The organism is Bradyrhizobium sp. Arg237L (assembly GCF_029990105.1).
In the GTDB taxonomy this organism is placed as follows: Bacteria; Pseudomonadota; Alphaproteobacteria; order Rhizobiales; family Xanthobacteraceae; genus Bradyrhizobium.
In genome coordinates this window covers 1-115343 of record NZ_JAQMIL010000008.1, presented here as the reverse complement: position 1 = coordinate 115343, position 115343 = coordinate 1, and the positions used below count along the sequence as shown (strand labels likewise).

Annotated in this window: 97 protein-coding genes, 1 tRNA gene and 2 pseudogenes (1 of these 100 running past the window's edge); 42 read left to right on the top strand and 58 right to left on the bottom strand. The window is 60.4% G+C overall.

Going from position 1 to position 115343, the window contains the following annotated elements:
• Positions 1-19 carry the 5' portion of a transposase gene (locus tag OZ411_RS07105; RefSeq protein ID WP_282527349.1) on the bottom strand. It extends 176 nt beyond the left edge of the window, so 19 of the gene's 195 nt are visible here — the first part of the coding sequence; it begins with the start codon at positions 17-19; the stop codon falls past the left edge of the window.
• A 101-nt stretch (positions 20-120) separates the two neighbouring features.
• Between OZ411_RS07105 and OZ411_RS07100 the strand changes: the two genes are divergently transcribed.
• Positions 121-975 carry an enoyl-CoA hydratase/isomerase family protein gene (locus OZ411_RS07100; RefSeq protein ID WP_282527398.1) on the top strand — a complete coding sequence of 285 codons (855 nt, stop codon included), beginning with the start codon at positions 121-123 and terminating at the stop codon, positions 973-975.
• A 746-nt stretch (positions 976-1721) separates the two neighbouring features.
• Here the strand turns inward: OZ411_RS07100 and OZ411_RS07095 are convergent.
• Together OZ411_RS07095 and OZ411_RS07090 are read right to left on the bottom strand one after the other, a co-directional pair.
• Positions 1722-3329 carry a rhodanese-like domain-containing protein gene (locus OZ411_RS07095; protein ID WP_282527348.1) on the bottom strand — a complete coding sequence of 536 codons (1608 nt, stop codon included), beginning with the start codon at positions 3327-3329 and terminating at the stop codon, positions 1722-1724.
• An 18-nt stretch (positions 3330-3347) separates the two neighbouring features.
• Entirely contained in the window at positions 3348-3935 is a 588-nt protein-coding gene (locus OZ411_RS07090) for a cysteine dioxygenase family protein (RefSeq protein ID WP_282527347.1), read from the bottom strand.
• A gap of 574 nt (positions 3936-4509) precedes the next feature.
• Between OZ411_RS07090 and OZ411_RS07085 the strand changes: the two genes are divergently transcribed.
• Genes OZ411_RS07085 through OZ411_RS07060 form a run of 6 tightly spaced genes read left to right on the top strand, consistent with a single transcriptional unit; the run spans position 4510 to position 10738 of the window.
• The gene (locus OZ411_RS07085; protein WP_282527346.1) at positions 4510-6054 is read left to right on the top strand and encodes an ABC transporter substrate-binding protein; all 1545 of its coding nucleotides are present in this window, start codon (positions 4510-4512) and stop codon (positions 6052-6054) included.
• A 59-nt stretch (positions 6055-6113) separates the two neighbouring features.
• Complete coding sequence (locus OZ411_RS07080; RefSeq protein ID WP_130578135.1) at positions 6114-7100, top strand: ABC transporter permease; 987 nt, start codon at positions 6114-6116, stop codon at positions 7098-7100.
• Positions 7100-7987, top strand: a complete 888-nt coding sequence (locus OZ411_RS07075) for an ABC transporter permease (RefSeq protein ID WP_282527345.1) — start codon at positions 7100-7102, stop codon at positions 7985-7987. The genes OZ411_RS07080 and OZ411_RS07075 overlap by 1 nt, the downstream gene beginning before the upstream one ends.
• 17 nt (positions 7988-8004) lie before the next feature.
• Positions 8005-9039 (top strand): ABC transporter ATP-binding protein, encoded by a 1035-nt coding sequence (locus OZ411_RS07070; protein WP_130578161.1) that lies wholly within the window; start codon positions 8005-8007, stop codon positions 9037-9039.
• Positions 9020-9958 (top strand): ABC transporter ATP-binding protein, encoded by a 939-nt coding sequence (locus tag OZ411_RS07065; RefSeq protein ID WP_282527344.1) that lies wholly within the window; start codon positions 9020-9022, stop codon positions 9956-9958. The genes OZ411_RS07070 and OZ411_RS07065 overlap by 20 nt, the downstream gene beginning before the upstream one ends.
• A 54-nt stretch (positions 9959-10012) precedes the next feature.
• Positions 10013-10738 carry an aspartate/glutamate racemase family protein gene (locus tag OZ411_RS07060; protein ID WP_282527343.1) on the top strand — a complete coding sequence of 242 codons (726 nt, stop codon included), beginning with the start codon at positions 10013-10015 and terminating at the stop codon, positions 10736-10738.
• Positions 10739-10749: 11 nt separating this feature from the next.
• On the opposite strand, the gene OZ411_RS07055 is transcribed toward OZ411_RS07060, so the two are convergent.
• Complete coding sequence (locus OZ411_RS07055) at positions 10750-11601, bottom strand: LysR substrate-binding domain-containing protein (protein ID WP_282527342.1); 852 nt, start codon at positions 11599-11601, stop codon at positions 10750-10752.
• A 265-nt stretch (positions 11602-11866) separates the two neighbouring features.
• Here OZ411_RS07055 and metC point away from each other — a divergent pair, with 265 nt between their 5' ends.
• The 4 genes from metC (at position 11867) to OZ411_RS07035 (ending at position 17764) form a co-directional block, all read left to right on the top strand.
• Positions 11867-13030, top strand: coding sequence for a cystathionine beta-lyase (gene metC, locus OZ411_RS07050; RefSeq protein WP_282527341.1), 1164 nt, complete (start codon positions 11867-11869; stop codon positions 13028-13030).
• A gap of 55 nt (positions 13031-13085) precedes the next feature.
• Complete coding sequence (locus OZ411_RS07045) at positions 13086-14099, top strand: M14 family metallopeptidase (RefSeq protein ID WP_282527340.1); 1014 nt, start codon at positions 13086-13088, stop codon at positions 14097-14099.
• Between the two features lie 42 nt (positions 14100-14141).
• Positions 14142-16406, top strand: coding sequence for a molybdopterin guanine dinucleotide-containing S/N-oxide reductase (locus OZ411_RS07040; RefSeq protein WP_282527339.1), 2265 nt, complete (start codon positions 14142-14144; stop codon positions 16404-16406).
• A gap of 929 nt (positions 16407-17335) precedes the next feature.
• On the top strand, positions 17336-17764 hold the full coding sequence (locus OZ411_RS07035; RefSeq protein ID WP_282527338.1) for a hypothetical protein: 429 nt from the start codon (positions 17336-17338) through the stop codon (positions 17762-17764).
• Between the two features lie 42 nt (positions 17765-17806).
• On the opposite strand, the gene OZ411_RS07030 is transcribed toward OZ411_RS07035, so the two are convergent.
• The 3 genes from OZ411_RS07030 to OZ411_RS07020 all read right to left on the bottom strand — a co-directional run bounded on the left by OZ411_RS07030 (position 17807) and on the right by OZ411_RS07020 (position 21254).
• Positions 17807-18169 carry an integrase core domain-containing protein gene (locus tag OZ411_RS07030; RefSeq protein ID WP_282527337.1) on the bottom strand — a complete coding sequence of 121 codons (363 nt, stop codon included), beginning with the start codon at positions 18167-18169 and terminating at the stop codon, positions 17807-17809.
• Between the two features lie 135 nt (positions 18170-18304).
• Positions 18305-19996, bottom strand: coding sequence for a methyl-accepting chemotaxis protein (locus tag OZ411_RS07025; RefSeq protein ID WP_282527397.1), 1692 nt, complete (start codon positions 19994-19996; stop codon positions 18305-18307).
• A gap of 283 nt (positions 19997-20279) precedes the next feature.
• Positions 20280-21254: a LysR family transcriptional regulator gene (locus OZ411_RS07020; RefSeq protein WP_282527336.1), complete on the bottom strand. Its 975-nt coding sequence runs from the start codon at positions 21252-21254 to the stop codon at positions 20280-20282.
• 38 nt (positions 21255-21292) lie between these two features.
• On the opposite strand from OZ411_RS07020, the gene OZ411_RS07015 reads away from it, so the two are divergent.
• On the top strand, positions 21293-22525 hold the full coding sequence (locus OZ411_RS07015) for an NAD(P)-dependent oxidoreductase (RefSeq protein WP_282527335.1): 1233 nt from the start codon (positions 21293-21295) through the stop codon (positions 22523-22525).
• A 361-nt stretch (positions 22526-22886) separates the two neighbouring features.
• Here the strand turns inward: OZ411_RS07015 and OZ411_RS07005 are convergent, their stop codons facing one another.
• The 9 genes from OZ411_RS07005 to mdcA all read right to left on the bottom strand — a co-directional run bounded on the left by OZ411_RS07005 (position 22887) and on the right by mdcA (position 31739).
• The gene (locus OZ411_RS07005) at positions 22887-24170 is read right to left on the bottom strand and encodes an MFS transporter (RefSeq protein ID WP_349016984.1); all 1284 of its coding nucleotides are present in this window, start codon (positions 24168-24170) and stop codon (positions 22887-22889) included.
• 193 nt (positions 24171-24363) lie between these two features.
• Positions 24364-25311, bottom strand: coding sequence for an AEC family transporter (locus OZ411_RS07000; RefSeq protein ID WP_130577885.1), 948 nt, complete (start codon positions 25309-25311; stop codon positions 24364-24366).
• A 147-nt stretch (positions 25312-25458) separates the two neighbouring features.
• Positions 25459-26394, bottom strand: a complete 936-nt coding sequence (gene mdcH, locus OZ411_RS06995) for a malonate decarboxylase subunit epsilon (RefSeq protein ID WP_282527332.1) — start codon at positions 26392-26394, stop codon at positions 25459-25461.
• Between the two features lie 11 nt (positions 26395-26405).
• Positions 26406-27068: a malonate decarboxylase holo-ACP synthase gene (locus OZ411_RS06990; protein ID WP_282527331.1), complete on the bottom strand. Its 663-nt coding sequence runs from the start codon at positions 27066-27068 to the stop codon at positions 26406-26408.
• 91 nt (positions 27069-27159) lie between these two features.
• Positions 27160-27984: a biotin-independent malonate decarboxylase subunit gamma gene (gene mdcE / locus OZ411_RS06985; protein ID WP_282527330.1), complete on the bottom strand. Its 825-nt coding sequence runs from the start codon at positions 27982-27984 to the stop codon at positions 27160-27162.
• Positions 27981-28853: a biotin-independent malonate decarboxylase subunit beta gene (gene mdcD, locus OZ411_RS06980; protein WP_130577881.1), complete on the bottom strand. Its 873-nt coding sequence runs from the start codon at positions 28851-28853 to the stop codon at positions 27981-27983. The genes mdcE and mdcD overlap by 4 nt, the downstream gene beginning before the upstream one ends.
• The gene (locus OZ411_RS06975; RefSeq protein ID WP_130577880.1) at positions 28850-29143 is read right to left on the bottom strand and encodes a malonate decarboxylase subunit delta; all 294 of its coding nucleotides are present in this window, start codon (positions 29141-29143) and stop codon (positions 28850-28852) included. The genes mdcD and OZ411_RS06975 overlap by 4 nt, the downstream gene beginning before the upstream one ends.
• A complete protein-coding gene (locus OZ411_RS06970) occupies positions 29131-30078 on the bottom strand; it encodes a triphosphoribosyl-dephospho-CoA synthase (RefSeq protein ID WP_282527329.1) in 948 nt (315 codons plus the stop codon). The genes OZ411_RS06975 and OZ411_RS06970 overlap by 13 nt, the downstream gene beginning before the upstream one ends.
• Positions 30078-31739, bottom strand: coding sequence for a malonate decarboxylase subunit alpha (mdcA, locus tag OZ411_RS06965; protein ID WP_282527328.1), 1662 nt, complete (start codon positions 31737-31739; stop codon positions 30078-30080). The genes OZ411_RS06970 and mdcA overlap by 1 nt, the downstream gene beginning before the upstream one ends.
• Positions 31740-32071: 332 nt before the next feature.
• Here mdcA and OZ411_RS06960 point away from each other — a divergent pair, with 332 nt between their 5' ends.
• Positions 32072-33058: a LysR family transcriptional regulator gene (locus tag OZ411_RS06960; protein ID WP_130577877.1), complete on the top strand. Its 987-nt coding sequence runs from the start codon at positions 32072-32074 to the stop codon at positions 33056-33058.
• Between the two features lie 37 nt (positions 33059-33095).
• Here the strand turns inward: OZ411_RS06960 and OZ411_RS06955 are convergent, their stop codons facing one another.
• Positions 33096-33272, bottom strand: coding sequence for a hypothetical protein (locus OZ411_RS06955; protein WP_245475786.1), 177 nt, complete (start codon positions 33270-33272; stop codon positions 33096-33098).
• A gap of 12 nt (positions 33273-33284) precedes the next feature.
• Between OZ411_RS06955 and OZ411_RS06950 the strand changes: the two genes are divergently transcribed.
• The gene (locus OZ411_RS06950; RefSeq protein ID WP_282527327.1) at positions 33285-34007 is read left to right on the top strand and encodes a LysR substrate-binding domain-containing protein; all 723 of its coding nucleotides are present in this window, start codon (positions 33285-33287) and stop codon (positions 34005-34007) included.
• Positions 34008-34094: 87 nt separating this feature from the next.
• On the opposite strand, the gene OZ411_RS06945 is transcribed toward OZ411_RS06950, so the two are convergent.
• On the bottom strand, positions 34095-34793 hold the full coding sequence (locus OZ411_RS06945; RefSeq protein ID WP_282527326.1) for a Crp/Fnr family transcriptional regulator: 699 nt from the start codon (positions 34791-34793) through the stop codon (positions 34095-34097).
• 11 nt (positions 34794-34804) lie between these two features.
• Entirely contained in the window at positions 34805-35383 is a 579-nt protein-coding gene (locus tag OZ411_RS06940; RefSeq protein ID WP_282527325.1) for a hypothetical protein, read from the bottom strand.
• A gap of 853 nt (positions 35384-36236) precedes the next feature.
• Here OZ411_RS06940 and OZ411_RS06935 point away from each other — a divergent pair.
• Positions 36237-36521 (top strand): integrase core domain-containing protein, encoded by a 285-nt coding sequence (locus OZ411_RS06935; RefSeq protein WP_282527324.1) that lies wholly within the window; start codon positions 36237-36239, stop codon positions 36519-36521.
• 80 nt (positions 36522-36601) lie between these two features.
• Here the strand turns inward: OZ411_RS06935 and OZ411_RS06930 are convergent, their stop codons facing one another.
• The 5 genes from OZ411_RS06930 to OZ411_RS06910 are packed head-to-tail and all read right to left on the bottom strand — an operon-like array spanning position 36602 to position 41654.
• Positions 36602-37627 (bottom strand): aromatic ring-hydroxylating dioxygenase subunit alpha, encoded by a 1026-nt coding sequence (locus OZ411_RS06930; RefSeq protein WP_130577872.1) that lies wholly within the window; start codon positions 37625-37627, stop codon positions 36602-36604.
• Between the two features lie 14 nt (positions 37628-37641).
• Positions 37642-39003: an amidohydrolase family protein gene (locus tag OZ411_RS06925; protein ID WP_282527323.1), complete on the bottom strand. Its 1362-nt coding sequence runs from the start codon at positions 39001-39003 to the stop codon at positions 37642-37644.
• Positions 39000-39800: an ABC transporter permease gene (locus tag OZ411_RS06920; RefSeq protein ID WP_282527322.1), complete on the bottom strand. Its 801-nt coding sequence runs from the start codon at positions 39798-39800 to the stop codon at positions 39000-39002. Before OZ411_RS06920 ends, OZ411_RS06925 begins: the two co-directional genes overlap by 4 nt.
• Positions 39797-40603 (bottom strand): ABC transporter ATP-binding protein, encoded by an 807-nt coding sequence (locus OZ411_RS06915; RefSeq protein WP_282527396.1) that lies wholly within the window; start codon positions 40601-40603, stop codon positions 39797-39799. The genes OZ411_RS06920 and OZ411_RS06915 overlap by 4 nt, the downstream gene beginning before the upstream one ends.
• A 55-nt stretch (positions 40604-40658) precedes the next feature.
• A complete protein-coding gene (locus tag OZ411_RS06910; RefSeq protein WP_282527321.1) occupies positions 40659-41654 on the bottom strand; it encodes an ABC transporter substrate-binding protein in 996 nt (331 codons plus the stop codon).
• A gap of 263 nt (positions 41655-41917) precedes the next feature.
• Here OZ411_RS06910 and OZ411_RS06905 point away from each other — a divergent pair, with 263 nt between their 5' ends.
• Positions 41918-42310 carry a RidA family protein gene (locus OZ411_RS06905; protein WP_282527395.1) on the top strand — a complete coding sequence of 131 codons (393 nt, stop codon included), beginning with the start codon at positions 41918-41920 and terminating at the stop codon, positions 42308-42310.
• Here the strand turns inward: OZ411_RS06905 and OZ411_RS06900 are convergent.
• Genes OZ411_RS06900 through OZ411_RS06880 form a run of 5 tightly spaced genes read right to left on the bottom strand, consistent with a single transcriptional unit; the run spans position 42307 to position 46342 of the window.
• Complete coding sequence (locus tag OZ411_RS06900) at positions 42307-42891, bottom strand: NAD(P)H-dependent oxidoreductase (RefSeq protein ID WP_282527320.1); 585 nt, start codon at positions 42889-42891, stop codon at positions 42307-42309. The genes OZ411_RS06905 and OZ411_RS06900 overlap by 4 nt on opposite strands.
• Position 42892: 1 nt before the next feature.
• Positions 42893-44245 (bottom strand): FAD-binding oxidoreductase, encoded by a 1353-nt coding sequence (locus tag OZ411_RS06895; protein ID WP_282527319.1) that lies wholly within the window; start codon positions 44243-44245, stop codon positions 42893-42895.
• On the bottom strand, positions 44242-45072 hold the full coding sequence (locus OZ411_RS06890; protein ID WP_282527318.1) for a cysteine hydrolase: 831 nt from the start codon (positions 45070-45072) through the stop codon (positions 44242-44244). Before OZ411_RS06890 ends, OZ411_RS06895 begins: the two co-directional genes overlap by 4 nt.
• Before the next feature lie 3 nt (positions 45073-45075).
• Positions 45076-45495: a cupin domain-containing protein gene (locus OZ411_RS06885; protein ID WP_282527317.1), complete on the bottom strand. Its 420-nt coding sequence runs from the start codon at positions 45493-45495 to the stop codon at positions 45076-45078.
• Positions 45496-45514: 19 nt separating this feature from the next.
• A complete protein-coding gene (locus tag OZ411_RS06880; protein ID WP_282527316.1) occupies positions 45515-46342 on the bottom strand; it encodes a creatininase family protein in 828 nt (275 codons plus the stop codon).
• 191 nt (positions 46343-46533) lie between these two features.
• Here OZ411_RS06880 and OZ411_RS06875 point away from each other — a divergent pair, with 191 nt between their 5' ends.
• Complete coding sequence (locus OZ411_RS06875; protein ID WP_130577862.1) at positions 46534-47436, top strand: LysR family transcriptional regulator; 903 nt, start codon at positions 46534-46536, stop codon at positions 47434-47436.
• A gap of 131 nt (positions 47437-47567) precedes the next feature.
• On the opposite strand, the gene OZ411_RS06870 is transcribed toward OZ411_RS06875, so the two are convergent.
• The 4 genes from OZ411_RS06870 to OZ411_RS06855 form a co-directional block, all read right to left on the bottom strand.
• Entirely contained in the window at positions 47568-48635 is a 1068-nt protein-coding gene (locus OZ411_RS06870; protein WP_207234420.1) for a BMP family ABC transporter substrate-binding protein, read from the bottom strand.
• An 80-nt stretch (positions 48636-48715) separates the two neighbouring features.
• Positions 48716-49636, bottom strand: coding sequence for an ABC transporter permease (locus OZ411_RS06865; RefSeq protein ID WP_028161877.1), 921 nt, complete (start codon positions 49634-49636; stop codon positions 48716-48718).
• Positions 49633-50739, bottom strand: coding sequence for an ABC transporter permease (locus OZ411_RS06860; RefSeq protein ID WP_282527315.1), 1107 nt, complete (start codon positions 50737-50739; stop codon positions 49633-49635). Before OZ411_RS06860 ends, OZ411_RS06865 begins: the two co-directional genes overlap by 4 nt.
• Positions 50726-52306, bottom strand: coding sequence for an ABC transporter ATP-binding protein (locus OZ411_RS06855; protein ID WP_282527314.1), 1581 nt, complete (start codon positions 52304-52306; stop codon positions 50726-50728). Before OZ411_RS06855 ends, OZ411_RS06860 begins: the two co-directional genes overlap by 14 nt.
• A gap of 379 nt (positions 52307-52685) precedes the next feature.
• On the opposite strand from OZ411_RS06855, the gene OZ411_RS06850 reads away from it, so the two are divergent.
• The 8 genes from OZ411_RS06850 to OZ411_RS06815 all read left to right on the top strand — a co-directional run bounded on the left by OZ411_RS06850 (position 52686) and on the right by OZ411_RS06815 (position 62906).
• A complete protein-coding gene (locus OZ411_RS06850) occupies positions 52686-54026 on the top strand; it encodes an 8-oxoguanine deaminase (protein WP_282527313.1) in 1341 nt (446 codons plus the stop codon).
• Between the two features lie 246 nt (positions 54027-54272).
• On the top strand, positions 54273-55757 hold the full coding sequence (locus OZ411_RS06845) for a 4-hydroxyphenylacetate 3-hydroxylase N-terminal domain-containing protein (RefSeq protein ID WP_282527312.1): 1485 nt from the start codon (positions 54273-54275) through the stop codon (positions 55755-55757).
• Between the two features lie 17 nt (positions 55758-55774).
• Positions 55775-56968 (top strand): amidase, encoded by a 1194-nt coding sequence (locus tag OZ411_RS06840; protein ID WP_282527311.1) that lies wholly within the window; start codon positions 55775-55777, stop codon positions 56966-56968.
• The gene (locus OZ411_RS06835) at positions 56965-57882 is read left to right on the top strand and encodes a polysaccharide deacetylase family protein (protein ID WP_282527310.1); all 918 of its coding nucleotides are present in this window, start codon (positions 56965-56967) and stop codon (positions 57880-57882) included. Before OZ411_RS06840 ends, OZ411_RS06835 begins: the two co-directional genes overlap by 4 nt.
• Positions 57879-59384 carry an amidohydrolase family protein gene (locus OZ411_RS06830; RefSeq protein ID WP_282527309.1) on the top strand — a complete coding sequence of 502 codons (1506 nt, stop codon included), beginning with the start codon at positions 57879-57881 and terminating at the stop codon, positions 59382-59384. The genes OZ411_RS06835 and OZ411_RS06830 overlap by 4 nt, the downstream gene beginning before the upstream one ends.
• A 4-nt stretch (positions 59385-59388) precedes the next feature.
• The gene (locus tag OZ411_RS06825; protein WP_282527308.1) at positions 59389-60846 is read left to right on the top strand and encodes an NAD(P)/FAD-dependent oxidoreductase; all 1458 of its coding nucleotides are present in this window, start codon (positions 59389-59391) and stop codon (positions 60844-60846) included.
• Positions 60847-60886: 40 nt separating this feature from the next.
• Entirely contained in the window at positions 60887-61948 is a 1062-nt protein-coding gene (locus tag OZ411_RS06820; protein ID WP_282527307.1) for a hypothetical protein, read from the top strand.
• 85 nt (positions 61949-62033) lie between these two features.
• Positions 62034-62906, top strand: coding sequence for an ABC transporter substrate-binding protein (locus OZ411_RS06815; protein ID WP_282527306.1), 873 nt, complete (start codon positions 62034-62036; stop codon positions 62904-62906).
• 540 nt (positions 62907-63446) lie between these two features.
• On the opposite strand, the gene OZ411_RS06810 is transcribed toward OZ411_RS06815, so the two are convergent.
• Genes OZ411_RS06810 through OZ411_RS06800 form a run of 3 tightly spaced genes read right to left on the bottom strand, consistent with a single transcriptional unit; the run spans position 63447 to position 66618 of the window.
• Positions 63447-63887, bottom strand: a complete 441-nt coding sequence (locus OZ411_RS06810; RefSeq protein ID WP_282527305.1) for a carbon monoxide dehydrogenase subunit G — start codon at positions 63885-63887, stop codon at positions 63447-63449.
• Positions 63888-63897: 10 nt separating this feature from the next.
• Positions 63898-65469: a 4-hydroxyphenylacetate 3-hydroxylase N-terminal domain-containing protein gene (locus tag OZ411_RS06805; protein ID WP_282527304.1), complete on the bottom strand. Its 1572-nt coding sequence runs from the start codon at positions 65467-65469 to the stop codon at positions 63898-63900.
• Between the two features lie 6 nt (positions 65470-65475).
• Positions 65476-66618: an ABC transporter substrate-binding protein gene (locus OZ411_RS06800; RefSeq protein WP_282527394.1), complete on the bottom strand. Its 1143-nt coding sequence runs from the start codon at positions 66616-66618 to the stop codon at positions 65476-65478.
• Between the two features lie 266 nt (positions 66619-66884).
• Here OZ411_RS06800 and OZ411_RS06795 point away from each other — a divergent pair, with 266 nt between their 5' ends.
• A complete protein-coding gene (locus OZ411_RS06795; RefSeq protein ID WP_130577854.1) occupies positions 66885-67943 on the top strand; it encodes a helix-turn-helix domain-containing protein in 1059 nt (352 codons plus the stop codon).
• Positions 67944-67951: 8 nt separating this feature from the next.
• Here the strand turns inward: OZ411_RS06795 and OZ411_RS06790 are convergent, their stop codons facing one another.
• Genes OZ411_RS06790 through OZ411_RS06760 form a run of 7 tightly spaced genes read right to left on the bottom strand, consistent with a single transcriptional unit; the run spans position 67952 to position 75560 of the window.
• A complete protein-coding gene (locus OZ411_RS06790; protein WP_282527303.1) occupies positions 67952-69493 on the bottom strand; it encodes an AMP-binding protein in 1542 nt (513 codons plus the stop codon).
• Between the two features lie 10 nt (positions 69494-69503).
• Complete coding sequence (locus tag OZ411_RS06785) at positions 69504-70253, bottom strand: SDR family oxidoreductase (RefSeq protein WP_282527302.1); 750 nt, start codon at positions 70251-70253, stop codon at positions 69504-69506.
• On the bottom strand, positions 70246-72648 hold the full coding sequence (locus tag OZ411_RS06780) for a xanthine dehydrogenase family protein molybdopterin-binding subunit (protein WP_282527301.1): 2403 nt from the start codon (positions 72646-72648) through the stop codon (positions 70246-70248). Before OZ411_RS06780 ends, OZ411_RS06785 begins: the two co-directional genes overlap by 8 nt.
• Positions 72641-73402, bottom strand: coding sequence for an N-acyl homoserine lactonase family protein (locus OZ411_RS06775; RefSeq protein ID WP_130582623.1), 762 nt, complete (start codon positions 73400-73402; stop codon positions 72641-72643). Before OZ411_RS06775 ends, OZ411_RS06780 begins: the two co-directional genes overlap by 8 nt.
• Positions 73399-73881, bottom strand: a complete 483-nt coding sequence (locus tag OZ411_RS06770; protein ID WP_130582622.1) for a (2Fe-2S)-binding protein — start codon at positions 73879-73881, stop codon at positions 73399-73401. The genes OZ411_RS06775 and OZ411_RS06770 overlap by 4 nt, the downstream gene beginning before the upstream one ends.
• Entirely contained in the window at positions 73878-74741 is an 864-nt protein-coding gene (locus tag OZ411_RS06765) for an FAD binding domain-containing protein (protein ID WP_130582621.1), read from the bottom strand. The genes OZ411_RS06770 and OZ411_RS06765 overlap by 4 nt, the downstream gene beginning before the upstream one ends.
• Before the next feature lie 45 nt (positions 74742-74786).
• Positions 74787-75560 (bottom strand): enoyl-CoA hydratase-related protein, encoded by a 774-nt coding sequence (locus OZ411_RS06760; RefSeq protein ID WP_282527300.1) that lies wholly within the window; start codon positions 75558-75560, stop codon positions 74787-74789.
• A 677-nt stretch (positions 75561-76237) separates the two neighbouring features.
• Between OZ411_RS06760 and OZ411_RS06755 the strand changes: the two genes are divergently transcribed.
• From OZ411_RS06755 to OZ411_RS06740, 4 genes are all read left to right on the top strand, one after another.
• Complete coding sequence (locus OZ411_RS06755) at positions 76238-77035, top strand: hypothetical protein (protein ID WP_282527299.1); 798 nt, start codon at positions 76238-76240, stop codon at positions 77033-77035.
• Positions 77036-77184: 149 nt separating this feature from the next.
• Positions 77185-77739 carry a hypothetical protein gene (locus OZ411_RS06750; protein ID WP_282527298.1) on the top strand — a complete coding sequence of 185 codons (555 nt, stop codon included), beginning with the start codon at positions 77185-77187 and terminating at the stop codon, positions 77737-77739.
• A gap of 226 nt (positions 77740-77965) precedes the next feature.
• Complete coding sequence (locus OZ411_RS06745; protein ID WP_282527297.1) at positions 77966-78325, top strand: hypothetical protein; 360 nt, start codon at positions 77966-77968, stop codon at positions 78323-78325.
• A 557-nt stretch (positions 78326-78882) separates the two neighbouring features.
• On the top strand, positions 78883-80637 hold the full coding sequence (locus OZ411_RS06740; protein ID WP_282527296.1) for a hypothetical protein: 1755 nt from the start codon (positions 78883-78885) through the stop codon (positions 80635-80637).
• A gap of 808 nt (positions 80638-81445) precedes the next feature.
• Here the strand turns inward: OZ411_RS06740 and OZ411_RS06735 are convergent.
• The 9 genes and pseudogenes from OZ411_RS06735 to OZ411_RS06695 form a co-directional block, all read right to left on the bottom strand.
• Complete coding sequence (locus OZ411_RS06735; RefSeq protein WP_282527295.1) at positions 81446-82981, bottom strand: patatin-like phospholipase family protein; 1536 nt, start codon at positions 82979-82981, stop codon at positions 81446-81448.
• Positions 82982-83263: 282 nt separating this feature from the next.
• The gene (locus OZ411_RS06730; RefSeq protein ID WP_282527294.1) at positions 83264-84136 is read right to left on the bottom strand and encodes a DUF2971 domain-containing protein; all 873 of its coding nucleotides are present in this window, start codon (positions 84134-84136) and stop codon (positions 83264-83266) included.
• 192 nt (positions 84137-84328) lie between these two features.
• Complete coding sequence (locus OZ411_RS06725) at positions 84329-86776, bottom strand: glycoside hydrolase family 15 protein (RefSeq protein WP_282527293.1); 2448 nt, start codon at positions 86774-86776, stop codon at positions 84329-84331.
• A 179-nt stretch (positions 86777-86955) separates the two neighbouring features.
• Positions 86956-88665, bottom strand: coding sequence for a thiamine pyrophosphate-binding protein (locus tag OZ411_RS06720; RefSeq protein WP_282527292.1), 1710 nt, complete (start codon positions 88663-88665; stop codon positions 86956-86958).
• A 59-nt stretch (positions 88666-88724) separates the two neighbouring features.
• Positions 88725-89552 carry an MBL fold metallo-hydrolase gene (locus tag OZ411_RS06715; protein WP_282527291.1) on the bottom strand — a complete coding sequence of 276 codons (828 nt, stop codon included), beginning with the start codon at positions 89550-89552 and terminating at the stop codon, positions 88725-88727.
• 134 nt (positions 89553-89686) lie between these two features.
• Positions 89687-90751 (bottom strand): sugar phosphate isomerase/epimerase family protein, encoded by a 1065-nt coding sequence (locus OZ411_RS06710; RefSeq protein ID WP_282527290.1) that lies wholly within the window; start codon positions 90749-90751, stop codon positions 89687-89689.
• A 1-nt stretch (position 90752) separates the two neighbouring features.
• The gene (gene iolE / locus OZ411_RS06705; protein WP_282527289.1) at positions 90753-91667 is read right to left on the bottom strand and encodes a myo-inosose-2 dehydratase; all 915 of its coding nucleotides are present in this window, start codon (positions 91665-91667) and stop codon (positions 90753-90755) included.
• A gap of 25 nt (positions 91668-91692) precedes the next feature.
• Positions 91693-93336 (bottom strand): pyranose oxidase, encoded by a 1644-nt coding sequence (locus OZ411_RS06700; protein ID WP_282527288.1) that lies wholly within the window; start codon positions 93334-93336, stop codon positions 91693-91695.
• Between the two features lie 298 nt (positions 93337-93634).
• A pseudogene (locus OZ411_RS06695) lies at positions 93635-93880 on the bottom strand (ISL3 family transposase); the annotation flags it as partial.
• A gap of 527 nt (positions 93881-94407) precedes the next feature.
• Between OZ411_RS06695 and OZ411_RS06690 the strand changes: the two are divergent.
• Positions 94408-94479, top strand: a tRNA-Asn gene (locus OZ411_RS06690).
• Positions 94480-94484: 5 nt separating this feature from the next.
• Here the strand turns inward: OZ411_RS06690 and OZ411_RS06685 are convergent.
• The 6 genes and pseudogenes from OZ411_RS06685 to OZ411_RS06660 form a co-directional block, all read right to left on the bottom strand.
• Positions 94485-96383 carry an SIR2 family protein gene (locus tag OZ411_RS06685; protein WP_282527287.1) on the bottom strand — a complete coding sequence of 633 codons (1899 nt, stop codon included), beginning with the start codon at positions 96381-96383 and terminating at the stop codon, positions 94485-94487.
• Positions 96384-97710: 1327 nt separating this feature from the next.
• The gene (locus OZ411_RS06680) at positions 97711-98304 is read right to left on the bottom strand and encodes a hypothetical protein (protein ID WP_282527286.1); all 594 of its coding nucleotides are present in this window, start codon (positions 98302-98304) and stop codon (positions 97711-97713) included.
• Between the two features lie 8 nt (positions 98305-98312).
• Entirely contained in the window at positions 98313-99887 is a 1575-nt protein-coding gene (locus OZ411_RS43355) for a zincin-like metallopeptidase domain-containing protein (RefSeq protein WP_349016982.1), read from the bottom strand.
• A gap of 68 nt (positions 99888-99955) precedes the next feature.
• Positions 99956-100261, bottom strand: a complete 306-nt coding sequence (locus OZ411_RS06670; RefSeq protein ID WP_282527285.1) for a DUF736 domain-containing protein — start codon at positions 100259-100261, stop codon at positions 99956-99958.
• Between the two features lie 780 nt (positions 100262-101041).
• Positions 101042-103042 (bottom strand): annotated as a pseudogene (locus OZ411_RS06665) (ParB N-terminal domain-containing protein).
• Between the two features lie 370 nt (positions 103043-103412).
• The gene (locus OZ411_RS06660) at positions 103413-104564 is read right to left on the bottom strand and encodes a transposase family protein (protein WP_282527284.1); all 1152 of its coding nucleotides are present in this window, start codon (positions 104562-104564) and stop codon (positions 103413-103415) included.
• Positions 104565-104744: 180 nt separating this feature from the next.
• Between OZ411_RS06660 and OZ411_RS06655 the strand changes: the two genes are divergently transcribed.
• The 11 genes from OZ411_RS06655 to OZ411_RS06605 all read left to right on the top strand — a co-directional run bounded on the left by OZ411_RS06655 (position 104745) and on the right by OZ411_RS06605 (position 115292).
• Complete coding sequence (locus OZ411_RS06655) at positions 104745-105098, top strand: hypothetical protein (RefSeq protein WP_282527283.1); 354 nt, start codon at positions 104745-104747, stop codon at positions 105096-105098.
• The gene (locus OZ411_RS06650; RefSeq protein WP_282527282.1) at positions 105022-105285 is read left to right on the top strand and encodes a hypothetical protein; all 264 of its coding nucleotides are present in this window, start codon (positions 105022-105024) and stop codon (positions 105283-105285) included. The genes OZ411_RS06655 and OZ411_RS06650 overlap by 77 nt, the downstream gene beginning before the upstream one ends.
• A 69-nt stretch (positions 105286-105354) precedes the next feature.
• Positions 105355-105822 carry a hypothetical protein gene (locus OZ411_RS06645; protein ID WP_282527281.1) on the top strand — a complete coding sequence of 156 codons (468 nt, stop codon included), beginning with the start codon at positions 105355-105357 and terminating at the stop codon, positions 105820-105822.
• A 295-nt stretch (positions 105823-106117) separates the two neighbouring features.
• The gene (locus OZ411_RS06640; protein WP_282527280.1) at positions 106118-106642 is read left to right on the top strand and encodes a hypothetical protein; all 525 of its coding nucleotides are present in this window, start codon (positions 106118-106120) and stop codon (positions 106640-106642) included.
• 164 nt (positions 106643-106806) lie between these two features.
• The gene (locus OZ411_RS06635) at positions 106807-108330 is read left to right on the top strand and encodes a hypothetical protein (protein ID WP_282527279.1); all 1524 of its coding nucleotides are present in this window, start codon (positions 106807-106809) and stop codon (positions 108328-108330) included.
• A 174-nt stretch (positions 108331-108504) separates the two neighbouring features.
• Positions 108505-109341, top strand: a complete 837-nt coding sequence (locus OZ411_RS06630) for a hypothetical protein (RefSeq protein WP_282527278.1) — start codon at positions 108505-108507, stop codon at positions 109339-109341.
• Entirely contained in the window at positions 109334-109954 is a 621-nt protein-coding gene (locus tag OZ411_RS06625; protein WP_282527277.1) for a hypothetical protein, read from the top strand. The genes OZ411_RS06630 and OZ411_RS06625 overlap by 8 nt, the downstream gene beginning before the upstream one ends.
• A complete protein-coding gene (locus OZ411_RS06620) occupies positions 109951-111651 on the top strand; it encodes a type IV secretion system DNA-binding domain-containing protein (RefSeq protein ID WP_282527276.1) in 1701 nt (566 codons plus the stop codon). Before OZ411_RS06625 ends, OZ411_RS06620 begins: the two co-directional genes overlap by 4 nt.
• Before the next feature lie 288 nt (positions 111652-111939).
• Positions 111940-113643 (top strand): MobF family relaxase, encoded by a 1704-nt coding sequence (gene mobF / locus OZ411_RS06615; protein ID WP_282527275.1) that lies wholly within the window; start codon positions 111940-111942, stop codon positions 113641-113643.
• Entirely contained in the window at positions 113531-114691 is a 1161-nt protein-coding gene (locus tag OZ411_RS06610) for an AAA family ATPase (protein ID WP_282527274.1), read from the top strand. The genes mobF and OZ411_RS06610 overlap by 113 nt, the downstream gene beginning before the upstream one ends.
• A gap of 319 nt (positions 114692-115010) precedes the next feature.
• Entirely contained in the window at positions 115011-115292 is a 282-nt protein-coding gene (locus tag OZ411_RS06605) for a recombinase family protein (RefSeq protein WP_282527273.1), read from the top strand.
• Positions 115293-115343: the final 51 nt, after the last annotated feature.

Below are 115343 nucleotides of genomic sequence, written 5' to 3'. Positions count from 1 at the left end.
GCGCCCAACTCTCCTCCACGATCCGATGCTTCTCGGCAGTGGTCCACCGTCGCCGCTCCGGACGGAACCATAACTGTTGTGACGTTCACTCATTTGCTGGCAGATTAATCAGCAAATAAAATCGATCGCAGGTGGACCACGCGTCCGCAACTCGTCAGCTACGAGCTCAGCGAGGCCAGCGCCAATATTACACTCAATCGCCCTCGGGTTGGCAAGGCGCTGAGCGCCGCCATGGTCGATATGCTGGATGCGGCCATTGAGAGGGGATTGCGGGAGGGCGCACGGATCATCGTCTTCCGCGGCGCCGGCAAGCACATGTGCACAGGCTTCGATCTCGCTGACATCGAGAGCAGCACGGATGGCGACCTTTTGCTCCGCTTCGTCAGGATCGAGCAGTTGCTGCAGAAAATCTATCGGTGCCCCCTCGTCACCGTAGCGATCGGCTCGGGCCGGGTCTACGGCGCAGGGGCCGATCTCTTTACGTCCTGCGATCGTCGCATCAGTCTCCCCGGCACCAGCTTCGCGTTTCCGGGCTCGGGGTTCGGGCTGATCCTTGGCGCGAGGCGGCTTGCCACGCGCATCGGCAACGATACAGCGCGGCGGATATTGATCGCGGGTCGTGTCATCCCGGCAAGCGAAGCGGCAAGGCTAGGGTTGGTCACCGATTTGTCCGAAGAAGCGGACCTAGCCAGCCGCGTGGCAAGGCTGGCAACGAAGGCGGTACGGCTGCCCGCCCGTACGGTGGCTGCACTTCACTCGGTGACGACCTCGCGAGACGACGATGCCGACCTCGCGGCCCTCGTTAATTCTGCGAGCTATCCGGGGCTGAAAGACCGCATCACCGCCTACCGCCAGGCTATAGTACAACAGCGCGCGCGTAGCACCGATACACCAGTTGTCGACCTCGTAGAATTGCCCCGGTTGAGCGCGGCGGCCGCTTTCGTGGACACTGGCAAGTGCAGGCCGGGTCATTAATCTATTTTTCCGAGCAAGGCGTCTGAGGATCGTCTAACAGCTCCTCGAATGCCCGCGCCGCGGGCCTTGATGTCCGATCAGCATTGCGTTCGGCCTCGGTGCGACTATCAGCCGTGCGCGCATCAAGAACGGCGCGGATGGCCGCGCTCTCGGCAAGTGTGGTGATTGATTGCTCGCGGCTCCGCGATGTGCGCCCGTCAACCAAGCGCGTCGGAAGGCCTTGCCACACGCGGCCGTGCTCGCCGGTCCCTTAAGGTCGCGCGTATGCAGCTTAGGCTCATCAAGCACCGTTTCGATCGCCGCAACGATGGCCTGCGTCGGTGATCAGTACATGATCGTCGGCCTTCAGCCGTTGCGAGCATCACTGTTGCGATCGCAGCCTGTCCGGTAGGATAAAGGGCGGCACGATACCCCCCTCGAGCTCCACCGACGCATCCTCGAGCGCGTGCGTGCTGTCTGTCCCCTGCGCTCCGTAGGACACAGGACGCTCATGCTCACGCCGCGCTCGCGTGTCACGCCAATTTTCAACATAATCAAAAACAAAGGTGCCGCCCCGGGTAACCGGCGTGTTGACCCAGCCGCGGTCAGAACGTCCGGCGCGCAGAAGCCGCGTTGCTGGACGAAGAGGCCGCATCACCGCCTCCGTGCCGCGTACGAGGCAACTGGCGGCAAGCCAAACGTTTGAACCGGCGAGCCCGCTGTCTTTCTTTCGTGCTCAGGGAGCCCATAAACACCGAGCCAGGATTTCATATGCGAAAAGCCTCGCGTTCCTCTGAATCGATCTGAGACAGGAGGTTTGTCTCCCAAGCCAGATACCGGCGCGCTGCCTCCTTGTTACCCTGATGCCGATCATGCACGAAGAACAGGAAATCGATGCAGTTCGAATCGGCCGGGAGAACCGGCGTTGCTTCCACCGCAAGACCGGCGGCTGCCCACGCTTTCGAATCAGCGACATGCAGGAGCGGATCGTGCACGCCGCGCTCGGCAAGATCCAGGGCCGCAAGCCGCGCCGTCTCGGCCGTATCGGCTATGAGCACCACGCGCATGCCGGATGGCAGCGCCAGGCTCGCAAGCAGTGGGCGGATCGTCCATACAGCCCCCTTCAGGTGCCCCTTCCGATAGGCCGAGCTCGAACGCAGATCGAGCAACAGAATCCCGTCCATGCCGGCGAGCGCGTCGGCTGAAACCGTGCGGAGCAGCGGCAGCGGCAACGGCAGCGGCCTTTCGTGAAGAGGAGACAGGTGCGCTGCCGCGCCTTCGACGAGTACCTGCGCATCCCAGCCCATCTGTCGCAAGCGGGCCGCGATCACCGGCGCACGCACGCCTTCACTGTCGAACACCACCAAGCGGGCACCACATGTCCCGATGAATTGATCGGTCGCCTGGATGAGCTGGCCGCCCGGAGTGCTTTGGGCCCGTGGCAGACTGCCGGCGGCGAACTCTTCCGGCGTGCGCACGTCGCAAAGATAGGTCGTGCGCCCTGAATCCATCAGCCAGGTGTCCACCGTGTCGGCATGCACAAACGGCACCTGCCATCGCGCGGCAAAGTCGAGAGCGCGTCGGCGCAGCTCCGGCAGCCGTTCGTCGGCAGGCGGCGCCGGATAGAACCGGTCGGCACCATGATCCAGCGGCAGATCTTCCAGGAACCAGCCCTGGGTGCCGTTCTCGAGTGCGAACACCGGATTTGGGAGACCCAGATCGATCAGGGTCTGCGCGCCGATGATGCTGCGCGTGCGTCCGGCACAGTTGACGACAATGGTGGTCGAGGGATTTGGCGCAAGCAGATCGGCTCGCAGCGCCAGCTCGCCATTGGGGCAGCACACCGCCGTCGGGATGCTCATCTTGCGGTATTCGTCGACCGGGCGACCGTCGAGCACCACCAAGTCATCGCCACGCACGAGCCGATCGGACAGCTCGCGCGCGCTGATGCGCGGTGTATGAAATGACAGCTCGGCCTGTTCGCCGAAGGTCTTGCTGCGCACGTTCACGCCGGCGAACAACTGAAACCCGGCCTCGCGCCATGCAGGCGCGCCGCCCTCGAGAATGAACACGTGCTCGTAGCCGAGGGCGGTCAGGCGGACGGCAGCTCGCTCGGCCAACCCGGGCGCGACGCCCTCCGCTCCGTCGTCATAGATGACGATGCGAGTGCCGATCCGCGGCACCAGGCGCTGGATGTCGCTTTCAAGCCGACTGTAGGGTAGGGACACACAAAGAAAGATATGTGCTTCACCATACTGGCCATGCTCGCGCACATCGAGCAGGGCGATCTCGGCGCCATCATGGAGCCAGCGCTTGAGTTCGCGCGCGCCAATACGCGCCGGCGCCGCAGCGGCGGCAGTCGATGCTTCGTTCATCTGTTCGAGATTCCAGTGTCAGCGTCGGGTCTGAACGCCGATCGCCATGGGCTTCGCCGTCTTGGCCTCAAGATCAAAGGTGGAGCGTTCAGTCAGCGTCTCAAGCGCTCGACCATACATGTGCAGATGACGAATGGGCTTGTCGCCACGGATCTCCACCGAATGGATGTCGTCAGGCATCAACGCTATCCCCGTACCCGGTCCCACGACAACGAGATCGGACAATTCGAGCTCCGCGTGTCCGGGCTTCGTCCCATCGTCGAGGCGACGGTACACGAAATTGTGCTCCTCTCCTTCGATCCCTGCGACGCAGGCCCAGGTCGTGTGGTTGTGTGGCGGAATGCGCCGTCCGGGCAACATCACGTTCAGATAGAGGGCGAAACTGCGATCGGGATCTTCCTGGATCAGGTAGCGCGCCTGGCGTGTCTCGACGTCGGGCAGCGGATATGCGTCTGGCGACCAGAGTTCGGCGCGAGCTGCAAGCCCGCGGAGTTCGATGAGGACCTCGTTGAGCACAGCGCGCTCCAAGGGAGCCTTTGCAGTAGCAATTCTAATGCGTTCGATCGTCGAACGAACCGTGTCGCGACGGGTCTCATTCACACCCATGGGGTCTCCTCGACGGCAAATGACAGCGAGAGCGGTATCTGTCTGCAGGACTACGCCACGGGGAACCGTCCAACAATTTAATTCTGCCATGCCCCAACATCAGAATTCCTAATGTATTCTGGCCGCATTTTCTTGCGCCAGAGAAACACACGAAATATCAAAGCTACAGCAGTACGTTCAAGCGGACCTCATGCAATCGATTAGATTTCCTTACCGGTTGGCATCGAACTTTTAAATTGTGCCCGCTTCGTGGACAGGCTCAATTAGAAGGCACGCAGGTTTTCCGAGCGTTTCAATGTCGAGCGTTGGGCGGACAGAGGCAGATGAGGATCGGCGCATCATCACGGCCATCCATAAGCAATTCTGTAGCAACCTCCCGGCGCGCGTCGGGGCGCGAACGGGGCCAACCAGCTGGACCGCGCGCAAGACGCAGTCCGCTAAAATCGAGACAAAGCTGTCGAGATAACTGAGGGGAACGATGACGATTGAACGTATCGGGCAACGCCAAAACGGCTGCGGACCCGCACGAGGCAGCTTGCCGGAGAGCAGGAGGACCACCCGATGGATCAAAAGCGTGCTGGCATCGACCGTGCTCTGCGCTGGCGCATGGCTTATGCCCGCCCACGCCGAGACGGCCACCATGGTGCTCGCCACCGAACCGCCGACCCTCGTCTCCCTCACGAACGTCGCCACAACCGCCCTCGCCGTGAGCGGCAAGGTCACCGAAGGCCTGCTTGAATACAACGAAGATCTCAGCCCGGAGCCACTCCTCGCCACCTCGTGGAACATCAGCCCGGACGGCAAAGAATACAGCTTCAAGCTGCGGGAAGGCGTGCGCTGGCACGACGGCAAGCCTTTCACCGCCGAAGATGCCGCCTTCTCGATCAACCTCCTGAAGAAGGTGCATCCACGCGGGCGCTCCACCTTTGCCAATGTGACATCAGTGGAAGTCCCTGATCCACAGACCCTGGTGATCAAGCTGTCGCAACCTGCGCCCTATCTGATCAAAGCGTTTGCCTCGACCGAGACACCCATCGTCCCGAAGCATCTCTATGAGGGCACGGACGCCGCGTCCAACCCCAACGGCAACACGCCGATCGGCACGGGCCCGTTCAAGTTCAAGGAATGGCAGCGCGGCAACTATATCGTCTACGAGCGCAACCCAGACTACTGGGGTAAACCCGATCCGAAGATCGACCGACTGGTGGTCAAGTTCATTCCCGATGCGGCCGCCCGCTCGATTGCGTTCGAATCCGGCAGCGTGGACTTCGGCTATCGCACCCCCGTGGCGCTATCCGATCTCGACCGCCTGAAAAGCCTCCCGAACCTGAAATTCGAGACCAAAGGCGCAAGCTATTCGTACAACGTGACACGTCTCGAATTCAACCTCGACAACCAGTACTTCAGGGACAAGCGGGTTCGGGAAGCGGTGGCCCACGCCATCGATCGCAAGGTCATCGTGAACACGATCCACTATGGATATGCCACCATCACCTACTCGCCCATCGCCCCGGGACTGAAGGAATTTCACGACCCGACGCCGAGCCCTTACGCCTACGACCTGAAAGCCGCCGCGAAGCTGCTCGACGAGGCGGGACTGAAGCCGACCGATGGCAAGACGCGGTTCCGTCTCACGCTCGACTTCAATCCTATCACCACCGAGGGGCGGCGCCTCGCCGAATATATCCGCGCCTCACTCGCCAGGATCGGCATTGCAGTCGACCTGCGCGCACAGGACATCTCCGCCTTCGTAAAGCGCATCTACACGGATCGCGATTTCGACTTCGCAGTGAACGGCGCGAGCAATCTCTTCGATCCCACTGTTGGTGTGCAGCGACTCTATTGGTCGAAGAGTTTCGTCAAGGGCGTGCCCTTCTCCAATGCAACCCACTATTCGAATCCGGAAGTGGACCGGCTGCTGGAGCAGGCCGCGGTAGAGAACGACCCCAAGACCCGTGTCGGACTGTTCAAGAAGATCCAGGACATCGTGGCGGAAGACATTCCCGACCTCAACCTGGTCTCGCCCACGTTCCTCACCCTGCACAACGCGAAGATCCACGATCTCGCGACGACCGCTGACGGCGCCGAAGGCAACCTTGCGCACCTTTATGTCAAATGAGTCACGCCCCCCGGCGTCGGCTCGCCGGAACCGTCCATTGAACCTGTGAGGCCCGCTCGATGCGCCTTCTTTCCCGTGCAGGCAAGAGCCTGAGTCGTACCGCCATCCAGGCGTTGCCGGTAGTGCTCGGCATCGTGGTCTTGAACTTCCTTCTGCTGCAACTTGTACCCGGCGACGCGGCCGACGTGATCGCCGGTGAATCCGGCTCCGCCACGGCCGAGACGATGGCAGCCCTCCGAAAGCAGTTCGGACTCGATCAGCCGGTGCTGATACAGCTTGCCAACTATCTCGATCACCTCGCCCATCTCAGTCTCGGCTTCTCTCCGCGCTACAACACCCCCGTGGGCGATCTGATCATGTCGCGCCTGCCCTTCACGCTGCTACTGATGCTGAGCGCCTTCGTACTCTCGCTTGTAGTCGGCATCGCCTTTGGCGCGTTCATGGCCGCCTTCGCGCGGCGCTGGCCGGATCGCGCTTTGTCGCTGTTCGTGCTGATACTCTATTCGGCACCGGGCTTCTGGGTGGGCCTGATGATCATCGTGCTGTTCTCGGTGAAGCTCGGCTGGCTGCCGAGCGGAGGCGCGATGACCGTCGGCGCCGACCTGACCGGTCTTGCCCGAATGGGCGACCTTCTCACCCATCTGGTGCTTCCCAGCATCTCCCTCGCCTGCTTCTTCACCGCGGTGTACGCGCGGCTGACCCGCTCCGCCATGCTTGAAGTGGAGCGGCAGGACTTCGTACGCGCCGCTGAGGCCAAGGGCCTCGGCCCCTTCGCCATTCAGATGCGTCACGTGCTGCGCAACGCACTGATCCCGGTCACTACGGTTGCCGGCCTCCACCTCGGCAATCTGCTGGGCGGAGCCATCGTCGTGGAGACGGTGTTCGGCTGGCCGGGCATGGGACGGCTCGCGCTCGACGCTGTGATGGCGCGCGACTTCAACGTCCTGCTCGGCGTTCTCCTTCTGTCATCCTTCGTAGTCATCGTTGCCAACGTGCTTATCGACCTGCTGCACGCATGGCTTGACCCGCGCATCGAGTCCGTTTGATGTCGACCAATATGACGAGCCTCCCCGTCACCCTTCTTGCCGTTCCGGCAGCGAAGAACGGTCGACTTTCCGCCTTCCTCAGGCAACCGACCTTTGTCGCCGGTCTTCTCATTCTTGGCGTCGTGATGACGCTAGCTTGCGTGGCCGACCTGCTTTATCCGGGCGATCCGCAGGACCTGGTGGGTCCTCCCCTTTTGTGGCCGTTCCAGAAGACGGAGTTCCCGCTCGGCACGGATTCTCTCGGTCGAGATATAGCCGCCGGCCTCGTACATGGCGCGCGGGTCTCACTGATCATCGGCTTCTCGGCGGCCTCGATCGGCCTGCTCATCGGCACGCTGGTGGGCGCCGTGGGCGGCTATTTCGGCGGCTTAGCGGACAACGTACTGGTGCGCGTCACCGAGTTGTTCCAGACGGTACCAGCCTTTCTCCTGGTCGTCGTCATCGTCGCCATCGGAGAACCCTCGCTCAAGGTCATCGCACTGGCCATTGGGATCGCGTCCTGGCCGACCATCGCGCGCCTGGTACGCGCGCAGTTCCGTTCCCTGCGCGAGCAGGATTTCGTCATGGCGGCACGCAGCCTCGGTTACTCCGACACGCGCATCATCTTCGTCGAGATCCTACCTAACGCCTTGCCGCCGGTCGTGGTCACCGCTTCCGTGATGGTCGCCGGCGCAATCCTCACCGAGACCGGGCTTTCGTTCCTCAACATGGGTGACCCGAATGTTGTCTCGTGGGGCTCCATGATCGGAGACGGGCGAGAGATGTTGCGGACGGCGTGGTTTCTCACCGCCCTTCCAGGCACCGCCACGGCGCTCACGGTGCTCGCCCTCAACCTCATCGGCGACGGCCTCAACGAGATCTTCAATCCGAGGATGCGAGAACGATGACCGCGCCGAATTCCGCCATGCCGCCGTCCACCAGGACTCCCGGATCGATCCTCCGATCGCAAGGGCCGCTTCTGGACGTGCGCAACCTCTCGGTGGCGTTCCCTGGCCACCTTGCGGTACGCGATATCTCCTTTCACATCGACCACGGTGAGACCCTCGCCCTCGTGGGTGAATCCGGCTGCGGCAAGTCGGCCACCTCCTTCGCGCTGATGCGCCTGCTGCCTCGCGGCACCGCCGTCGCCGGAGAGGTCAACTTCAACGGCATCGACCTGTTCAGGACCGATGCCCGCGCGCTCCGGAACATCCGAGGCAAACGCATCGGCCTCATTCTTCAGGAGCCCATGACCTCGCTCAATCCGGTGCGGACCATCGGCGACCAGATCGCCGAAGGGCTTGTACGGCACGAGAAGCTCACCTGGACACAGGCGCGGACCCGCACAGCGGAGCTGCTGGACCTCGTACGGATTCCCGACGCCGCCAGGCGCTATGACGACTATCCCCACAACATGTCGGGCGGCATGCGCCAAAGGGTGATGATTGCGATGGCAGTGTCGTGCAATCCGCAGCTCGTCATCGCCGACGAGCCCACGACCGCCCTTGACGTCACCCTGCAGTCGGAAGTTCTCGAACTACTCGACAGCTTGCGCAGGCAGCTTCAGATGGCGCTGCTCCTGATTACCCACGATCTCGGCGTGGTGGCGCAATGGGCCGATCGAGTAGCTGTGATGTATGCCGGCCGCATTGTGGAGCAGGCCGCGGCGCACGACCTGTTCGAACGGCCAGTCCATCCCTATTCTCAGGGCCTCATGCGGGCAACGTTGAGGCTCGATGACGGAACCCACTACAGCAACGCGAGGTTGAGCGAGATTCCTGGAAGCGTCGCCTCTGCTGCAGGCGAGCAAGGTTGCGCCTTCGCGCCGCGCTGCTCGCAGGCGACTGAGGCTTGCTATCATGCACCTCCTGCACTTGTACCGTTCCGTGACCGGCTCGTGGCCTGCCGTGTTGCCGTCGAACCTTCCGAGGAGCCCTTCCGTGCAGTTGTTGGACGTTGAGAACCTTCAGACCAGCTACCATTCGCACGGGCGCATCCTCAGAGCGGTGGATGACGTCAGTTTCACCGTAGGAAAGGGCGAGACGGTCGGCCTGGTCGGAGAATCCGGCTGTGGCAAGTCGACGCTCGGCAAGACGATTCTTCGCCTTATTCCGAGCTCGGCCGGACAGATCCGCTTTTCGGGTGCCGACATCGCGCCACTATCCGGCAAGGCGCTCATTCCCTATCGCCGACGGATGCAGATGATCTTCCAGGATCCATTCGGCTCCCTCAACCCTCGCCAGACGGTGCGGACCCTGCTGGATACCGCGCTGAAGGTGCACCGTCTCGGAGACGTGACCGAACGCACCAGGCGGATCAACGAGACGATCGACCGGGTCGGCCTGCCCCGCACCGCGCTGTCCCGCTATCCGCACGAATTCTCCGGCGGCCAGCGCCAGCGCATCGGCATCGCGCGCGCCCTGATCCTGGAGCCGGAACTCATTGTCTGCGACGAGCCAGTCTCGGCCCTCGACGTCTCGATCCAGGCGCAGATCCTGAACCTGTTGGTCGACCTCAAGCGCGACCTCGGTCTGTCCTACCTGTTCATCTCCCACGACATGTCGGTGGTGCGCTATTTCACCGACAGAGTGCTGGTGATGTATCTCGGTCGCATCGTGGAGAGCGGGAGCTATGAGACGCTGTGGTCAAACCCGCGCCATCCCTATACCCGCGCGATGATCGACGCGGTGCCGTCTTACGATGCGCAGAAGAAGCGAACGGCGGTAGTACTCAAGGGTGATTTGCCGAGCGCCTCGCAGGTGCCCTGCGGTTGCCGCTTCCGCCTACGCTGCCGTTTCGCGCAGGAGCGCTGCTCGGATGAAGAGCCGGCATTGCGTCGGATGCCGAGCGGGCAGAGCGTCGCCTGTCATTTCGCGTGAGAAAGATCGCCCGGGAGCTATTGCTGCTGGCCCCATCGCACATGAGGTTTTTCCGTGAACCATGATATCCGCCGCATCGGCGTCCTCGCCCCACCCGCCAATGTGGCGGTGGAACGGGAGTGGCCACGTTACCTGCCCGATGGGGTGGTCATGAACCACAATCGTCTCTCGCGCACTTCCACGGCGGTCGCGAAGGACGAGCTTCTCGCCATGAACGCCTCCGTCGAGCGGGCGGCGCGCGACCTCGCGTTTGCCCAGCCGGAGGTCATCGTCTACGCCTGCACCTCCGGCTCGTTTCTCAACGGACCGGACGAGGCAGAAGCACTGTCCCGCCGCATCGAGGCGCTGACGGGTATTCCTGCCGTCACAACCTCTCAGGCGGTAATCGCGGCACTGCACGCGTTGCGGGCGAAGCGAGTCTTCATGATCACTCCCTACGCCGACGCGGTGAATGCGGTGGAGGCGTCCTTTCTTGCGCATTTTGGCGTCACCGTCGCAGGCGTGGACGCCTTCCGCTGTGCCCAATCCTCCGAAATCCGGGCCCTGACCTCCGAGCAGGTGGCCGAACTCGCACGCGCGCATCATGGTGAGATTGCCAGCTGCGACTCCCTTTTCATCAGCTGCACCAACCTGCTCACGATGAACGAGATCGACGAGCTTGAAGCGGCGTTGGGCGTGCCGGTGGTCTCCTCCAACCAGGCGAGCCTGTGGGCTGCCTTGTCGCAGATGAAAATCGCTGCACCTTCCGCGCCGGGACGGCTGTTCCGGCAGGCTGCGTGAGGATACGTCGCTCAGAAGGCCATGCCCCGGAATGTCTCGAACACCTGCTGCGCAGCCTCGTCAACGCTTTCATCGCGCATATAGAGATAGAAGGTAACGTCCGGCAACCGCGGCAGGCCGTCGGCCTCTCCCAGCACGCGCAGATCCGGCGTCAACATTTCGATGTTGCGGGCCGTGATTCCCAGGCCGGCCCTCACCGCCGCGCGAATGGCGAGGAGATTGAGACTGAGATAAGCGATGCGCCAGGAGAGATGGGCACGGTCCAGCGCGTCGATGGCAAGCGCGCGAAATAGGCTTGGTTCATTGGACAGAATAAGTGGCAATTGCTTCTTGCGCTCGAACTGGTAGTCAGCTGCACACAACCACACCGTAGGGGAGCTGCGCAGCGCGATGCGCGGCAGGTTTGGATCAAGCCTCGTCGTGATCGCGAGGTCGAGCTCGCCCTTCTTGAGCTCCTCCATCAGAAAAGGGCTGCGACCGGTACGGACTTCAAGCAGGACATTGGGGTGGCTCTTGGCGATCCGCCCGAGCATGATCGGCAGAATGTTTTCTGCCATATCATTGCTGGCGCCAAGCCGCACCACTTCGGTTTGCCCCGGCCTGGTGGCGAGCGCCGCGTTGGCCTCGTCATTGAGCGAAATGATGCGCCGGGCATAATCGAGCAGCTTCATGCCGTCATCGGTGAGCCGCTTCGTGCGCCCCTGCTTTACCATCAGCAATTTGCCGACATGGCTCTCCAGACGCTGCATCTGCTGGCTGACCGCGGATTGCGTTCGATGCACCCGTTGCGCCGCCGCAGCAAAGCTTTCGGCATCCGCGATAGCGACGAATGTACGCAGTAGATCGAGGTCGAGATTGCGCATGGACGATCCAGAGAGAACCGGGTCAACAAATTAGGGTAGCTTATGAGTCTCGTCGCGACATTTAAATTGTGAGGCCACGGCTTGGGGCGTAATCATGTAACGAAACCCTCTGTTCTTCAGTAAGAAGGCAGCACGAACGACCCATGGAGCGCTCCCGCGGTGTCAAGCAAGATTTCTGCCAATCGATTAGCAATCCTGCAAGATATCCAATATTCCTCCGGTCGCACCCGCCGCACCGCTCCGCTTCGCCCCTGAGGTTCGTGCCATGAAGAAAGACACGCTTCTCGTTCGCGGCGGCCGTGCGGCCACCGGCCCCGTCAACCCGCCAATCTCGCGGGCCTCCACAATTCTCTTCAAGGATCTTGCTGCCTTCGACGCCACCCGCGCCGACCGGTTCGGCGCCTTGCGTTACGGCATTCACGGCACCGACACACTTTTCGCACTCGAGCACGCGCTCGCCAAGCTTGAAGGCTGCCATCGCGCCATCGTGCTACCGTCAGGTCTTGCCGCCATCACAGCCGCCCTCACCGCGGTAGTCAAGGCGGGCGATCACCTGCTCATGGTAGATACCGTCTACGGACCCACGCGCGCGTTCTGCGACGGATTGCTAGCCCGCAATGGAGTCGAGACGACCTACTACGATCCCCTGCTAGGCTCCGGTATCGTCGACCTCATCCGTGACAATACGCGGGCAATATTCTGCGAGAGCCCCGGCTCGCTCACCTTCGAGGTGCAGGACGTGCCGGCCATCGCGAAGGCTGCCCATGCGCGCTCGATCCCGGTTCTGTTGGACAATACCTGGGCAAGCCCGCTGTTCTTTGATGCCCTCGCCCACGGCGTCGACATATCAATCCAGGCGGCGACCAAATATATTTGCGGCCACTCGGATGTGATGATGGGCACGATCGCCACAACCGAACGGTGGTGGCGGCCGGTGCGCAACGTGGTGGCGGACCTCGGCTTTTCCACGAGCCCGGACGACTGCTATCTGGTGCTGCGCGGCATGCGTACGCTCGGCGTAAGAATGCGCCACCAAATGCAAAGCGCGCTCACGGTGGCGCGCTGGATGCAGGCTCAGCCGGACGTGCGGCGCGTGCTGCATCCCGGCCTGCCCCACGATCCCGGGCATGCGCTCTGGTCGCGCGACTTTACCGGCTCGTCCGCACTTTTTGGCGTCGAGCTCGCGGCCCGCTCTCAAGCCGCGCTCACGGCCTTCATTGATACACTGGAGCTGTTCGGCATCGGCTCGAGCTGGGGCGGATATGAGAGTCTCGCGTTGCCGGCGCGCTTCACGCGCACCGCCCGGCCCTTCCCGCTCTCGGGCACTCTCGTGCGCCTGCACATTGGCCTTGAGGATTCCGACGACCTCATCGCCGACCTCACCAAGGCGCTTGCTGCCATGCGTGCGGCGGAAACCGCAGCAACATGAGTCGTCCGCGCCAGATCCGACTCTTTGTATCGAGAGACCGCACAAGGACATCCAGATGACTGAGACTTCTTTCGCCGAGATCCTCGCTGTCGCGAAGCCTGCGAGCCTCACCACGGGAGGTATCTTCGTCGGCCGGCTGGCATCGGGCGTGGCCATCGAGATTCCCTACCTTATTGCCAAGGGCGCCAAGCCGGGAAAGTGCCTGTGGCTCAACGGACAGGTCCACGGCGATGAGATCAACGGCATCGTTGCCGCCCTCGACTTTGCTCGCGGACTCGACCTCTCCGCACTCTCGGGCAGCGTGGTGGTGAGCTCGACCGCAAACCCGCTAGCCTTCGACGGACGTCGCAAGAAAGCGCCGCAGGACGATATTGATCTTGACCAGTCCTTTCCTGGTGCGGCCGCAGGACTGAGTTCCGAGCGTATGGCGAAGATCTTCTTCGAGGCCTCTGCCGCTGCCGACGCGCTGGTGAACCTGCACACTATGGGCACGGCTTTCGATGCGGACCCCTACGCTGTCTACAAGGTACATCCCAACGGGCGCGTCACCGAGGCCGAGCTGTTGCGCCTTGTCGCTCCGTTCACACCCGCCGTCGCGTGCCGCATGAGCATCGCAGGCGGCACCGGAGAGCTTCCGGGCAACCTCGCCGGCGCCCTCGACTATCAATGCCTCGACCGCGGACAGATCTCCTTCATGATCGAGCTTGGCGGCGGCGGACGCCTTGTGCGGGAGCATGTCGCGCAAGGCATCGCCGGCTTCGACGGGTTGGCACACGGCCTCGGTCTTCTGCCCGAGACGGCTGTTGGCCCGCGCAGTCTTCGCCAGGTGACCAAGCGCCGCCACGTGACGTGCTCTGAGGGAGGAATCTTTCGCGTGCATGCCGTCCCCACCCAGATCGTTCCGGCCGGGCAGGCTCTGGGCGAGGTCATGGACCTGCACGGCGTGATACGCGAGCGCGTGACGCTTCCATTCGACGCGCTGATCATCGGGATCCGCCGCGATCCGGTGGTGCATTTCGGCGATCGCGTTGCTTTCGTCGCCGAAGCATGGGCCGACGTACGGACTTGAGCCCGCGATGGACCGACGAAGAGACGGCTGAAGGAAATCGCCATGGCCCTGCGTCGCTTCCCCCATCTTGCCCACTGGGGTGCGTTCACCGCCGTCGTCGAAGATGGACGGCTGGTTGGTTGCGAGCCCTTCGCAAGCGATCCCAATCCATCGCCGATCCTCGGCAACATCGTTCCCTCGGTTTATTCGGACAGGCGCATCCGACGGCCTGCGATCCGCGAGAGTTGGCTCAAGCATCGCCACCGCGCCGGTGGCGATGGCCGCGGCCGCGAGAAGATGGTCGAGGTGGACTGGGACGAGGCTCTTGAACTCGTCACCGAGGAGATTCGCCGGGTAGAGGCGAAGCACGGACGCGAGGCGCTGTTCGCAGGCTCCTATGGCTGGTCTTCCGCTGGGCGATTCCACCACGCACGCTCGCTCATTCGCCGCTTCTACTTTTCCGGCGGCGGTGCGGTGGATCAGCAGGGCAACTACAGCTGGGGCACCGCGCAATTTCTGCTGCCTTATGTGATCGGCACCTACAGCCCTCTCACGGGACGCGTCACCGCGTGGCCGAGCATCCTCGAACATACCGAGATCTTTCTCGCCTTCGGCGGACTGGCGCTGAAGAACGGACAGGTCTCCTCCGGCGGAGCCGTGCAGCACACGCAGGAGCTCTGGCTGCGACGCCTTGCCGAGAAAGGCATCCCTGTCGTCAACGTGTCTCCCACGCGCGGCGATTGCCCCGACTTTTTGCGCGCCGAATGGCTTCCGATCCGGCCCAATACCGACGTGGCATTGATGCTCGCGCTCGCCTACGAAATCCTGCGCATCGGAGGTGAGGATCGCAATTTCCTCTCCACTTACACGGTTGGGCACGAAACGCTTTGCGACTATGTGCGCGGCGTCGGTGACGGCGTCCCCAAGACGCCGGAATGGGCCGAGCAAATCTGCGGGCTGCCCGCGGCGGCAATCGCAAGGCTCGCTGCGCAACTCGTCGGCCGACGCTCCTACATCACCTGCTCATTTGCAGTCCAGCGAGCCGAGCACGGTGAGCAGCCTTACTGGATGGCGATCGCCTTGTCGGCGCTGCTCGGACAAGTCGGCCTGCCGGGCGGTGGCTTCGGATTCGGTCATGGCTCCATGAACGGCGTGGGCAATCCGCGTCCTGCCACGCCGGGTCCGGAAATGGCGGTGGGACGCAATCCCCTCGGCCGCGCCATTCCCGTGGCCCGCATCGCCGACATGCTCCTCCAGCCAGACACTCCTTATGCCTTCGATGGACGACGCGAGACCTATCCCGACATCAAGTTCATTCATTGGGCGGGAGGCAATCCCTTTCATCACCATCAACAGCTCAATCGTCTGCTCATGGGTTGGCGGCGTCCGCAAACGATCGTTGTCAACGAGATCTGGTGGACGCCGACAGCGCGGCTTGCCGACATCGTGCTCCCCGTGACCACGACGCTGGAGCGCAACGATATCGGGGGATCCTCCCGCGACCGCTTCGTGGTGGCAATGCACCAAGCCATCGCTCCATTGCACGAAGCTCGATCGGATTTCGATATATTCGCAGATCTCGCCGCTCGTCTCGGCTACGAAGCGGCCTTCACCGAGGGCCGCGATGAGATGAACTGGTTGCGCGACATCTATGCCCGCTGCGCTGCGGGAAACGCGCAGGGCGGGATTGCTTTCCCTGCTTTCGAGAATTTTTGGGCGGAAGGCATGCTGGAGCTGCCGGAGCCGAATCAAGATTTCGTGCTGCTTGGAGATTTCCGGGCTGATCCCGCCGCTCATCCGTTAAAGACGCCGAGTGGCCGTATCGAACTCTACAGCGAGACCATCGCCGGCTTCGCTCTCCCGGATTGCGGCCCGCACCCGGCCTGGATCGAACCAAGAGAATGGCTGGGCGCGGAATCGACGCAACGTTTTCCACTGCACTTGCTTACTGTTCAGCCGGCTGATCGGCTGCACAGCCAGCTTGATTTCGCGCCGCTCCCTCAAGGCAACAAAGTCGCGCGGCGCGAATGCATCGCCCTCAACCCGATGGATGCTTCGGCGCGTGGCTGCAAGGACGGTGATCTCGTGCGGGTGTTCAATGATCGGGGAGCGTGCCTTGCCGGCGTGCGGGTCGATGCGAGCATCAAATCGGGTGTGGCGGTGATGGCAACCGGCGCCTGGTTCGATCCCGACATCGAACACGAGGGCGCGCCGGAACGCGCCGGAACCGCGAATGTGCTGACCCATGACGTCGGCACATCTCTTCTCACACAAGGCCCGAACGCAATGAGTTGCCTCGTGGAGGTGGAGCGTTTCACGCTCGCCTGACCTGCCGGCCCTCGCCCACAATCTTGATTGCGGCGCATGCTTGTCCTTCGCAGGAGCGCGGCGCGGACTGCGCGAAAGAACGCCGCTGTCGCGCATCAGGCCGTTTAGGCGCTAACTCCAATTGCAGACAGTGCCAGCGGAGACTTAGACTACTGGTTTCCGTCGTAAGCTTCCGGCCGAGGCGCTACCATCGAGCGATATAAAATCGCGGAAAATCGTAGGTTGGCGTGCAAAATCGTAGTTTTGGTAGCGGGGGAGCGCTACCGTCTTTCCCCACATCGCGCCACCATTTCCTTCAAACGCGCGGCTTTATGGGTTCCTACAACGAGGCTGTCGACGAACTGTTCAAGTCCGTCAATCCAGCCGTCTCGAAACTCTCGGCGACCAGAATGACATGGCGTGGTTCTTGCTTCGTAAAGCTCGTCATCGTCGAGGTACTAGTCCATGTTCCGAGCACACTATCTTGTTGTCCGAAGCCGCGCAAAGCAGCTCCTGCTCGCGCTAGTACCAGGCGGCCAGATCGATGCGTATTTGCCGCTCGTCAGATATCATCATGTCCCTCTCGCTCGTTTCCGGCCAAACGCCTCCACTCGCCGGCAAGCCCCACCGACTTCGCGCGCTGCGGCCACCAAATGGCTTAGAAAGGGATTAGATGAAGCTGACGCGGCGTTGTAAAATATGAATTTTCTGCCGGCTGATTAGCCGAAGGCTATACCTACCCGTAGTTGCGGGTATCCGCCTTCGGGTTTATGACACACACCGACGGTCCGGGTTGCGCCATAAGCGGATCAAGGAGCGCTTGTTTCCGGCCGTTACTCCCTATTTCCGCCAACTTTGATCGCCACGTAACTAGCGGATAATTTGACCGAAGCGTGGCCAGAAGGGTCCCGCGATCAACGATTTCAATCGAAGCGGTTTGCAGAACGCGAATGAAAAGCGCTGCGCTATTTGCCCTTGGCCTCTTGTCTGCCGGTTTTTGGTTGCACGACAGCGCTAGATGTCAAACCTCGCTTGCCCCGCCGCTTTCGCTTGCGCCGCCGTTGACTGACAAGGGTTCGGCACCATCGGCGACGACCAATGTTGGAACGCCATCGGCGACCGATGGCGTTTCGTCTACACCGGTCATCGGCAGGCTCCCGTCGTCGCCTAAACCAGCCGCCGACTACGATGGCTTTAGCGTCGGTATCGTCGACGACGGCGACACATCAGGCCAGACGACGCGACGGGCTAGGTCGCGCGCGGCAAGACAGTCCAAACTCAGTCAAGAGCCCAATAGTATCGCAGGGCTGCAATCGGTCGATCAAGCGGAAGACGACAAACTAAAGCGCAAGCTTACGATCTGCCGCGGCTGCAAGTAGCAGGTCGCCGACAACCCCCGGCCAGGCTTCGCCTTCGGGTACTCACGCCGCGATTTTCGCAGGCCAACCCGCGCAGGTCATCTGCCGCCTTGGACCCCGCGGCAAGCTGCCAGCATCGACTCGTGGGCGCTTCGACGATCGTCGACGATGCCGGCGCGCTCGGGCGTAGTGGTGATGAAGTCCGCCCAAGATGGCGCGTGAACTGATCACACCAGTCTGCTGAACCGGGCGGAAAACCGGCGCATCCTTGTTAAGGGATCGATGAGTTCTGACGCGGTTGTAGTAGTCCGCATGCGATCGCAGGATTCGGCGCAGATGCGCCTCGCCTAAGACTATGATGTGGTCCACACACTCACGCCGGATCGATCCGATCAGCCGTTCAGCCGCCAGCTTAGGCGATTCCATCACGTCAGCAACTCGGATAAGGCTTCGGTACACACAGCTACTTCGAATTCGCGGAGACGATTCTCGTTACGCCGGCCTGACGGGCCGGCAGTTTGGAGGATGGCTAACTAACGCACTCTGCATCCGCTCCCTGATTTACGCAGACCGCACGGTATTGAGGAACTTGCCTACTTCGACTTTCAGCCGGTCGCTGTCGCGCGCCAGCGATCGCGCCGCCGAAAGCACCTCCGACGAGGCCGATCCTGTTTCGCTGGCCCCTTGTTGCACGTCGATGATGCTGGAACTGACCTGATGGGTGCCCATCGCCGCCTGTTGCAGGTTTCGCGAGATTTCCTGTGTCGCCGCACTTTGCTCTTCGACTGCGGAGGCGATGGTCGATGAAATCTCTGACATCCGCTCGATTGTTGCACCGATTTCCTTAATCGCGTCCACCGACTCCCTCGTCGCGACTTGGATCCCGGCGATCTGCTGGCCGATCTCGCCGGTGGCTTTCGCCGTTTGCTCCGCCAATGCCTTCACTTCGGACGCAACAACGGCAAAGCCACGGCCGGCATCACCGGCCCGCGCCGCCTCGATCGTTGCGTTCAACGCCAACAGATTGGTCTGCCCAGCGATGCTGCTGATCAATTCGACGACGGCACCGATCCGACCGGCCGCTTTGGCCAGCTCGTCAACGTTGGCGTTGGTCATGCGGGCTTGATCGACGGCCGCGCTGGCGATGCGGGCGGACTCCTGGACCTGGCGACCGATCTCGTTCACTGACGAGTTCATTTCTTCAGTCGCAGAGGCCACAGACTGCACATTGGCGGAGGCCTGCTCCGATGCTGTCGCCACCACCGCAGTCAACTGCTGCGCCCGTTCCGCTGTCGAGGTCAGGCTACCCGCGGAGCTCTCCAATTCCGTCGACGCCGACGACACCGTCTCGACGATCTCGCCTACGATCGTCTCGAATTCCCGAGTGATGCCATCGACACGCTGGCTACGCTGAATCTTGGCTTCGGCATCGGCCGCGGCAGCAGTGTCGCTGGCCTTCTTTTCGATCAGCGCTTGTTTGAACATCTGCAAGGTGTTTGCCATCTTGCCCATTTCGGTTTTCGCACCATGATACGGCACTTCAACGCTGAGATCGCCATGGGCAAGCGCCTGCATAGGGCCCACGATCGAGGCGATGCCGCTTGATACGCTGCGTACCAGGTAGACCGCGACGCTGATTCCTGCCGCGGCCGACGCAGCAAGAATGGTCGCGAGCAGAAGGAAGGCGAAATTGTAGTTGCCCTCAGCAGCGATACCCGCATCGTCCGCGCCCTTGTTATTCAGATCGACGTCGCGATCGAGGATGACGTCCGCTGCCTTCCCGACCGGATAGGCCTTGGTCTCGTTGAATTCGAACGCATCATGGGGAATTCTGCCAATGCCGTCGCGCGACAGAACCACGACTTGCTGGACCATTGCTTCGTAGCGTTCCCATTGCTGGACCCAGTCATTGTAGATGGCACGTTCTTCCGATGAACTGATAAGTGGCTCATAGCGCTGACGGATTTTCAGCAGGCTCTGCGACGCCTCCACCAGCCGCTTCTCCGCGGCTGTCTTGGCAGCCAGCGTTTCGGCCAGGATATGCAGACGGACGATCCCGCGATATCCCGTGGCAATGCTGCGCAACTCGCCGAGCGTGCGCACGCTCGGTAACCAGAGGCGCTGGATCTCCGTCGTGTTGGCATTGATGGAGCGCATGCTTGCGACGGCAAGCAAGCCCATGCCCGTCATGGCAATCAGAAGAAAGAACACCACGATCGTGATCTTGGTACGGATGGATATCTGGGCAAGCATGAGGGCGTCCTTCGGGAGCGTGGTCAGGGCGCGAACGACCTTGTCAAGGAACCGAATCACGGAGCCGAGATAGAAAGTCATCGCTTGCCGACAACCGTTAGAGTGCCGAACTTGCACAAGGGTTAAGTGACGAGTTCGTGCCGGCAAAGGTCTGTTGCGCGTGGCGCAACGGTGATCATTCGCCGGATCGGCACGCTCTCGCGTCGTTGCACTTTCCAGGGCCGGCATTCGGTCGGCGTGGCGCCGATCGGGCTGCGATCGAGGCGGTCAAATCGGCCGCCACTCACCCAGATACTTCCGCGCCCGTTGGTCGCGAGCTATCCTCCACCGAAGGGCGATCCCAATAGGCTGGACTCGCGTAGCGCAGTGCCAGAAACGCGAGGAGAGCCTGAACCTTGGGAGAGACGATTTTCTTCGGCGGGTAAACGCCCCAGATCGCCGGCTCCGGGCCGCGTGCTGCGAACCAGTCCCAATCGCCCAACAGCGGGACAAGGCGCCCTGCCCGTAGATTTTCACCCACCAACCATGACGGCAACAGCGCCACGCCGAGCCCCGCCACGGCTGCGTCGTGCAGGACATCGGAACTGTTCGCGCGAACGTTTCCACTCACGGCAATCTCGTATAGTTCTGTCGATGCGTCACTGTGCCGCCGGAAGTACCAGCAGTCGCCGGTTGCCGTCTTGGAAACCAAACAATTGTGCTTGGCCAGGTCGCCCGGCTGGGCGACCGAACCTTGATTCCGAAGATAGGCAGGACTAGCAACGACGACACGTCGATGCGCGGCGAGGCGCCGCGCCACCATGGTCGAATCCCTGAGCGCGCCAATTCGCACTGCGACGTCATCCCCGGACTCGATCATGTCGACCATCACATCGGTCAGCGTGGCATCAATGCGAATATCGGGATATTCGGCGATGAAATCCTTCATGTGCGGCATGACGTGCAGCCGCCCGAACGTGGTTGACATGTTGATCCGCAACAGTCCTCGCGGTTTCCCGTTCAGCGACGTCGTCAGGGCGCGAGCGTCCCCCACGGCGTTCAGGATATGCGTAGCCCGCTCGTAGAACACGGCACCGGCCTCGGTCAGGTGCAGACGGCGCGTCGACCGATTGAGCAGGGTCGCGGCGAGATCGTATTCTAGGGCCGCAACATGACGGGAAATCGTCGATACCTTCACGCCGAGGTCCATCGCGGCCAGCGAGAAGCTGCCGAGTTCGACTGTACGGGTGAAGGCGCGCATGGCCATGAGGTAGTCCATCGACGACGTATCCCGCTTTCCAGTCACGCAACAATCATTTGCCGCAGGGGGGGTTTTCCACCCAGAAATCCAGTGTCATGCTGCGCTTAGATTCAATTTCCAGAGCGATATCCGCCATGGCCCGCATACGCACAGATCGCAGATCGTCAGCCGCCATCGTCGCTGCAGCGTCCTCCTCCACGCCATCGCCCCAACCAGCAAAGCCGGCTCGTCCACGCCTCGTTGGCGTCGTCGGACTCGGTCGAATGGGACGTGCTTTTGCTGAAAACCTCGGCGCCGCGGGCTATCCGATCATCGTGTGGGATGCGTTTCAGGCTCAAATCGATGCCGTGGTGCGACCGGGGATCATCGCGGCCGCGAACCTCGCCGATCTCGCAGATTGCGACGTTGTGATCACTTCGTTGCCCGACGACGACGCGCTGGCAAGCGTTGCGACCGGTCCGCAGGGTCTGCTCGATATGCTCGCGACCGGCGCCATCCACATCTCGATGAGCACGGTGAGCCCGCCCCTCTCCCGCCATCTGGCCGCGGCCCATGCGGCACGCAGCCAAAATTATGTTTCTGCTCCGATTCTCGGCAATCCGGACATGGCACATACGGGGGACGTGTTCATTCTCGCAGCGGGTCCCCATGCCGCTATCGATACTGTTCGCCCACTGCTCGAAGTTCTCGGCCAACGTCTCTTCGTCATCGGCGAAGAGGCCGCCGCCGCCAACCTCATGAAGCTCGCGGCTAATGTCTTGACCGCACTGACCATGCAAGGCGTGGCCGAAGTCCTCGCGCTGCTCCGCAAGGGCGGAATTGATCATCGCATCGGCTTCGACATCCTCACCAATTCGCTGTTCGACTCGCGCGTTCACCGAACCTATGGCGGCAAGATCGCCAATGAGCGGTACAGTCCGCCGGGCATGCCCGCGCCACTGGCAGTCAAGGACCTCCGGCTGGCGCTTGCCGAAGCCGAAAGATATAGCGCGCCAATGCCGACGGCCAGCCTGGTCCACGATCGCCTCGTCACCATGGTCGCTCATGGCTGGACCAATCTCGATTGGTCCGCGCTTGGCCTGCTGGCGGCACGGGACGCCGGCCTGCCCGACATTATCCCGCCAGAAAGCGGCACTGCCGACCGAACAACGGAGCAGGCGGCGATCCAAACCGACAAAATGTCTGCTTTGTCTGTGAGACCGATTGATCAAGTCTATCCTCCTTCTACGGCTGGCAAACGATCCGCGGACCCGGGCGAGGCAATCAATGCTGGCCACGTCACTCGCTGAACTCACCCATAATGAAAGCGACTTCCTCCCGGCTGATCTCTCCGACAAGTCGATCGCGGCGATCGACAACCGGCAGAGCCGAAACCGGCCGTGACGATGACGACATCGGCACCGGCCAGAGCCGACTGGTCAGTGGTGCCGCGCAGTGAAACATCGGTGCCCTCCACGGCGGCGCGTGGGACGGGTGGAGCGCCTTGCCCGCCGGAGGTCCTGCGTCACGTCGAGGAGCACGATGTCTCCAAGCCGTTGCAGCATCGCCAGATGGGCAAGGGTTCCTCCAATTTGCCCCGCTCCCGCCAACACAATCTTCCTGCGCGACAGATCAATCCTTTCATGGAGACGTCAGTCGACGTCGCCCTCTCTATTGCGTTGAAACAATTCGCAGTGTGCCCGTTTTCACGGGTCCAGACGGTTCATCGATGAATTGCCGTTCCGGATGCATCGCCAGGCTCGTCGCTGTTCCAGCCAGAAGCAGGCCGATCGAACACAGGAACGGCAGGTACCAACTGCCCGTGAGGTCGAGGATCAGGCCGAATGTCACCGACGATAAGATGCCGGCCAGCGCGAAGCCGATATTCATCATTGCGCTGGCTGTGCCGCCGTATTGCGGCGCGATGTCCATGGGGACTGCCCAGGCAGGAGCAATCACAAGCTCGAGGAAGAAGAAGCCTGCGGCCAGCACCATCGTGATGATCATCACGTCCTCAAGAAACATCATCGCTGTCAGGCACGCGGCGGAACCAAGCATGCCGACCCACAATACGCTCAGCCGCGCGAGCTTCACGTTTCCCGTGCGTCGCTTGATGGCATCGCTCATCAGGCCGCCCACGGTATCGCCGACCACGCCGGCGAAGAACACGCCAGACGCAAACGCTGCAGATTTCTTCAGATCAAACCCATGGCCGTCCAGGAAGAACGACGGCAGCCAGTTGAGATAGACCCACGCGGACCAGCCGTAGCAAAAGTAGGTGAAGGTCACCGGCGCCATGCGCCACGCAAGGCGACGCCAAGGTACTCTGCGTGCCTTGGCGGGTGCCCGCTCCGGCAAATCTACAAGGTCTTCGGGGACAATCTTGGGATGATCGCGAGGGTCATCGCGATAGTAGTACGCCCAAAAGAAGACCCAAAGGACAGTCAACACACCCATGGCGGCGAACGATCCTCGCCATCCCCAGAGAATGACCAGCGCAGCCACGATCGGTGGCGTCACCGCGTTACCCAACCGGGAGAACGAATGGGTAATGCCCTGAACGAAACCGTAGCGGTCCTGCGGAATCCAGGCCTGCATGCCGCGCGTAGCAGATGGAAACATCACGCTCTCGCCAAAGCCGAGCAGCAGGCGACAAGCGAACAGGCCTACCAGGCCGGTTACCATGCTGGTCGCGAAGGTCGCCACAGCGGCGACGGTCACGCAGGCGATCAGAACACGGCGGGCGCCAAAACGATCTGCGAGCCAGCCGCCGAACACCATGAAAAGCACGTAGGGATAACTGAAGGCGGAAAACACCAAGCCCATTTCGGCGTTCGAGATTCCGAACTCGTGCCGCATCAGGCTCGCCGTCGTACTGATGTTCACGCGATCGACATATGCCGAAAAGTACAGGACGCACAGCAGGAACAGTACAATACTCGGCGCAGAGAACAGCGACCTCGGCCATCGCTGCCGTTGAACAACCTCTTGTTCTTTTTTCACTTTCATTCCCCTGAGAGAGATTACTGAAGAGGCACTCGTCACCGCCGAACCCGGGATGCATTGCCGCACCCCAGGTTCGGAGGACTATTTCACTCTGCCATCGACGTCAGCCTCACCATTTTCATTCCAAACCTGAATCGAGCGATCAGATGATCTTGAATGTGAGAAGGATGAAGTACGTCGGGATGGTGAACAGTGCCAGGACAGTAGTCAGCGCGGTCATGACGGCAACGTAGTTGGCATCTGCCTTGTACGCCCGCGCTGCGATCGAGACCTGGGTCATCACGGGCATGGCCGATTCAATGATCAGGACGCTGCGCATGAAATCGGGGACATCGAAGATGTAGCAGACCCCGATCGTCACCGCAGGCGCTATCAGGAATCGTGCAGCAATCAAGATTCCCATGTCCGGGGTGATGCGAACGCTGCGTAGATTCGCCACATAGATCGCAATGCCGATGAACAACATCGCCAGTGGTGTTGTCATGCTGCCGAGGTAAGTCATCGTGCTGTTGGCAAATGTCGGCAGCTTCACGGAGAACAGTATGAGGAGGATGGCCACCACGGCGCCGATCAAGGGTGGCGACATAATGTTCTTGATCGTCTGCAAGCTGAACACGCGAGGCACAGCTACATCGGAATTCTCGGTGTTCTGGAGGCGAGCGAACTTCGGTCCATCGATGCTGAGGCCGTAGGCCCCGATCGTCCAGAACAGCAGCGACTGCACCAGATAATACATCACCGCGATCGGCAACGCCTTATCGCCGAACAGTGCAATGTTTACCGGAAATCCGATAAAGGCGCTGTTCGAGACGAAGAACATGGCTCGAAATACGCCGCGCCGATGCTCTGGAATGTTGATTATTCTCGAGACGATAATGCCGATGATCCAGAGAGCCAACATCGAGCACAGTGGCACGATGACGGCGACGCCGAGCTGTAGCAGGTCCTCCTTCTTGTAGGACTTCATCATACTGACGATCATGTAGAGTGGGATGGTGACCGTCATTGCGAACTTGGAAAATAGTTGCCCAATATCCTTATTGAACCACTTGATTTGGGTCAGATAGTAACCGAGCGTGATCATCAGCATGCAACTGATTACCCCACTTAGGGATTCAAAAATGGCCACATGAGTCTCCGTTGGGTGTGAGGATATTGAGAAACGGAAGGTCGGATATTTCGTTTTCCGCCGATCGATCTCGCCCAAGTCGATCGAATGGTCGGCGGCAGAAATGGGTCATTCGGCCGCCTCCATCGCTTCCCGGATTTGCCGAGCCGCGTTGTTGAAGGGGACCGCCGCCATCGCGATGGACGGAACTTGCGGGAACGCTTCTGTCGTCAAGCTCGACAGCACCTGACCAGGATTCATCTCGACGAACAGGGTCGTCCCCAGTTCGACAAGAACCTGCGTGGAATCGTGCCAGCGGACCGGATGCGCAATGTTGGTGGCGAGGTCGTCTCGAATACGATCCAGCACGCGCGTCGGACGAGCCCTGCGATTGGTCATGTACTTGGTTTGCACCGTTCCAGGCTCGAGCGTCGGAAGCTGCTCGACCAGTACATCCGCGACTCCCTGCAGAAGCGGACAGTGAGACGGCACCGCGACGGCAAGGCGCTCCGCCTTCTTGCAACCGGCCTGAAGGGCGAGTTCGACGACCCGGTCCACGCCCGGCAGCGCCCCGGCCACTACAATCTGGCGCGGCGCGTTGAGATTTCCGACATAGACAGGAAACGCTTCGGTCGTGGCCTTGGCCACCAGCGCAGACACCTGCTCCTCGTCGAGACCGACAACAGCGGCGAGGCCATAGCCTGTGGTGAACTGCGCCTCCATCAGACTCGCGCGTAGATGAACGAGGCGAACACCGTCGGCGAAGGATAGCGCGCCGCACGTTGTCGCCGCCGCATAGGCCCCCACCGAAAGGCCGGCGACGGCGTCGGGAAATGCGCCCTCGGCCGCCAGCGCACGGGCCACGGCGACGCCGGCAACATAGATTGCCACCTGGGTCGATACCGTCGATGCCAGGGTCTTTTCTTCGTCGAGCTCGCGCACGTCTCTGCCCAGTACGCTGCTCGCCGCATCGAGCGTGGACGTCACGCTTGGATGATCGGGCAGTTCGTGAAGCATACCTGCACGCTGGGATCCCTGGCCGGGAAACAGAAAGGCGATGGTCATGCGACTTCTCCCTATGCGTTTGACCACGGGTCGCGGACAAGCCGCGCGCCGCCGTCGCAAGTCTTCAATCGCCGCCGAAGCGACCGACCGTCGCAATATTCGCGCAGTGAAAAGCCGCCCTGCGGCGTCTCGACTTGAATGTCGGCAACGGCGTCGATGCCTGCGACCGCCTCCAGCAACAGATTGCCGTCTTGCTCCGACAGGTACGACGCAGCGTAGACGACAAGATCGAGATCACTGGACGCGGTGGCGACCGGCACACCCGTTGCCAATTCAAAGCCAACGCTGCCGACCGGCCCCCAGGGCAGATCGAGATCTGCCCAAGCCGACATGACCGCGTAAAATCCCTGCAATGCCGGCATCGCATCGCGGCGAGCCTGTGTTGGCTCCTGGCGCTGCGACAACAATTCTTCCGGCCTGACCCGTCTTGTAATAGAGGCGGAAGCCACTACGCCGGCGAAGCGCTCGTCACGTGCGCTACCACGAACGCCGACCGGGATCAGCCCCGATGAAACGCGGCCACGTCGCACCACCATGACTGGCTCTGCAGCGAGAGCGGTGGCGACCCAAGCCGGCGCCGGCGTCGGCGACGGCGCAATGAAGCTCCGCGGATCATCGATCCACACCAGATCATGCGGACGGAATTTGTACGGGGTGGCGATCTGTCGGGTCATGGTTCTCGCCGCGCGTGGCGGCTTTCCTGTCATCGCTCGCTTGAAGGTAGGTTGCGCTCGCCTCGCCTCTCGGAGACGAGCGCAGTTCTTGTCAGGAGGGGGCCCACTGCCGGGTCATGAGCTCGCGGACCTTGATAGAGCCCTTGCGGAACGCCTTGGCGCCGTCCGACTCGAGGCGGACATCAAGGGTGCGCGGGGAGTTGCGCGCGTCTGCGATCGCCTCGATCAAGGCGCTCTTGACCTGCTCGACCGTCGCCTTCGCCGGGGTGTCGGGGTTGGCAACTTTGAGCAGCGAGTGAAGTCCGCCGAGCTTGTTGAAAGACCCGATGTCGTAGGCCATCGGAACAATCGTCTCACCCAGCTTGTCGAGTTCGGCGACACTGCGGCGCGTGATGCGGGCCGCCGCGTCCTTGTACATGGCGTGAATCAGAACCTCCGGATCGTCGAACGCGATCATCCGGTTGGCCTGGCCCGCCAGCGCCAGGAACGAGCCCGACACGCAGCGTCCAACGATCAGAGCGATCACCGGATGACCGGCAGTGCGGGCATCGGCATAGGCTGCAATGATGGCGGCTGCAGCAAGGTGGATGCCGAACAACTCCTCACGGCGGCCATAGGCCTGACTCTTGGAGTCGCAAACCGTGATGATCGGACGTTTCGGACCGTTCTTGTCCGCCTCGATGACGGCACGCAGATTCTTCGTGCCGTACCAACCTTCCTCAAGACCGACCTCCGTGTGGCCGGTCCGCGGGAAGCGCGCGTTGGCATCAGGCGCAACGCCGACGAAGACCGCTTTCTCGCTGCCGAGATTGGCCTCGGCAACCATGAGAGAACCGGGGTTGCCCTCGACCTTGCCGGTACTGCCGGTAAGGGCCTCGAACCACTTGCGCCCGCGATTGTTGAGAGGATTGGTCATTTCGCACCTGCCTTCCATGCATTCCGAATGTCTTCGCCCGTCCACTGCTTGGATGGATCCATCGACTTCAGGCGTTTGATGAAGAGGTCGTATTTGTCGGTTCGCAGTTGCGCGGGCTGCCCCTTGCGGAACAGATCCTTGACGGCCTCGGTCACCGCGTTTGCATCGTCCTCAAGAAGGACGTCCGCAAAGTCGGTGGCGAAGCGCTGCGCGCCGCCATTGACGCTCCACACGAACGGCTTGTCGCTGGCCACGAACTCGTCCTTGCCGGCTTCCAGTTCGATCACTTCGGGGCCGTTCATGCTGAGACGTGCCTGCCTCGTCATCACTACGTAGGAGGCGAGGCCGGCGGCGAGCGACATGCCGCCAAAGCAGCCGGTTGGTCCCGCGATGACGACGATCAGCGGCGTATGTTTGCGCAACGCCACCATCTCGCTGTAGATCTCGGCGATCACCAGTTCGCCCATGTTGGCTTCCTGAAGCCGCACGCCGCCGCTTTCGAGCGACAGCACCGCGCGGGTCGGGATGCCCTTCTCGTTGTCGAGGCGCGCCAGGCGGAAGGCCTCGGCCATTTTCATGCCGCAGACTTCGCCGATCGAGCCGCCCTGGAATTTGCCTTCCATGGCGATGACGACGGCCGGCTGCCCATCGATCTTGCCCTTGGCTACGACGCAGCCGTCATCGGACTGCGTGACGATTCCCTGCATCGGGAGCCAGGGCGATTCCACCCGATCGAACGGACCCAGCAATTCGCGGTACGTGCCCTGATCGAGCAATTGCTGAGCCCGTGCCCGCGCGTTGAGCTCGATGTAGCTGCGACGAGTGCTCAATGCGACAACCTCGTCGGATAGTATTGGCGTGAAGGTCATGACTGGCTCTCCTCGACAGCCTGCTGAAGACGCAACGCCACCGTGCCGGGAGTGGCGCCAAAATCGTTAATCTCGATACTTGCGGCTTCCGGGTGCTGGCCGAGAAATCGCTCGAGGACGGCTTTCCAGGTGTCACCGAAGCCGGTGACGCTGGTCTGGATGGTGACGTGGGTGGCGTCGTCGATGGAAGGCTCCATCAGGATCTCGAGATCACCCGATCCGACAACGCCGACATGGGCACGTCGCGCTTTCACCTTCGATGAAGGGAATTGAAAGTTCAGGATTTCCATTGCGAAAAAGCTCCTTTGTGGTCGATGTTGACAGGCGAGCCCGCCGACGTGTCGTTGAGGGAGTCCAGGAACAGAGTGGCGGCAAGCAGATCTCCGCTGCCTCCCGGAGAGGCGTTCAGCTCAAGCAGATCGATGTCTAGTTGACCCAGCGCATCGCTACCTGGCTGGGTCGATGTGCCGCCCAGTCGGAGGATTTCAGCCGCGCCGGTCTTGGCCGTTTCGAGGGCCTTGGGACCGCCGCGATGGAGCAGGCAGGTGTCGTCAAGCGTCGCCATGATCGACAGCAGAGCATCCAGTCTGGCGAAGGTCTCGGCGATACCGCGAGAGCGGGCCCGCCGCAGGGCTGGAAGACCGATGCTCACGACGTGCGGGAAGCCGCTCTGAGCTTCGCCGCGGGCACCGGGCACGCCATAGCGCTCGACCACCCGACTGCCGTTGGTCGCGCCGGTCGGCATTCGGCTATCGCTGAAGCGCGCGATGCCGCCAGCGATGGCTGCAATGTCCTCGGCATCGCCGGGCCGGGTGGACATCACCGCTCCCGCCACCAGCAAACCGAGGGACCAGATGGCACCCTTGTGTGTATTGACGCCACCCGTCGCTGCAAACATCGCAACTTCGCCCTCACGGCCGATTGCTGCGAGCTGCTCGCGAATCTGCCGGCCGACAACCGCCCCCCTTGCAGCCCGGGACATGTCCCGGAAGCAGGAATGGAGCGAGCGGGCCGACCGATGCATCAGGTCGATGTCGAGATCGGCATGAGCGCCGGGTCCTCGACTGTCGACCAGCCCTGGCTTGGGCGTCAGGCTGGCTTCCGCGATCAGGGAATCGACGGCCAAGGTGGCAAGTTGCGCCGGGAAGACGCTGATCGGGACGGAGAAGGTCGATGCGACCTGGGCGTCTGCCTTCTCCGCGCGGCGGGCGGAAAGCGACCTCATCACCAGCTCCTGAAGCGTGCGGGGGGCTCGTAGAGACCGCCGGACCAAGTCACGAGATCCTTCATGCTGCGCGCTGCCAGCAGCGATCGGTTGGCATCGGAACGCCGCACGCCGAGATCCTCGGGGTAAGCGACCACGCCTTTCTCCCGCAGCCGCTTGACCTGCTTGGCATTCGACTTGAGGCCGACCTTGGTGACACCGGCGACGGCCGCGACAGCCGCGCGACGCTCTTCGAGGCCATCCGCCTTGTAGAGGTAGGCAATGCCCTCTTCGGTCGCGACATGCGAGACGTCGTTGCCGTAGAGCATCACCGGCGCGATCGGCAGCTTGGCGTCCTTACCAACCTGGACCGCATCGAGCGTCTCAACGAACAGCGGCACGCCGCCGGCCTTGAACGTCTCGACCACCTGCACGCATAGCTTGCGGCCGCGCACGGTGGCGTCATCCGATGTGATCAATGACAACCACGCCGGCGAGGGATGGCGACGGCCGCGCGCATCGCTACCGAGGTTGGGAGCGCCACCAAAGCCGGCGATGCGTCCCTTCGTGACCGTCGAGGAATTGCCCTCGGAGTCGATCTGCAGGGTCGAGCCCGCGAACAGGTCGACAGCGTAATGGCCGGCCAACTGGGCGAACACGCGATTCGACCGAAGGCTGCCATCCTGGCCAGTGAAGTAGATATCGGGGCGCGCCGCGACATACTTCTCCATACCGTCTTCATTGCCGAAGCTATGAACGCTCTCTACCCATCCGCTCTCGATCGCGGGGATCAGGGTCGGCTGCGGATTGAGAATCCAGTTGCGGCAGATTTTTCCCTTCAGGCCGAGCTTGCCACCATAGGTCGGCAGCAGCAGCTCGATCGACGCGGTGTCGAAACCGACGCCATGGTTGAGCGAGAGAACCTGATGGCGCTCATAGACGCCGCGAATCACCATCATCGCCGTGAGGATCTGTAGCTCCTTGATATCCTTGGGATCACGGGTCTGGATCGGCTCCTTGGCAAACGGGCGATCGGATTCAACGATCACGTCGATCCAGCCGCCGGGAATATCGATGCGTGGAAGCTTATCGACGATCTGGTTGACCTGGACGATGACGATGCCGTCGCGAAATGCAGCAGCTTCGACCATCGACGGCGTGTCTTCGGTATTGGCGCCGGTGTAGATATTGCCCTCATGATCGGCCATATCGGCGCAGACCAGCACCGCATTCGGAATCAAATCGACAAACAAGCGCGCTGAAAGCTCGACATAGGTGTTGATCGAGTTCACCTTGATCTGCCCGTCTTCGAGCATCTGCGCGAGACGGAGGCTCTGCGGACCCGCAAAGCTGAAGTCGACCTCGCTGGCGATTCCCTGCTCGAATATCTCCATGTGATCGGGGCGTGCGATCGCCCAGATCACCGCCTTCAGATCGTGAACCTTTTTCGGGTTCACCTTGGCGAGCGAGCGCGACAGGAAGTCGGCCTGCTTTTGCACGCTCTCGATGACAACACGGTCGCCCGGAACCAGCAGGGTCTCCAGCGCCTCGACGATTTTCTTTTGCGGAAGGAATTTCCCGTTCATCCAAGGGCTCACGAGCGCCATTCGACGCTGCTTTCCCTCTCGGCGCGTTGACCAGTTATGAGCGGTATAAGCCGCTTTATATGTTGTGACATCCATCTTCGATCTCTCCAGCGGACGATTTCAATTCGTGAGCCCGACTTCGGAAGATCATCGAGCTACGCAACTGATGACGACGAGAGATTGCTGGATGATCGATCGCAGGTGAAATCGTATGTTTTGAGATCCGTGATAAGTTCTGTCGATCGGAGCGGGTCGTATGGCGACGCCATGCAGCTCATTTACAATCAACAGATGAGACGAATTCGCGGGCTTTGGAACGCTTGTAATGCGCGCTTCCGTTGATCTAGCGCAATGTCGAACCGTCCGCTTATGACAAACGTTGCGCTCAAGTTAATTCGTCAGTTTGATGTTCGTGATAACCTCGACAAATGACGGCTTCGTTTGCGTCGGGTTTCTCGTCGCAGAGTGATCTGGGGCCGCAACTCATGAAAATTCGTCAACTCCAGATGTTTCTGGCAGTCGCGGAACATCTGAACTTCCGCAAGGCCGCGGAGGAGTTCGGCCTTACCCAGGCGGCACTGAGCCTCGCAATTCAGAATCTGGAGGATGAGATCGGCGTGAGCCTGCTGTTGCGCGGCCGCCAGGAGACGCGGCTCACCTACGCAGGAAATATCTTTCGCGCCGAGATCAGCGAGATGCTGGCAACGGCACAGCACGCGGCGGAGCACACCCGTCGCGCCTCTACCGGCATCCTGCAGCAACTCAAAGTTGGCTTTATTTCAACCGCGATCACCGGGCACTTCCTTCCCAAGCTCGTTGCCGAGTTTCGCCAATCTTTCCCACAGGTCGAGCTGAGGCTGCAAAATCACATCAATACCGAGCAGCTCACCCTGGTCGAAGCCGGCGCCCTCGACGTCGGCTTCATTCGTTTGCCACTGCTGTTTCCGCACGATGTCGAGATGCTCACGGTTCATAGCGAAGACCATGCCGTGGTTGTATCCAAGGACAATCCATTGGCACAGCAGACGATGATCCGGCCGCGAGATATCGAAGGAAATTCCTTCATCATGTATTCGCGACGCAACGCGCCGGGGTATCACGACATAATCATGCGAACGCTGAACAATAACGGAATCAATCCAGACGTCGTCCAGGAGGTCGGAGAAATGTATACCCTGGTATCATTGGTTTCGGTCGGCATCGGCATCGCCATCGCCCCGATCTCCGCGCGCAACTACAACTTGCCAGGCCTCGCTTTTCTGAGAGCGGACTGGTTACCGGCGGCCGAGATCGGCGTCATCTTGCGCAAGCACACGACACAGACTGAGACCCGTCTGTTCATCGATATGGCCCTTCGCGCCCGCGAAAGTCTGACGTGTGAGCCGGCTGACCTTCGTCATCGAACCAACGGCTAATGACCGCCGTCTTTCGCACGATTCAAGGTTACAGACCTCACCCCAAGGACGCGTGTAGATGGAAATCGTTCAACTGCGGTGCTTCCTCGCCGTCGCCGAGGCGCTCCATTTCAGCCGAGCGGCCGAGCATATGCATCTGAGCCAGCCGGCTCTCAGCACGCAGATCGACAAGCTCGAGCAGGAGCTCGGTGTTCTGCTCTTCGAGCGTTCGCACCAGAAGACGACATTGACCGATGCTGGAAGGATCTACCTCAAGGAGGCCCGGGATATCCTGGACATCGGAACGCGCGCTGTCGAGCGGGCAAGGCTGGCAGCCGAGGGCAAGATCGGTCGATTGCGGATCGGGTTCATCTCGACCGCCGCAGCCTATGTGATTCCACCCCTGATCGCCGCTTTTCGCAAGGATTACCCGCGCGTTGAACTCGATCTGCGCCATCATCTGACAGCCGAGCAGCTCGGCCTGATCAGGAGTGGGATGCTCGACGTCGGCTTTTTGCGTCTTCCGCTGCTCGAGCCACGAGGATTGCACACCATCCTCATTCACAAGGAGCCATTCAAGCTGTTCCTGCCAGCGTCGCACCGGCTGGCGACGCAACCGGATCTCGAGCTGTGTCATCTCGACGGCGCAGAGTTCGTCACTTATTCAAAGCGTAACGCACCCGGATACGCTGCAGCGCAATCGCTTGTTCTGAGCGATGCCGGCATTCGCCCTGCGGCCATCCACGAAGCCAGCGACATGTATACGCTGAGCCTGCTCGTGGCAGCGGGGGTCGGCATCGCGATTGCACCAGCGTCGCTGAAAAATTATCGCCTGCCTGGCGTGATCATTCGGGATTTGCCAGGCCTGCAGCCATCCGAGGTGGCGATCGTGCATAGGGAGGGCATCGATCACCCAGCTGCGTTGGCCTTCATACGCTCGGCGCGTTCCATGATTGATTTTTTCAGCTGATGCGAGCGAAAAAGCGTCACGGCGACGCCAATCCTCGGGACCATATGCCGCGAGCCAGGTCAGAGTCGGCGTGAGCGCCCAGGCTTACTATTCTTCTTCGTCTGCGATGGCCGCGAGAGCATGCGGCTTGCACAGGACTACGCGGCGCCGCCCGGAGCTGACGATGCCCCGCTCCTCCCACACGCTGACGATTCTGCTGACGGTATACAGGGTGGTTCCGACCATTTCGGCGAGGTCACGGCGGGACAGTGGAAACGCGATCTCGATGCCGCGCGCCGTCCGGCGCCCCGACTGATGCGCCAGACGAAGAAGGGTATGACCAATCCGACGCTCGACCCGTTCGGTCGAGACTTCTCGCAGACGAATCTGCATCTCGTGGTATCGCCGGCACAGCAGCGCGACGGCATTGATGGCAATAACGGGATAACGCTCCATGATCTGTCTGAGGCTGGCACTCGTCCAGCCAATCAAATGACTGTCGTCCACAGCGGTCACGGTGCCGGGATGGGTATCGTTTGCCACAAACGCCGCGCAGCCCGCGACCTCTCCCGGACCAATATAACGGATGATAATCTGCTGACCGCCCTGGGCCATCTGCGAAGCCCGTAGCCGGCCCGCGATCACCAGGAAAAGAGACGTCGTGCGGTCGCCCTGTTGAAACAGGATGTCGCCAGCGGCAAGACGCCTTCGTCCCGCCCAAGCTTGAAGGACCCGGAGCGCGTCCGGAGGAGTCCCCTGGAGCAGTTCGGTCCGAGCGAAGAGATCGAGGTCCGGATAGTAGTCCATGCCGACGACTTTCAGGATCTACGCCGACGACGCCGAGGAAGAACTGTTTCTGCGGACAATCGGTTGCTGCCGGTGGGGTCTACAATCTCTGCCTGGATCAGAGGATCCTTGAGCACGAGCGCGGCGAGCCGAGGAAGCTCTCTCAATTCGATCCGATCAAGGAACTGATCGGCCTGACGGAGCACTCTGACTTCCTTTACGAAGTTCCGCACCACCCGCTGACGCAGGCGGCGATGGACCCGCACAAGGCGTTCTTCGACTTCTTCAAAGGCCGTGCTAGATTTCCGACCTTCCTCAAGAAGTGTCAGAACGATAGCTTCGGCTATCCGGATCCCAAGCAGATCAACTGCGTTTTGCCTTTTCGCCATTGCGCGCTTTCTGTTAGATTTCGGTCCCGCAGCACGAACGGTCCGAGCCACCAGACTCTCAATGCCCGGCCCGCTGCCCATGATGCCTGCGAAGGCGATCTCGCTGCGACCTCGCCGAGCAACCAGCCTTGGCGGATCCTTTGCACCGTGCAGGCCCTCGCCTGAGAACAGATCCACGTCTGGCACGCTTATCTTTCCCTCTTTCAGGAGCGGCCTGGCCATCACCGAGTGGCTCGAAATTTCGTGCTCCTACATATCTTCCTTCACATCAACGCGCAGATTTTGTTGACGCGCATTGATGCAACGCAAAACGACTGCCCGCGATGTGTGAGAAACAACAATGTTTACTTCACAGACGGAAGTAAGAACACGAAATTCATGCAGCGACATATATCGACTCTGACGATGAATGAACGCTCACCCGATAAGCAAGAGTAATGTTCTTAGTGGCTACAACGGAGCTGCGTGTACCGAAAACCCTATCCGAGTTGCTGACGTGATAGAATCGCCTAAGCTGGCGGAATGTTCGGGCCCCTGTGTTTCGTCGTGGCGGTCTTGGCCTGTCCATTCAAGTCGAAAATCCGGCTTGTGGCTGAGAACGTAGCGCTTCGACATCAGTTGATTGTCTTGAGGCGCAGGCCGAATGGTCGTGTCCGTCTCACGAACCATGATCGCTGGTTCTTGATCCAGCTGTATCGATGGTTCCCATCAATCCTGGAGGTTCTCACCATCGTCCGGCCCGATACGCTCGTGCGTTGGCACAGGTCCGGCTTTCGCTGCTACTGGCGTTGGAAGTCGCGATCTTCAGGAGGCCGGCCGCAGATCGACACCGAGCTGCGTGGATTGATCCGACGGATCAGCGTCGACAATCCGCTTTGGGGCGCCGCTCTATGCCCTCGTCATCGTCCGGCTCGACCGCAGAGACCTCGTCTGGATCAACGTCACAGCACATCCGACGCCCGAATGGGTTGCACGTCAAATCACGGAGGCATTTCCTTGGGACGGGGCTCCGCATTACCTCATCCGAGATCGGGATCGGATCTATGGCCGCGTCGTCACGCGCCGATTGCGGGCCATGGGCATCCGGGACAAGCCGACTGCATCAGCCTCGCCGTGGCAGAACGGCTACGCGGAACGGCTGATCGGATCAATCCGGCGAGAATGCGTCGACCACGTCATTGTCCGGGGCGAGGCGCATCTACGCCGAACTCTGCGATCTTATGCCCGCTACTACGACGACATTAGACCGCATCGGTCGTTGGATAAGGATGCGCCGGTCTCTCGTCCGGTTCAGCCGACCGGCAGCATCAAATCGACGGCGATCCTTGGCGGACTCCATCACCACTACGTCCGGGTTTAGGTTTTCGGTACACACAGGTCGAGCTATCGTTAAGATAGACCATCTGCACCTAGCTGCAATCGTATTCTCTGAACCTTGCTTTAAGCCAGTTGGGGCTTAGGCTGCTCCTCCTCATCATGCGCTCGCAGGAGTTCAAGTAGTCGCTTGCGCATGATCATGCCCGGCCGGTCCGATGGCATGTGCATTTCGATCTTCCGGCTCATATCCACTATAGCGTCGGGGTCGGTCGATTCGAGCATGTCGCGGTCCTCAGCGATGATCGCGGCATCCCAGTCGATCAATTCCTGGGTCGAGCAGTCGGCCTCGGTGTCGTTACGGAAGAGGATCTGAACGACCTGTATTTGGCCGTCGGAGATCGGCGTCGCGCAATTGAAGATGATATGCCGGATGCCCGATGGATACTCCATGTCGAGCCGCCTGCAGAACGGCATGAACCATTTGTTACGCTGGTGTCGCTTCGTGACCGGATCAGTCGTGCCGCTGATCCGATGGGCACTCGGCGGATTGCGAACGGTGATGACGGTCTCGGCGTCGAAGCCTTCGTCGGTCTCGACGATCTCGTATTTCTCTGGCTTGGGCTGATTGATGTTGCCGAAAGTGCCCTTGTGCACGAAAGCGAAGTGGGCGTTGTCGAAGGAGTTCTCCATCAGCCGCAGCGCAGCGGTATTCCATTTTTCGTAGAACTGGTGGATGCGGCGATAATCCGGACGACCATCCTCGGGAACTTCGGGAATGTCGCGCAACGGTTCATCCAGCGCGATCCAAACATAGCCGTATCGCGCCCGCGCCCGAAATGACTGCGCTCGCGCCTCAGGAACGGGCTGCTCGAACGGGAACTGCGGGATCATCACGAGCTTGCCGTCACGATCATACTCCCAACCATGGTAGCCGCAGACGATGTTGCCGTTTTTGCACCAGCCCTTCGACAGTTTCGCGGTGCGATGACAGCAGCGGTCTTCGAGCGCCGCCGGCTGTCCCTCTGCATCGAGGAACAGCACGATCGGTTCACCGAGCAGGGTGAATGGCTTTGGACCATCCTTGAGATGCTCGAGCGGCACGGTCGCATACCAGAAGCGGCGAAGTACCGGCTGTTTGGTGCTGAGCATGATTTCCTCCGCTATCAGGCCGCCATCCGCTCGACCACGCGGAGGGCATCGGATCTGAGTTTTGCGATATCGAGGCCTGGAATGGCGCCGTCCTCGACCACGATGCGGCCACCGACCAAAAGGTAACGCACATGCGCGCTGCCGGCGCAGGTGACCGGCGCGATCATCGGATCGTGCATGCCGAAGTGCCGCGGCTGGTTCAGATCGAAGATCGCGATGTCGGCCTGCTGTCCCGGCGCAAGCGTGCCGATCTCCGGGAAACCGAGGACGCGGGCGCCGCCGGCGGTCGCCCAGTGCACGACGTCTTCGGCCGTCACGGCATGCGCGCCCTTTACGGCGCGATGGGTGTGCCAGCAGCTGTGCATTTCGCTGATCATGTCAGCCGCCTCGTTGGAGGCCGCGCCGTCGACACCGAGCGACACCGCGCCGCCAAGCCGCGCCATGTGATCGGCCGGCGCGACACCGGAGCCGAGGCGGCAGTTGGATTGCGGGCAATGCGCCATGCCGGTACCGGTGCTTGCGAGCATCTCGACCTCCCCGGGATCGAGATGGACGAGATGCGCAAACCAGATGTCGGGCCCCAGCCAGTCGTGGTCGGCGAGCCATTCCACCGGACGCTTGCCGTGGACCGTGAGGCAGAAGTCGACATAGTCAGCGGTCTCGGAGAGATGGCTATGCAGCCTGAGCTTGATCCGCCGCGCCGCCGCGATCACCTCCTTCAGCTCGCCGGGGTCGAGCGACCAGGTCGGCGTGGTCGGCGCCAGCGCCACGCGCGTCAGGCTGCGCGGCGATGGATCATGGAAGCGCTGCGCGCAGGCCTCGACCGACTTCAGCATGGAGTCGAGCGTTTCCACCGGCAACGGCGGAAAGTCGTCGGCGTTCATGTGACGGTCCTTGGTGGCGCCGCCGCGGCAGAACACCAGGCGGATGCCCAGGCTGCGCGCGACCTCGAAGATCACATGGGCGGGATCGAACCTGAATGTGTCGCTGAAGAGATAGTGGTGATCGGCGGCCGTCGTCGTCCCCGACAGCAGCAGCTCGGACAAAGCGATCTTCGCGGCGACCGCAAGCGCCTCCTCGTCGAGCTTCGACCATAGCCTGTAGGGCGCCGCGCGCAGCCAGCCCGCGAGCGGAAGGTTGATGCCGGCGGCGACGCCCTTCATCACGCTCTGGAACATGTGATGATGGGTGGAGATCAGGCCTGGATAGATAACGCAACCGCGCGCATCGAGCCGTTGCTCGTCCGGCTGCGGCTCGAGCGCTCCGATCTCGGCAATGACGCCGTCGCGGATGCGGACGGCGCCCGTCGCACGCATCGCGGCACCCGGCAGGCCGGTGAAGATCCCGACGGCGTTCTCGATCAGCATCGCAGTCATGTCTCGGTCCTTATTTCGCTTTCGTGCCAGTTCGACAGCGCCAGCCTCGATAGCACGACCATCGCGGCGAACAGCACGACACCGGTCAGTGTGATCAGGAACAGCGCCGCGAACATGCGGGGAATATCGAGCGTGAAGCCGGCATCGAGGATTTCGTAAGCAAGCCCCGACGAGCGGCCGCCGGTGCCGGCAACGAATTCGGCGACCACGGCGCCGATCAAGGCGAGCCCACTGGAAATCCGCAGGCCGCCGAAAAAATAGGGCAACGCGCCAGGGATGCGGAGCTTGACCAGGGTCTTGAGCCGGCTGGCGCGGTTCATCCGGAAATAATTGGCGAGCCCCGGATCGACGCTGCGCAAGCCGAGCGTAGTGTTGGAGATGATCGGGAACAGTGCGACCAGCGTCGCGCAGATCGTCAGCGAGAGCTGTGTGTTCTTGACGAGGATGATGATCAGCGGCGCGATCGCGACGACTGGCGTCACCTGCAGCAGCACCGCATAGGGGAACAGGCTGATCTCGATCGCACGGCTCTGCGCGAACATGAATGCGACCAGCGTCCCGATGATGACGGCTGCGGCAAACGCCTGCAATGTCACGCGCAACGTGACCAGCAATGCGCGGAACAGCGACGGTCCATTGTTGACGAAGCTTGTGAAGATGTCGTTCGGCTTCGGAAACAGATAGACCGGCACCGAGGCCAGCCGAAAGCCGACCTCCCACAGTGCGAACAGCGCGATCCCCACCCCCAGCGGGGCGACGATCCGCACGAACGTCTCCGACTGCAGCAACGGCCTCATGAGACACCTGCCGATGCGGATGGCAGCGACGCCTCCGCAAGCCAGGTCGAAAGTTCCCGGCAGTAGGCGGCGAATTTCGGGCTGTCGCGAAAGCCCTCGCCGCGCGGCTGCGGCTCGTCGATGGTCATGGTGCGGAAGATGCGGCCTGGGTTTGCCGCCATCACGATGATGCGCGTCGATAGGAACACGGCTTCATAGATCGAGTGGGTCACGAACACCGTCGTCAACTTGCCTTCCCACCACAGGCGGATCAAGTCAGCGTCGAGCTTGTTGCGCGTGAACTCGTCCAGCGCGCCGAACGGCTCATCCATCAGCAGCAGATTTGGCTTCGTCACCAGCGCACGCGCGATCGAGACCCGCATCTTCATGCCGCCGGAGAGTTGGCGCGGGAAATGCCTGGTGAAAGCGGACAAGCCTACCTGTTCGAGCGCTTCAGTCACCAGCGGCGCAGCTTTGGTCTTGGCAACGTTGGACAGCTCCAGCGGAAGCCGAACATTGGCCTCGACGCGCGCCCAGGGCATCAAGGTCGGCTCCTGAAAGACAAAGGCGAACCGCCTGCCCTCCTGCCCGACCTGCGAGAAACCTCCGCGCCACCACAACAGCCGGCCATCCGATGGCTCGATCAGGTTCGCGATCAGTTTCAGCAGCGTGCTCTTGCCGCAGCCGGACGGACCGATCAGTGTCAGGAACTCGCCATCGGCGATCGTCAGATTGATCGGCGCCAGTCCCCGCGCGCCGTTCGAGAACACTTTCTCGGCCGACAGCACTTCGACTGCGGGCGGTCGTTCGCCGCCCGTCACCATCCGTGGTCCGCCTTCATCAAGCGGCTCGCCCGGCAAGAGAGCGTTCATCGGCCCACTATTGCACTCCGATCTTCAGGTCCTTGACGAAGCGATCGTCATAGGCCTTGTGCCAGTCCACCTTGGGATCGAGCAGGCCGCCCGCGACCAGGAAATCGTAGATCTGCTTGTAGCGATCCTGAGTGATCACGCCGATGCCGAGCTTTGCGGCATCACCGCCGTCGATGGCCTTGTTCTCCTTCAGCTTCTCGAGCGCGAACGCGATCTGTCCGTCAGTCATCTTCGGGTTGTCGGCCTTGATCAGCGCATTGGCCGGCGCAGGATTCTTCAGATAGTCGCGCCAGCCCTCGAGCGAGGCCTTGACGAAGCGCGCCACGACATCGGGCTTCTCGGCGATCATCTTCTCGGTGGTGACGATTGTTGAACCATAAGGCGGATAGCCGCCGTCGGCGAGCAGGAAGAACTTCACCTTCTCGTGCTGCTGCTCGGCCTGATAGGGCTCGGACGACGGATAGGCCTGCTGGGCCATGTTCTTGTCGGCGAAGAAAGGCTGCAGGTTGAACGTGTAAGGGCGGATCTGATCGTCGGTGAATCCGTACTTGGCCTTGAGCCAGGGCCAGAACGTAACGCGGGAGGAGCCTGCGATCAGGATCGGCTTGCCCTTGAGCGCTGCGATGTTGGCGACATCGTCATGCGTCATCAGTCCCTGGAGGTCGAATTGAAAGGACGAGGCGACTGTGACCAGCGGCAGGTTCTGCTCCCGCCCCTTCAACACCTGGATGTCGTAGCCCATCAGGAAATCGGTCTCGCCGGCGAGCAGGAGCTGCGAGCCGTTGACCTGCGGACCACCCATCTTGATGGTCACGTCGAGGCCGGCCTTCTCGTACAGCCCGGTCGCCTTTGCTTCATAGAAGCCGCCATGTTCGGCCTGCGCGAACCAGCTCGTCAGGAACGTCACTTTGTCCGCGGCGAACGTCGACCCCATCGAGCCGAACAACGCGCCGGCGCCGACCAGGGTGATTGCGATCGTTCGCGGCAGGAACTTCATGGCCATTGCGGCTTCCCCGTTATGGCCGGCGTTGCGCCCGGCCCATGATCCCGGACCGGCATTGTCGACGTGACAATCCGTCCTCAATGGATGCCAAGGATGCACAGCCGCCTGTCGCCTGAAAGCATTTTTATTCGAGCGATCCGTTGCCTTTGAAGCAACAGCGTCGATCGCGGAGTTCTAGAGGGCGCGTGGCGTATGTGGTGGAAGTAGCAGGCAATCGGCGTTACGCTTTGCGCCCTGCTAACAGTTGTCTCCCGGGGGTGACCTTGCGTGCGCTTTCTCCAGCTTCGATCAGGCCGCCCTTTGCGCGCTACAGCCACGGCGTTTCCGTTGCACCAAACCATCGCCTCGTCGTCACCTCGGGCCAGCTCGGCATTGCCGCCGACGAGACGATCCCGTCGCAATGCGAGCAGCAGGCTGATCTGTGCTTTGCCAATATCGCGGCCATCCTCGCCGAGGACGGTATGACGCTTGCAAATGTCATCCGGCTCAATGCTTACGTGACCGCCCGCGAGCACATGCAGGGCTATATGCGCTCACGCGACCGGCATTTTCAGGGAACTCCGCCGGCTTCGACCCTGGTGATCGTGTCCGGCTTCACGCGTCCTGAGTTCTTCGTCGAGATCGAGGCGATCGCCGCCGCGCCCGCGGACGGTTAGAACCGCACCATCTCGCGCCTTATCTTGGCGAGGAACCGGCCGCGCTGCGCATCCGTCGCGACATTCATGTGATAGAGCGCGTAGTAACTGACCGACGCTTTCGAGCCGGTGAACCAGCGCAGGTAGCGCTTGATGATCCGGCGCGGCGGATCAGCCATGCCGATCGCCTGCCAGCGCGGGCGACCATAGGTCGAGATGCCGGTGATACGGCGGATATGCATCAGCATCGGCTTGGCATGCGACGGATCCGACAGATCCAGCGCAATGCCGGGACCGAACATCCGGTCGAACCAGCCCTTCAGCATCGCCGGCGGACCGAAGGACCAGGTAGGGAACTGCACGACCAGCGCGTCCGCGGCCATCAGGCGGTCGGCATGGGCCTGGTTGTTGGCGCGGTTGCGCGCGGGGTCGTGATAGTCGCGCCGGCGCTCCGCCGTCAGTACCGGATCAAAGCCCTCAGCATAGAGGTCGAGCAGGTCGACGGTGTGGCCCGCCTCAGCCAGCCCGGCCAGCGCCTCTTTCCGGATCGCGGCGTGAAAGCTTTCGCTCAGCGGATGGCAATAGACATAGAGCACCCGCATCTCACGGCCGCTCGAGCACGAAGCTGCGCATCTTGCCGGGGTTGAGCAGGCCGTACGGATCGACCTCGTGCTTGAAGCCGAGCTGATCGGCATCGGCGCGCTTATAGCGGCTGCCGTCCTCCACCGTGAAGACATGCGGATTGGCGATATGGACGCCGCGCGCCTCGTGCAGGCTGATGATCTCGTTCAGCCTGTCTGCATTGGTGTAGCGCACGACGGGCAGCCCACTGCAGGTGACGCGGCCGCCGAAGCGAATGAACTCCAGATGCTGCAACACCTCGTCCCGAAACAACTTGCGCATCTCGACCACCTTCTCCATCAGCCGGTCATGCGGATAAAGACATTGTAGATAGGTGACCGAACGGTCGGTCTTCAGGACCTGCAGCGTGGTGTGGTTCCAAGTGTATTCGTAGAGCGGCACCTGCCCCGGACTCTCGTCGGTCGGCGTCTCCAGCGTGATGGTGCCGCGGCCCGCCAATAGCGACTTGAAGCTCTCGAGCGAGGGTTCGGCGATCATCGCGATCAGGATGCTCTTGCCGTCGGGACAGTACGGCTTCAGCGCACCGAAATACGACGGCAGCGGTGCGGTGATCGGCGACAGCAGCTTCTTGACGATCCCATCCGCCAGCGCGGCCTCGTAGCCGAACGCGGCCGCGTCGACGAAATCGTCGAACGCCACCACGACATCGATCCATCGCCAGGCGGGCGCCAGCGGCATTTCGAGTTCGGTGATGATGCCGGTCGTGCCGTAGGCGCGGTTGATCTTCTGCGCCGCGTCGCCACGCAACTCGATGACGCGCGGCTCTTCCTCGACCGTGACTACGCGCGCGGCGAGGATATTGCCGGGCTCGCGCAAGCCACCGTGAATGACCGAGCCGATGCCGCCCGATCCGCCCGCCACGAAGCCGCCGATCGTCGCCGTGCGCTTGGTGGACGGATGCATCCTCAGCTCCCAGCCGTGGGGCTGCAGCTCGGCATCGATCGTGTTCAGCTTTGCGCCAGCGCCGACCCGGATCAGGCCCGGCTTGACCCATTTGGTACTGTCGAGCGCCAGAACGTCGAGCAGCACACCGCCGCGCAGCGGCACGGCTTGGCCGTAATTGCCGGTGCCACCCGCGCGCACCGTGATCGGAATGCGATGCCGAGCACAGGCGGCAGCAACGCGGACGACGTCGGCTTCGTCCCGCGGCGAGGCGACGAGATCGGCCGACATGCCGTTCAATTGCTCGTTCAGCACCGGGCTGTACCAGAAGAAATCGCGCGAGCGCCGGCGCACGACCTTGGGATCGGTAACGACAGGAACGTCGCCGAGATCGTCGATGAGACGCGCGAGGCTATCGGAAAGGTCGTTCATGGCATGATCTTCGTTGCTTGCAGCTCGCCTTCGCCGAGCCCTGCGACGATCGTCTGCGAACTCGTGACGAAGCCGAAGCATTGGCGCACATTGTAGAGGGTCGCTGCGAGGCAATAGTCCGGCGAAGTGGTAGCCGCGCAGTCTTCCAGTAGCAGGCAGTCATAGCCGCGGAAATTGGCGTCCTGCAGCGTGCACAACACGCACTGGTCGGCATTGACGCCGGCGAACATCAGCGTGGTGACGCCGAGATTGCGCAGAATGCTGTCGAGCTCGGTGTCCTGGAAACCAGACATCCGATACTTCGCAACCTGGATATCGGACGGATCGGTCTCGAGCTCATCGACAATCGCGGCCGACCAGCTTCCGCGCTCGAGCACCTTTGCGCCGGAGCCAGGCAACGGATCGCCGAGACCGACGCCGCGGCCATCGGGGTTATAAACGTGCAGAAGCGCCGGGCTGAGATTGAGCCGGTCGGGCCGGTTGCCCCAGTTGACCCAGATCACCGGCACATCATGTTTGCGCAGCAGTGGGAGCAGCCGGCGCAGCGGGGCGATCGGCCGCCGCGCCGGGGCGACATCCACGCCGATATGCGCCAGCCAGCCGTTCGGGTGGCAGAAGTCGTTCTGCATATCGACCACGATCATCGCCGTGCGCGCGAGATCGATGGTGATCAGCTTGCCGTCGGCCTGCAGTGTCACCGGTTTCGGTGGAATCGGATCGCGCACCAGGTCGGCGCGAGCCGCTGACACGCACCAGCGATTGCGCTCGCTCGATCCGAGCGGCCGCAAAGCTCCGTCCTCGCTGGCACGATGTGAGGCCGAACTCATCGGCTATTGCCCCTGCAGGATGCGGATGTCGTCGGCTTCGAGCTCGACGCGCTCGCCGCCGCGGATCAGCTCGGCGAAATCTTCATTCGGCGTCATCACCGTGAGCGTGTAGAGCTTGCCGGTGCCGGTGTTCTCGATCACATGCTCGGAACCCGGATGCAGCAGAAGCGAGTCGCCCTTCTTGATCGCCACGGTCTTGCCGTCGCAATGCGCAACGCCCTCCCCGTGCAGGACGTGGAAGAATTCATGCGCCCGGCTATGTTCGTTCGGCGGCGTGGCGCCGCCGACCTTGAATATCTCGATGACGAAGACGTTGTCGATCCGGTCGGTCTCCTGATCGAACAGCATCACGAAGTAATTGGTGTCCTTCGGTGAAATCCGGAAAGCTGTCGCCTGCGCAAGGTCTACGGCACTGAATGCCACGTGTTCAATCTCCTTCTGGTCATCCGCGCCGCGATCCATCGAACGCCGTATGGGCCGTGATGCGCGACAATGGATAACGGCTGATCTCCTCGATCAGCTTGATAAGCCGAGCAGCAGAGCGCTCGACGACCAGCCGGCCAAGCTCGGCAGTCGCCTTGGTGGCGTCGCCGCAGGCGCCCTTTGGATGCAGGTCCTGCGCCTGCCAGCCGAACTTGGCGCCGGCTTCTGGACCGAGCATTTGCGACTCGCGTTCGATCTCGACCGACAGCGGGACGAAGTGTTCAGCATGATTCATCTCTACGAGCTCGGGATGCAGATGCAGCATCACGCTGGTCTCGCTCTGACCGCCATGAATGCCATGCCGATTTTCCTCGGGCGGAAACAGGGCATCCAGGTCGATCAGCCGCGGCCACATCACGCTGACGGCGAACATACCGAGCTTGACGCGCAAATCGCGGCAGACGATCTCGAGTAACTGCGGCTGACCGCCATGCGAATTCAGGAACAGAATCTTGCGGACGCCAGCGCGATGGACGCACTCGCCCAGTTCGTACCAGACGCGCCCGAGTGTTTCGTGCGACAATGTCAGCGTGCCGGGAAATGCCAGATGCTCGTCGGATTTGCCGACCGGCATCATCGGCAAGACCAGCGCCATCAAATCCGGCGGCATCAGCTCAACTGCTCGGGCCATGATGCCCGCATTGATGGCGGCATCGACCCTAACGGGCAGATGCGGCCCATGCTGCTCGACGGCGCCCACGGGCAGGATCGCGACCACGCTCTCCGCGTCGAGTTCGGCGAAATCCTTCGTGCTCAGATCCCACCACCAATGCGACTTCAGCACCATTCTTTCATTCGGCTCCCACGGCTGGCTGCGCCGGAGGCCTGCAAAAGAGTCCGGCGCGGATTGCCTGCTATTCAGGCTTGCGATTGTGCACGCGCCGCCATCACTTGAAAGCGCTTTAATTCGGCAAGTCCGTTGCCTTTTGGGCAACGCGAGGTCATCTGCTCCGAAAGGCACAACCGGGTAGAAGGGAAATGCTTCACGGTCGGCTGTTGAACTATATCGACGAGGTTGCGCGGACGGGCTCGATCCGCAAGGCTGCCAATCATTTGAACGTCGCGGCTTCCGCCATCAGCCGCCAGATCCTGGCTCTGGAAAGCCAATTGGGCACGCCAATTTTTCAACGGCTGCCAAAGAAGCTGGTCCTGACCGCTGCAGGAGAAGTTCTGATCGGCCACGTCAGGCAGACCCTGAAAGAACTGACGCGCGCGCAAACCAAGATCGAGGAGCTCAAGGGGCTGCGGCGCGGCGAGATCACCATGGCGATGATGAGCGGGCTCGCGTCGAACCTGGTCCCTGGAACGGTAAAGGCGTTCCGGATCGCCAATCCGAGGGTCAAGCTCAATCTGACGCTGTTCAACACGGGCGAGGAGATTCAGTTCGCTGTCGCCAACGGCGAAGCCGATCTCGGTATCGGATTCGACTTTACCAAGGACGGCAATCTGAAGGTCCTGGCGCGCGCCGGCGCCAAGCTCGGTGCCGTCATGGCGCCGAACCATCCGCTTGCGAAGCGAACCGGTATCCGGCTGAGCGACTGCATCGACTATCCACTTGTCGTTGCCGACGACACGAGCGCGATCAGGCCTTACTTGAACACCGCGTTTACGCGCGTCTCACTGGATCTGCAGCCAATCATCGAGACCAATGCCATCGAGATCATGAGGCACTCCGCGATGGTCGACAACGGGATCACCTTTCTCACGCCGTTCGATATCGAGTTTGAGCGGCGGGCGGGACGCCTCGTCTACCTGCCGGTCCGCGAACTGTCGCACGAATCCCAGACCTTGATGCTGATCGGTCACGAACGGGGAACCAGCGCGATCGCAAGCGTGCTGGCGGAATTGCTCAAGACGATGATGCGCGAGGCGAGCGGATGAAGGCTGTCTACGCCGGCCCATCGAGGACGAATTGGTCCTATCGGCCGCCCTACAGCGCAAAGTGCAGGTGGTCTTGCCGCGAGACACCCGCACTTCGTTCGCTGACTTGTCGCCCGCCCGACGGTTAAGCCTTATTTTGGAACGGTACCCTCGACCCCTTCAACGTACCAATTGAGCGAGCTGAAAGTGGCCTCGGACATCTTGCCGCCGGCGGGAACCATTTCCTTGCCGGTGTTGTCCTTGATCGGTCCGGCAAATGGATTAAGCGTGCCCGCGATGATCGCCGCCTTCTTTTCCTCAAACACCTTCACAACTTCTGGCGGGATATCGGGATTGAGCGGAGCCATCACCACCAATCCTTCCTTGAGACCCCAGCGGATGCGCCGATTACCGGTCCAGGTGCCATCGAGCACCTTCTTGGTCTCGTCGATGTAATAACCGCTCCAGTCCTCCGTCGAGCCAGAGAGCTGGGCTTTCTTGCCGAAGCTCGACATATCGGCATCGATGCTGAACGCATAGGTGCCCTTCTCCTGCGCTGCCTGGATCGAGGCCGGCGAGTCCGTATTCTGGGCAACGTTGTCCGCACCCTGCGCAATCAACGTGTCTGCCGCCTGGCGCTCCTTGCCGGGATCATACCAGGTGTTGACCCAGATCGGCTTTACCTTGATCTTCGGATTCACGGCTTGAGCACCAAGGGCCATCGCGTTGATATTGCGCATGACGCTCGGGATCGGGAACGAACCGATGAAGCCAAGCGTGTTCGTCTTCGTCATAAGCCCGGCGATCGTGCCGATCAGGTAGAAGCCTTCCTCGAAGCGCGGCTCGTAGACCGTGATATTGGCCGCCGTCTTGAAGCCGTTGACGTGCTCGAACTTGACGTCCGGGAACAGCTTGGCGACCTTCTGAAGCGGCTCCATGTAGCCGAACGAAGTCGCAAAGATCAGCTTGTTGCCGTCGGCTGCGAGCTGACGGAAGACGCGTTCGGAGTCCGCGGTTTCCGGGACGTTTTCCACGAAGGTGGTCTTGATCGCAGAGCCCATCGCCTTCTCAAGCGCCAGCCGGGCCAGATCGTGTTGCTGCGTCCAGCCTCCGTCGCTACGCGGTCCCAAATAGACGAAAGCGACCTTCAGCGGCTCGGCAGCCGGAGCCGCAACGGGTGCGGCCATCGCCAAACCCACGGCCGTGGCCATGGACCACATTTTCAAGAACGTTCTTCGTTGCATAACGCCTACCTTTGTCTGGAGCTTGAATTGCTGAAGCCGCACCGCGAGGCCCCTGATCACGCGGCCGAATGGAAACTCCGGCCAAGGGAAGCCGGTTGGTTCAACAAGATGGTCTTGGGATCGCGGCAGATGATCACCAGCACGATGATCGTCGCCGCGTAAGGCAGCATCGACAGGAACTCGGTCGGGATCGGCAGACCGAAGCCCTGCGCGAACAGTTGGAATTGCGTGACACCACCAAAGAGATACGCACCGACAACGATGCGTGTCGGCTTCCACGTGCCGAAAACCACGAGCGCAAGCGCGATCCAGCCCTTGCCGGCAGACATGCCCTCGACCCACATCGGGGTCTGGACCAGCGACAGATACGCACCCGCGATGCCAGCCATCGCCCCGCCGAACATCACAGCCAGGTAGCGGGTCTTCAGGACGGACTTGCCGATCGAATGCGCGACGCTCGGCGACTCGCCGATCGCCCGCAGCGTCAGGCCGGTGCGCGACTTCGTCAGAAACCACTGCACACCGACGAACAGTGCAATGGAGAGATAGACCATGATGTCGTAGTGAAACAGGAGATCGCCCACCACGGGAATGGCGGTCAGCCCGGGAATGGTGATCGGCGTCAGCCGGTTCACCGGCAGGCCGGCGTAGTTGTAGCCAACGAAGGCCGACAGGCCGATGCCGAACAAGGTGAGCGCGAGGCCGGTGGCGACCTGATTGGTCTGCAGGTTGAGCGTGAGAAAGCCGAAAAGCAGGGACAACGCGACAGCGGCGCAGGCCGCAGCGAGGAAACCAAGCGCAGCGCTGCCGGTCGCATATGTCGTGGCGAAGCCGGTCACCGCACCGATCAGCATCATGCCCTCGATGCCGAGATTGAGGACGCCGGACCGTTCGACGACGGTTTCGCCAAGAGCCGCGTAGATCAGCGGCGTGGCCGCGACCACGGTGCTGGCGATCATCGGGACAATTGGATTCATGCGGCGGTCTCCGCCTGTACCGGTGGTTTCAAGGTATTGGCCTCGACCGGCGCAACGCGTTTCAGCCGGAACGTGATGAACAAATCGGCGGCCAGGAGGTAGAACAGCAACAAGCCTTGGAAGAGCCCGGTGATCGCGGACGGCAAGCCCATGCCCATCTGCGCCGCCTCGCCGCCGAGATAAAGCAGCGACATGAGCAGCGCGCCGAACACGACGCCGATCGGATGCAGCCGGCCGATCCAGGCCACGATGATGGCGGCGAAGCCGTAGCCGGGTGATATCTGCTGTTGCAGCCGGCCGATGGGACCGGCGACTTCGCACACGCCGGCGAGCCCGGCGGTGGCGCCACAGATCATCAGCGCAATCCAGATGTTGCGCTTTTCCGAGAAGCCGGCATAGGCCGCCGCGGCAGGAGCCAGCCCCGCGACCTGCATCCGGAAGCCGGCAAAGGTCTTCTGCGAGAATATCCAGGCCACCAGTGCCAGCCCGAGCGCATAGACAATGCCCCAGGTCACCCGTGTTCCGCTGATGAGGATCGACATCGTCTCGGCATCGCCGAAGCCTTGCGACTGCGGATAGTTCAGCCCCTGCGGATCGCGCCATGGCCCGTGCACGAGCCACGACAGCACCAACTGGGAAATGTAGACCAGCATCAACGTGACGAGAATTTCGTTGGTGTTGAACCGGGTTCGAAGAAAGGCGGGAATCGCGGCCCAGGCCATCCCGCCGAGCACTCCGGCCAGTAGCATCAATGGCATCGCAAACGCAGATTCGCTGTCGCCGAACCAGAGTGCGACGCCGCCGCCGGCGATCGCTCCCATGGTGAGCTGTCCTTCGGCGCCGATGTTCCAAACATTGGCTCTGAAGCCCAAGGCGAGACCCAATCCGCAGAGCAGCAAGGGCGTCGCTTTCAGGAGCAATTCCCCGATGCCGTAGGTGGTCGACACCGGCTTGACGAAGAACAGATAGAACGCCTCCACCGGATCCTTGCCTAAGACCTTGAACAGCACGAATCCGGTTACGAGCATACCGACCGCCGCCAGCAGCGGCGAAGCGACGCTCATGATGGACGACGGCGTCGCGCGCCGCTCAAGCTTGAGCATCGGCCGTCTCCAGATGCGCGTTTGCGGAAGCTGCTTGGCTCTCCGCCCGATCGCCGAACTTGCCGCTCATCCATGTCCCGATCTGCTCGATCGATGTCTCCGCGGGCTTGACCGGCGGCGAAAGACGTCCATCGGCGATCACCGCGAGGCGATCGCTGATGGCGAAGAGCTCATCCAGTTCCTCTGAAATCACCAGAATCGCGACGCCCTGATCGCGCAGATCGATCAGGGCCTGCCTGATCAATTGCGCCGCGCCGACATCCACGCCCCAGGTCGGTTGCGCCACGATCATCATCTTGGGCTGCAGCATCGTCTCCCTGCCGACGATGAATTTCTGAAGATTGCCGCCGGACAGGCTAGAGGCGACCGATTGGTCGCCGCCGCATTTGACCTTGAATCGCTCGATCACGTTCTTTGAAAAGGCCTTCATGACCGACGGATGGATGATGCCCCTCTGCACCATGCCCTTTCGCGCTCCGGTCAGGAGCGCGTTCTGGGCCAGGCTCATCGGCGGCACCGCGCCGCGTCCAAGCCGCTCCTCCGGAACGAAGGTCAGGCCAAGCGCGCGCCGCTGCGCCGGATTGAGATTGCCGGCCGGCTGCCCCAACAGCTTGATCATGGAAGCCGGGCTCAAGCGCTCGCCCGAGAGCGCCGTCATCAATTCCTTCTGGCCGTTGCCGGAGACGCCGGCGATACCGAGGATCTCACCGCTGCGCACCGTCAGGTCGATCTCCTTGAGCGACGTCCCGAAAGGATCAGGCGAAGCCAGCGATAGACGCTCGACCTTCAGTCTTTCTTCTTTGGCTTCGCGCGGCGTGAGGCGGCATTCCGCCAGTTCGCCGCCAATCATCATCCGCGCCAGGCCTTCATTGGTCTCATTGCGCGGAATAGCCGTGCCGCTGACCCGTCCGCCGCGCAGCACAGTTGCGGTATCACAGAGCGCGCGGATTTCATCGAGCTTGTGGCTGATGTAGAGGATGCTGCATCCTTCCGCCGCCAGCCGGCGTAGCGTCTTGAACAGGGTAAGGACGGCCTGCGGTGTCAGCACTGACGTCGGCTCGTCCATAATCAGGAGCTTCGGCTCCTGAAGCAGGCAGCGAACGATCTCAACCCGCTGTCTTTCGCCCACCGACATGCTGTGAACCAGCCGATAGGGGTCGACGGGCAGTCCGTACTTCTCCGATACTTCTGTTATCCGCGGCGCCAGCTTCGCGGTCGGAACAGGCTCATCCAGCGCGAGTGCGATGTTCTCCCAGACCGTCAGCGTCTCGAACAGCGAGAAATGCTGGAATACCATGCCGATGCCCATTCGCCGCGCCTGTGCCGGCGCGGCGATGGTTTCATACTGATCGTTCCACATGATGGTGCCGGCGTCCGGCTTGGTGACGCCGTAGATCATCTTCATGAGCGTGCTTTTGCCGGCACCGTTCTCGCCCAGCACGGCGTGGATCTCGCCAGGACGGATGCTCAGCGAGACATCGTCGTTGGCGACGACACTGGGATAGCGCTTGGTGATACCAGTCAGCACCAGACGCGGCTTCAGATTGGCAAATCCAGACTGGTCCATGTCTCCGATGAGCCTCGATCCCGTAAAAGCACGGATCTCGCCGCGCTCATGGTGAACACAAGCAAGCTGCGCGCCAAGTCGCTGCAAGGGGAGGTCCGGGGCACGGCGGAATCGACAACCGACAGGCGCCTCGCTCACCCACCGCCGCCGCGTGGTTGACGGCTGGCACCGCATTTCGCTGAGCGATGTCGCGGCGGTGCCTTACCGCGGAATGAGCTTGATAGTGTCTGGCATCCGTCTTGCTCTCCGACCGATCGGATTTGCGGAGGTCGAGAATGCCCTATGTCAAAACGCGTGATGGTGCCCGCCGAGCTGTTTCTTGCAGCGGAATCAAACCGCTCACTCGCGCACAAGAAGCCGGTTTAGCGGCGCTCATCCGATGAAGACCTGGATTCGCGATCCGATTGCCATGCTGGCGGATGGCGGCAAGCGCGGGCTTGTCATTGAGGACGGAAAGATCATCGAACTGGTCGGATCGGACGGCCCGACAACGCCATGCGATGAGATATTCGATGCACGCCGGCACGTGATCATTCCCGGCCTCGTCAATGCGCACCACCACTTCTTCCAGACACTGACGCGCGCCCACCCTCAGGCAATCAACAAGCCGCTGTTCCCCTGGCTCAAGCAGCTCTACCCGATCTGGGGTTCCCATCTCGACCGCGACCGCTTCCGGCTCGCGGTCCGTGTGGCGCTGACCGAACTGTTGATGTCCGGCTGCACCACGGCCTCCGACCATCTGTTCGTTTTTCCGCAAGACATGGCTGACGCCGTCGATATCGAAGCGGAGGAAGCCTCTCGGCTTGGAATGCGGATGACGCTAACGCGCGGCGCCATCAATCTCGGCTTTGCGAACGGAGGCATCGCCGACGAACGATTGATGCAGGATCACGATACGGCGATCGCCGATTGCGAACGGGTACTGGCGAAGTATCACGATCCTCGCGAAGGTTCGCTGCTGCGCGTTGCGTTGGCGCCGTGCGCGCCGTTCAATGTCACGCGCCAGATGATGATCGACACGGCAACACTTGCTTGGAAGCATCACTGCCTGCTCCATACTCATCTCGGCGAAACGCATGATGAGGACGACTACTGCCTCCACCATTATGGCTGCCGTCCGCTCGACTATCTCGAACAGGTCGGCTGGATGAACGAACGCGTCTGGCTCGCACACGGCATCCACTTCAATGACGCCGAAATCTCGCGGCTGGGCGCGCACGCCATGGGCATCTGTCACTGCCCGACCTCGAACATGGTGCTATCGTCGGGCATCTGCCGGACCAGGGATCTGGAAGCTGCGGGCGCGACCATCGGCCTCGGTGTGGACGGCTCTGCCTCGAACGACAGTTCGAACCTGATGGAGTCGGTGCGCCACGCATTCCTGCTTGGACGGCTCGCGTACGACGCATCCGCAGTCACCCACCTCGATGCGTTCAGGTGGGCGACGGAAGGCTCCGCCCGATGCCTTGGACGCAGTGATATCGGCAAGATCGAAGTTGGCCGTCAGGCCGACCTTGCCTGCTTCACGCTGGAAGAATTGCGATTTTCAGGAGCCGGAGACCCGATCGCGGCTCTGGTTCTCTGCGGCGCGCATCGAGCGGACCGCGTCATGATCAAGGGCAAATGGCGCGTCACGGATGGCGCACCGGTCGGGATCGATGTCGCTCAGCTCAGATACGAACATGGCAGGGCTGCGGCGGCGTTTCTCGCCAGCATCTAGCTGCCGAGTAGCGACGCATGAAGGAGGTGGCCGCATGCAACTGCACACAATTTTCGCGTCTCCATGCTCAATTCCTGACCACACCATTCGATAGCGGGCGAAAAACTCTGGAATAGTCGGCGATCGCACTGCCCAACGGTTCAGCTTGACCACCGATCTTCGCGAACACTAGTGTCAATGACGCTTCCGGCTGCAATGGGTAAATGCCTGGCGTCGGATTCCAGCACAATTTTGCGGAGTCCTTGCATGGCCAAAGACGGAAACGCCTATCTTTCAAGTTTGCGCGACGATCGCTCGATCTACATCGACGGGCGAAAGGTCGCGGATATCACGACCGATCCCAGCTTTCGCAACGTCATCGAGACCGTCGCCGGCCTGTACGATTTCCAGGCCGCGCCGGAAAACCTTGATCTGATGACGTTCCGGTCACCGACCAGCGGCGAGCGGGTCAATCTGGCGTGGCAGCTTCCGAAGACCTATGGCGACCTCGTGAGGCGGCGACAGGCCATCGAGACATGGTCGACACTGTCATGCGGCATGATCGGCCGATCGCCCGACCATGTGGCGTCCACGCTCGCGGGCTTCCGGATGGGACTTGCAGCCTTCCGCGACCATCACCCCGCCCGCGCGGCCGCACTGGAATCCTATTTCCAGTACGCCCGGGACAACGATCTCTTCCTGTCCTACGTCATCATCAATCCGCAATCGGACAAAGGCAAATCAGCGGGCGAGCAGCCGGATCCACATCTGGTGGCTTCTGTTGTCGACGAGGACAGCGGCGGCATCACCATCCGTGGCGCCAAGATGCTGGCGACCAGCGGCGTGATGGCGAACGAGCTTCTGATCTCGGGCTTTCAAGCGTTGCAGGCAGGCGACGAAGCCTACGCTTTCACGGCCGTCGTGCCATTGGGCGTCAAGGGACTGACGTTGATGTCCCGCCGCAGCTACGAGCAGAATGCCACTTCGACGTTCGACTATCCGCTCTCTTCCAGGTTCGACGAGAACGATGCCGTCGTCCATTTCGACGACGTCAAGATACCCTGGGACCGCGTCTTCGTGTTCAAGGACCTGAAAATGGCCCAGGCCCAGTGGCACGACACCCGCGCGCATGTCTTCCAGAACTATCAATGCATGGTCCGCTTGATGGTGAAGTTGAGATTCCTGCTGGGAGTGGCGCGCAAGATCGCCGAGACCAACAACATCATCAACTTTCCGCAGGTGCGCGAGGCTTTGGGTCTGATGGCTGCGAAGGTGAGCAACATCGAAGCGCTCGTGATCGCGATGGAGATGAAGGGCGAGATTTTCGGCGAGTTCTACGTGCCGGACCGATCCCTGCTCTGCACGGCCCAGGTCATCGCGCAGAACACCTATCCGGAGATCGTGGAAGCGATCCGTTCGCTCTCGGGCGGCGGCATGATCATGGTGCCCTCTTCCTATGCCGATTTCGCAACCCCTGAAACCAATGCCATCATTCACAAGACGCAGCGTTCGCCGATCACGACGTCGGAGCAGCGCGTCAAGCTGATGAAGCTTGCCTGGGATGCGGTCGGTTCCGAATTCGGCTCACGCCATCTGCAATATGAAATGTTCTATTCCGGCGCACCGTTCGTGACGCGCGGAAACAGCTTCCGGTTTTTCGACTGGGATAGTGTCAAGGGCTCCGTCGACCGATTCATGAGTTCCTATGATCTGCCGAAAGGCGATCTGAAACTTTCGGATGCCGCAGAGTAGCCGGGCAGTTGCGATCGATGGTCAGTGCGGAAGAGATCAGGCGTCTGGCATTCGTGGGGCATGGCCCCTCTTCGCTCAGGCTGGTCGAGCATGGGCCGCTCTCGGACCTTTCTTTTGCGGCCAAGGACCTGATGGATGTGGCCGGATACAAGACGGCGTGGGGAAATCCGGACCGGTTGCGGGGCGCCGATCCGGCCGTCGCGACCGCGCCGGCCGTGCTGGCCTCGTTGATGGCTGGCGCGCACCTCGTTGGAAAGACGCATACCGACGAAATCGCCTGCGGCATGTTCGGAATGAACCCGCATTTCGGGGTACCGATCAATCCAAAGGCACCGGCGCGCGTACCCGGCGGATCGTCCAGTGGTTCGGCCTCTGCCGTCGCGGCCGGCTTTTGCGACTTCGCGCTTGGCACCGATACGGGCGGTTCGATTCGCGTGCCCGCAAGCTTCTGCGGTCTCTATGGCCTGCGCACGACTTACGGCCGTTTGTCGGTCGCCGGCATTATGGCGATGGCGCCGAGTTTTGACTCCGTCGGCTGGCTCGCGCGCGATGCGGCAACGATGAAGCGCGTCGGCGAGGTCTATTTCGGAGCGAGCGGCCCGTTCAAGCCGGCCCGCCTGCTGCTCGCGCGCGACGCGTTCGACGTCCCCGTGCGCGAGATCGGCGGGGCGCTCCTGCCTGTGGCAAAGTCGCTTGGCGGCGCGACTGAAGTTGCCTTGTTCGAGGAAGGAGTCGAGTTCTGGCTCGACACATTCAGGCCGCTGCAACTCCACGATCTCTGGTCCACGCTCGGCGCGTGGGCCACAATGCCGGGCCGAACGTTGAGTCCCGCGGTGGCCGAGCGGATCGAGCTTTCATCGCATGTCGATCCCGCAAAATTCTCGGCCGCGGCGGTGCGTCGCGAACAACTGACGGACCGGCTGGTATCGCTGTTGGGAAACGATGGCGTGCTGATGATTCCGACCGCGCACGATCTTCCGCCACTTCGCGAGGCCCCGGTTTCGGCGCAGATCGAATTCCGTGAAAAGACGCTGGCCCTCACCTGTGTCGCGAGCCTGTGCCGGCTGCCACAAATCAACATCCCGGCGATCACCATAGATGGCTGTCCGATCGGACTGTCGTTCATCGCGGGGCCACGGCGCGATCAGCTTTTGCTCGATCTTGCCGTCAGGATCGGCGATGCCTTGCCGGCAGCTTCGGGCGCACAATGAAAGGCCACGACGAACGGGATTTCATCGGCTACGGCAGAAGGCCGCCAAGGCCGCGCTGGCCCAACGACGCACGGCTGGCAATCGTGATCGTCCTCAACATCGAAGAAGGCGCCGAACCATCGATTCCCGATGGCGACGGCGCAACGGAACTGGCGCTGACCGACGGCATCGCGCAGGAGGTCCCGACGGGAATGCGGGATTTCGTCGCCGAATCGCTGTTCGAATATGGCGCGAGGGTCGGCTTCTGGCGGATCGTCGACACCATGGCCGAACGTAGCGTCCCGCTCACCGTCAACGCCTGCGCGCAAGCCTTGTTGCGCAACCCCCACGCTGCGGAGGCGATCAAGACACACGGTTTCGACCTGTGCTGCCATGGCGACCGTTTCGTCCGGCATTTTCTGATGAGCGAAGCCGAAGAACGAAGCGCCATTGGCCGCGCCGTGGCCGGCTTCGAGCGGGCGGTCGGACGCCGTCCGCTCGGCTGGCAGAGCCGCTATTCGCCGAGCCGGCATACCCGCGCGCTTCTGGTCGAGCATGGCGGCTTTCTCTACGATTCCGACAGCTATGCTGACGACTGGCCTTATTGGGTAAGGGTCGGCGAACGTCCCCATCTTGTCATTCCGCACAGCTTCACCAACAACGACAATCGGCTTGCGACCGCAAAACTCGGCACGGCGAACGATTTCTTCGACCATCTTTCGTCGGCCATGCGCGTCCTCCATGAGGAAGGCCGCCGTCACCCGCGCATGATGACGATCAGCCTGCACAGCAGGATTTCCGGCCAGCCGGCCCGGTTCGAGGCCATCACCCGGTTTCTCGATTTTGCGGCGAAGCACGAAGCCGTCTGGTTCGCCGGCCGTAGTGACATCGCCCGGCACTGGATTGCGATCCATCCCCCAGGACAAGATCAATGACGGCGCAGGAACGTCTCTTGCTAGCGGGAGGCCTCGTCGTCGATCCGGCATCCGGAACGGTCGATCGAAAGGATCTGCTGATCGAAGACGGCAGGCTTGCCTGGATCGGAACAACCGGCGGGGCACCTTCGCATTCAGCAACGCGGCGCAATGTCAGCGATCGGCTGATCGTTCCCGGTCTCGTCAACTCCCACACCCATGGCCACGCCAATCTGATGAAGGGCATCGCCGAAAGGTGGACACTCGAGGCGTCGCTGACGAACGGACCATGGCTCGCCGGCCCGCGCGATCCGGAGACGATCTATCTGTCGACGCTGGTCGGCGCCATCGACATGCTGACGAAGGGCTGTACTGCCTGTTTCGATCTGCTCTACGAGTTTCCGCGGCCGACGGTGGAAGGCTTCATGGCGGCGGCGCGAGCCTACGCCGATGCCGGGATGCGCGCCGCGCTCGCGCCGATGATCGCCGACCAGACCCTGTTCCAGTCGATCCCGGGACTAGCGGACGCGCTGCCGCCGGATTTGCGCGCGTCGGTGGGCAACTTTTCCCTCGCAAGCGGCGAAAGGACGCTTGCGGCCATCGAAGAAATCGTGACCACGCGAGCGCAACTCCCCAAGGGCATCTCGATCGCCATCGCGCCGACGATCCCGCATCACTGCTCGGAGCCTTTCCTGCAACGCTGCATGGAGATCGCCGACCGCCACGGGCTGCCGATCCATATGCATATCGCAGAGTCGCGGCTACAGGCGGTCGCCGCCCGCAAGATCTATGGCCGCTCCCAAGTCCGCTATCTTGCCGACCTCGGCATGCTCCGGCCCAAATTCACGGCGGCGCACGGCGTCTGGCTCGACGATGACGACCTCGACCTGCTCGCGGAGCACGGCTGCTCGGTTGCGCACATTCCCGCAAGCAATTTCCGACTCGGATCTGGCATCGCCCATGTCAGGCCGATGCTGGCGCGCGGCATCAATGTCGGGCTGGCGACCGATGGCGCAAACTCCTCCGACTCCCTGAGCATGCTGCAGGCGATGCGGCTTGCCTCCTTCTCAGCCCAGGTTTTCGCCGGCCCACGTGACGAATGGCTGCAAGCCAGCGAAGTCGTCAGGCTCGCGACCCGAGGTGGCGCGCAGATCCTCGGTCTCGGGGCCTGTGGGCCGATGGAACAAGGAGCGTGCGCCGACCTCGCCCTGCTTGATCTGAACCACATCGATTTCATTCCCGCCACCAATCTCCTCAACCAGCTGGTGACAAGCGCGGACTCCGCCGCGGTGACGGACGTCATGGTCGGCGGCCAATTCAAGGTCGTCGATCGGAAGATCGTTTCGATCGACACGCGGGAACTGCGCAGCCGGGTCGCTGAAAGCCTCGCGAAGCTCTCGGCCGCAACGTGCGACGCCCGCACCCTTGCCGGCCGGCTCGAACCCCATGTCGTGGCTTTCGCCCAGTCGATGGCGCAGGAGCCGCTTTCGATCGAACGGCGTATTCCACTGGAGGCGAGATAGCCTGATGCTTGCGACGAATAAAGCAAGAGACGCCCTGATCGAGCTCGAACGGCGTGTTCGCTTTGAGCTGGATTGCCTCGGCTACCCGGCCCGGCAATGGACGATTCCGCATAACCAGGAGGGCGAGCCCGTGCACGACGCCGTCATTGTCGGCGGTGGCCAAAGCGGAACTTCGATCGCCTTTCGCCTCCTGCGCGAGCGGGTGACCAACGTTCGCGTGCTCGATAGGAATCCTGCCGGTCTCGAAGGTCCGTGGCTAACATTCGCCCGCATGCACACGCTGCGAACGCCAAAGACCGTGACCGGCCCGGATCTCGGTCTTCCCAGCCTCTCGGTCCGTGCCTGGTGGGAAGCGCTCTACGGCGCGACCTCCTGGGAGGAATTGAACAAGATCCCGCGCGAACTCTGGCAGGCCTATCTGACCTGGGTGCGCAACACCATCGGCGTGGAAGTGAGCAACGGGGCCGAGGTAACCGATATCGAACCGCTCGCGGGCGGCCTGCTCGCGGTCCACGCGCGCCGCAATGGTGCGACGGAGAAGCTGCTGGCCCGCAACGTCGTACTCGCCACCGGGATCGAAGGGTCCGGCCGGTGGTCCGTGCCCGACGTGATCGCGAAGGCATTGCCGCGAGAGCGCTACGCCCATACGGCGGAGCCGATCGATTTTGCCGCACTGGCCGGAAAGAAAGTCGCCGTGATCGGCGCCGGCGCCTCGGCGTTCGACAACGCCGCCATGGCGCTCGAGAATGGCGCGGCCTCGGTCCATCTGTTCGCTCGGCGAAACAAGCTTCCGACCGTCAATCCCAATCGCTGGATGGAGTTCGCGGGCTTCCTGCGCCATTTCGGCGATATCGATGACGCCCGCAAATGGCGTTTCATGAAGATCATTTTCGACATGAACCAGCCGCCCCCGCAGGACACGTTCGACCGGTGCGTTCGTCACAGCAATTTCTTCGTGCAGCTCGGCTATCAGCTTGAGCGTGTCGGTTTCGATGCCGGAAAGATTTCGCTGACCAGCCCGGGGCGAACGAAGACCTTCGATTTCCTGATCGCTGGCACCGGATTTACCGTCGATCTCGCCACGCGGCCGGAATTGGCCCGCTTCCACGACAAGATCGCCCGCTGGTCCGATCGATATCAGCCGCCGGCCGGCGAAGAACATCCGCAGCTCGGCGCCTACCCTTACCTGTCACCCAGTTTTCAGTTCACCGAGAAGGTCGCGGGATCGGCGCCGTATCTCGCCAACATCTTCAGCTACACGTTTGCGGCGATGCCGAGCCTTGCCTGCTCCGCTGGCATTTCCGCCCTGAAATTCGGCCTCGATCGTATCGCCACGGGCATCAGCCGCGGCCTGTTCGTCGAGGACGCCGACGCCCATCTTCAGTCGCTGCTCGACTACGACGAACAAGAGCTTGACCCCGCTGCTCTGCTTGAGCGCGAAACTCGGGGAAACGTAGCATGAGTGATATCCGCCCCTGCAAGGCTACAAGGAATACATTGCCATGGTGAGCGTCGAGGACCGATCCAAGCGCATCCTGGAGTCAACGCTGAAGATACAGAGCCCCTTCGAGCTCGACCAAACGCTTTGTCTTTACAGTCCGCAGGACAATGTCGACTCGCTGAAGCATTCGCGCATCGCCGAATGGCTGCAATTCATCCAGAACGAATATGAGCCTGAGCTGCCGTCCGCGCGCCGTCACGTGCTGCTGTTCATGCCCTGCACCAAGACCAAGCCGTATCCGTTCTCGACCGAACATATGGCGATCAACCAGCGGCTGCTGGATGAAGGCTTCCGTCCGACGAAGCGCACATATCTTCCGCAGGAATTGCAGGCTCGCCTCGAAGCCCCATTTTCGCCGGACGTCTTGAACCTCTCGCCGCTCGCCAATAGCAGCGGCACGGTGCTGCACCGAATGGTGATCTCGGAGCCGATGGCCGTGGTGCCCTACGAGCATATCGTCGAATATCGCGGCAAACCTTCGCCGGCGGCAGCCTATGACGATCCCGGCCTGTTCGAGAACAGGGGCAACGCCGTGTCGCCTTGGAGGGCGGACTCGACCGCCGTGCAAGTCACGGCGACCCGCTGGAAATGGGGCGACGAAGAGCGCCGGCACTATGTCATGATGCACAACGAGATGGCACGCATCCTTGCCGACGTCGTCGCGCGGATCGGCCATCACTATAGCGACATCATTTCATGGGTTGCGCCGGGCCTGACCCATCGCAGCTTCGTGCTGTCGCGCGGCGAGCGCGCCGTTCATCACGTCACGACCTCGCGCAAGGTTGGCAGCAAGCGCATGGAACTGATCGGTGCCAACGACCATCTTGCCGTAGGGCAGAAGATCGCCTGCCTGCCCATGCCGGACGACTGCAAGCTGGCCATTCAGCGCCTGTCGCGGCGGCTGGGGATCGACATCTCGAAGGCAACCGGCATCTACGCACGCGGCGGCGCCAATGCGACGCCGCTCGCATTGCCGGAGCTGTTGGACGTTCTCGTCAAGCGGCTGAGCTCCAGCGACCTCAAGGCCGAAGAAAGCAGAAAATATGATAGCCTTGTCTCTTAAAATAGGGCTCAGCGACTCCGATCGCACCCGACCGATCGCGAACGGCGAAGTATCGATCGCCGGCGTCGATGCCAATGTGACGTTGATGGGCGTGCAAGCGCTTTTCAACAAGCAGCTGACGGAACATACCTTCGATTGCTGCGAATTTCCGATCACTTCCTACCTGAGGTCGCTCGAACGCCCGGAGCGGCCTTATGTGGCGGTACCGGTGTTTCCCTCGCGACACTTCCGCTTCTCGAACGTCTTCGTCAACGCGTCAAAGGGGATCAGGACACCAGCCGACCTCGCCGGCAAGCGTATCGGCGTGCCCGTATTCGACATGGCAGCCGCAGTCTGGCTGCGTGGTATCTTTCAGGATTATTTCGGACTGCCGCGCACCTCGCCGATCTACGTGTCGGGCGGCCTGGAAAATGCCCGCAGCGGCGACGAGCATCCGCAATTCTATCCCGACCGCTTCAAGCACGAGCAAAGGAATGACAAGAGCCTCGCCGTCTTGCTGGCGGAGGGCGAGATCGATGCGCTATACACGGCGCGAGCACCGAGCACCTGGCGCGCTCCTATGGTGACCCGCCTGTTCGAAAATCCCATGGAGGCAGAGCTCGCGTATTTCTCCAAGACCGGCATTTTTCCACCCATGCACCTCATTGCCATCAAGCGAACCATCGCCGAGTCCAACCCCGGCCTGGCCGTAGCCGTGTTCGATGGTTTCGCCAAGGCTCAAACGATCGCCAGAGAGCGGCTGTTCGATTCGGCGGCGCTGAGTACGATGCTGCCGTGGCAGCTCGAGAACCTGATGTTCACCGAGCAGCAACTCGGCAGCGACTACTGGCCAGTTGGCCTCGCAAAGAATCGCTCAACTCTCGACGTCATCAGCCGCTACATGTTCGAAGATGGCCTGACCTCCAGAAAGCTTGCGCCCGAAGAGCTCTTTCCTCAACCAGATTTCCTTGCCACTTAGCAAGTCGGAGAAGACCGAATTCGCGGAACGTGGCCGCGAACTCCCGAAGAGAGTCCGATTCCTCAAGTCAAGGCAGAGCCAGATTTCATCCCGTTTGCGAGTAAGCGGTCAGAAAAACTCGGGTATACGGGTGAGCTGCAAAGGGTCAGCGGGCCGCCTAAGCGTTGCCACCCATTTAGCTGGCATCTCGCTCCGAATCAGGAATTGTACAGGGCGCTGTACAGACCTTTGTGCAGGACGAAATAAGCCCGCTCCGAAGACAGCGGAACTGTCTGTTGCAATGGGGGATTTTGGCGGTGGCGGAGAGAGTGTCAGTCAATCCCCATTGAAAGATAGAGTATTTTCGACTCTGCTGGGCCAAAACCTACCATTTGAGCCACGCCGGAAACTGAGAGTTTCGCCTCCGACAATAGTTACATCGCGCTAACCACTATCGCTGGATCCCAGTTCGCGTACCGGAGGGCGGCCTAACTTGCGACATGGCGACTTGATAGCCAACCAAAAGCCGCCGTTCGTGCGCGATCCATTGCTGAACCCCAGTTAGAGCGCTCGTGCAAAATTTGCGAAGAATTCATCCGCGAGTTTTTTGGCTGTGCCGTTGACAAGTCGCTGGCCCAGCTGCGCTAGCTTCCCGCCGATCTGTGCATCGACGTGATAGCTCAACAGGGTACCGCCGTCGCGTTCGAGCAGATCGACTTTGGCACTGCCCTTCGCAAAGCCGGCCACACCACCCTCACCTTCTCCCGAAATCTTGTAGCCTTTCGGCGGGTCGAGATCGCTCAAGGCGACCTTCCCTCTGAATCGCGCGGACACGGGGCCGACCTTCATCCTGGCAATCGCACGAAAGCCCTGATCATCGGTCTTCTCCAATTCCTCGCAGCCGGGAATACAGGCTTTCAGAACCTCAGGATCGTTCAGCTTGGCCCACACCACGACCCTCGGGGCGGCAAGCTGGATCTCTCCGCTCATGGTCATTGCCATTGGAGTTCTCTCAGTGCGTGCGCGCTCGGGCGGGAACGGGTGCGAACACCCTCGCCATGTAGGTCACCAGATCGTCGGTGATCTCGGCGCGGGATGCGGAGGCGATGCCGGCCAGTGTCCTGGCCAGTTCCTTCTTGAACTCGATCTGCATCGCGCGAGCGATCTGGATGCGCTGGGCTTGCGGCGAACCCGCCCCATGCATGGATTCGGTCAGATAGCCCACGGCATTCCTGCCGAGCGTCATGTTCTCCACCAAGCGCAGAATGCGGATCCTGTCTTCAGTTGCGATCTCGGACCGCCCCTTCAGGTACTTTTCGATCATCGGACCGACCGTTTCATGCCTGAGCTCTCGCTCCGACGGCAAGGTCACCATCAGTCCGCCAGCGAGGTCCTGCGCCAGCCGGCCGATCTCGTAAGGCAGCCGCGTGACGTGGTGCTTGCAGACGTTCGCGAGCATCTCGTCCGGCAGATAGGCGCCGGATTTCATCTCCGTACCCTGATGGCTCGCCGCGACGCCTGTGCCGTAGATCGTCTCGTTGAGATGGGTCATCTCGACGAGCTTGTCGCGGATATGGGACGCGCGTTCGACACCGTTATAGTCGGCAATCGTCGCCGCCGCGCCGATCAGGACATCGCCGACGCCGGTTTTGCAGACATAGCTGCGGCGGTGATAGCAGGTGAAGCGCTCGACCAGCGAGGCCGCGAACTCCGCCTCGCTGTCCATGAAGATGTGCTCGAAGGGAATGAACACATCCTCGAACACGATCATTGCTTCCTGGCCGGCAAACCGCGCATTGCCAGCGTCGATGTCGCCGTCCTCGGCGCTACGGGTGTCGCAGGATTGCCGGCCGTAGATATAGGTGATGCCTTTCGCATCCACCGGCACGGCGCCGACGATCGCATAGTCCTTGTCGTCCACCTCCAGCCTCATCGTCGGCATGATGATAAGCCAGTGCGAGTTTATGCAGCCGGTCTGATGCGCCTTGGCGCCGCTGATATAGACGCCCTGCGGTGTGCGCCGTGTGACGTGGACGAAGAGATCGGGATCGGCCTGCTCCGAAGGCGACTTGCCACGATCACCCTTCACGTCGGTCATCGCGCCGCCGATCACGAGGTTCGACCTCTGGATCCGGGCCAGGAACTCTTTGAACCGGCCGTGGTAACCGGTGCCGTGCTTCTGATCCAGATCATAGGTCACCGAATGCAGCGCGTTCAGCGCGTCCATGCCGACGCAGCGCTGGAAGCAGGTGCCCGTCAACTGTCCGAGCCGGCGCTGCATCTTGTTCTGCATCACGAGATCACCGGGGCTGGTCGCGATATGCAGGAAGCGGTTGATGCGCTCGCCGGTCAATGGCGAGAGCGCCGCTGCAAGTTCCGGATTGTCGTTGGCGAGGTCGTAGGTTTCGGCCACCGCGTTGATCGAGGGCCGGATGATCGGATGGTCGACCGGCTCCGTGACCGCCTCGCCCATCAGATAAACCCTGAGCTTCCGGCCCCTCAAGCTCGCGATATAGTCGGCGCCGGTACGGATCGGCTCCCGGGTTAGAGTGGCGAGACCATTGGCGGCGACGTCCTGATCCATCCAGACTTACCCCTTCTTGACCAGCGGGCAGACGCTGTCCTTGAGCGGGCGGAACGCCTGGTCGCCGGGGATCACCTCGCGCAGCTTGTAGTAATCCCAATCGCCCTTGGACTCCGACGGCTTCTTCACCTCGTACACATACATGTCGTGCACCATGCGCCCGTCCTCGCGGATGCGGCCGTTCTTGGCGAAGAAGTCGTTGACCGGAATTTCCCGCATTTTGCTCATCACGGCCTGGGCCTCGTCGGTGCCGGCCGCCTCGATCGCCTTGAGATAGTGCATGGTCGAGGAGTAGTCGCCGGCGTCGCCCATGTGCGGCATCCGCTTCATGCGCTCGAAGAAGCGCCTGGACCATGCGCGCGTCTCGTCATCGCGATCCCAATAGAAGGCGTTCGTCAGCACGAGCCCCTGCGCTGAGCTCAGTCCGAGGCTCTTGATATCGGTGATCCAGACGAGCAATCCTGCAAGCGTCTGCCCTCCCTTAGTGATCCCGAACTCCTGCGCGGATTTGATCGCATTCACCAGGACGGTGCCCGAGCCCGCAAGGCCGATGACCTGAGCCTTCGACGCCTGTGCTTGCAGCAGGAATGAGGATTGATCGAATGTCTCGATCGGGTACCGTGTCAACCCGACGATCTCTCCACCCAGGCCCTTCACGACCGCGGAGGTATCGGCCTCCAGCGCATGTCCAAAGGCGTAGTCCGCGGTGAGGAAGTACCAGCTCTTCTGACCGGCCTTCAGCAGCGCGCTGCCCGTGCCGCGCGCGAGCGCGTAGGTGTCGTAGGCATAGTGAACGCTGTTGGGCGTGCAGGCATCATTGGTGAGGCGCGACGATCCCGAGCCGTTGATGATGGCGATCCTGTTCTTCTCTTTCGCTAGCTGGGAGACGGTGAGCGCGATCGAGGAATTGATCAGGTTGGCGACCATGTCGACGTGATCGACATCGAACCATTTGCGCGCCAGTCCGGAAGCCGTGTCCGGCTTGTTCTGATGATCGGCGACCAGCACCTCGATCGGTCTCCCCAGCACCTTGCCGCCAAAGTCCTCGACGGCCATCTTCACTGCCGTCACAGCTCCCTCGCCGGATTCGTGGGAGAACTGGCCCGACATATCCGTGAGCACGCCGATCTTCACGGCATCGTCGGACATCGCGAGGCTCTGGGCGCCGGCAGGGTTTGCGAAAACGACTATCGCCGCGGCTGCGACCAGGAATTTCTGCACTCCGGCCTTCATGAGGTTCCTCCTAGGGAAAATGGACGCGGTGCGATCCGCTTATTACATGCATAACTAGACTTTTGTTACATGCGTAACTAGACTGATTTTTCGAGGGAGTCAATCGCGCCGATGTGTTAAACGGGCCCCGACTTTAGAAGGCGGCCCGCGAATGGCGGCTGCGCAGACGGATTGTCCAGGGAATGCCTGCCACCGCGAAGCTCCAGACGACGAAGCCATCGGCCCGGCCGGCTGCGAAGGCGAGCAAAGCCCAGGCCGGTAAAGCTCAGGTCGGCACCGCCCGGCGCGAGCGGAATTGTTCGGTCGCGCGCACGCTCGACATCGTCTCCGACGCCTGGGCATTCCTGATCATCCGCGAGGCGTTCTTCGGCGCGCAGACGTTCGAGGCCTTTCGCACGGCACTCGGGATTCCCCGCGCGACACTGACCGATCGCCTGCGCAAGCTGACGCAGCTTGCGATCTTTCGGCAGGTCGCGCCAGGATCGTCGCTGCGCAAGGAATATCGTCTGACCAAGATGGGCTTTGATCTCTATCCGAGCTTCATCGCCCTGATGCAGTTCGGCGACCGCTGGCTTGCCGGCGGCAGGCCCGCGCCGCTGACGCTGGTCCACATGAGCTGCGGTTGCGACAGTCATCCGATCGTTGCGTGCTCGCATTGCGGCGAACGCGTCACCGCACGAGATGCGAAGTATCGCGATGGGCCGGGCGCCGGGCGCCATCCGGCCAAGGCCGGCCGCAACACCAGGCGCGCCTCCGACGGCAGCCGCTTCTCGCTCGGCCGTCCGAGCTCGGTGTCGCGCGCGCTGGAGATCATCGGCGACAAATGGAGTTTTATGGTCGTGCGCGAGGGCTTCTTCGGCAATCGCCGCTACGACAAGATCCTGACCGAGCTCGAGATCGCACCGAATATTCTGACCGACCGGCTGAACCGGCTTGTCGCAAGCGGCGTGTTCTACCGCAGGCAATATCAAAGCTCGCCCGATCGCTATGAATATCTCCTCACCGACATGGGGCGTGACCTCTACGGCCCCTTCATCACCATGCTGCAATGGGGCGACCGTTGGCTATCGAAAGGCAAGCCGCCGCTGCTGCTCACCCACCTCACCTGCGGCCACGTTTTTCATGCATCGGTGAATTGCGACCGCTGCAAGCAGCCGATCGTCGCCGCCGACATGCGCTACAAGCTGACCTACGATCCCAAGGCCTTTGGCGCCCTGGGACCGCGCTCCGTCGACTCCTGATTGGCGGATTACGCCCGGCCCAACGCCTCGACCAGCTTGAAGCGCATGATCTTCCCCGAGCTTGTGCGCGGGATCTCCGACACGAGATGGGTGGCTTCGGGGATCTTGTAGGATGAGAGATGGGCCTTGCAGTGGGCCATCAGCGAAGCAACATCCAGCTCATTGGTCTTGGCCACGACGAACAGACACGGCACTTCGCCGAGCGTCGCGTGCTTGATGCCGACGACCGCGCAATCGGTCACCTGCGGGTGCCGCACCACGACTTCCTCGATCTCCGCTGGCGCGATGTTCTGGCCGCCGCGGATGATCAGCTCCTTGATGCGGCCCGTGATCGTGAGGTAACCGCTGGCGTCCGATTTCGCGAGATCGCCCGTATGGTACCAGCCCTTGCGCAACGCGGACGCCGTCTCCGCGGGCTTATTGTGATAACCGCGCATCAGGTTCGGTCCGCGCACGATCAGCTCGCCCTCCTCCCCGATAGCGACATCCTCGAGCGAAGATGGATCGACGATACGCACGGCGAGGCCGAGCACAGGCAGCCCGCATGAGCCCATCGGCCTCGCGCCGTGCAGCCAGTTCATGGTGACCATAGTGGAGGTTTCGGTGATGCCGTAGCCATCGAGCAGCCGCGTGTTGAAGTGCTCCTCGAACGCCTTGTTCAGCGTCGCCGGCATGATGGCGCCGGCGGAGATGCAGAGGCGGATGGACCCGAGGCGTTCGACGCCGGTCTCCTGCGCACGATGCAGGAGATAGTGGAACATCGTCGGCACGCCGGGCAGAACGGAATATTTCCCGGTCTGCAGGAGATCGAGCGCCTGCTGCGGCGAGAACCTCTCCATGATGTGCTCGCTCGCGCCGACCGCGAGCACGGTGAGCACCGAGAGATTGAGACCATAGGAGTGGAACAGCGGTAGCGGCGACAGCACGACGTCTTTCTCGGTCAGCTCGCAGATCGGCGCCCAGCATGAAGCGGCGATCCACAGCATACTGCGCAGCGATAGCAACACGCCCTTCGCCCGGCCCGTCGTGCCGGAGGTGTAGATGATGAAGGAAGAACGGTCGATATCGTCGGGATCGAGTGGCCTGGCGGCGCTGCCGGTTGCGAGGTCAGCCAGCGCCATCCCCGCTTTCGCCGCGTCGGTGCCGGCAAACATGATTGTCGGCGAGATTCCGGCATCACGGCAGATCTTGCCAATTAGCTCCTTCCTTGCGGCCGCGGTGATGACAAGACTGCAGCCGGCATCGGTCAGGCGATAGCTGATCTCGCCTTCCGCCGCATCGAAGCTGATGGGCACCACGACCGCGCCGGCGCGCAAGGCCGCGAAGCAGGCTTCGATCCAGTCGACGCCGTTCGGCAGATAGATCGCAACCTTGCCGCCTTCCTTCAGCCCGGCCTTCGCCAGATTGGCCGCGATCGCAGCGGTGTGTTCGGCGAGGTTCGCATACGTCACCTCCCGCGACGAATCCGAATACGCCACGTTCCCGGGCCGCTGTTTGGCGTGACGATCGAGGAGAGTTGCGATCGGCGCGATCAAATCAACCTGCAGCATCGTCGTTCTCCTAGACCATGCTGTATCCACCGTTGACGCTGATCACCTGTCCGGTGATCCAGCTTCCGGCATCGGATGCGAGCAGCGTCACCAGCGGCGCAACGTCGGACGGCAATCCCAGCCGGCGGATGGCGTAGGCCTTGACCAGCTTGTCGCGGTTGGCGTCCACCCATGTCTTGTCGTGTGCGGTCTCGATAAGGCCGAGCGAGATCGAATTGGCGGTGACGCCCGAACGTCCCCATTCGCGGGCGAGCGATTTCATCAGCGCGATCGTGCCGGCGCGCGCGGCGGCCGCGAGCGCAAGACCGGACTCGCCGACCCGCGAGGAGTCTCCCATGATGGAGATGATGCGGCCGCGACCTGATGCCTCCAGCAGCGGTCCGGCGCTGTGGGAACAGTTCAGCGCGCCGTAGAGGCAGGTGTCGATCTGCTTCTTCCAGTCCTCGGGCGTGCTTTCGCTGAAGCGCTTGCGGAACACCAATCCGGCGTTGTTGACGAGGATGTCGAGTCCGCCGAAATCGCTCCTGATGCTTTCGACCATTTTCCTGACGACGTCGGCGTCCGAAATATCCGCTTGATAGGCCTTGGCCTTGCCGCCGCCCTTTGCAATCTCGGCGACAACAGCCTCAGCCTCGGCCTTCGAGCTGTGATAGTTGACCGCGACGCTCGCGCCCTTTTCCGCCAGCATCTTCGAGATGGCGGCGCCGACGTCCCGTCCGCCTCCCGTCACGAGGGCGACACGTCCCTTGAGATCACTCATCAGCTTGTCCTCTTGATTTGAACCTGGCCTGCTCCAGGAGCCGAAAGATGCGTTCTGGAGTCATCGGAAGAATGGAAACATCGATATCGAGCGGCGACAGCGCGTCGGCGATCGCGTTCGCGACGGCAGCCGGTGCGCCGATCGTGCCGCCCTCGCCCATGCCGCGGAATCCGCCGGCCACCGCTGACTCGCTTTCGATATGGACGACGTCCATGACCGGCACTTCGGGCGCGGAGGGGATCACGTAGTCGACCAGGCTCGCGCTCAGGAGCTGAGCGTCATCGTCGTAGATCAATTCCTCGAACAGCGCCGCGCCGATGCCCTGCGCCACGCCGCCATGCACCTGGCCGTCAACGATCATCGGATTGATGATCTTCCCGCAATCCTCTGCGACCACGTATTTCAGAATTCGTACGAAGCACGTCGCCGGGTCGATCTCCACCGCGGCGATGTGGGTGGCTGCCGCGGTCGTTCCATTGATGGGATCGTAGGTGTAGGCCGCGCTCAATTCCTCGCGCGCTTCGACCGGCAAGGTCTTCATGTCGGAATAGACGGCCTTCGCGACTTGCTTGAACGTCACCGCGCGATCAGTGCCGATGACGACGGCCTTGCCGTCGCTGACGTCGATATCGTCCTGATTGGCTTCCAGGAGATACGAGGCGACGCGCCTGATCTTGTCCCGCAGCAGAAACGACGCATGCTTGGCCGCGCCGCCGCCTAGCACGGCGCTCCGGCTCGCATAAGTGCCGGTCGACATCGGCACCTCATCGCTGTCGCCCTGGATCACGCGGACATCCTCGAACCTTGCGCCGAGATCGTCGGCGACGATCTGGGCCAGCGTGGTTTCGAGCCCCTGCCCGTGAGAGGCGACCCCGAAAGCCGCGGTGATGGCGCCGGTCGAGTCAATGGTGATCTTCGCCGTCTCCGAGCCGGTATTGATCGGCATTCCCGGCGCCACCGCGATCCGCGAACCAATTCCGGTCAACTCGGCATAGCTGGCGATGCCGATGCCGAACAGGCGTCCCTGCTTGCGCGCATCTGTTTGTTGGGCGCGGAGCTGTTCGTAACCGGCAGCCTCGGCAGCCGCGTCCAGGCATTCGACGAAACCCGTCTTGTCCCAGATGATGCCGGACGCAATCCGATACGGGAATTCGTCGGGCTGCACCAGATTGCGGCGCCTGATCTCGAGCGGATCGAGGCCAAGCACCCTCGCGCCAAGATCCATCAAACGTTCGGTGACGAAGGCGGAGATCGGCCGGCCTACTCCGCGATAGGGACCGGTCGGCGGCTTGCAGGTGGCGACGCCGCGCACGACACCCCGATAGGAGGCGATCTTGTAGGGGCCGGGAAGGAAGCTGACGACCTGGACCGGCTCGAGCCCGCACGTCCACGGATAGATCGAATAGGCTCCGACATCGCCGATGACATCGGCCTGCAGCGAGGTCGCAACGCCGTTTGCGTCGAATCCCATTTCGGCATCGACGATCTCGGCAAAGGCCTGGCTGGAGCTGCTGACATCTTCCAGGCGATCCGCCGTCCATTTGAGCGAGCGGCCGAGCTTGCGCGCCGCGATGCAGATCAGGAGTTCCTCCGGATAGAGCGAGCCCTTCGAACCGAAACTTCCGCCAACATCGGGCGCCACCACGCGCAGGCGATGACCGGGAAGGCCGAGCGACTCGGAAATTGCGTCACGGACGATCCCGGGAATGTTCGACGACGTGTAAAGCGTGATGGCGTCGCGTCGCTTCTCGTATTCGGCCGTATAGCTGCGCGGCTCCATCGCAAGAGGCGCCTTGCGGGTCATTTCAAACCGACCGCCGACCTTCACCGCGGCGGCCTTCAAATCAGCGGCAACGTCGCCCTTCTTGAATTCGCGCGCGATCAGGACGTTGCTGCCCGCCTCCTCGTGCAACAGCGGCGCGTCATCGGCAACCGCAAGTTCTGCGCGCGAAATCGCGCCGAGCGGCTCATAGTCGACCTTGATCAACTCGATCGCATCCTCCGCGAGATAGCGCGAGGTGGCGATGACGGCTGCAACGGCCTCGCCGACATAGCGGACCTTGCCGGAAGCAAGAGGAAGGATCGGCGTCGCGTAATAATTCGGCATGCGCGAGACCGGAATCACCGGCTTGAAGTCCCCCGCGATGCCATCCGCCGTGAACACGGCGACCACGCCAGGCGCTGCCTGCGCGACGGTGGCGTCGATGCGGGAGATCCGCGCATGCGGCTGTCCGCTCCGTAGAAAGGCGACATGAAGCGGCCGGTCCGGCTTGCGGTCGGCTGAATATTCGCCGCGCCCGGTCAAGAGGCGTGGGTCCTCCGTGCGCTTGATGGGCGCGCCGACGTTCCGGGGGCGCAACGCATCCGACGGCTGAGCACGCCTGTCGCTACTCATAGCCATCGTTCCCCTTGCGGAGGCCCTGCCATTGCTGGTCGTCATGGCCGCAAATCACTGCCGCGCCGGCCTTCTCGATCCGCCGCACTTCCGCGAACGTCTTCAATTGCTCGTCGACATTCCAGGTGTTGCGGGGCGGAGTATCGGCATCGAGATTTCGGCGCAGGCTGACCGCATCCGAAGCGAGCAGGAACTGACCATCACGGTCGAGGCTCACCAGCGCGCCGAGCGAGCCAGGCGTATGGCCCGGTAGCGGCACCAGCACGACGCTGGAATCCCCGAAGACATCCTTCTCGCCATTCAGCGGCTCGATCGGCTGTCCGTAGTCCCAATCCGCGCGGAGGTAGCCCGCGGTTTCGGCGCCTGGCGCCTTAGCGGCTTCGATCTCCTTGGTGTGAGCGAGGATCGTCGCCTTGCGGAAGAACTGATTACAGCCGCAATGATCAGGATGGAAATGGGAATTGACGACGATATCAATGTCGTCCGGCTCCAGCCCGACACAGGCGAGACTCGGCAGCAGGGTCTCGTTCGCGCTCATCAGCGGCTTCATGACCTTGGCGAGCGGACCCCAGCGCTCCTCCACATTGTCGACCACGGACGGGTGACAGCCGGTATCGAACAGCACATTGCCCTGCTTGTGCCGAATCAAGGCGCTACTCACGGGAAGATCGATCATTTCGCTGCGGTCGGCGCCGGCGACATAGATGCTCTTCTTCATGCGAAGACGTCCGGCGGCGAGGAAATTCAGCTTCATGATGTTTTCTCCGCGCGCTGCGCAGCCGCACTCCTGATCGCCGCGACGATGTTCTGATATCCGGTGCAGCGGCAGAGATTGCCCGACAGCCCTTCCCTGATCTCGTCGTCGGTCGCGAGCGGATATTTCCGGAGCAGATCCTCGCCCGTCATCAGCATCCCGGGCGTGCAGAAGCCGCATTGAAGCCCGTGGTGCTCACGAAACTGGGCCTGCAGCACATTGAGCATTTCCGGCGTTCCGAGCCCCTCCACCGTCGTGATCTCGGCGCCATTGGCCTGCACGGCAAGCGTCAGGCAGGAGCGCACACTGTCGCCATTCATCAGCACAGTGCAGGCACCGCAAACCCCGTGCTCACAACCGACATGCGTCCCCGTCAGTCCGAGTGTGTCGCGCAGGAAGTCCGACAGCAGCAGGCGCGGCTCGACGTCCGCGATGTCGTATGTCGTGCCGTTCACCGTCACCGATACGTTCGTGCTCATCGGATCACCTCACTCAATGCCGTCTGCATGGCGCGCCTTGCCAACTGTCCCAGCAAATGCTGGCGGTACTCGGCCGATGCGTGAAGGTCGCCATTGGCGGAAACGCTGGCCGTCACGAGTTCCGCAAATCGATCCGGTGTTTGGTCATTGACCTCGATCGCACCAAGCTCTCGTTCCACTTCCCTGAGCCGGAGCGGCGTATCAGCGACGCCCATTACCGCAACGCGCGCGTCGTCAATTCTGGCCTCGCTCCGCCGCACCGAGACGGCGATGCTTGCAAGCGCGAAATCGCCGAAACGGCGCGCCGCCTCCTCGAATGCGCAGCCGTTGTGTTGCAGGATCGGAAATTCGATCTCCACCACGATCTCCTCCGGCTCCAGGCAATTGGTCAGCGCGTCGACGAAGAAGTCTTCCGCAGCGATGGCACGCCGGCCCGACGGGCCGTGAACGCTGAGTTCGGCGCCATAGAACAGGGACAGCATCGGCAACTCGGCCGCGGGATCGGCATGCGACAGGCTGCCGCCGATGGTGCCGCGATTGCGGATCGCAAGGTGCGCCACATGCCGCATGGCCGCTGCCATCACCGGCAGTTTTGAGGCAATCAGCGGCGACTGCTCGATCTCGCGATGCCGCGTCAACGCGCCGATCGCGACGCGATCACCTCGCAGCTCGATGAACGACAGCTCCTTGATGCCGTTGAGATCGACAAGCACTGCCGGCCGCGCCATCCGGAAATTCAGCAGCGGCAGCAGGCTTTGGCCGCCGGCGAGGACCTTTCCTTCGCCATTGGCCGCACGCAGCGCTTCGACCGCGCCATCCACTGTCGTCGGCGCGACATAGTCAAACTTGGCAGGCTTCATCGCGCTCGCCCTCCAAGGCTGGTTTCCTTCCCCGCTCGGCCATTCTCATGCGCCGCGAAACCGCGGAGGCCTTTTTTCCGCGAAGGCTCTTCGGCCTTCTTCGAAGTCCTCGCTGTCGGATGCAGCATCGATGAGCTGCTGCGCCTTCGTCAAATCAAGAGCCCCGGCGCCCATCGAAATCCCGTTCAGCATGTATTTGGCGCCCGCGATCGAGAGCGGCGCATTGGCGGCGAGGCGCTGCAAAAATCGTTCGGCCGCAAGCACGGCATCGTCATGGATCTCGTCGATCAGTCCCATCGACATCGCCTGCTCGGCCGGATAGCGATCGCCGGAATAGAGAACGCGTCTGGCGTTCGCGAGGCCGGTCAGCGCCAGCAGCCGCTGCACGCTGTGAACGCCGTAGATGATGGAGAGCTTGGCGGACGGGATCCCGATAGTTGCGGTCAGATCCGCGAAGCGGAAGTCGCAGGCCAGCGCGAGATGGCAGCCGCCACCGAGACAATAGCCGGAAATGGCTGCGACGACAGGCTTTCCCAGCGCTGCGATCGCGCCGGAACAGGCATCGACCGCGACCTCGTAGTCGGCACTCTTGCGCCTGTCGTCCCGGATCGTGTCAAACTCGCTGATATCGGCCCCGACGGAGAAATCTCTGCCTTCACCCCTGAGCACGACCGCGCGGACGTGCCGGTCGCCGGCAAAGCGCGCGAAGATTTCGGACAAGTCACGCCACATCGCCAGCGTCACGGCGTTCTTCACCGCGGGCCGATTCAATGTGACATGCGCGATGTTGTCACGCCGCTCGATCCTGATCGCCTCCAACGTCGCTCCTCTGGCGCTCGATCATCCGAATGCTCGGGGCGTCCCCGGCAAAAGCAGGTTGCCACCCGGCCAACCGTCACTTGCATAAGTAGACTAATTTGTTACGACGCGTCAAGCCGTGTTCAGAGTCGACGCGTGCCGTGCGGAACGCGGCGCACTAGCCAGCGGAACTTGATAGACCACCCGAGAAAATAGCTTGCTTCGCGCTACAGCCGGTCGCACTGCATCAAGCGCATGAAATCTCACAACATCGTAGGCTGGCGTGGAAAATAATCGGAAGGCGTGGGGGAAGCGACTCGCCCCCGACCCGAACATTCCGGCTCTGCAGCGAGTTGACGCCGCGCGGAGAGAGTGTCAGTCAACTCCCATTGAAAGATAAAGCATATTTGACCTTCCTAGGCTGTTCTAAGCGACGAAACGCGGCACGGTCGTGAAGGGTCAGGGTTCATTCCGTATTTCCGGCCGTGAAGATAGTTCCGCTCCTCGGCTGCGTTAAAAACGCCGGTACAGTTCGGGGGCGAGCTGGTAAAAAAGACGAACGTGACATGCAGCTGCATGCCCATCCCTGGGAACCTTCGTAGATCAAAAACCCGTCTGCGTCCCGTTGAACGTTAGCTAGCGCAGATGCGCGGATCGCTCTCAGACGGGTGCCATTGTATTTTGGACACGGAGCACCAATGGATTCCACGCTGGACGACAGGCTCGCGGAACGGCAGATCGCGGAGCAGCTTTCGAACCTGGCGCTCGAAGCGGGAGTCAGTCCTTCGGCCCCGCCGACCAGCATGAAGACGTCTCGCGCCCCGCCGGCAACGATTCATCAATTGGCGAATTGGCGCTATGTGGCTTTCGTCTGCTCTCTGTTGGCAGCATCCATTGGTGTTGCCGCTTGGTGGTGGTCGTCCTCCGCTCATACGGCGATGATGGCCTCCTCGGACCCAGCACCTCTGACGCAGGCCCCGCCGGAAGCAGTCGCGCCGAAAGACGCCGCGCCGTCTGCCGTCGCCCTGTCTTCCGACTTGGCGCAGCAGCTCCAGCCGATGACGCGCGACCTCGCTGCCTTGAGGCAAGCGGTCGAACAGCTCAAGGAGAGGCAAGAACAATTGGTCCGCGACAATGAAAATGTCGCGAGCCAACTCAAGGCGAGCCAGGAAGAAATGGCGCGTAACAACAGTGTCATCGATGAGATCAAGGCGATCCAGATCCAGATGGCGCGCGAAAACCAGACGCTCACCGAGCGCCTCAACGCAAGCCAGGAACAACTTGCCCGCGTGATCGCCAACGCTTCAGCGCCAAAGGTGATGCCTGAAGAGCCAAAGCTGAGCCCCGAAGAGCCAAAGGTTATGCCCGGAATACCACTGCCGCGTCCGCGGCGGTCGGCCAATGTCGCCCAGGCGCAAAAGCCGGCGCCAACCCCGGCCCGCCCGCAAGCCAAAAAGCCGCAACCGTCGTTGGTATGGCCATGGTCAGCGCGCTAATGCCGTGACCGACCTGCTCCCTGCGACGGCACCTAAAACTGTGGCGGCTCGTTGACTAGGGGCCGTCCAGTTCGCGCGTGCTCTGCTTCCGCCGCCTCTTCCCGGACGAATTTCCGAAGGACGTTCCGAACCCCTGGGTCGGCGTCACCATGAAGACCCGTGTGAAAAAGAAAAAGCCGGCCGTGACGCGAGACGAGGTCTACACCTTTGCACATGGCTGCATCGAGCATCACAAGACGGGCGAAATCGTCGACCATCCGCTCGAAGATGGCGACGTCAAGTTTTATGAGGAAGCTGAGGAGGTGCTGTCGCACTTGAAGCGTCTCGGCACCCCGATGATCCTGTACGAGGTCGAGGAAGGTAAGGCCAAGCCGTTCGGTTTCAGCACGATGCAACACAAGGTGCAGCGCTTGCGTGTGAAGCTGGGATTGCCATCGCACTTCACGTTTGACGCCTGCCGGCACGGCGGCATGACCGAGCTGGAGGAGACAGAGCTGACCGACGGACAGGGTCGCGCGCTGTCAGCACACCGGACGCAGCGGAGCTATATCGGCTACGCGAAGCGCACCGAGAAGCGCGTGCTCGCAGCAACCCGCAAACGGCGCGCGCACAGGCTGGCGAACGAAATGGCGACAGACGTTCGGAATGGGCAGCTAAAACCCGTTCAGAATGAAGTCCCTGAACAAAGCGCGATTGCCGAGTGATTTCAATTGGCTGGGGCGGGAGGGTACTCAGCCAGATTGGAGCCGCCGGCAGGCTACTGAGACGACTGACGAAATCGGAGCGACACGAAGGGTGTGTAGCAGCCCCGTGCAGCACCTTGCAAGTCGGCTTGCCCGGTTCTTCGGACGATGGGTTTACCCCACCCACGGCTTCAGCAACATCACACTCTTTGAAATTGGCTAAGACGAGCTCCCCGACATCCGGTGTATGCCAGCCGTCGACGAGAAGGATGTCACTCAGCGCTGGTCTCAGCCGCTTAGCAAGTCCTGGCAATACGCGAAGAAGCTTCTGAAGCTGAGCCGTGCCGATTTGACGCTTTATAGCACACGCCACCTGATGGCCGATTGGCTCGACAGCGAAGGAATTGCACAGCGAACGCGCGACCGTATTCTCGGGCACGTCAGCGATGTTAGGGGGCGCTACGGCCGGAAGGGCATCCTCGACCCGCAGATTGCCGCGAAAATCGAGGCGCTTGAACCAGCGGTCGTTAAGCAGATGAGAGAGATCCTGCTCGCGGCAAAGAACCGCGCGGATAACGGCAAGCTTGCAGTCCTGAAGACTTACTGACTTCAAAGTTCGCCGCACTGTTCTGAATGGCGCGCCATTCAGAATAGAACGACGAACTCATATGCATTTGAAATGGCTTTGTATTTCTTAGTGATTGCGGAGCAATAACTTGCTCCACCGCTGGCTTATACAGGTCCGGCTGGCTTGGCGGGTGGCGTTGGCGGCTCGCCAAGCCCTTTGTAGGCACCGTGTCAAAGCTTTGAAGCGCGGTAGCGCGGCTCAAGGAGGGATCGAAGCCGCAAGACCCGAGCCGCCGGCGAAGTGTCAACCGAATCCATACCGCAGCGACTACGTGAACCGGTCGTCGGGAGCCGAGGTCCTCGTGAGCCTCGAGAGCAGCGCCAATCCTCGGACCGTGTGCACTCCAACATCACTCCGCAAAAGAGTCCACCACACCCGATTGCAAAGTATATAAATACACCATAAATGCACGGTGATGCGATCGGCGCCGTCAGCTGCTCACGTTCGCGTGGTCCGGGCGGCTACGACTAGCGCACTGGTTAGATTGCCATTGAAGCAGGCCTGCAGGTGCGGGCGGGGCTGGAGGCACAAAACCGATGAGCGGCCAAGCGACGGAATTTTCTGTCCTAGATTTCATCAAGATCATTTTACCAGATGGCACGAATGGAAATGGAAGCTGGAACGCCGTATGTCAGTGGCCGCCCGACCTGTTCGCCGCCATGGCGGCCGTAGCCGAGCGCTCGGGCCTCTACTCGGAATCGACATTTACATCCTATTGGATCGGCAGCCGCTTTCTTCCGAGCAAGAAATGGATCGATCTTACACGCGAGACCGGACACAAATGGGCGAAGACAGGTAAGCCGCCGAAGCACGTCCAGGACTCTTGGCGGCATCTTGTAACGTGCATCCGATTTGCACGAATCGACGACGAAGATGCGGAAGCCGAGGCATGGAAGAAACTGGTTTTCGAGCTGCTTGCCATCGCTGACGAAGCTTGCGCCGGCATTGGATTCTCGTATCCCCCGGAATCGCGTCAGCCACGCTCCGGCGAGGCCACGGCGGGCGAGCCACAGACGACGCTCATCCAGTTCCTGGTCTACAGCGACTATCATGTCTGGCGAGAGCGTTGGGAGATGGATCAATCTGCCATTGGAGGTGACGTATTACCCAACCTGCCGCACAGTCTCTGCATCTGGGTAAGGCCCGAAATCTTTTGCGTTCAGCCGAAAACAAGCACGCCGACTGTCGGCTACACGCTCCGTTCACTCACCCATCATCTCGCACTATTGCCGTCGATCGCCAATGTGACTACTCATTGGCACATTGCCGACGAACTTGGCGGGGAGCCCGAACCTCACGCCTTCAATCTACTGCTCGTGCCATTTCCCTATTCCATACCGGGAAAGAGTTTTAACCCGGTCGTCGGCAAATTCCCCGGCAATACTAAAGACAAGGTCTTCAGGTTGGATCCGCGGGCGTGGATGCGAGATACGACGCCAGAGCAGTTCGCCAAATTCCTGAATGAATTGATCGATGCTGCCAAACCGGAAATGGAACCGGTGAACGCCATTGTGCTACCCGAAACAGCATTGCCGCTGAACTTCGCGAAAGCAGTCGCGGAAATCCTTGCCCGCGATAGAAGGCTCGACCTATTCGTGACAGGGGTCGTCACCGATCAAGAAGCCGACGCGCGCAACTCCGCCGCAATCTACCGTTTCGTCAACGGGCTTATCATGGATCGTTCGTTCCAGTCGAAGCATCATCGCTGGAGTTTAGACGATGACCAGGTCCGCCGTTATCAGCTCGGACACGTTCTCGATCCCCACTTCAAGTGGTGGGAACAGATCGATGTTAGCCACCGCGAATGCCACGTGATGCTCTTTCGGTCCAACGCCACTCTCTCGGTGCTCATCTGCGAAGACCTTGCCCGCTATGATCCCGTGCTCACCGTGATGAACTCGATCGGCCCCAATTTGGTCATCGCGCTGCTGATGGACGGTCCGCAACTGGAACAACGTTGGCCGGGCCGTTATGCGACAGTGCTGGCGGACGATCCGGGCTCCGCAGTGCTCACCCTCACGTCGCTTGGCATGGTGAGGCGGTCATCGATGCCGGCGGATCCGGAGAGCCGCGAGATTGCCCTTTGGAAGGAGCCGACGGGAAAAGCGCGGTCACTCCGGTTGCCGAAGGGCGATCACGCCCTGTTGTTGACGCTGACCAGCCGGCTGGTCGAACAGTTCACGCTCGACGGGAGGAGTGACGGCGGGGCAACGGTAAACTTCGCGCTAGGAGCGGCGCACCCGGTGCGCCACCCTGATCCGCTCCCCGACTGGCTCGGCCGTATCCCCTAATACTGTTCGCAGCCGGAAACTGCTTGATTTTTCGACGGAAATACCTACACTCTGCTTACATCAGAGGATTGCCATGAGCGCCCCAACCACACTTGCGCAGTTGTTGCGCGATAATCTGAAGCATCTTACGCCTCCCGAAGGCCATGTGGAGCTCAAGGGTCGGCTTTCCGCGACAAAGCCGACGCGCAGGCCCCCTTCAATCAAGGTGAGCCCTGAGAATATGCGCGAGCTCAGCAGCACGAATAGCAAGGACTCCTAGCCTCTACGACGGATCCATCCACCGTTGGAACGGCTTATCCTGAGGGGTATGTTTGTTCTTCTTCAAGGTCCAAACCTCACCTCCGGTGCGCAAGCGTAGCGCAAACATCGGACCTGCTCCTGAAAGAGCCTCTGTGGCGCCTCTGGATTCCGCCAATCCACTGGCGCAGCGACGGAGTTCGCTTATCCAGTATTGGAAGCACAGCCCTGTTACGCCGAACACGATCCTGCCTTAACTATTTTCGCTCCAAATGAACGATGTGCGGTCGATCCACACGCACCAGCTGGGGAAGTGCCATCCGCGCCATCACACACCGTGCGCGCAGAAGTCCGCTGATCAGACGATGAATGACACGTCGAAGCGCCCAATTCGTGGATTACATCTTCGGCATCGTACTGCTCGTCGTGGGCCCTAACGAGCCGACGACGCCGCAGTTGGGGCAGCTAGCGGCTCCTGATTGACTCATCTTGCCTCGTGGCTGTCCCCCAGCCCTCACGCGCAACAGCTCAAGTGTTTGAGGAGGCAACACAGCTCGTTCGGCTCGTCTCGTCAGAAGTTCTCATCCCAGAGCACACTACCGTTCCGGCTAATTAGTGCCATGCGTACTGTGTTCTGCGGTGCATCGAATGAACATCTCCTAAGCAGGCGTGCCGTACTGTCGTACATTACCTCAAAGGCAATTCCTGCTTCCTCGGCTTTCCAAATCTCGTACGTATCTATTGAAGCATCTACGAACTGCTTATTCGGGCAAACAGCAAAGACATTGATGTGGCGATTCCGTCGCGCGAGAGCTCTATCGAGTGGCGTTGCTTCTCGAAAACTATCACTCGATGGATCTAAAGCAGCTTCGGGCGGCCGGCTCGTTGCTGCCCCCTCCAAGCATTGCCGCAGAGCCGCAAGCTCATTGTAAAGATACACCAATTTGAACCCACTTCGCTCCAGGGCTCCCTGCCTAACATCCATAACACGCTTGAAACGGTGCACCAGGGACCGTTGATTTATATCGGCTTCGAAATCTGCATTGAGAGGCAGAATAAATATAAGGTCACATCCTTCCAAAGCAGGAAAGGTGATAGGCAGGTTGTCGATGACCCCTCCATCCTCGAATAATCTGTTTTCAATTTTCGAATATGGAAATAATGGTGGCATATCCATCGAAGCAAAAACCCCACACTTGATGGTGTCCAAAAACCTATCCGGCTCGTCAGCATGCGCGATCTCGTAACGAACTCGCGCTATCGATGGCGGCGCGGTATTGTTCGTTACACAATCAAGCTCTCCAGCTCCGATATTGGACCGGGTCATATAGAAGTGGATCTTTGTACTGATGAGTCGCTCCCTCACATCTTCCCGTCCAAACAGGTGGTCAAAAACCTGCCGCCAAGGCTCGGGAGAAAGAAAGCAATTTCTGAAAAATGGTATGTACCAGGAAGGAGCGATCAACGATTTGACACTGATTGATCGCCACCAATTCTCATGAACACCGCGGCCATTCCAGCCACCTTGCGGCATGATGAGGTCTGCAAGCCAGAACAACGCATTCCAAGATCCCGTGGATGTGCTAGAGATTACCTTCACTTTCTCCAGCGCACGGTGCTCTCCAAGCAGTTGATATATTGCTTTCATTGCGCCTGCCTGGAAAGCAGCTCTGGCCCCGCCACCAGCCAGGACGATCCCGATCTTTTCGACGTTGGAGAACAGGTCTGGCTCCAGCCCGATTATCTTTTCTGGTACTTGTGGCGATCCGTCGCTGTATGGGATGGCGCGTAACTTTGAACGGACCAGCACCCAATTTGTAAAAGCGGAGAGGTTGTACGCCAGTACCGGGCCTGCTGAAAACAGCAGGATCACGACCGACGCCTCGAAAACTGAACGAAGATTATCGCTCAATATTTCTGGCAACTCAAAATACGCGATCAGCCCCTGAGTAGCAGGCTTAATAAGTGATCGGATTACGAGAGGAAAGCCCGCGAAAATCCATAACGCAGATATACTTGCGAACGGTATTGAAAAGGCCAACGGCAAGCGGAAGATTAACCACCTTATGAGAGACGCGGCGGCAGATATCCATGATGTAAGATCCATAGTCAGCCACTATGCACCTGGAGGTGGCACCATATTCTCGGTGCCGCAGAAACGAGCCTCAATTGGAGCTCAACTTGGCGTTTGGCAGACTGCAGTTTGCATAACAGCAGCCAACCGCGCAACAGGGAAGCCGTCTGCAACAACCGTAAACTCGATAACCTCACCGTCACCATACCGACGGCGAGCGAGGCAGCCGATCAGATCAGCGACTTGTAACGCTACCTGACCAATTCGTATGCGCGGTATCGCCAGGTCCCTGGCTCTCTCATCATTTTGAGAAGTTTAGTCCTGCCCCCCGGATTCGACGGCCGCCACGACTTGTTCGACAGCACCACGTTCAATCTTCTCACCCAGAATGACCTCTGTAATCTGACCCGGTATCGTCAGTGAAATTTCTCCCCGTCGCGACAGTAAACGGAACTCGGCTTCATGGAACCAGGCTTCGTGCTTCGTGCCGTAGAACGTTTTCAACATCTCTAACCTGTTTTTCCCTGTGCGATCAAAGAACTTCGCCGGGTCGAGCAACGGCAATTCTTCAGCATACTTCACCCAAATTGGGATGAGTCCTGGGTCGTCCAGGAGCCGGTCAACTTCAAAGTTCACACCAATACAAATGCCTTTGCATGAGTCTCCATAATGAGCCCACATCTGCGGATTGTCGTGACGGGCCGACAGAGACAAAACACCGAATTCAAACCCAATCGACTGATTGCGGTAATAGCTCTCTCTAAGCTCGGTTTCGAGGCGTTTGCTTAGCTCGTTGTCGGAATCCAGTTTCGTCCTTTTGGCGATCTGCTCCGACGTGAGCCCCTGTTTTTTTAGGAAGTGGATCATTGCGATAGCGTAAAGGCTACGATCTTCCTCATTTCCATTAATGAGAAACGCCTGAACGAACTCATCCGAAGCAGGAAAACTGTTCGAGTCCCCATGTTTCGTCATCAACTCCAGGAGCTTCGGCGCCACGTAGTCGATCGCGAACCTCTTTTCGTAATGTTCAACCAGTTCTCTTGGGCTCATCGAAATGAAGACAGGGACGCTAAACTCAAAAGTATCGTTCAGCTTTGCGGGTAGCGAAAACCACATTTGAGTAGAACGAATCGTCTGAAGTGACCATTCGTTGACAGCGCGGTACTTATACAGCTTTAACGTTGCCATGCGGTCGTCTCACAGGCGGCCCAATCTCCTCGCAGGTGCCTACTATTGCGATCCTGTAGGGCTTGATGTGCGTCCTTGCGGCTGCGCATGATTATCTTCCTCGCGATAAAATCTTCAGCCCGGCTCTCGTTCGTTTCGTTGCTAGGTTATAGCACCTGGCTCCCACGTTTGCGACACATCCGGAAAAACGGACTAAAGTAGGTTGACCTCGTAGTCTCGACCTTCCCAGTGCGTGCTATCCAGCCAATAGAACGTAAATACTATCGGCCCTCTCGCGTGCTGGTCAGTGGCGATATCTGCATAGAAAATACCGACGGCGGTGGCCGTCGCGTTAGTATCTTGCACCGTCGTCCAACCATCCCGGGACCAATGGAGGTCAAACTTCTCGACAGACTGGATTCGAAGAGTCCTTCCTCGAGGGATAGCGGGGATTTGCCGATTCCGGTTCCAGATCTCGAGCGGACTTGGTTTGTGTTTCTTTAAGTAGCGATCGGCTACAATCTGGATTCGATCGAAGGGTTTACCGTCCGAAACCGAGCGCACCAGCTTGATATATTCGGCGTGCGCCCATGCAAGCGGCATGGACGATCCCGTGGCGCCGCCTCGCTGCAGATTTATAGTCGGTGTATTCAGGTCCTTCGCGTTCCAAAGCTGCTCGGCTAACAAACCTCGGTCACCGGCAAACGCCTCCATCGCTTCTATATAGATGGATGGATCCCGACCCGCGGCGAACTCGTAGTGTCCTCGCTCACCCGTGAGCAATGGCCAGGGACGGCCGACGCCGACATCTCGGAAAGGACCACCGCTATCGGTTTGGCCATAGCCGTCATGTGTGTATCGCCTCCAACAAGGGCCGCCGGGCAGGTCATCTTTGATCGAGGCGTCCACGACCTTCAGAGAGTCCTCAATCAGTTGGTCACGCGGCGCACGAATGCCGTACCGGACCAGCTCCAGAAAACCCGCGTCCACGATGTTCCGCGCCGGGAACGCGTTCGGACCAGACACATTTTTGAGATACATTATTGCATCGTCGGGATCTGGCTCCGGCAAGGCAGGATCTCCGATAGGGAGAAGACGAATGTAGTGCCGTGGAATGCCCGGCAATAGATCGCCTTTGGTCGTGACCAGCCATTGCTCCAGATGGGACTCGAGAAAATCTGCGTAATCGAGCAGAAACTCCGCTGTCGGTTGATCCTCGGGTTCTTGACTGACGAAATCCGCGGCGCAGACGAGCGCTGCAATATTCGCAGCGAGGGTGGATGGAGAGTATCCAGCATTTTCCTCCCAGCGCTCCATTGGGCTGGACGGGCCGCCCGCGATCAATGCTCGAGCGGCGGCCATCACCATCGACCTCGGATCAAAGAACTGCAACGCCTTCTCGACGCGTACTCGGTGAGCGAGCAGAATCGGAAATGAATATTCGTCGAGCTGAGTGCCAAGCCAATGGCCCTTACCGCTGATATAGAAGTTCTGGCTCCAACTTCCGTCCGGCTTTTGAGTCGCCGCCAGAAACAACAATCCACGCAACGGCAGGTCGGTCTCACCGGCGGCCAGCAGAGCACTCGCGCTCTGCGACATATCTCGAGGCCATACGAGATGATATCCACCGTCGCTATCGCCGTTGGCTTCACCCCAGGGAATACTCAACGAGGCTACTAGTGCGCCGTTGAACCGCTTGTCTTCGTGCGCAAGCAAGACGTTGCAGCTCATCTTGAAGAGTCGCGCGGCGTCGAACGTGGCGTGAGCGGCGGGTTGGAAATCCCAGCCACTCTTCGCCTCCTGCCAGCCCGCTAAAAATGCGCTGAGATGGCTGTACGACCCCGCGGGAGCTTCGAACGGACTGCTTAGAGCTTCGAAGAGGGCCGTCAGCGAGGCGTTTGGCGTGTCCGCGTCGCCGGGGCTGAAAGCCAACGCGAGGACAAACTCGGTAGCCCCGTTGAGATCGATCTCGCCCATGAGTGCGATATTGCCGTTGAACACGCAGTCATAGTTCCACTCTGGCAGTCGCCGGCGCCCAATAACGTCTTGCCAGCCGTCGTTGACACCAACGTAACCGCAGCTCGTCGAGCTGAAACCGAGATTCGCCCCCATGGCTAACCAGGTATTGTTACGATAAGCGGCAAGTACATTTCCCGCGCCGGTGCGGGCCACGAAGCCGGAATTGCCAGAGCCGGCGCCCTCGATGTGTGGCGCGAGCAGAGCGTACACTCGCAGCTTCTTCAAGAGATTCGCATCACCTTCGAGTTTCGTCCGAATAAGCAAAGTCGACGCGCCCTGTTCTGAAATCACCTCATGAATGATTTTGTAAGCCTGGCCGATCGCGGTATTGGTTAGCCGATAACCCAGAGCCTCAGGATGAATCGGCTTGCACTCGTGGTGGTAATCGACCTTCGGGTCGTGGAAGAACGTAGAGCCATCCGTTACGAGGAATTGAATATCCCGAACCTGCGGAGTATCTATGTCCGGAAAATAGATCTCCGTAATCACGCCCTTCGCCATTGTGAACCATAACTGGCTTGACCACGACATTGCCGTGCCCACACCATCCTTGTCGGCTCGCGCCCAGAATGGTTGCACGCCCGGACCGGCGGGCGCCGGATTTGCGGACAACAAAGGTTCAGGGACCCGATTTGGATCCATTTTATTAACTCCCTTCGTTCAATTATCCGAAACCTCGCTTGGGTTCTTTACATCGAAGAGATCGATTTACGACGGAAGACGCCGAATTCGATCGGGATATAGCGATAGGCATTAGGCGATAAAGCGCGCTCACCGCTTCTCAAGAGCGTGAATGCAGAACTCCCACAATCTCGGTGGCTCTAGCTTCCCCCTCCGTGGATTCCGTCTATCAATGCCTTCCATTCCGCATTCTTCGGAATTGATTTTGGCTCCAACTCCACGTGAATGATGGACGGGATATCATCCTTCGTCAGAGCTTCGTTAATTGCAGTTTCTAGTTCGCCATAGGTGGTGACTCTCCGTCCCATACAACCGACGACTTCCGACATCTTGAAGTAGGAGCACCTGTGTACATCCAGCCCGTCTTTGAACTTGTCAGTGCTAGATTTGAAGACTGATGCGTCCGCGAGCCATTGCTCTACGGCAAAAACTCCGTTGTCCATGACAAAGATGATCGGGTTGAGCTTGAAACGAGTTTGCGTTGCAACGCAGAAGGCGGTCATTTGATAGCCGCCATCCCCCGTAAAGACCATCACTCTTTGATCAGGCACTTTTTGATCGGACGCCCTGGCCAAGCAAATACCGGTCGCGGCCGGTGCGATATAGCCGATGGAAGAGTAGGATGACTGCGAAAAATAGCCCCTCGCCGCCGTCACTTTAAGCAACAGACTTCCAAAATAGTTCAAGCTTGCATCGGCGCCGACGATCGTCCTGTCGGTAATATACTTCGGAATGAAGTCATAAAATCCCTGGTAGGTGATTCTTTGATCCAAACCTATCTTGCACCCTGCATCACCCGGTAGCTGCGGGAGAGGCTCGCTTCTTGGAGAAATACCTGCGGCTAGCAAGCCCTCCATGAAATCTTCCAAAGAGACCTGCGGGCCAAAGTAGGTCCCAAATTTAACGGTACCAAACGAAACAAATGCGGTCTTGTCGATGTCAGGAGGCCAGCCCAGCGTGTTGATATCCGTCAGCCAAACACCTAACGCGAGAATAAAATCGGAATCTCTAACCAGGTCCTGAACGGTGTCCGACGATGATTTGCCAACGAAAACCCCGATAAAATAAGGATCGTTCTCGGGCAAAACCGCTTTGCTCATAAGCTGGGTGACATACGGAATATTCAGTTGCTCAATCAGGGCCTTTGCCTGTTTTTCAAGCCCAAATCGATCGATCTCCGCACCGAGCCAGATCAGCGGCCTTGCGGCGCTTTCTAATGCGGCTTTCACTTTTTCGATTGAGGCTATAAGAACCCCGCCGTCTGACTTCATCTTCGCCGGCTTGAGTTTGACGGTCGGGCTTTCGCAGTTCAAGTCAACCATGTCCTCGAGAAGTTCGATGTAGACGGGGCGCCTTTCCGTAATGCATTGGGTCAGCGCGTAATCGATCTGCATGGGTGCAAGATGGGGATCGTCTACTCTGACCGCGGCCGCCGTGATATACTCAAAAACCTGAAGATCCGTTTGACGTCCACTGATGAAATGGTGCGCGCTGTAGCCGGTCTGCTCGAATGCGAGGGTTTTTTTGATGCTCGGAGCGCCGTTGATCAGCACAACCGGAACCCGCTCGGCATAAGCACCCGCAATTGGATTGGCTGCAGATAATGCGCCAGCGGAGTACGTCACACAGAGCGCACCGATTCCATTTTGTCCCTTTTGTCTCGCGTATCCGTCGGCTGCATAGCCCGCATTGAGTTCATTGACTTCCGATATCACCTTGATTTCGCTAGGCGTCACATAGCGATCCATCCATCCGATTGTATAATCACCCGGGATGGAAAACAGGTGTCGCAGGCCCAACTCCAAGAGCCTGTCGACCAGATATTGCCCTACTGTCGTTTGATCGCTCATTGTCGCTACGCCCTACTTTCTTCGATCGGAAGATGCCGCTGGTTATGATGGCATGACTGTTAGAACTGACTAGCAGCGTCAAATAGGCGTGGAAGGTAGATATCGAATATCCCCGGGCATAAACGTCCAGGATACCTTCGAAGCAAATGTTCCTTGAAATCGTCTTTGTTCAATCCGCGCGCCATTGCCTGACTGGCGGCAGACAGGTACTCGATATTTTTGGCAACCTCGGTTCTATTGGCTGGGAAACCATGACCCGCCAGAAATAATTTGTCATCCGATGCCAACATCTTCTGCAGCACCTTGATCCAATTTCCGAAGTCTTTAGTCAGATAGAGATGCGTGCCACTGTAGATGAGGTCTTGCGGAATACAGACCTGTAGTTCAGGCAGTCGCATGGTTAGAAGGAAATCAATTTCGGTATCGATTACTTTATCGAACACGTATGTGATTCCATCGACCGTCTCCGTACCCCGCTTGACCACGTTCTGGGGGACAACAATATTTTTCGGAGCAAGACCACCCATTTTCTCCAAATGATCCTGTCTCGACTCCTCTCCGTGTTGCTTAATAAAGTCGATCGTCTCCTGTAACGCGTAGATCTCAACATCGCCGAAGGCCGTCCCCAATCCAAACCAATGATCGGGATGCCGGTGTGAAAGATACAATCTCTCTATCGGCTTTCGAAGACTGTCGGCGTATGCTCTGAATTGCGTCGCATACGGAGCGAGAAATTGGCCATCAACGAGAACGAGGATGTTCTTGCTTTCGATGATATGTGTTGCATTCGCAATGTTGTCGCCCGTAAAACCTGCGACGAACGTATGAATAAGCGCATCACCTGCTTTGCTCGGGATAATGATGGGATCCGGTAATTGAGTCGACATGGAAAACCTCAATGACTGAATACGTATTTCTCACACTGCAACGTTGTCATTCGTACGGTCCCCAAAACGGCTAGTCCTTCGCAACGTCCAGTTCACGCAGCACTCGGCGTCGGCGTTACAAGGCCTTTTGCCCATCAGACCTTTCCCGGGCGGGGAGAACGTTTCGACAGATCATGCCAAACGCGATCAATCCTGGTTTGAAGCTCCTTTAGCGCAGCCTCGGCGATATAGTACGCGCTTAGTTCTGTCGGCCCGTCGGGGTCCTCGCCCGGCCGCCAAAAGCGCCGGCGCGTCATTCTCATCGAACTGTCAAACGGCGGAATCGCATTGAACACTTCCAGCAAGTAGGGCCCTCGGTAAATCGGTTCGAGTTCGCGCAACATGATGTCCCAGGGGATCCAGCTGTCGTGGATCGCACCACGGTCCGGTGCGGAGATATGGATGTAGGACAGCCGATCCTTATGCGGGTCCGGATTGAAGGCACGGGCCACATTTTCTTTGAAAACGACAGGTCCTTGACTTTCCATCAAAACCTGCGCTGTATCGACCGTTACGCCGCAGGGAGCCTTTTTGACGCCATCGAGGAAATTCAGCACCTCTGAGACCATGTTCGGCGGAGGCGTTTCCCAACTCTTGACCGGCTCGATGGCGAGTTTCACTCCCTTTTTCTGCGCGTAGACCGTCAGTTCCTCAATGATGGGCTGCGCTGCTTGATATCGCGGCCTCATCCAATCCAAAAGGGCGTCACTCCAGATCGGTTCTCCAAGGTCCGTAAACGGAAATGCACCGTAGGGATAGATGAACGGCCCCGACATGATTGGTTCATTCGAATCCCCTCCCAACACCGATGTAATGTCGACGCGCGATTTAAGGTATAAAAGGGCGCGATCCCGCTGCTCTTTATAAGGTGACGTCGGATCAAAGAACTGCGTGGTTACAACATTGGTGGCGAATTTCATGTTTTTGAAGCCGGCGTCGTCGAAGGCCTTCTTCAGCCGGCGATAGCTTTCGATCTCATCCGAATGCTTGACGGTCGCTGCCCTTGCGGCGATATGCAGATCGACGCCGTCGAAGCCCCTTTTGGCAAGCTCATCAAGATGCCTGATCAGAACTTGGGTATAACTTGTGTTTTCCGGCTGCAAATCCGCCGTGAACATAAAGAAGCTGAAATAGATCTCGCGGTTGGTGGCCGGGCTCATGTCAATAACCCAGATGTTTACGTAGATATGCCCGAGCAATTCGTGCGTAAGTCAGCGGAGTGCGAATTTGCGGTCTGCATGGATCGTATTTTGCCGGAGCCTGTTCGGCTTCGATGACGATCCACCGGTCGTATTTAGCTTCCTTGAGAATCTCCATGATCGGATCCAGATCCAATGCGCCGTCCAGGTCGCCGGGTACAGTGAAAATCCCGCTCTTGATCGCCTGATAGAAGCTGTAATCCTTGGCGTCCGGGAGCACTGCCCGGCGAACATTCTTCAAATGGACATGCGTAATACGGGTGGCGTATTTCCTGGTTAGCTCCACGATCTCTTTCTGACAGGCACCGCCATAGCAAAGGTGCCCGGTATCCAGGCAAAGTCCCACATAGTCGGGATTGGTGTGATCCAGCAACCGCTCGGTTTCCTTTACGGTCATCACGCACGTACCGACGTGTGGATGATAGCTGAGCTGCATCCCTTGATCTTTTGCATACTCGCCTGCCCGATCGAGAAGCTCGGTCAGGAGAAACCACTGGGCCGTATTCAACTTGGGCCGGTCGTTCAAAACGGATTTGGTGCGAACCTGGTTGACGGCATTGGCTAGTTCCGCGACGACGACATTCTGCGCACCGACTTCCTTGAGGAAGGCGACTTGCGCCTGAAATGAAGCGAACGCTGCTTCTACGTCCAAACCTGTACTGAAAGCCGTCCCCGCCCAAGTGCTGGCTATCTTGAGGCCTCGCGATTCCAAGGCGTGGCGCAACGACGGCAAGTGCGTGGGATACGTGTGCCCGGTGCTGCCTCCCTCAAAACCTGCTTCCTTGGTCTGGTCAAGAATTTCCTGATAAGGAGTGTCGTCCCCGATTTCCGGAAAATCATCGTTCGTCCAACCGGTCGGCTGAATACCTAAGATCATATTTGCCTGTTCTTCTCGGTTTGAGTCAGATGTTGCCGGTGGCGTCTGTACCTTTGGCGGGATTAGACTTAGTAATTTGGTCACAGGCGCGCAGAGCGAGAGCGACGCTTGTCAAAGTGGGATTGCAGGCAATAGCCGTCGGAATCATGCCGTTCCCTCCAAGGTAGAGGTTATTGAACTTCCAGACCCTGGAGTACGTGTCTGCAACGCTTGTTCCGTCATCACAGTTGCCGATTCGAGTTGTACCGTGAATGTGGAGTGTCAGACCCGGCGCCATGAACTGCGGCTCCGACCCTGGCAAAAAGCCACCGAGCGCGGTTGCCGCTTTTAACATCTCCTCCATCATCGCATGCTGGGCTTCACGGTCCTTTTTCGACAAGGAATAGTCGAAGGTCGGTTGCGGCATACCAAAAGTATCGCGCACATCGTTTGCAAATGTGACTTTGTTTTCTTCGCGCTGTTCGACAATTCCAAACCATCGGAGATCGACGATCAATCGGTTGTCGATATTTGGCGGGAGACCGCCATATGCAAAGGCGTCTCGGTGAATCTGGGTATGCCAAGGGCGATCCGCGGAAACAGGAATTGTCAGCTGCGGGTCGGGGTCATTCATCGGAATCGGGATCGGGTCGTTAGGATGCTCCTTCCTGTAAATCCTGATCTTATCGGCAAATCTGGGGTCGTCTGGCAGACCGTCTATGATCGACTGACTGAGCACGATCTGGCAGAATGCCATGGGCTGCTCGGTAAGGTAAGTCCCCAAAGCTCTCGGCCTAATGCCGGAGTTGTAAAGTATCTGAGCTGTCAAAACAGTGCCGGCGCAAACCACAAAGGTTTTCGCATGCACATGATAAGGCTGCCAGTTTATAAGATCCATTACGTCGGCATATGCGATCCCGTCTCCGTCTTCGTTCAAGACCAGTTTCGTGCAGCGGTGCTCTGAAAGTAACTTGAATCGATCTGAACTCCCAGGGACTGCCAGATCGCCAAGCACGGTATCTGCGCCGCTCCATGTCACCAACTCATCATTGTCGGCGTTACGCTGAGCGGCCAGAGGCAGATTTTGAGGGTCGAATGGAGCCTTCAATTGCGGGAACGTTCTTCGAAGAACATCTCGTACGATGGTGTTTCTGATTGAATCTTCGAATATGTCATGGTGAGTATTAAGTAATTTTTCTCCGCGGCCATAAAGGTCCTCCCATTCGCTCCGCGAAAGAAGCGGACTTTGTTCGATATCTGGATGCTGGCGAGGCGTTGCACAGGTCCAGTGAGTTGCCATACCGCCTACGGCATAGGTGGCTGCGGCACCGGGAAGGTTTTTCCTCGGATCCTGGCGGGGATTCTGATTACTCCCTATGAACCCCTTGTAGAGATTGAGATCGTATGTGAACGCACCAGGGTCGAGGGTAAGCGCAGGATTCTCGTTTGGCGGCACCGAGAGAGCATGCAGATGCCCCCGTATGACATTGACGAATGGATTAATGTCCCGCTGAAACAGAAACGCATTCTTTAGGTGAGAACCGAACCGCTGCGACTGACTCGCACCGCTATCAACCATCAGAACGGACATTCCCTGGTCGACAAGCGTTCTTGCAAAAGCACACCCTACAGGGCCACTCCCCACGACTAGGACGTCGAAGTCTCTGATCTGACGAGGACTCCGGGACACGCGATTACCTCATAAAATCAAGTCTAAGCTGACACTGCAGCGTGAACTCTGAGGTTTTTCAACTCTTATTAGCTTTTTAAAACGTGTAAAGTCTAACAATACGCGTTGAGCGTGACAACGGGTATTTTAGACGGACATGTCGGGGGATCGGCATCCAAAACTGGCTCTGACGCAATTTTGGTGCAGCTCCATTCTGCGTTGATTGATTTGGCTTGAAGCAGGTCGATTTTGCCGCGGCCTGCATTGCCGTCTGACGCCCCACTGATCGTCGAGCCATGCCGATCTGTCAGCAGGGGGTGACGATCCGGCGCCTTTCCAGATTGCAGATGATGCTCGTGTATCGGTGATTGCGCCGGCAGGCCCAATCATCAATGCCAATAACTGAGCGGGTCAGCCGGCCGACGGTGACGGCGTCGGACCAGACAGGAGGGCATCCTTACTTACCGGCAGCAACAACCGTTTTGCCAGGCCTGCTGCCCATCGACTGCTAAGCCGCAAGGCAAAGGTGATGAACAGAAAATGCCAGCCTCGCCGTGCGTCGCGCCGGGGGCGGTGCTTGGCAACTGTTTCGAACAGTACCGTGTCGAGCCGGTGTTCGACATCCTCCCGAAAGATGTTCTGTTCGATGGCCCGGGACAATGCTGCCTCGGGTGGGTGTGTGGATCGGCGCGGCTATTAACCGCCGACCGGCGCCCAACGTTGACCCTGTCTCCTACTCAGCAAGGGCCTGAATTCATTCAGCATTAGATCGGCGGGCGGGGTCAATGTTGGAAGCCGAAAGGGGGCAATATTCGGAGCCGGGGCACAATCGGTAGTCCACAACCCTGGTGCTGTCGTTCGACATCGCGCGTAAGCGGAGTTAGTCGAACACGGACAACGCTCGCGTCTCGTGCAATGTCGCTATCGGGCGGATCCCCACGTTCACACGGTTCTTTTCGAGACTGCCATCCGGATATTCGTCAACGAACTGGAGCGCATTCTTAAAGGTCCCTGACCGCACCCTGTGTCCGCAAGGTTCGGCGCCGAGCATGGGTTGACAGCCGCAGAAAATTTTCTGATGTTTTCCGGCATGGCCGCATAGCTCAGCGGTAGAGCATTTCCCTGTTGCGGAAAAGGTCGGGAGTTCGATTCTCTCTGCGGCCGCCTCGTCAAGGCTTGTTCCAGTCGACCAGTTGCGACAGTTTTTCCGCGGGCAAGCCATTCGAAATGACGTTGCTGAGCGTTTCGATCAACAGCGAGCCCTTGCCAGACTGCTCGGCATAACGGACGCTCTCTTCAAGATCCCAGCCTGGGGATCGCACGCCGGCCTCGATGAGCGACTTCAACTTCGGAAGGTATGCCTCACGTCCGGCTTCGTCATCAAAGACATACAGGTAGAATGTCGCTTCCAGCTGCAGAATTCTGCTCTTCGCTCTTTCGAGGACGGCCTTGGCGTACCTGCGCGCACGACCATTCTCGTTCGTCAAAAACAGAAGCTGCGAAAAATTCGCGAGCATCCGCATGTTGTCGGGGTTTTTCGCGATCGCCTCGTTGTAATATTCGGTCGCCTCCTCCAGGAGGCCGTGCGCGCGCCATATAAAGTTGCCGTAGCTCGCCATGGTCTCGGTATTTTCTGGATCTGCTTGCAGCGCTCTTTGAAAGAACGCATCCGCAGCGTCTTTGTCCAACCGCCGGGTCCAAAGAAAGCTCGCCAGACTCCCAAGTGCGCGGGGATTCCTCGATTCGATATTGCAAGCTCGGCGAAGTAGTCGCTCGGCCTTGTCGAGGCGCAGATCGAAGTCCTCCGAGCGGACGTCGTGATCAACGAGGAAGCTGGCTAGATGGAGCAGATTCTGAACATTATCCGGATCGATTTCCAATGCGCGCATGTACGCCTCATACGCTTCCGCATATTTTCCCCGGCCGCTTAGATGGTGTGCATAGTAGCCGCGGACGAAGGCATCTTTCGGATTCTCGTCGATTGCGTTCTGCATAATCTTGCAGATTTCCTCCGGAGACTTGGGCGGCGGCTTCCGCAATAGCGACTTGACTTTGTCGAGCGATTTTGTCGGCTTCGATCCGCGTCGCGGCCCCTGAAGCCTTCGTTCGACGGCGCCTTTGGCCTCTTTGACATCATCGATGAGGCTTCTAAATCGAATTGTCGACGGTTCAGCGACCTTGAAGCTGAGCGATAGAGCCATCATGGCCGTATCGAAATCGGTGTGCTTCACCCAAACTGCCCCTCGCTTGATCAGCCAGGCCATCATAGCGGGGTTGGTAGGCAGCCGTTCGTTGACCCAATAGACTCCATTTCTGAGGGATTCAGGTGGCAAATTTTCGAGCGCGGATGCGATGCTTTCGTCCCCACCGCTGTATCCTAGGAATATTACGCCTCTGCCCATTAAGATGGCCGACATGCTTGCCGCGACGTTGGCAGCCAGCTTTTGGGTTTCTTCCGGGGTGTTTAGGGGTTCCAGCAGGGCATCGCCATGTAGCTTGAAGACCATGGGGCTACCGATCGGCGGAATGGCTCGTTTCGCGATGTCGTCGTGGGCGATGACGAGAGGCCGAGTGCGATAGAAGAGCGTCAGAGTATCATATACGAGATCGTCGAAATTCGTCGTAAGGACGACGTTGGCGGAGGGGCCTGCTTTAGAATCCAACAAAAGCGCTGCAAGAAGCTGGTATCCGACCCCCGGATCGGCTCCCGTTACGAAACGCTGGGTTGCCATTCGTCTCAGCGCGGCGTTGGGGAAGCGCTTTTTCATGATCGAGCTATAGAATTCGCCGGCCCTTCCTTCGTCGAAAGTGCTATCGATCGTCTGGTACCATTTCACGAATTCCAGATCAGAGAATTGTCTCGGCTTATGTGAGAACGCTCTGTCATGCTGCCTTTTTAGTTCTCGGATCCATTGGAGACACAGCGTACTTGCCGGGAGCACACCCGAACTGATGGAGCAGCCGGCTCCGAGGAAGAATGCGAACTGTTGATGTCCTCGCAGAACCGCTTCCGCGAGCGCCCCCGCGAAAGATCGCAGATCAACCTTGACGAGATCCGGCGAGTTCATCGTCTTCACCTTCTCCATTATAGTAGCGGATTATGATAATAGCTCACCCCGTTCTGTCGCAAGTTGCTCGCGGCAGCCTCAAGTCAGCTCCAGCCTGTGCGCAGGATCGGCGCCCCCCAGCGAGCGGCAGAGGCCGCGAACGGGCATGTCAGAAACTCTTACTCGTCTGGACTACGGCGCTCGCGGTCTAGGCATCAAAAAGGATGCACAGGTGTAACATACTAGTCTTAATAGTATATCATTGGTAATAACTAGCATACTAGCTAGTACGGTGCTTAACGTGTAGATTTGCTGTATGATGTTAGATCTCAAACGACTTCGCATCGACGCTTCACGATTCCAGACCGAACGATCGAAGTCGCGATCCAGCCGGGAAACGACTGGAACGACGAAGGCGATCCGGGCTGCTCTTCCGCAAATCTACAGCCTCCGCGAAGACGGGGTGCAATGGTCTGCGATTGCGGCCGCCCTTGCTGCCCAGGGCATCGTCCAAGGTAAAGCCCGCATCCCCCTGACGACCAATCGGCTAACGGCGCTTGTCCGCCAAATCGAACTGCAGAATCAAAAGCGTGCCGCGAAGAGAACGAAGAAAGGAGAGGTTACGGAGCCGAAAAAAATTGCAATGCAAAATCACGGTCTAGCCGTGTCGCCTGCGCTTGGGACAAAAACGCGGTCGATTGTTGGGGGAGAGGCTCGGCAGCCGCACCGCCGAAGCCAGCCCACCTCGCAGCCCGCCGACTCCCAGGGGCGGTCTGGGCAAGCGGGGGCCGATGGTGGACGAATGGCGCCAGAGAAAGGCAAAGCTCCCCGGGAACGCAGTGCACGCACCGACGTCCCCGGAAATGCTTCAGGTCCATCGAAGCGCTCGGTGAAATCGCCCACGCCTTCCCACCGGGACGTGCTTGCGTTCATGGATCGGGCTCGCACCGCGCGCCGTCGGCAGGACTGAGTTAAGCCGCGGCTAGCTGTCCGCGAGCGCCGGTACCATGGGTGCACTTAGCTAAGCGTCGGTATTCGACACGACACCAGGATTTCTCGACGGCCTCCTCTAGCGCTAGGCTGCGGCATTGCGAGTTCTCAGGTGTCATTGTCGACACCTTCGGCAACAGAGAAATATCTAATTTATTATCGGCGTGATTTACACCGCTTTTGCACCGGCGGAACTGCTCGGTTCGACCGCTGCTGGAGTATTGCGGGACGGGTTCGGCAATTGATCTGGCGCTCACCGTTGGCATTGTCCTCCGCGGCCACGCCCGCGACGACGTTCCTGAGACGTCGATATTGCGGTCACGCATGCGGCAGACCAATAACTCAGCGAATAGGCGGTTCACGAGGTTTGGTGGAAGACCTTCCCGAGTATTTCGGCGACCGATCCGGCGCCGCACCAGATATCGCCAGTCACACGATGATCATGGCCATCTTGTTCTTCGAGGCGATACGACTCCATAAAGAGGAGGTACGCCTCTGATTGCGGGGCGGCGTCCAGGTCGGCGACAAGTTCAAAGACATCGACAGCGACATTGAACACGCAAGGCTGGATATTAACGATCGATCCGTACCACTTGAACGCATCGAAAGCCGAACGGACCTGCTCGCGGTACTTCCGGTCGGTTTCCGTTCCCGCACGCTCGATCAGAGTTCTTGGTACAAGACAAACGGTCAGTAAATCGGTCACCATTGGCGGGAGGTTCTCGACCGGAATGATCTTGACCTCATGAATCAGCTCGGTGTGATGGTGAAATAGATTTCGGAGCGCCTTGAGCGCGATGAAATTCGACGACGCAAAGAAGTTCCGTCCAACTTCCTTTTGCAGTCGGTCGTTCAGGCTGTGAAGCGCATTCAGCAGAATTAACAGCGTATCCTCGTTTGGGGGCCACGCAGTGATTGAAATACGACCGGAAGAACCGGTCGATAGCAGCATTCAGCGAATCAACGTCCACTCGCGTCTTCTTGTGCAGATGGCTCAAGCTCCGGAAACTCGCTCGCGCAGGCGAGCACCCTCTCGTGAATCGCGGCGTCGTCGCCATGTGTCCCAAGTGTCAGGTAGGTGTTCACGTCGCCTCGTCGGGCGTAAACGATCCATTGCCCCGTCAGGCGATGAGCCTGGCTACGCTCCCGGTAACCGCCCAGGACGAATTCATGGATAAGTGCGCCTATGAGCTTGTCTCGAGGAACAGCGGACTCATTCACAACCTTCTCAGCATGCGCAGCGAAGTCATTTGCGCGCCAGTGGTTCAGGACATTCTGCTCTAGGAATGACGCCTGGTGATAATGCTTATGCCAGAGCCCCGCCAAGGGCGGTCGCACAAACGTGGTCGGAGGCTTGGCGAGACTGGGGCGTGCGTCGGGGAAACCTTCCAGCACAGCTATTTCGTCTAAGATCGCAAATACGTTACCCGACCGGCTTTCCAGCATGTCGGCGAGTTCCTGGACCAAGCCGGTCGAATAGCGGCCTGTTCGCAAATGGAGATCGAGGTTCTCGCGAATGTAGGCAGTAGTTTCGTTATGGCTAAGCCGCATTATTCGACCTCTTCCAGTTTCGGCGTTGCCTTCGCAATGATTCGCAAAGTCGAGCCTCCTCCCCTCAGTCGGGGTGGCTCTTCGCCGCGAGCCAGTCGACAGCCTTCTGCGCCAGGCCGCCGACGTAAAGATCGCGCGCTTGTCCGACTTGAGCACGGTGAGCCAACTGGCAAGGTAGGCCGCGTGGTCAGGCCTCGGCTCAAGCGCGATGCCAAGGTCGGCGCAGAGGAACGCCGCGCCGATCTCGGCGACAAGCTCTTCTCGCGCGTAAGCATTGTCACCGCGGCCCTTACCGATATCCCGGTCGCAGCGATGCTTTGGCGATGTCCAATGGATCAGTTCGTGAAGTAGAGTCGCATAGTAGCCTTCGGCTGCGCTCGACGTCGGCGTGTCGATGAACTGCCGATAGGGCGGCATTTCGATGCGGTCGGCGGACGGAATATAGCAGGCGCGATTGCCCCTGTGAACGATCGGAGCGGTGGTAGCAGCAATGAAGGCGTCGACACGATCGATCCTCGCTGATACCGGTTCGATGGCCGCGGGCTGCGGCGCAGGCTGATTGGGAAGGCCATCGATCTGTTCTGTGTTGAACACCGTGTAGGCGCGCAGCAGTGGAATGCGCTCGACGGTCTCTTTGCCGGTGTCAGGATCGTCCTCGGCGCGCTCGATGATCTTGGCGTAGACGACGGTCGCGCCGTGCTCGCCCTTGCGGACTTGAGCGCCCAGCGCTTGGGCCTGTCGGTAGGTCATCCACGTCGCTGACGTGTAGCCGTGTTCGATCGCTTCGGACCACAGGATGAGAACATTGACGCCTCGATACGGTGTGCCGTCGTGGCGCAACGGTCGGGCTGCGGCATCATGTCCTGTCGATGTCGTCCAAGGCTTGATCCAACTGCGCGTGCCCTGCTCGAGGTCGCGGATGATCTTGTCGGTGACGCGCTGATAGAAGTCCGCGCGCGGGTTCGTACTGAGGCTCTTGCTCATTGATGTAGCTCTGCGATGTCGGGATGATGAGGACCGGCGCGGCCGGAATTGGCCGCGCCGGCGGCTGCTCAGTCGGCGCTGCGACGCGACCAGATCAGCTGGTGGTTCGCCTCTTCGCCTTCGATGAGATTGGCGAAGATCGGAGCGGCGAAGCTCGGGTCATCGAGGCGGACCGAGAGATATTCGCGTCCGTTCTGCGCGGTCTTCTTCCATGCGGCGCCGAATTCCACCGCGCCTGCGAGGATTCGAAAGTCGGGCGCCTTGTCGCTCTCCTTCTCGGCCGGGATGAATTTGGCCTTGACGTTGAGGGTCAGCGTTTTGACCACACCGGTGAAGCCAGCCTCGTTCTTGGTGAACGTTCCGATGGTCGCCATGATCGTTTCTCCGTTTGCTGTCGGGCTCGCGTGATTGCGGCCTCGATGGCGGTGCTTGCGCCGGGAGGCGATCGACCTGCACCGAAGGCTGGAGCGGAGCGGAGGACGGCGAACGGGAGGGTTATTTTGGCTTGCGCGAGGAGACGCGTAGCGGCGGGGAAAATAGCCCGACCAGCCGTTGCGGGAAGCGATCGGGGCCGAAGGCCCTTCAACTCTCGGCGATACCGGCCATCGTCAGAGGCCCAACACCTGCGTGGCCGATCTTTCGCAAACGGACAGCGAATCGCGACGGAGACGTTCGCACGGCGATATACCTAGCGAATGGGATTTGGATGCTGACCCTTTCAAGGAGCCAGACCGGCCGAAAGCGACAAGGGCCGCCGTAGATCGCTCGCTGCGGTGTGGTCGCGCCGGTGGAAGTTGCCGATAGAACGCTCGTGAGGTCTTGGCCCCCCGATGTACCTGCGAGCCTCACATGCGCCGATCGCAATCGATGGTTATTAGCGGCGACCCCAGCAGAGATACTGACCGTCGAGAATTGCGACACGCAGGACGGCGTGGCAGGACCGCCGCGATTCCGTATCGTCCACGGAGTTGAATGTGAGCCCGTGGCCGAATCCGGTGCTCCGAGCTTCGGAGCATCATTCGCGTAGCCGCCACGTGGCCCACGGGGAATGCATCGAGGGCGGCTGATTCATCGTCTTGATCTGTGCTCGACGAACTTACCGTCGAGCAGAGCCGGAGATCACCGAGGCGATCTCCGGCCTGACCTGGCCCGTGCTATTCTGCGGCGACCATCGTCTCTGGTGTCTCGCTGATGGTATCGGCTCGATCGACCAGCGCGTCATCCGCGTGCGCGGCCGATGGCTTCATAAGCTGTGGCAGCCAGCCGGCGCCCGCAAGCAATTGCTCGGCAGCTTCTGCCATGGCGACCTTCTTGATGCCGGCGATGCGTTCAGCCGCCTCCGGTCCGACCGCTTCGCTAACGGCGGCAAGGATGTTCTCCTTGGATACCCGCCCGAAGTACGATCGCGCGGTGGGGTTCCAGTAGCGGTTCATGTCGAGTTCGAGCACCGACGCGACGGTGTGTGCGGTTGCCCACGCGAGCGGCTTCTGTTCCCATGGCGCCCGGACAGCGAACATGGCGAGAGCTACGCAATGAGCGAACAGCGCCATGAGGCTATCGTGGTCAAGTTCAGCAATGAAACGCCAGAGGTCGGACGGGGCCTGTGGAAGCTGGCTGGCCCATCGGCCATGGCGATCCGCCAGCGCCTTGGCGGCATCGGTATCTTCGATGCCTTCGGCATGGGTAGCGAGCGAAGCAGAAACCAGACGAATATCGAGGCAAGAAACCTCCTGACGATAGAAGGTCCGCGCGACGAGCGCGTGAACGACCGCAAGGAGCGCGACGTCCGGCTGCTCGCAGAGCGCGAGCCGAAGGCCGAGGGTCCGATGTGCCGTCAGATCACGCGTCAGCACGTCGGAAAGGGCTTTTGCGCCGTTCCCATCGCTCTGGCTCCCTTCGTCGCTGGTCGATGTCCCTTCCGCATCGGCAGCGCCATCGGTAACGGCGATACCCTTCGTCTGTTCGGCACCCAACAGTTTCTCGTCCTCGCGGCGAACGAAGCCGCGTTCGACGCGAACGGTTCCATCGTGGTCGAGCACGACGAACACCCCTGAGCACGCGATGACATCGGCTGGATAAGCCTCGCGCTTGGCGTCGAGCCGCTCGATCTCGGCCTCAAGCTCGCCAAACCGCTCATCGATGTCATCAGGTAATTCTTCCGCGTCTTCTTATTGCTCGGTGAGCGCGTTGAAGGCGGACCGCGCCGCGTCATAGGCGGCAGTATCTTCAGGCGAAAGATCGACTGGTGACGGATAAAGCCGCCGCAACCCATGCGCATGGGGGAAGTCGAGATGAGCCTCAGCCCATTTCCAGCCCTCCTGCTCGCAGAGCCGGGCGGCGACGCCGTCGAGCTTTTCCTTGGTCAAGCGGTCCAGCAGCGCCACGTCTTCGAGGAAGCCCTCCTGGCTCTCCGAAAAGAGGTCGCGAAGGATGCTTCCGCCTGCGGCCTCATAAGCCTCCAACCCAACGAACCGCGCTCGCCGGTCGCGGGCCGGAACCTTCGCTTCCAGCAGAACCCGGCGGATCATGTACGGCTCAAGGTTGGAGGCCAACAGTTCGAACGCCGCCTCTTGCCGTTCGTGATCCTCGACGATCGAAAATGCGATCAATTGATCCAGCGTCAGCCCGCCGTCGCGATAAATCTGGATCAGGTTGGGAGACACTGAGGCAAGTCGTAGCCGTTGGCGCACGATATGTGCCGTGACCCCGAACCGGGCCGCCATTTCCTCGATACCATAGCCTTTCTCCTCGGCCAGATACCGGAAAACTTCGTATTGATCGGCCGGATGCAGATCCGATCGCGTGACGTTCTCATCTAGACTGATCTCGGTCGGATCATTGGCCAGATCGACGGTGCAGCGGATCGGTTCGGATTTCTTGATTTCCTTGCGCTGCACGCGCAGCAATTGGGCCAGCCGCCGCCCCTCACCGATCGTCACCAGATAGAAGCCTGTCGCGGCGCCGGCTTCATCGACTTCCGGCTCTACGACGAGATTCTGCAGCATCCCCTTATAAGCGATACTGGCCGCGAGCGCCGCTATCGCGGCGTCGCTATGCGGCACTTTCCGCGCATGCTTCGGGGATTTCTTCAGCTTGTTCAACGGCACGAAAATCTCCGCACCGGTGTTCGTCTTCGATCTCGCTTTTGTCGTCATGGTGTCACTCCTTGCACTGCCGAAGGCACGGCTTCGGCGTGCCTTCCGGGGGTGCGTGAGCGCGCGGGAGTGAGGGGGCGAGTTACGGCACGCCGGGCTGGGCTGCGCCGCCGAGCAGAGCGACTTCAAACAGAGGCCCAAGTCGCAGCCGTTTCGCTGTGCGAGGACGCGGCCCCGCTCGTGCAAGCTGCCGGAACTCGCGGGGAGCGAGGGCAAGGCCTTCGCTCCCTAGGTATTGGAAATCAACGACCGGTACGTAGCGACAGCCAGCGCACAGCATGGGACATCCTGTCCCTTGCCAATGAATTTACGAGGTCACCGTGGCGTCGGCACGCCGATCTACGCTGCTAAGGCGTTTCCCCGCCCTAGTTCAACTTTTCTTGCCCATGTGATCAAGAAGGATCGCGCGGGAGGCGGCAAAACTGTGCGTGCCTGCTCTATTGATGCTTTCGGCCTTGGCGAGGAGGCCCGGATAGAGTTGGCGAAGGACACGATGACCATGATAAGCGGCAATAGCCGCCTTGTTCAAATCGATCCGCTCAATGAATGCACGGAGATTAAGACCGAGATCGGCCGCGAGGCGTTTCCACGATTGCCAATCCTCCTCGGCGGGATTGGTGTCGAAGCGCCAGATGTTCAAGAAATCCTCCTTTAGACGATAGATGCGGTAGAGCGGTGCGAAACGATCCTGCCAGCAGGAAAGTCGGGCTCGCGCGGTTCGGCCAAGGTCTGACTCGCGTTTTCTGAAGAGGGCGAGATCGGCAGCCGTCGAAGGGCGCGCTTCTGAGCGTAGCTGTTCGAACAGAGGCTTTATCTCGGCCTCGATCGCCGCCGTTGCGAACCGGTGCAGCGACGAACGGCTGATCACGTCTTCGGTGGTTTGGGCAAACCATCCCTGTATTTCATCTGGCAGTTCGATGTCGCGCACCACAGTCGCGACAGACAGGAGCGGATCACCAGAGAGCTGCGCAAATGCGAGGCGGTCATTGAGCGCTCCCTCGGACGAGAACACATCAGCGATCGCGCGCTTCTGAATATCGATCAGGGCCGGATACAGACTGCCGGCCACCCGGATTAGCTCAATTCCGAGCAAGGAAGCCTGCATGGAGACGTTATCGCCCTTGTTCACGCCCGCGAAGATCCTGCGAACGACTTTCTCGTCGACGCCTGAGAGTTTCGACAAGGAGGCAAACGTGACTTTGCGCCCCTGATCCGACACCCAGTCGACAAAGCGTTTCGTCACCGCATGGCGTTCATCAAAGGCGGGATGCGCGTCGTGGGAAGATCGACGACATCTCGGACAGATGAATTTCTGGCGACGCCATTCGATGGTCGTGGGCTGTCCCTCGTGGGGCACATCGCGAAAACTAAGTTTGCGGGTGCCGTTGCGGACGCGCTCGAATCCGCAATACGGGCAGGTGAGAGATGGCTCCGCTGTCGATCGCAGCTCGACCGAGAGCCCTGCAGATCCGGTATCCATCGAGACCACGGCCGTGTCGGCTATTGGCGTAAACTTATCCATTCTCTAACCGGAACATTAACCAAGATGTATCAGTCATAAAGTCTGTTTTAGTCGATTATTGACGTTCCGGGCGTCCTGTGCTCTATTGGTTCCATCGCCGATGGACGGGCGACGCCCACCCATCAGTCATAAACGCCGGTTTAGAAGATTATTCTTGCCGGTAGATCGAAAGCGAACGCAATGACAGACCTCTCTGTTCTCTCCTTCGCCCGCCCCGTTCCGGAAATCCCCGACACCCTGATGGCCAAGCTCGCCTGCGCGGCTCCGCTGTCGGCTCCGGAGAAGGAGCTTTACACCACGCTCTGCGGCGTCACCCCCGGTTATCCCGAAGCCTTCAATTCCACCGAGGCCCGGGATGCCGCGTTGGGTCGCTTCGGTTCTTATGTCAAGTTCGTCGCGGCGACCTGGGCCGAGGCCGAGGCTGGGGGCTTCCCGATCGCCAGCGTGGCCATCGGCCATGCGCTGGCCGATCCCGCTTTCGACGAAGTGGCGCCGGCGATCCTGGACGCCGTCGCGAGCTGGCCTGCAAGATGACGACAGCCACGACATCATCATCCACCGCACCCGCTATGTCGTCCGTCGCCTCACCACCGGCGCGGTGAAGACCTACGGCTGGATGGCTGAGTTCGACGGCGAAGCCATCGAGGTCAACGACGCCCTCGAGACGTTGGCCTATCTCGACCGCGAGCTGAACCAGCGGCTGCGCGGCAACGCCGGTTAGGACGCTAGAGAAGAGCCGACCGCCGCGACGGCGGCCTGCTCTACCTTCGAAATCATCACCAGCATCGAGATGAGCGAAATGTTGCGGGACGAGAAGCACGAACTAGTTCCGACTAGTTCAGCAACTAACGGCAATTCGCGCGATCGCGCGGGGCAGGGCACCGAACAGGGCTTCAGCCAGAAGGATGGAGGCGGCTGGACGGACAGGGACCATGTCGAGGCTCTCCTGAAGAGCGGCTTCGTCGCCACCCCCGCGCTCGTCGGCCCCGGCGTATTGCGCACGCGAAGCAAAGATGCCCAGCGCATGAAAGACAAACGCGATCAGCGCAAGGGGACGGAGCGGCAGGTCAACGTGTGGGCTCCCGACAACCCTGCGGCGCGAGAATTCCTGATGATGGCCGCTAAAGCCATCAAGTCGCGTCGGGTCTTAAGGCGCTGCGCAGCGCCCTTGATGATCCTAGTCTGGTTCGGATCGGCCAGAATGTGCTCAAGCTCAAGGGCGACGCCGGCGCCGAGGTCCGCCGCGCGTTGGGTCTGACCGGCAACCCCAACTTTTCGATCAGGGAAACGGGGCCGGCGGGGAGGCCAACTAGCTAACGAGATGTTTGGTGCCGTCCACGTCCCTGTGCATGCGGCCATCCCGCGCTGAACGACAAGGGCGGCCGCCAGCACGCTGGGCGTTATGCCAAGAGACGCTGCAGCTGTAAGCATCACGATGATGAAAGGTCATCTTAAATGTCCATCGATCGACGTCATCTTTGGAGCGACAAGCGAGAGGCGAAGAAGTTCCTGCTCAGCCATGCAGGCGTGCTGCTGCATGAGTCGGCCACTATGTGGCCGCCAACGAAACCGGTCTTGTCGCTGGTCATTTGATGATCGGGGCGTCGGACGACGAGACGACATCAGGCCGGTTTGTGATCGTCGACGAGTACCTGCCGAGGCTAGGCGTTGATCAGTGCGCATTTATTTCCGCCGCAGGCGCGTTGGCGGAGCTCTGTTTCTGCGATCTGACCAATCCGGCACGACTGGGGCCCGACATCGCCGCGTTTCGCACCGTGTTGACGCGAATCGATCCGAGGCTGACCAATGCCGGCCTGATTGGCCTGTGGCAGGATCGATATGAAACGCGCTTTGCCGCGCTCGCGGACGCCTTGGATATGAACTTCGAGATCTGCCACCGGCTCTGCGAACGTGGCGAGTTTCTTCTCGACGGCGTGCACGTGATACCAAGCCACGTGCTCGTCCCCGCGGTCCCGCGCGAGCGTCACGCCCTCGATGCCGAAATCGTGCAGACCGCTCCGTTGTCAGTACGACAGAAAGTCCGCCAAGACTTCGATCGACTGCGCTACCTCGCGTAAGCGACTGATCCCGCCTTGCAATTTGGCGCGCATTGTCTTTGCCGCGCCGGATCAAAAAGAAGACTAATTAAAGCCGAACCGGGCGAGCCCTCGGGGTCGCCGACATTGCCAGACATGAAGAGCGATAACCGAGCAGGCTTACGGGAGAGCTAGGGCCGACGATCATGAACGCCGTTGAATTTGTGGACGCAGTCCTGCGCTCCCGCAACACCGCCGATTGCCAAGCCCTGCTCGGCAGGTTGCTTTTCCCGTTGCTCGGAATCCCGGAAGCGGCGCGAACCGAAGCATTCACTACCCCGATCAGTCTGCCCGTACATGGTGGCGGCGCCGAAGAGCTCGTCATTAACGTCGCCTATTGTATCGCCGACTGGCATCTCCTGGCGATGGTAACCAGGGCTCTCAAAAATCGGGAGTTGGCGCTCAACTTCAGTGGTCTCATTGAGGAAAATAATCAAAACTATAACGCACTCCTAGCTATGGCTGATCAGCGCCCGGTAACGGCGGTGTACGCATCGGCTCAGCTCGAGCTCATGGTTCGTATCGGCGGCTTCGAGCGGGCGGCTGTGATCCACGACGGCAGCTTGCCGAAACTGTCAGAAGATGCGGCAGCGCAAGACGATGCGACCAGCACGGTGCAGAGCAGGCGGCAGCGTCGAAGGCAGACGGCGGTGGCCGCCCGTGCAGAGCAAGGCAAGGCGAGGAAGGCGCTGGTGCGTCTGCGTCAACTGGCCGCGTCCGTGGTGGCGACCACCCCGGCCCAGGCGCCGCTACCGGCCATCGTTATCCGGCTCATCGGGCGGATTGGTGACGTCACCCGAGGTACGATGCAAGCCGTTTTAAGCCGGGACGCCCCGCCGCGCCGCGACCAGAACGGGTTCGCCATGTCTGGCCCCCGTGAACTCGGACCGTTCGCCGATCATCTGCGCGCAGGATTTGGAGTTCACGTCCTGCAGACAAACCACGGTTTGCGTCAGCTTGGCTTCACGAAAAACGGGGCGGACACCAAGATAGAGGAGAAACTTGCCGGCGGAGAGCTTGGCGTCGCTGCGCTGATGGCGATCGGGCGCGACCATCTCGCTGCCTGGACCGGCTTCGACAGCGAAGACGAGCTTGCAAATTATTGCCGTTACAAACACGCCGCTTTGACAAGTCGCGGCTTTGCCCTTCCGTTGCCGGACCGTCCGTCTCGTATCGAGGCCGAAGTCGGCAGAATCGATCGTCTTTCAACGGCTTACAGCCGAGCAAAGGCAATTTCGCGGGTCTTCGAGCGAACACACAACGAAAGCCAGCGATTGGCGCGCCTAAACATCGACGTGGCCTTTCGCGGCGTCGGTTCCGCTTTCTCCGCTCGCGATTTGATCGAGATCGCCATGGTCGCCGATATCAACCCGATCGCGCTGTGGCCGAACCATACCGAGGTGAGCGCGGAAGCCTTCGAGGTGTTTCGTTTCATCGGACGGCTGCAGCGCGGCGCTGACGCCGTGCTGGCGCGAGACCATTTCGATATCGTGAAGCAAGCTATCGCGCGCGCACCCGGCGAACGGACCTTCGCCGAGAAAGTCATCTGTGGAACGCTGCTTGATTCTTACAATCGCGAGCAATTGGCCGCGGCGCTCGACCTCGCTTCCTCGAGCGCAGCGCTAGTGATCCGTCGTCGCACGCGAGAGTTCGCTCTAAACACCGAATAGTTGTCCTGACGGACGCAGGGTCAAACCAAGTCAGGGGCTCGCTGGTTGGGGTAACCTCACCACTCGTTGAAGCGTAAGCCGTTCGAAAACTTGTCGAAATCACCGTCGATTGTCTTTGCCCGGACCTTGGAACGTTGGTTTATGACGAGGGCTCCCCAAATCTGGAGCTTTTCGATGAAATCCGCCTTTCTGTCATCTACCTCGGCAACCGCCATCATCGTCACCGCCGACGACGGCGGAGTCGGCAAGACCACCGTTGCCGTGCAGATCGCAAGTTTCCTCCGGCTGCATGGTATCGAACCGTTGCTGTTTCAGCTCGACAGCAAGGAAAAGCTCGCCGCGAAAACTGGTCTGCCCGTACACGCCTTGAGCGTTTCATCCGTGGCCAGCGATCGCGGCGATGGGCTGCGTGTCACCGACGTTATCGCTCCCTGGTATCGTGCGGTCACGACGACCAACGAAAGCGGCCGCCGTTATGTTCTGTTGGAGGTTGGCGCCGCCAACGCCGCCCTGTTCCATACGGCGGTGACCCAGTTTGATTTGCAGGAAGACATCGAACTGCTCGGCCTCGATGTCCACGTATTCGTGGTGACGAAAGCCGGCGAGGATTCCGCGATTCAGACCGTTCGGGAAATCAAGCGGCTCGAAACCAATCTGCCTGGTGCTTCCATCGTCATCGTCAAAAATGAGGTTCTGGGCCGCCCGGAAACCGCGGCAGAATATCTCGATGATCGCCTCAAGAAGGCGTATCTCGGGGTCTTGAAGAAATACCCGAACATCCGCATGGAGAAGATAGATGCGCGTTCGATGGCCCTCTACGAACGACTTCATGTAACGCCGGACGTGATCGTAGGGTGGTATGAAAATGATTACCGCGAGGCCATCGCGCGAACCGGCATGAAGCGGGATGAAGCCAAGCTTTTCGTGAAGGATATCGCGGTCTGGACGGCCAAGATGATCGAGCAAATCACCGCGGTGTTTCCCAAGCTCAACGAGAATTCCGATGGCTGATCCGCTCTCGATCTTTCGAAGAAACGTCGCGAACGTGATGGCCGATCATCGCAAGGCGTCGGCTGCGCTGCTTGACCGGCTCAAGCAGTTGACGCCGCAGGAGCTCCTGCGCCGTGGGCCCGATGTTTGGTCCAAACTTACGGTCGATCAATACCGGGAAGTGGTCGCGGCGATTGCCCCTCAAGTCAAAATTCCTGCGGTGCGTGAGGGGAAGGTCGAACCGCATCCCGTGGCGAACCGGTTGCGCCGCTGGTGGCGCGGCCGTTCTTGCCTGGTGCAATCGAGCTTTCTCACCGCCCTCGTGACGGCTATCGTGATGGTGGCGGTTATCGCGGGTTTTCCGGTGCTGTCGTGGTCGCTTGTGCCTTTCACTCTGGTGCGCTCCGCTAATGCGAGCAATTGGCCGCTGTGTGAGCGGTTGGCCTGGACCGCGGACGGCTGTGTCTACATTCCCACGATTGACCTGAACTGGGATTGGATCGCCTGGCATCTGCAGATGCCGACCGTCCAACTTCTGCGGATCAACACGCATCTTCCTGCTGGCTACGCCCCTGCCGGCTCCCAAGTCGTGGTTTGGCGTTCTAGGGGACGGCTCATGGGCAACCTGCCATGAAGGCGCGCTACGAACGCCGCCCCATCACGCCGGCCTTTCTCAACGGCCTTGCGATGGTCATAACGGCCGTGACGGTCGCCATCATGTTGATGGCCGTCCTTCCAGCTACGGCCTGGTGGCAGGATGGACCGCATGTGGTGTCCGGCCTAGCGCTGCTCCGCTCCTATCTGCACACCGTCGACCACCGCTTGCCGATGTGGGCGATGCCCGGCGATCTCAACCACGAGCTGATCCCGCGCTTGCTGGCGACAGTGATCGCCGCGGCGCTGGCAAGCACCATCGGATTTATCCGGGCCTATGCGACGACGCCACTGGTGGACATGCGTGAGCATCACGACGGCCCGCGGTTGCTGGTTGGCAGGCAAGCCCAAGCCTTTGCCGCCGCCGCCATGTGCGAGCGGCAACAAGATAATGAGCGGCCGATCGAACTGGTAAAGGGCGTTCCTTATCCTCACCTCTGGCGCGCGCTCAATCTGCTCATCGTCGGCGCCATCGGGATGGGCAAGACTCGGGTCGTGCTCGACCTGATCGAAGCCATCATTGCGAAACTCCAGCGAGAGCCTTCGGCCGATCACGCTGTTCTGATCCATGACACCACAGGCGAGATTCTGAGCGGCCTGCCGGTGGAAGACAGCGCTTTCGCCGTGCTGCACCCGCACCAGCCCGGCGGCTGGGGTTGGGCCATGGGCCTGGATATCCTGGCTATCGAGGATATGGAGGAAGTTGCCGACCAGGCCATTGAGAAGACCGGCGAAGCCATTTGGGGCAAAGGTGCAGCCCAGATGTATGCCGGCATTCTGGCCACCGCTGCCGGCGAGAATAGCCGAAAATGGGGAATGCCCGAGGTTTATGAGATCGCGCTACGCGATCCCGCCACCTTGAAGACGAATTTCGAAGCCCATTACCGGCCGGCTGCGGGACTGATCGAGTTCGAATCGACCAGCGGTGATTTGACCCGAACCAGTCTCTCGTTCTTTCTCACGTTCCGAGCAGGTACGTTGCGCATGATAAGGCCACTTGCCGAAGCGTGGAGAGAAATTGTGCCGGAGCGAATGTTTTCGTTTCGAGATTGGGTGCATCAGGACAATCCACAGCAGCCCAAGATCGTCGTCGTGCAGCGCTCTGGCCGCCACCCCGAAATCTCGGCAATGTGGATCGGCATGGCGCTGGATGCGATTGCTAGCCATGTCGGAGACCCCGCGTTCGATGTGAGCCAGACCCGCAGCCGGACGCTTGCGATCGACGAGCTGCCTTCGCTTGGCCGGCTGCGGCGGCTCCCCGAGCTGCTGGACACCGGCCGGAACAAGGGCCTCAACATGATCGCGGCAGCACAGGATATCAACGTCCAGTTTGACCGCGTCTACGGCGAGTTCGCAGAAAGCATCAAACTGCGATTTCGCCTGAAGATCTTTTGCGCACAGACGCCGGGGCCGCAAACTACCGAGGTTGCCCGCAACACCATTGGGCTTCGCCGGGTCGAAGAGATCACTTACGACAAGACCGTCACGTGGGGTCCCCAAGGCCGCACCGAGCAGGTCGCCACCAATCGTCGCATCGACGAAGTACCTATCGTCACCGAACACTATCTCGCCCATCAGCTTGGCATTAGGGGCAACCGCGTCCGCGCCATCTTGGTCGGACTGCCGGAGGTCCTGCAGTTCGACTGGCCGCTGCGAACTTGGCGCAAGCGGCGATAGTTGGAAGATAGTGCTTCGCGCATTGGCGCCCCGCTTGCAGCGCGGCACCAGCCCACGAGCCAGGTTCGCAGCATTCGATAGCACTCGTGCTGCGCCCCGACACTCGCCGGCGGCAAGCCGATCGCGTGTGCCGGTTAGCGGCGCGGGGCCACGCACTCTTCAGCTTTGGAAGATTTGGTGGCGGTGGTGCCGTGCGAATGCCAAACGGCCCCCGGGGAGCGCAAGACTAACTAACTGAACTTTATTGCAAAATCCGCGCGCATTGGCTTTGCCGCGGGTGTCCTGCCGGTGACTAAAGAAGAAACCTCCACGGAGGTTTCGCTCTTGGTCACCCGCCCCAACAAGGTCTTCTCGGCCGAGTATTTCACCGACGAGATCAAGACCGCCAGATATTTTCTGGCGGATTCCAGTCTTGGCGCCCGTTGGCTGGCAGGAGACGCGCGGTTTGGCGTCGAGGTTGGGGCCGAGGTCGATGCCGATCACCTGGCGCAGTTATTCGAAGGCCGAGATCGGAGCGGTAACTCTTTGTTGCTGCAAAACGCGGGAATGAAGAGGCGGATCAGCGCCTACGAGCTTTCGGTCGGCGTCTCCAAGTCGGTTTCTGCCGTGTGGGCGCTGGCGGCTCCGGAAGGCCGAGCTGCGATCGAACGGACGTTCGCCAAATCGCTTGATCCCATCGTGGATCATATCCAGCGTAATGCGTTTACGCGATTGGGCCACAACGGCAAGGTCGTCATAGCGGCGCAGCCCAACATCTGCGCCTTTATTCAACCCGACACGCGGCCCGTTCTACAGAGCGACGGCATCGTGGCGATACAGCCGCAATTGCACGCGCACATAGTCCTCCCGAATTTGGTCGCCATCCAGCCTGACGAGCTCTCTCTCGGAGGCAAAGACAAAGATGTCAAATTACAGCCTCTCGACCGCGAAATTCCGCTACGGTTTCTGACACGCTCGTTGGACGGCCAGCCGATCTTTCGGGGCGCCAAGTCCTGGGGAGCACTTCAGCATCTGGCACTTGCCACTGAACTGCAAAGACATGGTTACGCCATCGGGGATATTGGGCGGAACGGCACCTTCGAAATTGTACCACCCACAGATGAGCGTGAGGCAGACCGGAAGCTTCGCGCCTTCTGGAGTCAGCGGCGCGCAGAAATAGAGTGCGAGCTATCCGATCTCGGTCTTACCACCGCGGATTCGCCGGAGCTCGCAGCCAGGGCAGCCGTCAAAACCCGCCGGGCCAAGCTGACGGCGTCCTCGAAGGACACGTTCGCGCGCTGGCGCGAGGAGGCCGAGGCGCTGGGGATTGATACAGAGCGCTATAGCGAGAATCGCCGAGGGATTGAGCTGGAACTTCCGGGTTTGCGCGACTCCGAAATCGCCATCCGTATGGCGGATGTCCCGGAGCGTCTGACCGAGTTCGAAAGCACGTTTGATCATCACGACCTCGTTCGGGAAGTAGCGTCCGCCCTGGTAGGCACCGGCGTCGAGGTTTCCCGTGTCGACGATGAGATCGTCGGCCTCCTTGACAGCGGCGCCATCGTCGAGATCGGCAGGACAGATCGGGAGCGGATCTTCTCGACGCCGGAGATGATCAGGCTCGAACGCGAGATCATCGACATCTCGACGCGTCTCGCAGACCAGCCGTGGCACCGGATCGACCGAAACAACCTCGCGCAGCATTGCCAAGCTGCGGGTCTATCGGACGAACAGACCGCAGCGGCGCTCGGAATTGCCGATGGTCGCTCCATCGACTTTATCGAAGCGCGCAGTGGTACTGGAAAAACGTTCACACTGGTTCCGGTGTGCCGTTCGCTGGAGGACGATTACCGCATCATCGCGACTGGCGTAAGTTGGCGGACCGCACGGATGCTCGAAGATGAGTTGTCCGGCCCCGACAGAAATTTACGCGTCGAAGCCCGCGCCCTTGATTCATGGCTTGCGGTCAGCCGGCGGCCGCTTCTGCGATTCCCGCACTCTTCTGTTGGTTGACGAAAGTTCTCAAATCGGTGTGCGCGCCATGCATGCGCTGCTCACGGAGGTCAAGCGCACCAACGCTTCCGTGCTCTTCCTGGGGGATCGCGCGCAGACGCTTGCGGTCCCTGCGGGCTCAGGAATCGATTTGGTTGCGCGTACCATCGAGGCCGCGGGGATATCGAAGATTGTCCGCCAGAGCGATCCTGAGCGTCGCCTTATGGTCGAGCAATTGGCCAAAGGCGATGTCGCCAGCGCTATGGAGACCATGGCGAGCCGTGGCCAGATCGTCGAAGCGGACGGGCAAGCTGCAACCGTCAAGGCAGCCGTTGACAACCTGTTCGTCCAGCGGGCCGCCGCACCGTACAAATCACACCTGTTGGTTTGCAAATCCAACGCCACACGGCTCGCTCTCGATGCCGAGGTCCGCCGACGACTACGGTTCGATGGCGTACTGACCGGCGAGGATGTGAGCATCAACGCTGTTACACCTTCTGGCCGCCGCTATCGCCTGTCACTTGCAAAAGGCGACCGCATCCGCTTCGGCATCCGCTGCCAGATCGGCGATCAGGCCGTCATCAACGGCACAACCGGCGTCGTCAAAGATATCGTCGCTGAGGATGAAGGCCACGCTCTAATCGTTGCGAATGTCAATGGCCGGGAACTCCTCTTCTCTTCGCGCGATGTCGTGGACGATCAGGATCGCGTCCGTCTCGCTACCGACTACGCCTCGACCGTCTGGTCGTCGCAGGGCCTCACGAGCGACACCGCGATCATCGTCGCCGACGCCTCCTTCAATAGGAGAGACACTTACGTCGCCCTCAGCCGCGCCAAGGAACGGTCGGTTCTCTGTTTGGACGCGCGTGCTGCGTCCTTTGCGGTGCGAGCAGAAACCGGCTTCGACCGAGCCGCCAGCGATATCTCCGTCGAAGAACGCCGTGAGCATCTGGTCCAGCAGATGTCGAAGTGGCGGGTGAAGTCGTCAACGTTGGATTTCGTCGCTTCCGCCTCACAGCATGCGCCAATCGATCGGGAGCGGCAGACATCTGTCGAACTGTCGCTGTGAGGGCAGCTCGCCGCCCCGCCGTCCGATCGGAAAATGCCAGTCAGCCGATCAGATCGGTAAGCCGGAGCCGAAGACCCCGGCAACCGCAGCCCGCTGACTTTCAAGTCATAGTCGATCTGCCTGCAGAGATTCCGATCCTGGAGCGAGAGCTGCGAGCGCTTGAGATTCTGCTCGGTACAGAACTCACTAACCTGCTCAGCAAGGACACTGAGGGGTGCTAACTTCGCACTTGAATTTTGGTTGACAGAGCGCCTTATTTGCTGCGCAGATTCGACTCGTAACGTCCAAGATTAAGCGTTGTGCGATCGCAGGTCTGACCATGAACAAGCACACCTTCCGCAATACGATCGACAAACAATCAGAGATTACGAAGCGGGTTGCGACCTACTATCGTGTCAGCACCGGACGGCAATTTGCCAACGAGGCCTCGATCCCGAGCCAACGTAAGATCACGTCGAGCTTTTGCGAGCAGCACAATTGCTTGATCGTAGAGGAATACGTCGAAGCAAAAACGGCCACTGACGATCGCAGGCCCGTTCTGTGTACCGAAAACTTTATCCGAGTTGATGACGTGACGGAATCGCCTAAGCTGGCGGAATGATCGGGCTGCTCTGTTTCGTTCTGGCCGTCCTCGCCTCGCCGTTCAAGTCGA

Bases quoted from the DNA above. Each gene is read 5' to 3' on its own strand.
- OZ411_RS07095 (WP_282527348.1), bottom strand. From the start codon at position 3,329: ATGAACGAAGCATCGACTGCCGCCGCTGCGGCGCCGGCGCGTATTGGC.
- OZ411_RS07090 (WP_282527347.1), bottom strand. From the start codon at position 3,935: ATGGGTGTGAATGAGACCCGTCGCGACACGGTTCGTTCGACGATCGAA.
- OZ411_RS07080 (WP_130578135.1), top strand. From the start codon at position 6,114: ATGCGCCTTCTTTCCCGTGCAGGCAAGAGCCTGAGTCGTACCGCCATC.
- OZ411_RS07075 (WP_282527345.1), top strand. From the start codon at position 7,100: ATGTCGACCAATATGACGAGCCTCCCCGTCACCCTTCTTGCCGTTCCG.
- OZ411_RS07070 (WP_130578161.1), top strand. From the start codon at position 8,005: ATGCCGCCGTCCACCAGGACTCCCGGATCGATCCTCCGATCGCAAGGG.
- OZ411_RS07055 (WP_282527342.1), bottom strand. From the start codon at position 11,601: ATGCGCAATCTCGACCTCGATCTACTGCGTACATTCGTCGCTATCGCG.
- metC (WP_282527341.1), top strand. From the start codon at position 11,867: ATGAAGAAAGACACGCTTCTCGTTCGCGGCGGCCGTGCGGCCACCGGC.
- OZ411_RS07045 (WP_282527340.1), top strand. From the start codon at position 13,086: ATGACTGAGACTTCTTTCGCCGAGATCCTCGCTGTCGCGAAGCCTGCG.
- OZ411_RS07040 (WP_282527339.1), top strand. From the start codon at position 14,142: ATGGCCCTGCGTCGCTTCCCCCATCTTGCCCACTGGGGTGCGTTCACC.
- OZ411_RS07035 (WP_282527338.1), top strand. From the start codon at position 17,336: ATGAAAAGCGCTGCGCTATTTGCCCTTGGCCTCTTGTCTGCCGGTTTT.
- OZ411_RS07030 (WP_282527337.1), bottom strand. From the start codon at position 18,169: ATGGAATCGCCTAAGCTGGCGGCTGAACGGCTGATCGGATCGATCCGG.
- OZ411_RS07025 (WP_282527397.1), bottom strand. From the start codon at position 19,996: ATGCTTGCCCAGATATCCATCCGTACCAAGATCACGATCGTGGTGTTC.
- OZ411_RS07020 (WP_282527336.1), bottom strand. From the start codon at position 21,254: ATGGACTACCTCATGGCCATGCGCGCCTTCACCCGTACAGTCGAACTC.
- OZ411_RS07000 (WP_130577885.1), bottom strand. From the start codon at position 25,311: ATGCTGATGATCACGCTCGGTTACTATCTGACCCAAATCAAGTGGTTC.
- mdcH (WP_282527332.1), bottom strand. From the start codon at position 26,394: ATGACCATCGCCTTTCTGTTTCCCGGCCAGGGATCCCAGCGTGCAGGT.
- OZ411_RS06990 (WP_282527331.1), bottom strand. From the start codon at position 27,068: ATGACCCGACAGATCGCCACCCCGTACAAATTCCGTCCGCATGATCTG.
- mdcE (WP_282527330.1), bottom strand. From the start codon at position 27,984: ATGACCAATCCTCTCAACAATCGCGGGCGCAAGTGGTTCGAGGCCCTT.
- mdcD (WP_130577881.1), bottom strand. From the start codon at position 28,853: ATGACCTTCACGCCAATACTATCCGACGAGGTTGTCGCATTGAGCACT.
- OZ411_RS06975 (WP_130577880.1), bottom strand. From the start codon at position 29,143: ATGGAAATCCTGAACTTTCAATTCCCTTCATCGAAGGTGAAAGCGCGA.
- OZ411_RS06970 (WP_282527329.1), bottom strand. From the start codon at position 30,078: ATGAGGTCGCTTTCCGCCCGCCGCGCGGAGAAGGCAGACGCCCAGGTC.
- mdcA (WP_282527328.1), bottom strand. From the start codon at position 31,739: ATGGATGTCACAACATATAAAGCGGCTTATACCGCTCATAACTGGTCA.
- OZ411_RS06960 (WP_130577877.1), top strand. From the start codon at position 32,072: ATGACGGCTTCGTTTGCGTCGGGTTTCTCGTCGCAGAGTGATCTGGGG.
- OZ411_RS06945 (WP_282527326.1), bottom strand. From the start codon at position 34,793: ATGGACTACTATCCGGACCTCGATCTCTTCGCTCGGACCGAACTGCTC.
- OZ411_RS06940 (WP_282527325.1), bottom strand. From the start codon at position 35,383: ATGGCCAGGCCGCTCCTGAAAGAGGGAAAGATAAGCGTGCCAGACGTG.
- OZ411_RS06935 (WP_282527324.1), top strand. From the start codon at position 36,237: ATGGGCATCCGGGACAAGCCGACTGCATCAGCCTCGCCGTGGCAGAAC.
- OZ411_RS06930 (WP_130577872.1), bottom strand. From the start codon at position 37,627: ATGCTCAGCACCAAACAGCCGGTACTTCGCCGCTTCTGGTATGCGACC.
- OZ411_RS06925 (WP_282527323.1), bottom strand. From the start codon at position 39,003: ATGACTGCGATGCTGATCGAGAACGCCGTCGGGATCTTCACCGGCCTG.
- OZ411_RS06920 (WP_282527322.1), bottom strand. From the start codon at position 39,800: ATGAGGCCGTTGCTGCAGTCGGAGACGTTCGTGCGGATCGTCGCCCCG.
- OZ411_RS06915 (WP_282527396.1), bottom strand. From the start codon at position 40,603: ATGGTGACGGGCGGCGAACGACCGCCCGCAGTCGAAGTGCTGTCGGCC.
- OZ411_RS06910 (WP_282527321.1), bottom strand. From the start codon at position 41,654: ATGGCCATGAAGTTCCTGCCGCGAACGATCGCAATCACCCTGGTCGGC.
- OZ411_RS06900 (WP_282527320.1), bottom strand. From the start codon at position 42,891: ATGCGGGTGCTCTATGTCTATTGCCATCCGCTGAGCGAAAGCTTTCAC.
- OZ411_RS06895 (WP_282527319.1), bottom strand. From the start codon at position 44,245: ATGAACGACCTTTCCGATAGCCTCGCGCGTCTCATCGACGATCTCGGC.
- OZ411_RS06890 (WP_282527318.1), bottom strand. From the start codon at position 45,072: ATGAGTTCGGCCTCACATCGTGCCAGCGAGGACGGAGCTTTGCGGCCG.
- OZ411_RS06880 (WP_282527316.1), bottom strand. From the start codon at position 46,342: ATGGTGCTGAAGTCGCATTGGTGGTGGGATCTGAGCACGAAGGATTTC.
- OZ411_RS06875 (WP_130577862.1), top strand. From the start codon at position 46,534: ATGCTTCACGGTCGGCTGTTGAACTATATCGACGAGGTTGCGCGGACG.
- OZ411_RS06870 (WP_207234420.1), bottom strand. From the start codon at position 48,635: ATGTGGTCCATGGCCACGGCCGTGGGTTTGGCGATGGCCGCACCCGTT.
- OZ411_RS06865 (WP_028161877.1), bottom strand. From the start codon at position 49,636: ATGAATCCAATTGTCCCGATGATCGCCAGCACCGTGGTCGCGGCCACG.
- OZ411_RS06860 (WP_282527315.1), bottom strand. From the start codon at position 50,739: ATGCTCAAGCTTGAGCGGCGCGCGACGCCGTCGTCCATCATGAGCGTC.
- OZ411_RS06855 (WP_282527314.1), bottom strand. From the start codon at position 52,306: ATGGACCAGTCTGGATTTGCCAATCTGAAGCCGCGTCTGGTGCTGACT.
- OZ411_RS06850 (WP_282527313.1), top strand. From the start codon at position 52,686: ATGAAGACCTGGATTCGCGATCCGATTGCCATGCTGGCGGATGGCGGC.
- OZ411_RS06845 (WP_282527312.1), top strand. From the start codon at position 54,273: ATGGCCAAAGACGGAAACGCCTATCTTTCAAGTTTGCGCGACGATCGC.
- OZ411_RS06840 (WP_282527311.1), top strand. From the start codon at position 55,775: ATGGTCAGTGCGGAAGAGATCAGGCGTCTGGCATTCGTGGGGCATGGC.
- OZ411_RS06835 (WP_282527310.1), top strand. From the start codon at position 56,965: ATGAAAGGCCACGACGAACGGGATTTCATCGGCTACGGCAGAAGGCCG.
- OZ411_RS06830 (WP_282527309.1), top strand. From the start codon at position 57,879: ATGACGGCGCAGGAACGTCTCTTGCTAGCGGGAGGCCTCGTCGTCGAT.
- OZ411_RS06825 (WP_282527308.1), top strand. From the start codon at position 59,389: ATGCTTGCGACGAATAAAGCAAGAGACGCCCTGATCGAGCTCGAACGG.
- OZ411_RS06820 (WP_282527307.1), top strand. From the start codon at position 60,887: ATGGTGAGCGTCGAGGACCGATCCAAGCGCATCCTGGAGTCAACGCTG.
- OZ411_RS06815 (WP_282527306.1), top strand. From the start codon at position 62,034: ATGGGCGTGCAAGCGCTTTTCAACAAGCAGCTGACGGAACATACCTTC.
- OZ411_RS06810 (WP_282527305.1), bottom strand. From the start codon at position 63,887: ATGGCAATGACCATGAGCGGAGAGATCCAGCTTGCCGCCCCGAGGGTC.
- OZ411_RS06805 (WP_282527304.1), bottom strand. From the start codon at position 65,469: ATGGATCAGGACGTCGCCGCCAATGGTCTCGCCACTCTAACCCGGGAG.
- OZ411_RS06800 (WP_282527394.1), bottom strand. From the start codon at position 66,618: ATGTCCGACGATGCCGTGAAGATCGGCGTGCTCACGGATATGTCGGGC.
- OZ411_RS06795 (WP_130577854.1), top strand. From the start codon at position 66,885: ATGCCTGCCACCGCGAAGCTCCAGACGACGAAGCCATCGGCCCGGCCG.
- OZ411_RS06790 (WP_282527303.1), bottom strand. From the start codon at position 69,493: ATGCTGCAGGTTGATTTGATCGCGCCGATCGCAACTCTCCTCGATCGT.
- OZ411_RS06785 (WP_282527302.1), bottom strand. From the start codon at position 70,253: ATGAGTGATCTCAAGGGACGTGTCGCCCTCGTGACGGGAGGCGGACGG.
- OZ411_RS06780 (WP_282527301.1), bottom strand. From the start codon at position 72,648: ATGAGTAGCGACAGGCGTGCTCAGCCGTCGGATGCGTTGCGCCCCCGG.
- OZ411_RS06775 (WP_130582623.1), bottom strand. From the start codon at position 73,402: ATGAAGCTGAATTTCCTCGCCGCCGGACGTCTTCGCATGAAGAAGAGC.
- OZ411_RS06770 (WP_130582622.1), bottom strand. From the start codon at position 73,881: ATGAGCACGAACGTATCGGTGACGGTGAACGGCACGACATACGACATC.
- OZ411_RS06765 (WP_130582621.1), bottom strand. From the start codon at position 74,741: ATGAAGCCTGCCAAGTTTGACTATGTCGCGCCGACGACAGTGGATGGC.
- OZ411_RS06755 (WP_282527299.1), top strand. From the start codon at position 76,238: ATGGATTCCACGCTGGACGACAGGCTCGCGGAACGGCAGATCGCGGAG.
- OZ411_RS06750 (WP_282527298.1), top strand. From the start codon at position 77,185: ATGAAGACCCGTGTGAAAAAGAAAAAGCCGGCCGTGACGCGAGACGAG.
- OZ411_RS06745 (WP_282527297.1), top strand. From the start codon at position 77,966: ATGCCAGCCGTCGACGAGAAGGATGTCACTCAGCGCTGGTCTCAGCCG.
- OZ411_RS06740 (WP_282527296.1), top strand. From the start codon at position 78,883: ATGAGCGGCCAAGCGACGGAATTTTCTGTCCTAGATTTCATCAAGATC.
- OZ411_RS06735 (WP_282527295.1), bottom strand. From the start codon at position 82,981: ATGGATCTTACATCATGGATATCTGCCGCCGCGTCTCTCATAAGGTGG.
- OZ411_RS06730 (WP_282527294.1), bottom strand. From the start codon at position 84,136: ATGGCAACGTTAAAGCTGTATAAGTACCGCGCTGTCAACGAATGGTCA.
- OZ411_RS06725 (WP_282527293.1), bottom strand. From the start codon at position 86,776: ATGGATCCAAATCGGGTCCCTGAACCTTTGTTGTCCGCAAATCCGGCG.
- OZ411_RS06720 (WP_282527292.1), bottom strand. From the start codon at position 88,665: ATGAGCGATCAAACGACAGTAGGGCAATATCTGGTCGACAGGCTCTTG.
- OZ411_RS06715 (WP_282527291.1), bottom strand. From the start codon at position 89,552: ATGTCGACTCAATTACCGGATCCCATCATTATCCCGAGCAAAGCAGGT.
- OZ411_RS06710 (WP_282527290.1), bottom strand. From the start codon at position 90,751: ATGAGCCCGGCCACCAACCGCGAGATCTATTTCAGCTTCTTTATGTTC.
- iolE (WP_282527289.1), bottom strand. From the start codon at position 91,667: ATGATCTTAGGTATTCAGCCGACCGGTTGGACGAACGATGATTTTCCG.
- OZ411_RS06685 (WP_282527287.1), bottom strand. From the start codon at position 96,383: ATGAACTCGCCGGATCTCGTCAAGGTTGATCTGCGATCTTTCGCGGGG.
- OZ411_RS06680 (WP_282527286.1), bottom strand. From the start codon at position 98,304: ATGCTGCTATCGACCGGTTCTTCCGGTCGTATTTCAATCACTGCGTGG.
- OZ411_RS43355 (WP_349016982.1), bottom strand. From the start codon at position 99,887: ATGAGCAAGAGCCTCAGTACGAACCCGCGCGCGGACTTCTATCAGCGC.
- OZ411_RS06670 (WP_282527285.1), bottom strand. From the start codon at position 100,261: ATGGCGACCATCGGAACGTTCACCAAGAACGAGGCTGGCTTCACCGGT.
- OZ411_RS06660 (WP_282527284.1), bottom strand. From the start codon at position 104,564: ATGGATAAGTTTACGCCAATAGCCGACACGGCCGTGGTCTCGATGGAT.
- OZ411_RS06655 (WP_282527283.1), top strand. From the start codon at position 104,745: ATGACAGACCTCTCTGTTCTCTCCTTCGCCCGCCCCGTTCCGGAAATC.
- OZ411_RS06650 (WP_282527282.1), top strand. From the start codon at position 105,022: ATGCGCTGGCCGATCCCGCTTTCGACGAAGTGGCGCCGGCGATCCTGG.
- OZ411_RS06645 (WP_282527281.1), top strand. From the start codon at position 105,355: ATGAGCGAAATGTTGCGGGACGAGAAGCACGAACTAGTTCCGACTAGT.
- OZ411_RS06635 (WP_282527279.1), top strand. From the start codon at position 106,807: ATGAACGCCGTTGAATTTGTGGACGCAGTCCTGCGCTCCCGCAACACC.
- OZ411_RS06630 (WP_282527278.1), top strand. From the start codon at position 108,505: ATGAAATCCGCCTTTCTGTCATCTACCTCGGCAACCGCCATCATCGTC.
- OZ411_RS06625 (WP_282527277.1), top strand. From the start codon at position 109,334: ATGGCTGATCCGCTCTCGATCTTTCGAAGAAACGTCGCGAACGTGATG.
- OZ411_RS06620 (WP_282527276.1), top strand. From the start codon at position 109,951: ATGAAGGCGCGCTACGAACGCCGCCCCATCACGCCGGCCTTTCTCAAC.
- OZ411_RS06610 (WP_282527274.1), top strand. From the start codon at position 113,531: ATGAGTTGTCCGGCCCCGACAGAAATTTACGCGTCGAAGCCCGCGCCC.
- OZ411_RS06605 (WP_282527273.1), top strand. From the start codon at position 115,011: ATGAACAAGCACACCTTCCGCAATACGATCGACAAACAATCAGAGATT.